The sequence below is a fragment of the Shewanella mangrovisoli genome, assembly GCF_019457635.1.
Classification (GTDB): Bacteria; Pseudomonadota; Gammaproteobacteria; order Enterobacterales; family Shewanellaceae; genus Shewanella; species Shewanella mangrovisoli.
In genome coordinates this window covers 1,729,180-1,844,522 of record NZ_CP080412.1, presented here as the reverse complement: position 1 = coordinate 1,844,522, position 115,343 = coordinate 1,729,180, and the positions used below count along the sequence as shown (strand labels likewise).

Here is a 115,343-nt window from a genome sequence, read left to right as displayed (position 1 = left end):
ATATGACCCGTCATCATCACAGATAAGAAGATAGCAGGCACCATAAAGGCGAAGATCAGTACGCAGTATTGGGCAACCTGAGTATAGGTAATCCCTTTCATACCACCGAGCACCGCGTAGAAGAACACCACAGCCATACCGATATACACGCCAGTGTCCACATCCACTTCGAGGAAGCGCGAGAATACCACGCCCACACCGCGCATTTGGCCCGCGATGTAAGTAAAGCAGATGAAGATAGCGCAAACAACCGCGACCGTACGCGCCGCTTGTGAGTAGTAACGCTCACCCACGAAATCAGGCACAGTGAACTTACCAAATTTACGTAAGTACGGCGCCATACACAGGGCTAATAATACGTAACCGCCCGTCCAGCCCATCAGGTACACACTGCCGTCATAACCGACGAAAGAAACAATACCCGCTAACGAAATAAAGGATGCCGCTGACATCCAGTCGGCTGCCGTGGCCATACCGTTCACAACGGGGTGAACACCGCCACCCGCAACATAGAACTCTTTAGTCGACCCCGCGCGGGACCAAATCGCGATCCCAATGTAGAGCGCGAACGACAGCCCCACAATCAGATAAGTTAATCCTTGTACACCCATTTCCGTTCTCCTTAGTCTTCTTGTACGTTATATTTTTTATCTAAGGCGTTGGCTTTTGCCGCGTAGACAAAAATAAGCGCAACAAAGACATACATAGATCCCTGTTGGGCAAACCAGAAACCTAACTTGAAGCCCATGAAATGGATTTCATTGAGTACATCAACCAATAGAATGCCACATCCAAATGAGACTGCGGCCCAAATAGCCAATAGGCCTAAAACGAGACGTAAATTCTCATTCCAGTAACCTTTTGCTTTATCGTTGTTTTCAAATGCCATAGCGACTCCCCTGTGCTGTTTTATTTTTAAGTCTTGTTAAATCTAGCAACAGCTGGAGTGACCACAATCAAGACCTTAGTCTAATTTGCGAAGCACCTCACATCAGAAAAAATAGAATAGTATGTAAAATCATAAAGTTAACAATGATTTTACATTTTGATGCAAAAGTTATTTTTTAAGCGGCTTAGACCAATGTCGAAGAGCCTAAGGCTAGAAACCGACAAAATGACGTGCTAGATGACAGTAAGATACGACGATAGGTAACAGTAACTGGCTGTGATATAAACAAAATATCGTACTGGATTGGAGTTAGTTGGCGGTCATAAACCCAATTGCTACAGCTCAGATGTCTCAGCAAAATGGCAAAAAATAACCCAGCATCGCTGGGTTATTGGAAAACAGATCGGCGGGTAAGTTTACGCTGCCATAAACGCAGCTATCAGTCTTTTACTTGGCGGCTAAGAATTTGACCAGCTCGGCCAATTCTTCAGGTGTATGCACCTTAGACGTCACTAAATAGCGGCCATTGACTAATAATGATGGCACCCCCTTAATACCCGATAATTCCGCCTGCGAGTCGTAATTCATCATAGTAAATTTCGCATCAACAGAGTTCATCGCCGCATCGACATCATCGGCCTTCGCGCCCTGAGCCACAAAGAAAGCTTTTACCTGTTCAGGGCGAGTAAATTGTTCACCCTTTTCATGGATTTGTTTAAAAATCGCTTCGTGCACTTGCTTGGTCATTTTCAGCTTTTGTGCAACAAAATAGGCTAATTGACTCAACTCCCACGCCGGACGTCCCGCGCCCACCGGCGTGCGCTCGAAGACCACATCCTTGCCTAAGAGTTTTACCGTGGAAGCGACAAAGGGTTCCTGCTTGTAGCAATGCGGACAGTTATAGGAGAAGAACTCACGCAGCACAGGCTTTTGTGCTTCGTTGATCCCAGCGACAGTGACATAATCCTTCCCTTCTTCAAAACTCGCCGCCTGCAGTGCAAAGCTCGCACTTAACACCAATCCACAGGCCAGCGCCGCCAAAGGTCGAACAAAATTAGTTAGGCTTTTCATATTTTCTCTTCTTATTAGTGACTGCATCATTGAATCGTAAGTCGTTTGCGACACGCACAGATCATTAAGATACCTCAAAATATGGCTAAGGTTCTTAAACATTTGTTAACAATAGGTGCTAAATCACCCACTAACAGGCCGCCAGCATCGCAAGGGGTGAAGCAAACTGATACTCAAACCCCAGCTCGCGGACTATCGCATCACCTAGAATGACTTTGCTGGCTTGTAGCTTCTCATTAAATTGCGGCGCTGCTAATCCCAAGGATTCGGCGGCGGCCACATAAAATTCACTTCTGGAAGGATGCTCTGGCGCGCAAAGATTATAGATAGCAGCGACCTTCTCTCCCTTCGCCTTTGCAGCAATAATCAAGCTCACCGCCGCGACACAGTCCTGTAAATGCACCAGATTGACCGCAACATTGCCGCCCGCCACATCGGTTTTACCGGCAAAGAAGCGCCCTGGATGACGTTTAGGTCCAACCAAGCCAGCAAAACGAACGATGCAGCTATTCGCTTGGCGAGCAAATAAGGCTTCGGCATTCAATAACACCTGTGATGAAGCCGATTCAACCTGTGCGTCCGCTTCGGTCATCGACTTGTCGAGGGAGGGATAAACGCCCGTAGTGCTAATAAACACTATGCCTTGATAGTGCCAGCCTTGGGTTAGCGCAATTAACTGCTGTAATTCTTGAAGATAGGCACTGTTGCCATGTTTTAGGCGCGGAGGAATATTGACGACGAGAAAGTCAGTCTGGAACAAGGCTTTTAAAGCCTGCGCATCTGGGAGTACATCGGCTTCATCCCCGAGTTGCAGTTGGAATCCATGGATCCCCGCCTCAGTGAGAGGCGCTAACTCCTCTGCGTGGCGTTTAGCGCCAGTGACTCGGTAACCCGCTTGCACTAACTGCTTAGCGAGGGCAAAACCAAACCAACCACAACCGACAACCGCCACACTTTTTTGATCTGCCACACTCAGCTCCATTTCCATTGACCGACACCACAAGGTATTTCGGCCAATAGCATACGGAACTCAGGTGGCGGGATTCAAGCTTGGAACGAGCTAAAATAAAAACTAATGCCTTTATCCATTTGCAAGGTGCGGATAGCGCCCTCGGTTAACTCTTCCGCGCGAATGGTTTTTTGTACTGTCACCCCTTCATCACTTAAAAAGCGTAACGAGGCCTCACTGCCATCTTCCTTACAGGCCCACACCTGCGGCTGACTCACCTCTTTGGTGGTCATGATCACCTTAGCAACAGTGTCGTCGGATAACTTGACGATAGTACCCGGCGGGTAGATACCTAAAATCTTAACCAACACCGCAATTAAGGATTCGGCATGTTTACTCGCACGATTTTTGAATAAATAGCCTAATGCCACCTGCGGTGAAGACGCCTGCTCGCCACTGAGCTGCTGATCGTAATCGTTCGCCAGACTCACTATTTGAGTGGTAATGGGGATTTTGGCGCCTGTTAATCCATCGGGAAAACCTGAACCATCAATAAACTCATGGTGGTGCAATACAATATTCAGCACTTCCTTTGGGAAGAGTCCCGAGCGATTCAGCATGTCATAGCCAAAGTTCGGGTGCATTTGCAGGTAATTGGCCTCATGGGCAGTGAGCGCGCCCCGTTTACGGCGGATCACATCGGGGACTTTGAGTTTACCTATATCGTGGAACAGGCTCCCCAAGGCAATATCGCGCAGATCCCGCGCTGGTAAGTCGAGTGCCTGACCTATCATCATGGCTAATACTGCTACCGAGATGCCGTGTTGAGTCACACTGACATCTTTTTCATCCATACCGACCAAAGTGAGGAAAGGTTTTTCGACCTCTTGCAGATGGCTGAGTAAATCCTCCACTAAGGCGGCCGACAAGCGATAAGCGCCTTCTGGGTCGCTCACCACTTTGCCATACACATTGCGACACTGGTTAACGCTCTCTAAAAAACGCTTCTGGCTTAAACGCATCGCCTTACGGGTATCGGCCTTTAAGTCACGCTCCGGTGGAGTTTCTTCAATCTCCTCGACATTTTCCTCTTCATCGGTCGATTCGAGTTCATCACTATTGCCTGAGATCAGATACACATAGGGCACGCCGAGTCCGCGGATCATCTCAATGTGAGCCGGGCTACTGATATCCACACGGTTAAATAAAAAAGGGTGATTCGTCCATGACAAAGGCAACTTGACCCTCATGCCAAGTTGAAGTTCGGAAAGTAATAATTTTCGTTGGGCTGCTTTTGCCACGCAATATGACTCCTTTCATGTACGCAAGACGCATCAAATTTTCGCTTCTTCGGTCGTACATTTAAGCTAAGTACATATAACTATAGATGATTCAACAAAATCAGTAAGCTATAAGTGAAAAAATGCTTATCAAACTGAGGGATAGTACACACAAATTATCCCTCAGTGATTAGATATTAGATAAAAAGCTGAAATTACAACGAGATGACCTTAGTCTTCTTTTACCGATGTCACAGTCTCTTTCGGCCAATCTGCGAGGTAATAGCTGAGGCGTTTTGACTTGTAGACATACAAACCCGACCAGAACAACACTAAGGCGTCGAGGGCTAGGCTCCAATGGAATAAAAATTGCCCGTGGATTAATCGCTGTGCGAGTAAGGTCGCATCGAGTAATAATAAAATCCACAATCCACATTTAAGGTGGACAAACACCGGGCGCAGCCAAGAGGGCGAGCGGCGCCGCTCCGCCAGCACCACAACATAGAGCACCACGGCGCCCAGCCCCGCCGCGAGTGCGAGTAAAAAATCAGACTTTTCGGGATAGAAGAGTCGCACTAATTCAGCTCTGTCACTGGCTTGGGTCAGAGAGGCAATAAAAATACACCAGCCACGGGCGAGAAAAGCCAAGATGGCATATAAAAATATCGGTGGTTTGATATGGCCTTTATCATCGAGCCAAGTGATGTGACTAAAATTCAATCGCAATCCATTTAGTAAAAACTAAAGCAATATAAACAAGATGGTGGCGTAACGGCTAAATTCAATGGCTAACATAAATAATTCGAGTACAGCGCTTTAGACCTAGCCATAAAAAAGCCCCGCAAGGCAGGGCTTTATCAATGAAGCGACAGCATGTTAACTATTTGCAGCCAACAAGGCTAACAACTCATCTTCACCAATCACTTTAACGCCAAGCTCCTGCGCTTTGGCAAGCTTAGAACCCGCCGCTTCACCTGCGACTAAGCAATCGGTATTTTTCGAGACACTGCCCGCCACTTTGGCACCCAAGGCCTGTAATTGCGCCTTAGCATCGTTACGGTTGAGTTGATTTAAGGTGCCCGTTAGCACCCAAGTCTGCCCCTTCAACGGCTGCTCATCTGCGCTTGGTGCCGCAATCGCAGGCCAGTTGACGCCAGCCGCAATCAAGGCATCGATCACCTCTAGGTTATGGGGCTGGGCAAAGAAATGCGCCACATGCTGAGCAACCACCTCACCAATATCTTCAACTTGAATAAGTTGCTCAATGGTGGCCACGCGCAGCGCCTCTAGGCTACCAAAGTGAGTCGCCAGGTTCGCCGCCGTGGCCTCCCCCACCTCACGAATGCCTAAGGCATAGAGGAAACGTGGCAAAGTCGTGGTTTTAGCCGCTTCAATCGCCAGCGCGAGATTGGTGGCCGACTTCATTCCCATACGGTCGAGCATGGTCATCATTGAGGCGGTGAGTTTAAATAAGTCAGCCGGGCTTTGAACCAGCTCCTTATCAATCAATTGCTCGACGATTTTATCGCCCATGCCGTCGATATCTAATGCCTTGCGGGAGGCAAAATGTTTGATCGCCTCTTTACGCTGCGCCTCACAGAATAAGCCGCCGCTACAACGGGCCACGGCTTCACCTTCTAATCGCTCAACCAAACTGCCGCAAACGGGGCAATGTTGCGGGAAGGCAATCGCCTTAGCATCTTCCGGGCGGCGCTCGGGCACTATGGCGACAATTTGCGGGATCACATCGCCGGCGCGGCGGATAATCACAGTATCGCCCACCATCACACCTAAACGCTCGATTTCATCGGCATTGTGCAAAGTCGCGTTAGACACTGTCACGCCGCCAACGAACACAGGTTTTAGACGCGCCACCGGAGTCACTGCGCCGGTGCGGCCGACCTGAAAATCCACGCCTTCGAGCAGCGTCATTTCTTCCTGTGCGGGGAACTTATAGGCAATCGCCCAACGGGGAGATTTAGCCACAAACCCTAAGGTTTGCTGCTGGGCGATATCGTTAACCTTCATCACCACGCCATCGATCTCAAACGGTAAGTCGGCGCGGCGAGTCAATATATCTTGATAGTAGGCAAACACTTGGCTGAGTTCGTCGCTGACTTTGATCTCGCTACTGACTGGCAGCCCCCAAGATTTAAGTTGCTGCAATTGCTCGTAGTGGGTCTTAGCTAATTCGTGGGACGTCGGCTCTACCACACCTAAAGCGTAGGCATAAAACGACAGCGCCCGTGACGCGGTAATTTTACTGTCGAGCTGACGTAAGCTGCCCGCCGCCGCATTACGCGGATTTACGAACAGTTTTTCATCCTTTAAGCGCGCACGCTCATTCAGCGCCTCAAACGCCGCCTTGGGCATAAAGGCTTCGCCGCGCACTTCGACCAATTCGGGATAGTTGTCACCGCGCAGTTTGAGCGGAATCGACTTAATGGTTTTAATGTTTTCGGTAATATCTTCGCCCACGGTACCATCACCCCGAGTCGCGGCGCGCTCAAGCACACCATTGCGATACAAAATACTCACCGCCAAACCATCGAGTTTCGGCTCACAACAAAAACTCACTTCGCCAACTCTGTCGCTGACACGTTTATGAAACGCGCTAAAGTCTGCCTCATCGAAGGCATTATCGAGACTTAACATAGGCTTAAGATGAGTAATTTGCTCAAACTTGGCCAGTGCCATACCGCCCACTCTTTGGGTGGGCGAGTCGGCAGCAACAAACTGAGGATACTCGGCCTCAAGTTGTTTTAGCTGCTGCATTAATCTGTCGTATTCGGAGTCGGTAATGCTTGGCGCATCATCGACATAGTAACGAATATTGTGTTCATTCAGAGATTGGCAGAGCGCCTGCATTAATGGCTGCGCATTGTGTGGCGTGACAGCTTGAGAAAGCAGTTCAGATAGGCGTTTATCGAGTTGAATGTCTTGCATATTCATTATCCAGAATTCTTAAGCATCAAAAAGTTGCAAAAAATGAGGCCGCATTTAGCGGCCCCATCTGTCTATCACCGCGGTCTCGCGGTGTTGCATTAAGCGTTTGCGCGAATGCGGTGTAAATAATCTTGCTTGGTAAACTCGCCCCAAGGTTGACGCTGACCATCGAGCACTACCGCGTCGATATCATCCGCCAATTGGCGCGCCGAGTTAAGCATGATGGAGAAGTTCATTAGCGCATCACCGTAGCAAGGCAAGGTCATAAAGAACACCACACCTTGGGTGCTGAATTGTTCCATATTGTCTGGGTCAAAAATCCCAGGTTTTACCATATTCGCAATGGAGAACAACACTTTACCATTACCAGCATTATCTACATGGCGGTGGAAAATATTCATATCGCCATATTTAAAATTAAGGGTTAAGAAGCAAGGTAACAATTCGGCGCCATTAAGCTGCTGACCTTCTTTTGCCACGACGTGCAGCACTAATACATCGCGTGGCTCGCCCAAATCATCATCAGCCTGTTCTACGGCTTGAGGTTGCTCTTCTTCATACGCCTCTTCCTCATCGAAAAGAGCGGTTTGCGTAGGCATTTGCACCTGCGCACGTTGTTCTTCGGCGGCTTTTTGCGCCACCATGGCCGCATGGGATTGCCCTACATGGGCTTGAGCGAGATTGGCAGAATGTCCTGGTAATACGGGCTCTTGGCGTGATGCTTTAGGACCTCGGTGTTGCTCTTTGGCCGTAGGGGATTGCAGACTAAAATCAGGCTGCGCCATGCTTGGCTCTTGCTTAAACAGCGGCTTAGGTTCAACTTGCACGGGTTCCACAGGTTGAGGTTGTGCTTTGGCTTCTTGCTTTAAATAAGGGTTAAACGCAGGTGCCTCTTGGGTATGGGCTTCATTCGCTTTACGGACTCTGACGGCACCAATCCCATCGGCATCGAAACCATCGGCATCAACACGCTTAGGCGCACCCTCGCCGCGTTCGGCCTGCTTTTTATAAAAATTGCCCATCGGACTATCTTTCAATGACTTAGGTTGTTGTCTTCTGATAGACCAAAATCCATGCACCAGCACAGCAACTATGGCTATGGCGCCTAAAACGAACAATACTAGTTGCAAATCTTCCATTGGTTACCCTGTCTTTCTTCTAGTTATCAAGCGTCGGCCATTGCCACCGCTTGCTCTAAATCTACTGCGACTATACGGGATACACCCGGCTCATGCATAGTCACACCGATAAGTTGATCAGCCATCTCCATCGTAATTTTGTTATGGCTGATATAGATAAACTGTACGCTCTGCGACATTTCCTTCAATAATCGGCAGAATCGTTCTACGTTGGCATCGTCTAAGGGCGCATCCACTTCGTCTAACATACAGAAGGGAGCTGGATTCAACCTGAAAATCGCGAATACCAATGATAAAGCCGTTAGGGCTTTTTCACCACCGGAAAGAAGATGGATTGTACTGTTCTTCTTACCCGGCGGCTGGGCCATGATGGTCACGCCCGTTTCTAATAAATCGTCTTCCGTCAGCGCTAAATACGCGCGTCCGCCACCGAATACCTTAGGGAATAAACGCCCTAGATCTTCGTTTACCGCATCAAATGTGGTCTTAAAGCGAGTGCGGGTCTCCTTATCGATTTTCCGAATGGCTTCCTCTAGCGTGGCCAGACCGTTGTTTAGATCTTCATCTTGATGATCCAAATAGGATTTTCGCTCACTTTGTTGTTCGAATTCTTCGATCGCCGCGAGGTTTATCGCCCCTAAGCGAATAATTTTTTGGCGGATCTGATCCAAATCACGCTGCCACTTGTCGGGATGTCCATCCGCAGGCAGGGAATCGACAATCTGGGCGAGCACAATTTGTTGCTCTGACAGTGCCGCTAATTGGCTATCAGCCTGCCCTTTTAATCCCTCACGACGTAACTTTAACGTGCTGAGGCTTTGAGTCAAGCCCTCAAGCTTACCAAGCTCTTGTTTTTGCTTTAATCCTATACTGTTTAGCGTTTCAGTGAGCGAACTTTGTTGCGACCTGAGGCTTTTAAGTGCCTGTTGCTGACTCTGCTGTTGATTGAGTAACTGCGCCAGTTGTTCGCTGAGCTGCGCCGTTTGCTGATCGCCCTCTTGTGCCGCTACGTTGGCAAGTTGGGCTGACAGTGTTTCCTTTGAGTGGACTAATTCACTGACACGTACACGCTGTAATTCAATTTGTTCTGTGCTCACCGCCATCCGAGTGGTGACCGATTGCAGACTGGCATTGAGGCTCGCTAAGCGCCGCTCCGCATCACCAATCTGCGCCTTCAAGGCTTGATGACGTGCCATATCCCCTTGCGCATCTTGGCTTTGTTGCTGTTGCTTCTCAAGGCTGACCTCCAGCGCCTCTGCCAGTTCATCCTCTTGCTCCGCAAGCAGCATTAACTGCTCGGCAAGCTCGGCTAACTCGGCCTGGGTTCGGGCAACGGTTTCTGCTAGTTGCTCCCGTTTAGCTTCACGCTGTTTGGCCTGCGCCTGTGCATTATTAAGCTGGGTAGATTTGGTGGCTTTATCCAGCTGCAACTGGTGTAAGCGTTTAGTGCCTTGACTTAAGCTGTCACGCACCTGGGTTAATTGCTGCGCTAATTCATCAAGCTTTGCCTGCTGTATGGCCTTCGCCTGCTCACACTCGGCGATAGCCTCGCTCAGCTGGGTTTGTTCTTTACTCAATTGCACTAACGATTGGCTATTGTCTTGTTTGGCAATCAAAAAACCTTTGCCGAGCAGATAACCGTCGGCGGTGACTATTCGCTCATCGGCCGCCAAGCTCGGCAGCAGTGCTTGCGCGCTGGCCAGATTATCGGCCCATTTGAGTCCCTTAAGCCAAGGGGCAAGGTTCAATTTAGCACCTAAGATGGGAGAGCCATCGAGATGCGCATCCGCCACCAAGGCCGCATCGGCATAAAACCCTATCTCATTGGCGTTAACACCAACGGGCAGCGTCATCAATCCCTGCAATGCAAGCTCTGCCGCGGCTTCCCAGCCGTTTTCGACTTGAATGCTTTGCCACAGCTGCGGCTTATCACTTAACTCTTCTTGTTTCGCGAGCCATTGTTCAACCAGTTCGAAGCGTGCCCGCATCGAGGTTAAACGTTGCGATAATTGCTCAAACTCACCGCGTGCTAAATCTAACGCGTGAGTATCGGCAGCCAGAGTGGATTCAAACTCTTGATTGATTTCAACTTGTTCAGCTAATACTTGCTCTAACTGGGCAATCTCGTCATTGAGTGATGCGCTGTTATCTTCGAGGGCATGCGCATTAAGCGAGGCCAACTCTTGTTGTTGCTCTTGGTGTAACTGGATTTTATGGGTATTTAATTGCTGCTGATGAGCCTGTTTGCTGCGGTGTAATTCTAATTGCAGTTTATGCTGAGCGACGGCCGCCGCCAGCATTCTGGCGCTTTCAGTTTGCGCCTCACTGCGCGAAACACTCATTTCCCACTGGGCTTGCAGCTCATCCATCATTTCTTGCTGCAAATCATGTTGCGGCGCAAGTTTGCTAAGCTCAGCCTCAAGCGCTTGAAAGCTGGCCTGGTAAGCGGCTAATTTGGCTTGGTTTTGAATGATTTGCTCACTCAATTGCTCGAGCTGAGTATGCAACTGGGCGTCGCGCTGCTTTTGGCTCTGTAACTGTTGCTCAAGCTTGGCGATTTCGGTACCGGTCAGGTAATAGGCTTCGACCGCCTGCTGCTCCTGCTCGGCTAACTGCGAAAGTGTGAGTTGCAGCTCAGTGCTTTCTAACTCGCCGGTTTGCGCTAAGGACTGGGCCGCTGCTTGTTGCAGCTCGAGTGAGCTAATCTGCTCCGATAAACTCGCCATTTGGCTCTGCAGCTCTTGATAGCGCATCACCAGCAGCTCGGCATGGGTTTTACGCTCTGCTTGTTTCAGCTCACGATATTGCTTCGCCGCCTTGGCCTGCTGACTGAGTTTTTCCAGCTGTTTGGCTAACTCGCTGCGAATATCCCCTAAACGCTCCAAGTTTTCGCGGGTATGACGGATACGGTTTTCCGTTTCACGCCGCCGTTCTTTATAGCGGGAAATCCCCGCCGCTTCTTCAATAAAAGTCCGTAAATCTTGAGGTTTAGATTCGATTAAACGTGAAATCGTGCCCTGTTCGATAATGGCGTAACTGCGCGGCCCAAGCCCGGTGCCCATAAACAGATCGGTGATGTCTTTACGGCGACATTTTTGGCCGTTGAGAAAATACCAAGACTCGCCGTCACGGCTCACCTGACGTTTTACCGAAATTTCTTCATAACTGGCGTATTGGCCCGCAAGGCGGCCCTCTTTATTTTCAAACACCAGTTCAACGCCCGCCACAGACACGGGTTTACGGGCGCTGGAGCCGTTAAAAATCACGTCACTCATGGAGTCGCCGCGCAAATGCTTTGCCGAGCTTTCGCCCAGCACCCAACGCACGGCGTCAATCACGTTGGACTTACCGCAACCATTTGGGCCAATAATGGCGCTTAATGCCTGTAAAAACGGAATTTTGGTGGGATCGACAAACGACTTAAAGCCGGCAAGTTTTATTTGTTTTAATCTCATGGTGCCAGTTAGCGCGTCTCAGTATAAAAAGCCATCAGGGCGATGGCCAATAGGGATGCAGGCCAATATTAGCCCGAGTCGTGTCATAGAATTCTGAGGCCAACTTTAGCAAAGCAGGCAGTATTTTGTAACGCTTTTTATTGAATTCATATGGCTTTTAGCTTGTCATCTCGCGACGAGTTGATCACAATCGCACTTATCTGTATCTCACGCTGTATCTCAACTTTTTTGGAATGACGATATGACACAGAAATCCTCCTCCCCTTCGCAGGGTAAAAGTGGTGTGAATTATTTTCTCGATGGCTTTGGTTTAATCAAACGTAAAGGCCTGCGCACCTTTGTATTTATTCCCTTAATGATCAACCTAGTGCTGTTTGCGGCTGTTATCTATGTGGCGATTGGGCAGCTCGATGTGCTCTTCACTTGGATGAATGCCCAGCTCCCCGAATACTTAAGTTGGCTTAACTTTTTGCTCTGGCCGTTAGCGGTGACCACTATGTTGGTGATGCTGGCGTTTGTTTTTAGTTCGGTAATGAACTGGCTGGCCGCGCCCTTTAATGGTTTGCTGGCCGAAAAAGTCGAGCAGTTATTGACTGGCAAACCGATGAATACGGGCTCGGGCATGGATATAGTCAAAGACTTACCACGCATTCTTGGCCGTGAATGGATCAAACTCAAATACTATTTGCCCCGTGCGCTGGTATTTTTGCTGCTGTTTTTAGTGCCCATGGTGGGGCAAACCTTAGCGCCAATTTTGTGGTTTTTATTCAGCGCTTGGATGATGGCGATTCAATACTGCGACTATCCCTTTGATAACCACAAGGTGAGCTTCAAGGATATGCGCTTTGCCCTTAATCAAACCCGCGGCACCAGCTTTACCTTTGGCGCGACTGTGACCCTGTTTTCGATGATCCCTGTGGTGAACTTTATCGTCATGCCAGTCGCGATTTGTGGTGCCACCGCTATGTGGGTCGATAAGTACCGCGAAGCTTACCGTAATCCTGTGGTTTCTCCCGAATAATCCCCCCAACGCACTGGATGCCCGCCATCCAGTGCCGCCTTAGTTTTCAGCTATTTTTAATACAATTCTTGTAACAATTGCCCACTCTTGTTAACGCGCAATTTCTGGCACACTGCGCGCCATTTCAGAATGATTTGGGCCTTGTTGTTGAAGACGTTTCTCCCCTTAGTGTTAGCAACTGCGGTATTTCTCAGTTCGCCAAGCTTGGCGGGCTCAGCCAGCCAATTTCAATTAACGATCCCGACCTTAGAAGATGCCGCCAATATTGATGGCGAATTTGATGAGGCGGTGTGGCAGCACGCGGCGCAGGTCGAGCTACGCTATGAAACTCAGCCCAGTGAAAACACGGCGGCGCCGGTTTACACCGAGGCCAGAATTTACGCGACCCAAACCAGCCTATTTGTGGCCTTTACCGCTAAAGACAGTCAACCACAACATATTCGCGCCACGCTCAAGGACAGGGATAATCTCTGGAGCGACGATCTAGTAGGGATCAAGCTCGATACCTTTAACAACGCGCGTTTGGCCTATCAGTTTTTTATCAACCCACTGGGCGTGCAACTAGACTCGATAGAGAATGAGCTCACGGGCGAAGAGAGCGAAGCTTGGGATGGCATTTGGAAAACCGCCGGTAAAATCACCGCCGAGGGTTATCAAGTCGAAGTCGAGTTGCCATTACGACTATTTAACTTTGACGATAAAAAGCCCGTTCAAGAATGGGGATTTGAGCTGATCCGCTACTATCCACGCAATGAAAATCATCGCATCTCCACCCATAAAATCGATCGTAACATCAGTTGCCAGTTATGCCAGCTCGGCGTCGCCACGGGCTTAGCCTCCGCCAAGCAAGGACAAGATCTGCAAATTACCCCCTCCTTTGTCGCCAATCGCAATGAGCAAAAAAGCGCAAATGGCTGGCAAACCGAGAGCAACTATGAACCTGGGCTCGATTTGCGCTGGGGCATTAACTCACGCACCTTGCTAAATGCCACCATTAATCCCGATTTTTCCCAGGTGGAGTCCGATGCTGGACAGCTCGATATCAACAGCACTTTTGCGCTGTTTTTTGATGAGAAACGCCCCTTCTTCCTCGACAATAAAGACTACTTCGATACCCAAGTGAATCTGCTGCATACCCGCAATATTATATCGCCGGACTATGGGCTAAAACTCACCAGCCAAACCGAACAACACACTTGGGCATTGCTGGCCGCCAATGACAGCCAAACGACCTTTTTGATGCCGGGGAATTTAAGTTCTGAGGTCACCTCCTTAGCGAAAGAAAGCCTTAACCTTGCGGCGCGTTACCGCTTCGATATGGATAAAACCTTCTCCTTTGGGGGGCTTATCACGGCAAAGAGCAGTGCCGACAATCAACTAACAGCATTTGCCGCGCAAAATGATTACCACAATTATGTCATGAGCTTAGATGCGAAATACCAACCGACAGCCCAGGACATCTTTACCGCTCAGGTGGCCTATTCGCAGACACGTTACCCTACTGCCCTATATCAACAGTTTTGCGGCAATGTGGAGGGAGAACTGACAGAAGGGCTACTCTGTGGCCAAACGCCGTTAAGCTGTGAGCTCGGCCAATGCCAAGTGAATGAGCAAGTGTTACGTAGCCAATCGGATCGGGATTTCAGTGGCGCCCTGTATCAACTGACCTACGAACACAACGCCCGCGATTGGTTCGCCTACGGCGAGTACCACGATGTGTCCCCCGATTTTCGCGCCGATTTAGGCTTTGTGGAAAAAATTGATTACCGCACCTTGATGGCAGGTGGTGGCTTAATTTGGTATCCCGAAACCATATTTAACAAGATTAAATTCGGTGGCGACTGGGATATCACCCAAAATCAAGCCGGGGAACAGCTCGAGCAAGAGTTTGAAATCTTTTGGGAAATGTATGGCGCGCTGCAGAGCGAGCTATCTTTTGGGATAGAAACCCGTGAACGCGTCGGCCCACGCCATGACAGCGCGCAACTGGCGGTGTTAGGTAACAGCAATCAATACCAAGAAACCCAAGGCTGGCTTTACGGCGCGATTACGCCCACCTCTGTCCTCAGCCTTGAGCTGGAGATCCATTACGGCGATGAGATTGACTTCCTCAACGATCGCCTAGGCACAAAAACCTTAATCAATCCGATGTTCAAATGGAAAATAGCCAACGGCCTGTCGGTAGATGTTTCCCATCAATATCAGCATATGGAAGTCGAGCAGGATAAACTCTTTACCGCAAATCTCTCGGATGTACGCCTGCACTGGCAACTGAGTCTGCACAGCTTTATTCGCCTATCGAGCATTTACACCCAAATCGAGCGTAATCTTGCGCAGTATTTGTATTCGACGCCCGATAGCGAAGCGGCACACTTAGGGAATGAAATCCTCTACGGCTACAAACTCAATCCCCAGAGCGTGTTCTATTTGGGCTATTCCGACAGTCTAACCTCGGATGATGAGCTCACGCGGCTCACTCGGGATGAGAAGACCTATTTTATGAAGCTAAGCTATGCCTGGTTGCTCTAGGCAGAAAGATTTTGCATCAAGCCCACAATAAGACTTGTGGGCTTAAATCGAGATTCTAACTAAGACTCATAAATACCCAATAAGCTTGGGCTGGGAAGCGTAATCCCGATTGCGTTGAGCTCCGCGCCCCAATGTCGCAGCAGCGCAATATACGCCTGCTCAAAGGGATAGCGTGGCTCAGGGAATGCCCACTCAGAGGGAAAACACCACTCATCCTCGCTCTCATCAATCGCTAAATAGGCGGCGAAATCATGCTTTGTCTCGCTCAGCGCAGCGATTAAATTTGTCGCCATTGCAGACCTGTGGGCAGAGGTAAATCCCAGCTGTCCACCAAACTCATCAAACACATAAGCATCGTACAACGCTTGCAGCTGCGCGGGATCTAAAGGATCGTAGCGATTGAGTATTTCCCCGAGCGTTTCCTCACGGTCATAACAATTAAAGGCGCCAAGAAACCAACCAGGATTGGGATGAAACGGAATATCCGAATCAGGGTGAAGAAGCGTCATGATGGCATGTTCTCGCATTGCAACTGAGGCTTTAAAAAAGTGCTTTTAAGGCAGCTCACAGCCTTATCTGAGTAAAGGCATTTTCGGTTAAGGTGCCGCATCGAGCCGTTTAATCAATATGCTGATATAAAAGCGAAGGCCCCATTGCTGGTAATGGGGCCTGAGTCGATTTAGCGTTTTTGCAAAATCACGCTACCGATGGAGTAACCCGCACCAAAGGAGCTTAATAGCCCTAAATCTCCCGCGTTAAAGTCAGCGGAATATTTATGGAAGGCAATCACAGAGCCGGCGGAGGCGGTATTGGCATACTCGTCGAGCACCACGGGCGCTTGCTCTGGCGTTACCTCATCCCCTAGCAGTTTTTTCACCACAAATTGGTTCATGTTGATGTTGGCTTGATGCAACCACAAACGTTTAAAGGACTGTGGTGTGAGGGATTGCTCGGCCAGATGCTCGTCTAAATGCTGATAAATCATCGGCAACAGCTCTTTAAAGACTTTACGCCCCTGTTGGTGGAATAACTTATCCGCCTGATGTGCCGAACTTGGATCGCAACGATTTAAAAAACCGAAATTACTGCGAATATTGTTCGAGTAGTCAGTAAAGCAACGGCTCGAAACAATGTTAAAACCCTTATTGGCGGCCACTAGGCTTTGCTCTTCGAGCACCATAGCAGTCGCTACATCACCGAAGATAAAGTGACTGTCACGGTCACGGTAGTTCACCTGCGCCGAACAAATTTCGGGGTTAATCACTAACACCCGTGAAGCAGAGCCCGTCGCAATCGCATTGGCGGCGGCCACAATGGCAAAGGTGGCCGAAGAACAGGCGACCTGCATATCGTAGCCATAGCCACGGGTACCGAGTGCCCGCTGGATTTCAATCGCCATCGCCGGATAAGCGCGCTGCGTATAAGCACAGGCAACGATCACTAAATCGATTTGCTCGGCCTTCACATCCGCTTGCTTAAGCGCCATCACTGCCGCCTCAACCCCAATTTCGGCCTGCATGGATAACTCGTCACTGCTGCGCTCAGGAATAAGCGGCATCATGATTTCAGGATCGAGAATACCGTCTTTAACCATCACATATCTGTGTTTGATGCCCGAGGCCTTCTCGATAAACTCACTGGAGGAATAAGACAGCGGTTCAACATGGCCCTGCTCAATTAATCCTGCATTTTCAAGGTTAAACATATCGACATAAGCGTTGAAGCTCTCCACCAAAGCTTCATTAGAAATACTGTGTGGCGGCGTAAATAAACCGCTGCCAGAAATAACGACCTGTTTCATAGGTGCTCCGAACGGGTGCTTGTTGTAAGGTGAGCAGACGTCGCATTATTCTGTGTTGGCACGGCGGCCAATGCGTGTTCAGCCTGTGCCTGTTGCTGCTCTAATTGTTGCTTTTTATGCATTTGCGCTAAGTCTATCACGACTGTGGAAGATATTTTATCTTGGATCCCCTGCCGATTGGCATCCCAAAATATCTGCATAAAGCCCAGTAAGCCCGTCGTGAAGCCCGCCGCATAACCGCCATAACGGCCAAATGCTCCCCAAAGGCTGATTTTAGCGCCATCGAGTTGGATAACGCGGATGCCTAAGAGTTTCTTACCTAAGGTCTGACCATCAAATTTGGCGGTAAACACAGTGAAGTAAAATGCTGCCCAGCCAAAACCTAAGCCCATATCGCTCATAAAGCCTTTGATCCACGCCAGCACACTGCGGGTGTCACTCTCTTCTTCATCATCGACTTCACTGTTAGGGCTTTCGGTTTGATGCAAAGGATTGAGGTTGGTGTCAGGACCTAAGGGAGCATTTTCAATTGCCGCTCGATTATCGATTTGAGCGTTGGCTAATCCATCGGTTTGCGGTTCAGATACGAGAACGGCATCAAGCTTGCCATCAGACGACTGATTGGGCTTTGACGACGGTGATAATGTGCTTGAATCCTTTGTTGAATTTTTAGCTAATCCCTTGGTGGAGTCTAGGGTGACTTCAAGCCCTTTCACCTCAGGCCAGAGGCTGCCAGCCATAATTTCATCGCGTAACTGCGTTTTATCGGCCTCGGATAAATCCGAGCTTTCTAAAGTATCTAGTACCATATCGCGGCGCTCAGCTGCCGACATTCCCTCCATGGGCACATTCTCGAGTGTCTGAGTGTCGAGCGTCTGTTGCAAAGAATGGATCTGTTCACGGGCACAATCGGTATTTTCACAGAGTCCGAGGGAGACAAGATCTGGAATCGCCTTAACAACAGCATTGATATCCTGGGGCGCGGAGACCTTTTCGCGGGAAGTTTTACTCGATTGATGGAAATTCCACAAATTCCCCGCCGAGCTAAAGAGCATCAACCCCAGCATGGCCGCATACAGGCCCCATTTGAGTAAGCGACCAAACTGTCGACTGCGTTTCTCGATATAAATAATCCCCACCACCAGCAGAACAAACAGCCAATCCATTTGTTCGGCTAAAATAGTGATAAATAAACCGTCGATTAACATCGCCAGTGCCCGCTTAAATGGCGTGGCTAACGGGGTATAAAGTACCGATTCGGCAATAGTGAATGCCTTAGGGGTGACCATAGTTCTTGGATCTTTGCCCAAGTCAGTTTGTTGTTGCTTCATAGTGTGGCAATCCGATTTCGATAGACGTTTTATAAGTGAAACATCAAGTGGTTATTCTTATTTACAGGTTATTTTTTATTGATGTTAGCAAGAGGTTAACACAGTTAAACCCACTGCCAATTGGGCTTTGCGAATAACAGGATTATCTTTAATAACCAAATCGAATAAAGAAGAACAAACAATCACTTCTAAATGCGCCACAGGCGATTATGATTCAATAGTGCAAACATAGGAGCAAGCAATCCATGAGCAAAATTTTCGAAGACAATTCATATACTATTGGCAATACCCCGTTAGTGCGTTTAAACCGCGTAAGCCAAGGTAAAGTGCTGGCAAAGGTCGAAGCACGTAATCCAAGTTTCAGTGTCAAATGCCGTATCGGTGCCAATATGATTTGGGATGCCGAGAAAAAAGGCCTGCTCACCAAAGATCACGAACTGATTGAGCCAACTTCAGGTAATACCGGGATTGCCTTAGCCTATGTGGCGGCCGCCCGTGGTTACAAGCTGACGTTAACTATGCCAAACACGATGAGCTTAGAGCGTCGTAAACTGCTTAAAGCCTTAGGTGCGAACCTAGTGCTGACCGAAGGCGCAAAAGGCATGAAAGGTGCTATCGATAAAGCGGAAGAAATCCGTCAATCGGCGCCTGAAAAATACATTATGCTGCAGCAGTTTAATAACCCTGCAAACCCTGAAATCCATGAAAAAACCACAGGTCCAGAGATTTGGAACGATACCGATGGTGCTGTGGATGTGTTTGTTGCTGGCGTAGGTACTGGCGGTACCATCACAGGCGTGAGCCGTTACTTGAAGAAAGTCGCTGGCAAAGCCATTACTTCTGTTGCGGTAGAACCCGCTGATTCACCGGTTATTACCCAAACCTTAGCGGGATTACCAGTGCAACCAGGCCCGCACAAAATTCAAGGTATTGGCGCAGGTTTTATCCCTGGCAACTTAGATCTTGAGTTAATCGATCGCGTTGAAACCGTCACCAACGATGAAGCCATTGACATGGCGCGCCGCTTAATGCAAGAAGAAGGCATTTTAGTCGGTATTTCTTCTGGTGCTGCAGTGGTTGCGGCGAACCGCATCGCGGCTCTGCCTGAGTTTGCGGATAAAAACATTGTGGTTATCCTGCCTTCGGCTGCCGAGCGTTACTTATCTTCTGTACTCTTCCAAGGCCAGTTTGGCGACGAAGAGAACATTCAGTAATAAGTCGATTCGTCCGGCTAAAAATACCCAGCATTGTCTGGGTATTTTTATGGCCGAAATTTATGGGTAAACACGATTAACACCGCTTTCCTCTCCAAGATCCGCATTTATTCACTAAGTTGGAGCTAGTTCATAGTTTTCCACCGCCGCTCTGACTTTTGCCGTTAACTTCGCTATAAAGATTGTATTCCTTTGTAAACTCAGCCAATTTATGTCCTTCTACCACACCCCGAAAGCCTTAAGCGCCTTCGATGCCAAATTTGAGGCGCAAAAAATCGCCTTTGGCCCCATTAGTTTTCAGGTTGCCCATTGCCTGCTGAAATTTGAAGTATTAGCCACCATTGACCAAGCTGGCGAACAAGGGCTGAGCATTGCCCAACTCGCGCAAACCAGCGTGTTAAACGAGTATGCCCTTGGCGTGTTACTCGATATGGGACTGAGCATGGGGCTGGTATGGCTCAATGGTGATGCCTATGTGCTCGATAAAACAGGCTATTTTTTACTGCACGATGATATGGCGGCCATTAACCTCAATTTTGTGCAAGACGTGTGTTATCAGGGACTGTTTCAACTCGATAAGGCGCTAGTCGCGGGTAAACCCTCTGGCTTAGCGGTATTTGGTGATTGGCAGACAATTTACCCCGCCCTTAAGGATTTACCTGCTCAGGCTAAGGCCAGCTGGTTTGCCTTCGATCACTATTATTCTGATCATGCTTTTCCACAGATTTTACCCTTAGTATTTGCCCATTCTCCCAAACACTTAGTCGATATAGGCGGAAATACGGGTAAATGGGCGCTAAGCTGCTGCGAGTTTAATCCAGAGGTTGAAGTCACCCTGATGGACTTCCCCGGCCAATTAGCCGTAGCTAAAGACAATGCCGCCAAGCATGGCTTTGCCGAGCGGATCCACACCTTTGCCACCGATTTGCTCGATGAATCACGCCCCTTTGTCGAAGGCGCCGATACCTATTGGATGAGCCAGTTCCTAGACTGCTTCTCTCAGGAACAAATCCTCAGCATCTTGCAACGCACCGCTCAGGCGATGACGCCAAACAGTCAGTTGTTCATTGTCGAAACCTTCTGGGACAGACAACCCTCTGCCGCCTCAGCCTATTGCGTCAATGCGACAAGCTTGTATTTTACTGCGATGGCCAATGGTAATAGCCGAATGTACCACTCTAAGGACTTGATAAAGTTACTACATCAAGCGGGCTTATACGTCGATGAAGACACTGACAACCTTGGTCTTGGGCATACTTTACTGCGCTGTAAACGCAAACCCTAAAGATTAATAAAATTTGAACCTAAGAATAAAATTAATCAATTTTATTTATCACGCTCTCAGCCATACACTGACATTAACAGATAGACACATCGAATTAATGTCAGTGTTGAGAGGTAACAAACATGACTTCAAAACGTAAACGCTGGACAGCACAGGCAGCAAAATTACCTAGCCCCATGGGCGGACTCGCCCTCGCGATTGCAAGCTTAGGTTGGACCTGGGAGAGTGTAATGCCCTCACTCAATGGTTGGAGCCAACTGACAGGTGCGGCCATAGCCTCAGTCTTACTCATGCTGCTGGCTGCAAAATTTGTTCTGCATCCCTCAGTGCTGAAGAACGAACTCAGCCATCCAGTTGTTGGTAGCGTGATCCCAACATTCGCCATGGCGTTAATGGTGGTCTCGAACCTACTCGGCCACTATTTTCCCCATGCAGGCTTAACCCTGTGGCTAGCGGCCATTGTTATCCATGTCATCTTTTTAGGCGCCTTTATCTATTACCGCGCTATCGACTTCAAGCTCGAACACATGGTGCCGAGCTGGTTTGTGCCACCTATTGGCATCATAGTGGCGGCAGTAACCTTCCCCAGTAATGGTGCGCCTTGGTTAGTGAACTTGATCCTAGCCTTCGGCATGCTCGCATATTTAGTCATGCTGCCATTGATGCTCTATCGATTAATCTTCTGTCAGGCCGTGCCCGATGCGGCTAAACCCACCATTGCCATCCTCGCCGCGCCAGCCAGTTTATCCTTAGCGGGCTACTTAACTGTGTGCGATCAACCTTCGATTGCCTTGGTCGCCGTATTGGCCAGTATTGCAGTATTGATGACAGCAGTGATTTATCTCGCTTTTTTCCATCTGCTCAAATTGCCCTTTAGCCCAGGCTATGCTGCGTTCACCTTTCCCATGGTGATCGGCGCGACGGCACTGTTTAAAACCGCCCACTGGCTCGCGCAATTTAGTCAAATGAGCGACCTCACTCAGTGGGTAAGGTTACTTGCGGACTTCGAACTCGGTGTTGCAACCATAGTCGTTTGTTATGTCGCACTCAGGTATTTAACTCATTATCTACCTAATCCTACTCACATAACAGATAACGCCACTACAGTTTAACCTACTCATAAGTATTAAAAACGCTTAGTATCGGGTGTCTATAAAACATTCAAATCTCATTTCACAAAATATTTGTATGACAAAAGAAGTGAATTTAAATTCACTTCTTTTGTCTAGTTAAATGCATTTTGCTAAAAAATCCCCATAAAATAGTTAGCTTAAATTGAAAACACTGAATACTTAAAACTCATTGAATAAAAGATATTCAAAAACTAGTTAATAACCGTACAGCATCTACTGATTTAAGCTATTTTTAATACGGCGCCAATAAAAATACAGTATTCAAAACCGTATAAACGCTGAGCTTAAATAAAAATCTAAATATACAAAAAAAGTATGATTATTTTATTCTTACAAAAACTTTCAACTTTTACAAGTTTAGAACAATTAATCAATATACATTCAAACTTACTGCTGGTTTTATTGCCATAATTGGTTTTAAACATCTAAAAACCGCTAACACACTCATAAACAAAACCAACAAAAAACATTTAATTAACAATTTATGGTTAGGCATTGCAACTTACGCAAATTTACACTGTTGCACTTGTTATTTTCTTGTGGTTATATCTTGAGCCTAATTAAATAGGGCTCTATTTCTTACAACGTTCCGTATTTAATTAAAATAACAATTAAACAAATAACAAGTGTTAAGGGAGAATGATATGCGCGCTAATTCGACATTAGCCAAAGCGGTTCGCTTTGCGTTAATTGGTGGTGCCACAACAGCAGCTTTATCTAGTACTGTTGTTTATGCTGCAGAGGATAACGCTAAGGTAGAACGTATTGAAGTAACAGGTTCCCGCATTCAAAGAACTGATATGGAATCAGCGTTACCTGTTACTGTTTTATCGGCTGAAGATATTGCCAAAACAGGTTTAAGTGATGTTTCTGCTGTTTTAGCACAAATGCCATTTAACACTGCTGGTAGTTTTATTAGTGATGCTGGTAGCTCTGCCAGTAACCATGCCAGTTCAGGTATGCGTGGTTTAGGTTCGAACCGTACGTTAACCTTAATCAACGGTCGCCGTATTGCGCCATCTGCAACCTTTGGTGGTGATGCTACTAACCTCAATTTAATTCCAATGGATGCAATCGAGCGTATTGAAATTTTACGTGACGGTGCATCAGCAATTTATGGTTCAGATGCTATCGGTGGTGTAATCAACATCATCCTTAAGAAGACTTTTGACGGTTTAGCATTCGATGCCAAATTTGGTAGCCCGACTCAAGGTGGAAGAGACGAAAAGTCAGCTTCTGTCACTTTCGGTAATACCAGTGATAAAAGCAGCAGCTTAGTGATCATCGAGCATAAACAATTTGATCCACTGCAAGGCGGTCAACGTCCTCATTTAACCGCGAACTGGGACAAGAAATACGGCCGTAGTGGCTTATATGCGCCAGAAGGCACATATCGTCCAGTTGAATCTCGTCCAGTGAAAGGCGCAGATGGTACCTTCGGCACCCCAGTCTACACTGGCTTACAGGTTCCAGGTAAAGATTGTCCAGCCGATCGCATTGTAACCACCAAAGACGGTTCAGCTTGTGGTTTCAACCAGTTTGATGGTACTGACTATTTGCCAGATCAAACAAAAGACTCTGTATTCTCTAATATGACTTACCGTATTACTGATGAATTAGAGTGGTTTGGTCAAGCTATCGTAATGCGTGATAAATCCATCACGTCTTCTACCGCGCTGTGGACTCCTAACCTATACATGGCGGCAGATAACCCATTAAACCCAACATTCGGCACAGCGAATGCTTCAGAAGTTCAAGCTTATCATCGCTTGAAGGGCGTAGCTGATCGTAAGACTGAATTCGACTCAAACGTTGTAGACATTGTCACAGGTCTAAACCTTGAGTTAGATGCAGGCTCTCTGAGCTGGTACGTACAATACTCAGATCAAATCGTAAACATTGAAACTGACTCTTACGTATTCGAAGATAAGTTACAAGAAGCGGTTGATAAAGGTCTATACAACCCATTTGTTGAGGGTGGTAATGCGACCCAAGAAACTTTAGATACTTTCTTGCATACAGCGACTCGTAAAGCAACATCTAACACTACTGGTACAGGATTATCATGGGCCGCACTGGCTCCTATCTCCTTACCAGGTGGTGACTTAGGTTACGCTGTGGGTATGGAATACCAAAAAATCGAATACAAAGATACCCGTGATGCTCAACAAGCAGCTGGTAATGTATTAGGAACTTACGGTGGTGATTCTGCTGGTGATAGAAGCTACAAAGCAGCATTCGTTGAATTAGAACTACCAGTTTTAGATCACTTGAATGTGAAACTCGCTAGCCGTTACGACCAATATAGCTTGCCTGATGTTGGCCAGCTTTCTAGCTCAGTTAACGTCCGTTACGAAGCCTTAGATAACTTAGTGTTACGTGCATCTTACGGTCAAGGTTTCAGAGCTCCATCACTGGATGACCTGTTAGGCAAACCTGCGACTAGTTACGACAGAATCACAGACACCACTCTGTGTCAAAGTCTGCCTGCAGATCAAAAAGACAATCCAGCCTGTGAAGATAACCAGTACCTACGTAAGAGTTCAGGTAATAAAGACCTAGACCCAGAGAAATCTGCTCAGTACTCTTTCGGTGCAGTATGGAATATTACTGAAAACATTGACTTAGTTGTTGACTACTACAACATCGAAATCACTGACCAAGTAAGCTATATCGATGCACAAACTATCGTTGATTTAGAAGCAATTGGTGGTTTAGGTGCTTATGACCCTAACTACATCTACGTTAAACGTAAAGCTGACGGCACCATCGATGAAATTGGCGCTGGTAACATCAACATGGATGGCGTACAAACCTCAGGTCTTGACGTGTCATTCACATCAAACTTCGATTTTGCTGAATTTGGTGCATTTAAGTTTGCGGTTGAAGGAACCTATGCGCTTGAATACACAGAACAAGCAAGCCCGATTGCTAAACGTTATGATGTGTTAGGTACTAAGGGTTATCCAGCACTACGTTTCAACACAACATTTAGCTACGCCATCGATGACTTCTCTGCATCTTTGATTGCTAAGTACATTGACTCTTATGATGGTGAAACTCCACAGCAACAAGAAGTTGGCACAAACAAGCAAGACTTCTCATCGTTCACAACATGGGACCTCACCCTGAACTATGACTTCGACAGCTATGGCAAAGTCACTGTAGGTGCTCGCAACTTGTTTGATGCAATGCCAACGGTTAACTACAGCTTAGGTTACCCTGGATACGATACTGATACTCATAATATCTTAGGTCGTGTCGTGTTTGCAGGATACAAAGTGAAATTCTAATTTCCCTATAGGAAGATAGAAAACCACAACAAAAACGGCATCCTCGGATGCCGTTTTTTATCTCCTGTTTAACCAATTAACTGAGTTAACCCTTAGCGCCTTTACCCGCTGCTTTAGGTTACCCCTAGCGCCTAGCTAAATCCTCGCAGCTAGTTAAATCCAAGATAGTGCGCGCCAATCACCAGCACACTTGAGACCAACATCAGCAGCAACATAAAACGCCAGACAAATTTCAGCCAGTTGCCCCAATCGACGCGGCATACGCCAAGGGTCGCCATTAAAGACGCTGAGGTGGGCACGATGATATTGGTCAGGCCATCGCCGAGCTGAAAGGCCAATACCGCCACCTGGCGCGTCACGCCAACAATGTCAGAGAGTGGTGCCATCAGTGGCATAGTCAATGCGGCCTGCCCTGATCCTGAGGTCACAAAAAAGTTGAATACGGATTGAAACAACAACATAAACCACGCTGAGAGCGCATCCGGCAGATGACCAATCACCCCGCCTGCGCTGTTCAGTATCGAATTAAGCACACTAGGTTCAGTCGGAGCACCACCACCAAGAAGCAGTAAAATCCCCGAGGCACATCCCACTAAAAGAGCTGGCTCTAACATGGTTTTGGCGCCGTCCTTAAAACTCTGCGCCACCTTGTTAAGCGTTAAGCCATTGAGCTTAAATACGCAGCCAATGACGCCGGCCACCATCCCCATGGTAAAAAACTGACTAGCGATCTCGGGGATAAACCACGCCTTTGCCACAACGCCCCAAATTACCCACACCATAGTTAACACTAACAACAACAGCACCAATACATCCCCAAGATTAAAACGGCTCTCAAGCTTTGTATTAGCATGGTGCTCACGGAAATAAGCATCGGACTGATAACTATGGGAAAGACTGGGTTGCTGCTGAATACGATGGGCGTAACGCATAGTAAAAACGATGCCAAGCAATGTGAATCCAAGCCACATGGGGAAGCGAAACTCACTGCCTGAAAGAACCGGGATCCCTGCAATGCCCTGGGCAATCGCCACACTGAAGGGATTCATCCAAGAACTGGCAAAACCAATTTGGGTTGCCACATAGGTCACCATCACAGTGGTGATGCCGTCATACCCTAAACGGATCATGAGTGGGCAGATGATAATCGCGAAGGCAATGGCCTCTTCTCCCATGCCAAACACGGCGCCGCCTAAGGAAAACAGCGTAAATATCACCGGAATGAATAGCTTTTCATTGCCACGGGTTTTATCGATTAACTTTAAGATGCCGTTATCTATGGTGCCTGTGGCCATTACGACCCCAAAGGAGCCGCCAATCACCAACATAAACATGATAACGCCAATCGCGCTGCCCCATTTAGAGCCCGAGGTTAAGCCCTCAAAAGCGAAGTTAAAAAAGCCAACGCCGCCCTCGCCTTTAAAAAGTGCCACGGGTTGTAACTTAGGCTCGCCCGCATCATCCAATTGATAGGCAAAAGAATTAGGGTCGACGACAGTCCGCGCTTTATCGACGCCATCGGCCAGATAATGCACCTCCTGGGTTTGAAACGAGCCGATGGGGATAAAGTACGTCATTAATCCCGCAAGTAATGCCACAAAAAAGATGATCACTAAGGTATCGGGCATTTGAAAGGCTGAGGGAGTATGTGAAGCGGATGGTGCCATAGCAGTCTGAGCTGCTTCTGTTGGCTGAGTCGTCGAGGGTGGAGTCGTCATAGATGCGCCATTTTATGTCAAACAGAAAAGGCCGCACTATAAACTAAAGCGCTGTAAATCAGTACATAAAATCTTCATTCGCTTACATGAATACGCAAAATGCTTACATCTATCACACACAAGCAATCTGCATAAAAAAGCATGTTACTGCGAATGCAGCACAAAAAAGCCCAGTAACACTGGGCATTTTTTATAAGTCTAAGGAAAACAGCCACTCAAGGAACACTTATCCCAAATCTAAGCGACTGACTCTCTTAGTTACATTTTCTCTTAACTACTTAGCCCTTGAGCTACTTACTCTCTTGGCTATTTTTCGCCTTTTCGGTATGTAAGGGCGATGCAAAAAAGTGCGGTTGATGGGATTTTTGCGGATCGGGTAAGGCTATTTGGCCCTGCTCAATCCACCAATAACCGAGGCCAACGATCACACCGCCGCCGACAATGTTCCCTAAGGTCACGGGAATTAAGTTATTGAATACAAAGTTTGCCACGGTTAAATCGGCAAATTGTTCTTGGGTCACGCCTAAAGAAGCAAAAAACTCAGGGCTAGCGACCGACTGAATAGTGATCCCAAGCGGCACCATAAACAGGTTTGCGATACTGTGCTCAAAGCCACTGCTGACAAACATGGCTACCGGGAGGATCAGTAAAATCGCTTTGGTCAGGGATTCGCGGCTGGCGAAGGTCATCCAAATACCCAGACACACCAACATGTTACATAAAATACCTAAGCTAAATGCCTGTACCCAAGTATGGTGTAGCTTATGTTGCGACACTTTTAACGCATTTAAGCCCCAGTTGCCGCCATCGAGTTCATATAAACCCGCCGCCATGATCAAGCCAACCATTAACATGGCGCCGACAAAGTTGCCGATATACACGCGGCTCCAGCATTTGAGCAATTCACTGGTGGTCACCTGCTTTTGCGCCCATGCAACGCTGCTCAGCACCGAGCTGGTAAACAGCTCGCCGCCGCAAATTACCACCAAAATTAAGCCTAAGCTGAAGGCAATCCCACCTACTAGGCGCACTAAGCCCCAAGCGCTATCACCCGCCCCCGTGGTGACTGTCAGGTAAAACACAAAGGCTAAGGCAATAAAAGCGCCTGCAAATACCGCTAAACCAAAGGATTGCCAAGGCGCCTTAACCACTTTGCTTTTGCCGTAAATCTCGGCTTGGTGATAACAGCTAAAGTGTGAAGAAACCTGTATTGGCTCATGGCCAGTCGAGGATGTTTGTGGAGCATTAGCGTGTGAGTCTTTCATAACTGTACTCCCAAAGCCGATAAACAAACGCGAACTTGCAACATAGGTCTCTCCTACAGCGCCCAAGCGCAGATCAAACCAATCAACATTTACATTAAGACTTGCTTAAATGATGACTCACTAAAGTCACGCTTTGTAACATACAAATCGCATTAGCCGTGAAGCAGAGTTTGCCAAAGCGTGATGTTATTCACAGGTAAAATGTAAAAATTTTGAAGCCATAAACACAAAAGGTTAATTGGTCATACCAATTTTAATCACCTTTAACCAATTTACCATGCTGCTTTTCAATATCATTTTTAGGTAAGATGAAGCAGATTTAACCTTACATAAGGCGAGCGTCCGTAATCAAGATGACGGCTTGTTGACGACGCCTCTGTTCGCGCTGCATTCATTTGAGGAGAAACAATCATGTTTCCTATCCCCTCAAACCAAACGCTTTCATACTGACTTATTTTCCGTCAAATGCCCTACCACCGCCTTGCATCCCGTATAAACGAGCCTTTGCGACGACTGTATTATCAGGCCAAAGACCGCCTAAATCGTAAACAATTAAAATCAATCGATACGGTGATAGCTTTCGTCGGTTAAAAGCGCGACAGTCAATCAAATAAGCGATGACATTGGCTCCCAATGGGCCAGTAAAAGCGTGCTTTAAACCTTATTGTGCTAAAAAAATGCTACCTTGCTAGCAAATTTGCGATTAATCGGGCACAAACTCGCCCGTTTAAGATGCGAGAGTAGAAGAGCTATGCTAATATGCTCATGGATAATTGGTCTTACCAATTTATAAAAGAGTTATCGATAACCGATAATCCAAGTTAAACGAATATTTGTCATCTTATCGGGTATCAATAGACAGACACTTGGCGCGATAAATATCCCCAAGTTCCAGTTCCCATCATAGGGCGTCATCTTGAAGGGAGCTTTAATCAGGAAATAGCGATTGGCCTATACTCAACATGGTTTGCCCCATGAGCGCCAATGACCTTTATCTCAACCAAAAGGTATTAGTACGATGACCGACAAAACTGAACTGTTTGCCAACGCATGGGAAGGTTTTACCCCTGGCGATTGGAAATCTGAAGTCAATGTACGTGACTTTATTCAACAAAACTATGCTCCCTATGAAGGTGACGAGTCATTCCTAGCCGGTGCCACCGAAGCCACAACCCAGTTGTGGGACAAAGTGATGGAAGGCATCAAGCAAGAAAACCGCACCCACGCGCCAGTTGATTTCGATACTAAGATGGTCTCTACCATCACTTCCCATGACGCGGGTTATATCAATAAAGATTTAGAAACTATCGTTGGTTTACAAACTGATGCGCCGCTCAAGCGCGCTATGTTACCTAACGGTGGTATTCGCATGGTTGAAGGCTCATGTGCCGCTTACAACCGCGAACTCGACGCCGATGTAAAATACATCTACTCAGAACTGCGTAAAACCCACAACCAAGGCGTATTCGACGTCTACACCCCTGAAATCATGGCGTGCCGTAAATCCGGCGTATTAACCGGTTTACCCGATGCCTATGGTCGTGGCCGTATTATCGGTGACTATCGCCGCGTAGCGCTCTACGGTATCGACTTCTTAATGAAGGATAAATTTGCCCAGTTCAGCTCACTGCAAGCGCAGTTTGAAGCCGGCGAAGATTTATCTAACGTTATCCAACTGCGTGAAGAAATTGCCGAGCAGCACCGCGCTCTAGGTCAAATGAAGACCATGGCGGCTAAATACGGTTTCGATATTTCTCGCCCAGCCGCTAACGCCAAAGAAGCGATCCAATGGACATATTTTGGCTACTTAGCTGCGGTTAAGAGCCAAAACGGCGCGGCCATGTCTTTAGGCCGTACCTCATCTTTCCTCGATATCTATATCGAGCGCGATCTGAAAAACGGCATCATCACGGAGCAACAAGCTCAAGAAATGATTGACCATTTCGTGATGAAACTGCGTATGGTGCGTTTCCTACGTACTCCAGAATACGATGAGTTATTCTCAGGCGACCCTATTTGGGCAACTGAATCTATCGGCGGTATGGGCTTAGATGGCCGTACACTGGTAACCAAATCCAGCTTCCGTTTCTTAAACACCTTATACACTATGGGTCCAAGCCCAGAGCCAAACATCACTGTGCTCTGGTCTGACAAACTGCCTGTAGGCTTTAAAAAGTACTGCGCGAAAGTGTCTATCGACACTAGCTCTATCCAGTACGAAAACGATGACTTAATGCGCCCAGATTTCCAATCTGACGATTACGCTATCGCTTGCTGCGTAAGCCCAATGGTTGTGGGTAAACACATGCAGTTCTTCGGCGCCCGTGCAAACTTGGCAAAAACCATGTTGTATGCGATCAACGGCGGTGTTGACGAAAAACTGAAAATCCAAATCGCCCCTAAAGCCGCCCCCATCACCGACGAAGTGTTGAACTTCGATGACGTGATGAATCGCTTAGACGGCCTGATGGATTGGTTAGCGACGCAATATGTCACTGCGCTGAACTCTATTCACTACATGCACGACAAGTACTCCTACGAAGCTGCGCTAATGGCTCTGCACGACAGAGACGTACGTCGTACCATGGCTTGTGGTATCGCAGGGCTTTCTATCGCGGCCGACTCACTGTCTGCTATCAAGTACGCTCAAGTTAAACCGGTACGTGATGAAAACGGCATTGCCGTCGACTTTGAGATCAGCGGTGATTATCCAAAATTTGGTAACAATGACCCACGCGTCGACGATATCGCCTGTGACTTAGTGGAACGTTTTATGTCGAAGATCCGCGACCGTAAAATGTACCGCAACGCTATCCCAACTCAGTCAATTCTGACCATTACCTCTAACGTGGTCTATGGTAAGAAAACCGGTAACACGCCAGACGGTCGCCGTTCAGGTGCGCCATTTGCACCGGGTGCAAACCCAATGCACGGCCGTGATGAGAAAGGCGCGATTGCCTCGTTAACCTCAGTGGCAAAACTGCCTTTTGCCCACGCACAGGACGGTATCTCTTACACCTTCTCCATCGTGCCTAATGCCTTAGGTAAAGATGAAGACGGTCGCCGTACTAACCTCGCGGCGTTGATGGACGGATATTTCGCCCACAACGAAGGACACGAAGGCGGTCAACACTTGAACGTTAACGTGATGAACCGTGAAATGCTTGAGGATGCGGTCGTTAACCCTGACAAGTATCCGCAACTGACCATCCGGGTATCGGGTTACGCAGTGCGCTTTAACTCTTTGACCCCAGAGCAGCAGCAAGACGTGATCACACGTACTTTCACAAAAGGTCTGTAAGCTAAATTAGGTAAGGCTGTAGTACAATGTGCTACAGCCTCACTTATTTCAACAGGAGTCACAATGGCAGTTACCGGTCGGATCCACTCAGTGGAATCCTTTGGCACAGTGGATGGTCCAGGCATACGGTTTATCACCTTTATGCAGGGCTGTTTAATGCGCTGTCAGTATTGTCATAACCGTGATACTTGGGATCTTGATGGTGGCAAGGAAGTACAGGTCGACGAGTTAATGAGCCAAATCATTAGCTACCGTCCCTTCCTCGATGCCAGCAACGGCGGTGTGACCGCCAGCGGTGGCGAAGCCATATTACAGGCGGAGTTTGTCGCCGAGCTTTTTAAAGCCTGTAAGAAAGAAGGCATTCATACCTGTTTAGATACCAACGGCTTTGTGCGTAAGTACACGCCAGTGATTGATGAGCTACTCGATAATACCGATCTGGTGTTGCTCGATATCAAACAAATGAATGACGATAAACACATTGAACTGACTAAGGTCAGTAACCACAGAACGCTGCAATTTGCCGAGTATCTCGCCAAACGCAATCAGCCTACCTGGATACGTTATGTGGTTGTGGGTGGATTTACCGACGATGAAGCTTCGGCATTACAACTGGCCGAATTTATCAAGCCCATGAAGAATATTGAAAAAGTTGAACTCCTGCCCTACCACGAACTGGGTAAACACAAGTGGGAAGCGATGGGAGAAACCTATCAACTCGATGGCGTCGTCCCACCGAGCCGCGACACCATGGAAAAAATTAAAGCCGTGTTTAGCTCACAGGGGATTAATGCGGTGTATTAAGACGCCAAGGGAGGCTTAAAGCTCCTCCCAATAACTGGCATCTAAGCGCTCAAAGGCTATTTTTAAAATGAGCGCCATATCAAGGTAACACGCCTTAGCGCCCAAGGATTGGCAATGAATGCCCATGGCAGACAATTTCGCACTCAACTGATTACTCCAGTCGAACAGCGATAAAGGTAATGGATGGCGCGCACGCCAGCCTAACCACAATAAGCCCTGCAACGGCAGGCTAATAAAGAACAATGCGATTGTGAGGGCTTGGGGTAAAAACGCCCAACCATAGGTATAAATCTGACTCACACTCGCCAAAATCGCCAGCACTGGCATCACCAGAATGGCAAGCTGAGTGGCGCGTACCACCCGATACTCAGGAAAATACAAACCCAGTTGTCTAACCATAGGCCACGTCTTCATATAACGACGACCGTCACCTAAGGTTTTGAGAATATTGATACTCAATTTTAGACACCTACAACAGAGGAACACTGCTTTTACCATAGCACAATCTGGCACTGCGCCCCAAGACTGTGATGGCAAATTACGCAAGCGTTCCCAAGATTTTGAATCGTTAACTTAAACACAATGGCAAAAGGTTTACACATGTCTAATAAACTGGTTTTAGTACTCAATTGCGGTAGCTCTTCACTCAAATTTGCCGTCATTGACGCGCAAACAGGTGACGATCAGATCTCTGGCCTAGCCGAGTGTTTTGGCTTAGAAGACTCGCGCATTAAATGGAAAATCAACGGTGAAAAGCATGAGTCCTCTTTAGGTGCATTTACCGCTCACCGCGAAGCCGTTGAATTTATCGTCAATAAAATCCTTGCTGGTCAACCTGAATTAGCCGCGCAGATCCAAGCCGTGGGTCACCGTATCGTACACGGCGGTGAGAAGTTCACTCGTTCTGTAATTATTGATGAGCATGTGATCAAAGGTATTGAAGAATGTTCTTCACTGGCGCCACTGCATAACCCAGCACACCTTATCGGTATTCGCGCGGCCATTGCCTCTTTCCCTAAACTGCCACAAGTGGCGGTGTTCGATACAGCATTCCATCAAAGCATGCCTGAGCGCGCTTTTATCTACGCACTGCCATACAAGTTGTACCGTGAGCACGGTATCCGCCGCTATGGTATGCACGGCACTAGCCACCTGTTTGTGAGCCGTGAAGCCGCTAAAGTGTTGAACAAACCTTTAGAAGAAACCAATGTGATCTGCGCGCACTTAGGTAACGGTGCCTCTGTGACTGCGGTTAAAGGCGGTAAGAGTGTTGATACCTCAATGGGACTGACGCCGCTCGAAGGTTTAGTGATGGGCACTCGCTGTGGCGATCTCGACCCCTCTATCATCTACCACTTAGTGCACCAACTGGGTTACACACTGGAAGAAGTCAACAACCTGATGAACAAGCAAAGTGGTCTGCTAGGGATTTCTGAACTGACTAACGATTGCCGTGGCATCGAAGAAGGTTATGCCGATGGTCACAAAGGCGCGACCTTAGCACTGGAAATCTTCTGCTACCGTCTGGCGAAATATATCGCGTCTTACACTGTGCCGCTCGGTCGTTTAGATGCCGTGGTCTTTACCGGTGGTATCGGCGAAAACTCCGACATCATCCGCGAAAAAGTGCTCAACATGCTGCAAATCTTCAATTTCCATGTGGATAGCGAGCGTAACAAAGCCGCCCGCTTCGGCAAGAAAGGCATCATCACCACAGACAACAGTACCGTTGCCATGGTCATCCCCACCAACGAAGAGTGGGTTATCGCCGAAGATTCGATTAAACTCATTACAAAATAATAAGATGATTCAAGCCGTTTGCTCTGCCAAACGGCTTTGTTATTAGCGACCTACAGCTAAACAAACACAAGCAAAGCAGCAGAGACGACTCACTCTGCCAAAAACCATCGAACTTAGAGGTTTTTATGTCTCGAAATATCATGTTAATCCCCATAGGCACAGGAGTTGGCCTGACCTCCTTAAGCCTAGGTATGGTGCGCGCATTAGAGCGTCACGGGGTAAAAGTCCAATTCTTTAAACCCATTTCCCAGCTACGTCCGAATGATAATGGCCCAGAGCGCTCGACCACGATTTTAAGCAAATCGCCCACGGTCAATCCGTTAGAGCCCTTCGATATGGCCCATGCCGAAGCACTGATCCGCGCCGATCAAACCGATGTGCTAATGGAGCAAATCATTGCCCGCGCCGCAGAATGCGCCAGCAATACCGAAACCCTGATCGTTGAAGGTCTAGTACCAACCCGTAACCATCCCTTCGCCGATGACGTGAACTACGCTATCGCCAAGGCAATGGACGCGGACGTGATCTTCATTGCCACCCCCGGCAGCGACACGCCAACTGGCCTGATGAACCGCCTCGAAATTGCCTACAACTCCTGGGGCGGCAAAAACAACAAACGTCTCATTGGTGCCGTGATCAACAAGATTGGCGCACCAGTGGACGATGAAGGTCGCGCGCGCCCTGACTTATCGGAAGTGTTCGATCATCAAGGCGTACAACGCTCTGATGCGTCCATCATGTTCCAAATGCCAGGTAAGAGCCCACTGCGCATCTTAGGTAGCGTGCCTTACAACCTCGATTTGGTTGCACCACGCGCATCGGATCTGGCTAAGCATCTACGTGCCCGCATTCTCAATGCCGGCGAGATGAACACCCGCCGCCTGCGCAAAGTCACCTTCTGCGCCCGCAGCTTGCCAAATATGGTCAACCACATTAAGACAGACTCACTGCTGGTGACCTCTGGCGATCGCTCCGATGTGATTGTGTCAGCGTGCCTTGCCGCCATGAACGGCGTAAAGATTGGTGCCCTGCTGCTCACCGGTAGCTACGAGCCAGAGCCTGAAATTCTGAAACTGTGTGAACAGGCCTTCGAGACAGGTTTACCGGTATTCCTCATCGATACCAACACTTGGCAGACTTCATTAAACATCCAACGCTTCGACCACGAAGTGCCAGTGGATGATGCGGTACGTATCGATTTAGTCCAAGAATACGTCGCTAGTCATATCGATCAGAGCTGGATTGAAAGCGTGACCAAAAACTCCCCTAGGGAACATCGCTTATCACCCCCAGCGTTCCGCTATAAGCTCACCGAACTTGCGCGCGCCGCCCACAAAACCGTGGTGCTGCCAGAGGGTGATGAGCCACGTACCATCAAGGCCGCCGCGATTTGTGCCGAACGGGGTATCGCGCGTTGCGTACTGTTAGGTAAAAAAGATGAAATTCAACGTATTGCAGCACAGCAAGACGTTGTTCTGGGCGAAGGCGTTGTGATTGTCGACCCCGATGAAGTACGCGATCGCTATGTTGAGCCGATGCTCGATCTGCGTCGCAGCAAAGGTTTGACTGAAGTCGTTGCCAAAGAGCAGTTAGAAGACAACATGGTGCTCGGCACTATGATGCTGGCACAAAACGAAGTCGATGGTATCGTCTCTGGCGCGGTAAACACCACGGCCAATACGATTCGTCCGCCGCTACAACTGATCAAAACTGCACCGGGTTCTAGCTTGGTTTCTTCCATCTTCTTTATGTTGATGCCAGACCAAGTGCTGGTTTACGGTGACTGCGCGATTAACCCCGATCCAAACGCTGAACAACTGGCCGATATCGCCATTCAATCGGCAGAATCTGCCAAGGCCTTCGGTATCGAACCAAGAGTGGCGATGATCAGCTACTCAACCGGTAACTCAGGTACTGGTTCGGATGTGGATAAAGTGCGTGAAGCGACCCGTATCGCGAAAGAAAAACGTCCTGATCTGGTTATCGACGGTCCACTGCAATACGACGCGGCCGTGATGCCAAACGTGGCTCGCTCTAAGGCGCCCAACAGCCCTGTTGCGGGTCAAGCGACTGTATTTGTGTTCCCAGATCTCAACACAGGTAACACCACTTACAAAGCAGTACAGCGTAGTGCTGACCTCATCAGTATTGGCCCCATGCTGCAAGGCATGCGTAAGCCTGTGAACGACTTATCCCGCGGCGCCTTAGTGGACGATATTGTCTACACTATCGCACTGACGGCTATCCAAGCGTCACAAAACGATGCTAGCAAAGCCTAATGTAGGCTGCTAAAGCTACACAAAAAGCATCATCAAAAAAGCACTGACCTGTTCAGTGCTTTTTTATTTCCGAATAGAAAGGCTCACAAAAAGCGGACAGCATTAAACGCTTAAAATATCCTCAAAAGGCCATAAAAATGCTGTTTGGGGGAATTCACACGCTGTGAATAGACTGGGAAAATCTAAGAAAATATCCACAAGGAAATGGCTGGAGAACGGCATCATAGAAAAGCGTCACTTTTTAACCAGCAATTAAAAACATATATAATCAGCTACTTAAAAATTATCCCTCTAGTCTTCAACATAGTTTTCCACAGATTCTGTGGATAACCTAATGAAGTCATCCTTTCAGATATGCCACATGCGGCCGATCCGAGTCAAGTCATTTTCGGCAGTGACCGCCATTATTACAAAACTTGAACATGGCCGCTAAAATCGCGATACTCATGACAAATTCCTATAACGAAAAGCCATGAGAACCTTATTTTTTCTTTCATTCCTGTTTTTGTTTGGTTGTGGCGATGCCTCAGATAAAGAGCAGCACGTGCTCACTCCCGAAGAGGTGAGTCTCGGCTTTTTTAGCGCCATTTATGTTGACCGCGATGTGGAGAAGGCCAAGTTATATGTCGATGCTCCACTCAAAGAAGTCTTAACCCACTATTACATCGCCGCAGCGGTGCAGCGCAATATGCTCGGCCTGTCGATGACCAATGTCGAAATGGAAATTGATGATATTGATATCGACTTTTTCCGCAAGTTCACCAAAGACGTCATGGTGGTCGTTAAGATGAAGGGCTTAAAGGGTGGACAGCCTTGGATTGATGACAGAACGCTGCGGCTGCATAAGATTAGCGGCAAGTGGATTATCGTTGAGATCATGCCTGAAAAACGTAAGGTGAATGGTTAAACGGTGTATCACTCTCTTTCAGGTTGATATCCAAAATCAGATAAAAAAATCGCAACCCTAAGGTTGCGATTTTTTTGTGCTTGTATTTGTTACTTCAGACTCAGAATTCGCACTGTAAACCTTAGGCTTACAGGACTTAGACCGCTTCTTCTTCGCTCTGTGCAGGTAAAGACGTCATTACGTCGTCTTTAACTTGGTAGTAAGCGTTTTCGTATTCATGAACTTCCATAACAACTCCTGCTCGATTTTGTAAGGTCGCAAAGGCATGCCGTTCTATGCTGACATTTTGCCCATGAGGAAAGGGAATTTCCGTGGCGCAGAGTATACCAAAGCCAGACCAATAATTACAGAAAACTTTCAGTTTTGTTTCGATGTAAAAGATAAAAATGGTTTTTAACGCTAAAAAAGCCCAAAAGCCGTATCTAAAAATGAAAGCCTTTCAGTTGATATAGCCTAATGCACTAAAGGGCGCGGGCTTACAAACAAAGAATCTAGGAAGACGGGCACAAACTGCTATCAATTAAGTAATGATGCGAGTAGGAGGTCGATATGAATGCCATCATTGAGTTTGAAGCCGCAAAACTCACCACCTTATTCAGCCACGGCGATATCTTGGGGATCCATATGTTTATGGATCAAATGAATATCCCGCTCGATGTGCAGGATAAGCTCTATGCTGAAATTTCTGCGCTTAAGCACTTAAACCCACACGATGTCAGTCTCGCCATTGAACATCATGGACAATCGCAACTCTCAGAGCGGTTAAGCTATTAACAGGCTAGTACTAGTAAGAGTAAAGATGGGATAAGGCGCGAAGCTACATCATGAAGTGCCATCATAAAGCCTCTTTCGGTCTTATGATGGCGTTTCATGACAGCGTTTTATGACGGCTTTTATGACCGCATTTTATGACAAAAGTGCTTACGCCTTTAAGCGGTAACGCAGCACCTTTAATGATTTCTCCTCAGAGACATCAACAAAGGCGGCGGGATTGGGTAAGCGCTCTAGGTATTCGAGCGCAGGCGCAGCGTCTTCAACCTGCTGACGTAAAAACTGGGTATCGAGTTCCGGCGCATTTAAACAGAGTAGCACTTCGGCATTCTCGGCTAACAACTCGGGTAAATGTCTGATCAAACGCACATAATCCTTAGTCGCCACGAAACTGCCCTTTTGATTACTCGGCGGATCGGCAACCACTATGTCATAGGGTCCTAACTTACGTAACTTACCCCAAGACTTAAAAATATCGTGCCCTAAGAAGCGTGCACCCGCGCTAAAGCCATTCAGCAGATGGTTCTGCTTGCCTATGGCTAACGCCCCTTTACTCATGTCCATATTCACTACTTCGTCGGCGCCGCCCTGTAGCGCTGCCACCGAGAAACCACAGGTATAAGCAAACAAATTCAGCACTTTCTTATGGCGAGCATGGGCTCTGACCCATTCACGGCCATTAGCCATATCGAGGAACAAACCGTGGTTTTGTCCCCGCAATAAATGCACCTGAAACTGAGTGCCGTTTTCGGTGACCACATGGGGATCGGGCACCTCACCCGCCAGTACTTGGCTAAAGGTTTCGCCACCGCTGCGGTATTGATACACCAAGTTTAACGGCCGATTGGGTTGTATCACTTGCCAACGCGCCGTAATCGCCTGTTGGCACTCGGCCAACTCGGCCGCATCGAGGGGAATAAAACTGGTCAATAACAACACGGGCGCGAACCAATCTAAACAAAGATGTTCGCAGCCAGGGTAATAACCGCCGCGGCCATGGAATAATCGCGAGGCATCTTCCCCGACCTCTATCGTCGCCAGCGCTTCTATAAAACGTTGCATTATCTACTACTTATTATCTGTTGAATGGGTATCGACTGGTTCAGAAATCGGAGCGGTGCTTGTCGATTGGCCCACCAGTTTATCATCCACATCGTCGGATAATAAAATGGCTAACCAGCTACCACTCTTGCTGGATTCGAGGGCGATTTTCACCACCATGGTTAAGGGAACCGACAGCAACATGCCGACCGAGCCCAGCAACCACCCCCAAAAAATTAACGATAAAAACACCACTAAGGTCGAGAGCCCAAGACCGCGGCCCATAAATTTAGGCTCAACCACGTTGCCCATCACCATATTCGCACCAACGTACAGCAGCGCAGTTCCGCCCGCCGCTGCGGGGCCTAATTGGATAAAAGCCAACAACACGGCGGGAATGGCTGCGATAATCGAGCCGATATTAGGGATATAGTTGAATAAAAAAGCGATAACCGCCCAAAGCAGCGCGTAATCCACGCCGATAAACGCGAGCCCTACCCCGACAATCAAGCCCGTCGCTAAACTGACTAAGGTCTTGATCACCATATATTGATTCACCGATTGCAGAAAACGGTCAATCTGCTGCAAACGCATGTCGGGATCGTCCAGTGCCAAGTGCAGTTTTTTCGGCAGAGACTGCGCCTCAAACAACATAAAGACGATGGTCAGGATGATCAGGAACAAATTCGCCATCACATTACCAACGCCTGAGAGCATATTGGTGGTCATAGACAGCGCCATGCCAGGGTCGAAATAGGCCAGCACTTGCTCCTTGGAGATTTGGATATTCAGCGCCTGCAACTTATGCAGCACCCAGGAAAACTGCTCCACCAGCTGATCGCGATACTGCGGCAACTGCTTAGAAAACTCATTAATCGAGCTGCCTACCAGTGAGGCGAGCCATAAGCCCATCAACACGATAAAACCCATCAGCAGGATCACGGCGAGCCATTTAGGTACGCGGTATTTGGTCATCAAACCAATCGCCGGATTACAGATCACCGCAATAAAGCTGGATAGCACAAAGGGAACAACAATCGGGCTGGCGGCCTTTATCCCTGCCAAAATAATCACCACAAAGGCCATTACGGCAAAACCTTTGTAAGCGGCAGACGGCGTATTGGAACGTGTCATGGCGTAAAAATCCTTCTTGATCTTAGATAAAGTTGTTAGGCTAGCCCAAGAAAAGTCTCAAACTCAATCACCTAAGCCATAAAACTAGATTGTCATTATGAAACCAGAAACCGCGATTATACGCATTAAAAACTTAAGACTGCGCACTTTTATCGGTATAAAAGAAGATGAAATCCAAAATCGGCAGGATGTGATCGTCAATGTCGTCATCCACTACTGTGCCGACAAGGCGCGCAACAGTGATAATGTCGACGATGCGCTGAATTATCGTACCATCACAAAAAAAATCATTGAGTTGATTGAAAACAATCGCTTCTCACTGCTCGAAAACCTCACCAGCCAGACATTAGCCATCGCCAGCGAGCATCCTTGGGTCGAATTTGCCAGTGTCGAAATCGATAAACCCCACGCCTTGCGCTTTGCCGATTCGGTGTCGATGGAGTTGTGTTACCAAAAACAGCAATAAAGTGATCCCCGCACGCCCGTTATCGTATATTGCTTATAATCAAAGAAAACCATCAACCAAGGACTCGACGATGAAGATATTGATAACGGGTGCAAGTGGGTTTATTGGTCAGCAATTAGTCGCCCATTTAGCCAATCAGCATGAATTGGTCTTGCTCACCCGCCACCCCGGCAGCAGTCGGCAACTATTAGGCCCGCAGCACCAATATCTCAGCACCTTAGACGAAATTGATGATTTAAATCATATTGATGCAGTGATAAATCTCGCCGGCGAGCCCATTGTTGCTAAACGTTGGAGCGCGCAGCAAAAACAGCGCATCTGCGATAGTCGCTGGAATACCACAGCGCGACTGAGCCAACTGATTTTACACAGCTGCACCCCGCCCAAAGTGATGATAAGTGGATCTGCCATCGGTTTTTATGGCCGCCAAGGCGCCATCCCCATCGATGAAACCGCAGCCCCACACCCCGAATTTAGCCATGATATTTGCCAGGAATGGGAGCGACTCGCGCTGCAAGCCGCCACCAAAACCCGCGTCTGCATCCTACGCACGGGTATAGTGCTTGGCCATGGTGGCGCACTTGCGAAGATGTTGCCGCCATTTAAATTAGGACTCGGTGGGCCGATAGGCCACGGCTGCCAGGGCATGAGTTGGATACACATTCAGGATATGGTGGCGCTGATAGACTTCTTGCTCAACCATGACGAATGCGAGGGCATTTTCAATGCCACCGCACCTAATCCTGTCAGTAACGCCGAGTTTGCCACCACCTTAGGTCGAGTGTTAAATCGCCCAACTTTTATCACAACCCCAGCCGTTATGCTGCGACTCGCGATGGGCGAAATGGCGGAGTTACTCATCGAAGGACAATTTGTGCTCCCCAAACATGCGCTCGATGCGGGGTTTAGCTTCCGTTTTGAGCGGCTCGAACCTGCGCTAAGGAACGTACTCGCGAGTTAATAGCTTTTTCGACTCCAGCATTTTCGGTAACTGGCTTGAGAATAAAATGTTACCAAGCGCGTGAGACTGGGTTAACGCCATGCTGAATAATGGCTTGAAAATCAGAGATAAAAATCCCCTAAGGCGATTTATTTATCGGCTTGGTTTTAGGCAATGCTGCGCTCGCATCTGGCAACAGCCAAAAAACATAAATGCAACACAATGATTTTAAAGACAATTCAACGACATTGACGCATTTTTCTGTTACACTCCCCGCCTCTTGCTTATCTCTATTGACGTGTTAACGCCCGCACTGAAGCACAGTTAACGCTCCGAGCAAGTTCATTATCTTCAGTATTCGCCCCTCTGTGGCGATGCTGATCAACTACACCAATACGGTTCATATTCGCGCTTAATACTCCTTCTCCAGCCTTGGGGATTGACAAGAATCTGTCCTTAGATCGCGCGTTTAACACTTAGCATTAGCCAATGCTAAATAACGAGATGGGTCGCCCTCACTCTGCATGAGTACAGCGGTATTCCCACACAAACCATTTTTAAGGAACTATCATGCACACCACTTATACAATTGGCGAACTCGAGTCGTTCTTAATTGCTATCTTCGTGCTGTTTATTGGCCATTCCATCAATCGCCATGTGCGTGTTTTTAGACAATACAATATTCCCGAACCTATCGTAGGCGGGCTGGTCGTCGCCGCTGTCGTGGCCTTTTTACATTTCCAAGACATCACCCTCGCCTTCAGCTTACCCATGCAAAACACCTTAATGCTAATGTTTTTCAGTACCATAGGTTTGTCGGCAAACTATAAGTTACTGCTCAGTGGCGGCAAAAAAGTGTTTATCTTTTTAGGCGTAGCGTCTGTCTATATCGTCATTCAAAATGCGGTGGGTGTAAGTCTTGCCAGCCTCCTCGGCTTAGATCCTATCTTAGGCCTTATCGCAGGCTCAATTACGCTGTCAGGCGGCCATGGGACAGGTGTTGCCTGGTCACAAACCTTTGCCGAAAACTACGGCATCAACACCTTAGAGCTTGCGATGGCGGCGGCCACCTTTGGCTTAGTCATGGGCGGCATTATCGGCGGCCCCGTTGCGCAGCGATTAATTGGCAAACACAATCTGGTCTCAAGCTACGGCATGGGCCGTAAGCACCACGCCACGCATCCACAGCTGGTGACCTATGATCAGCTCGAAGAGGACCAAGTCACCGCCAAGACAATCATCGAAACCCTGTTTGTACTGCTGATCTGCGTCGCAGGCGCCAAATGGTTTACTGTGTTTGTCAGTGAATATCAGCTGAATTGGCTCAAGATGCCGGACTTTGTCTATGCCCTATTCCTTGGGGTTATCATCGCTAACATCACCGAAGTGACCCGAGGTTATAAACCCCATACCGAGAGTATCGATGTGATAGGTACGGTGGCGCTGTCGTTATTCCTGTCTATGGCATTGATGAATCTAAAGTTATGGGAAATTTTGGATCTGGCTATCCCCTTACTGATTATCCTGTTGGTGCAAACCGCAGTGCTGGCGGTATTCGCCTATTTTGTGACCTTTAAAATTATGGGCAGTAACTACGATGCGGCGGTGATCACCGGCGGTCATTGTGGCTTTGGTATGGGTGCCACTCCTACGGCAGTGATGAATATGGGCGCACTGGTGTCACGCACCGGCCCTTCGCCTCAGGCCTTTATGGTGGTACCGATTGTCGGCGCCTTCTTTATCGATATAGTCAATTTAATTGTATTGCAGGGCTACCTCAGCTTTTTGATGTAATCGCACAAGGTTTTGTGAAAACGCTTTATCATCAAACAAAAATGGCGCCGATAAGGGCGCCATTTTTTTATATCTCGTGGAGAGTGAAATCTAGGTACAAATTAGAACGCGCGCATCATGCGTTCTGGTCGCGGCAGGTAATAATCGTTGTAATCCAATGAGAAGACCACTGAGCTTGAGCGGCCAACAATCTCCTCTCTGGGCACAAAACCTATGACTCTTGAATCGGCACTGTTATCTCGATTGTCCCCTAGCGCCAAATACTGGTTATCAGGCACAGTAACAGGGCCAAAATTAGCCAGCTGCGAAGGCTGCGGATTAAGTCGAATACTGTGGGCTATGCCGAGGAGATCCTCCTGCCACTCGGTGACATTCGCCGGCGCATAGGCACTTAATGTTTGCTGTGTATATGCGAGTGGTTTGCCATTTAAATACAAGCGATTATCCCGCATCATCACAGTATCACCGGGTACGGCGATCACCCGCTTAATCAGCTTTTTATCGGCTTTTTTAGAGTCGAACACGATAATATCCCCACGAGTTGGGTCCGCAAGTTTAACGAGTGGGATATGGGTAAATGGCACTCTGATATCGTAAGCCATCTTATTAACCAGAATGCGATCGCCCTCGACAATCGTCGGCAACATAGAACCTGTCGGCACTGTATTCCAATCGGCCACCGCACTCCTAAACACCAGCATTAAGCTGATAAACAACAAAAAGGAGCGATTATCTCTAAGTAATGTTCTAAGTTTTTTAAACATTCTGTTTATCTCCCTAAGGCCAAAATCCAGCAATCTTCTCGTTTGATGACAGTGTTAACTTATCAATTGCCAGACGTAAGCAACTCATGCTCCTTTAATAGACTCATCAATATCGGCTAAGTTCTTCGCAGATAACATCTTGGCTTTTTCCATTTGTAAGCCAATGTGACAAATGCTCAAGCTTAGGCTCAGGCTAGAACACTCAAATAATCGCCATAAAAAAAGCACTGGTTTAGGCCAGTGCTTTTTTTTACATTTTGATTTTACATCTGATGGTGTTGCGGCATTCGCCATAACACCAAACAGGCCTCATCTTAAGCGCCCGCCTTTAATAATTCGGCGCAGGATTGATTGAGTAATTGGCGGCAGCGCCAAACACCCAGCAGCGCGACTAACATGGCGCCGCAGACGGGAGCAATCCCCCACCAGGGCCAGTGCATATACACATTAAGTTCAAACACTTGGGTCTTTAACAGATACAGCGCAAATTCCGCCACTATCACTGCAAGCACCCCAGCGATGCCCCCCAGTAACGCAAATTCAAGCCCAGTGGCGCTACGCAATAACCAACCCGAGGCGCCAAAGGTGCGCAGCACCGCGAGTTCACGCTGGCGCGTGGCCATTCCCGCCTCGGTTTGCGCGATAAGCACTAAAGAACTGGCCAGTAAAACGAGGACCAAGACCAACGTCAGCGACAGGGACACCTGCTCAATAATTTGTCGCAATTGCCCCACCATGGCGCCGACATCGATAATCGACACCGTTGGGAACTGCTGGATAAGTTCGAGGATTACTGTGTTCTTTGGTGCATCATTCCATTGCACATCCGGCTTTTTGTCATCGAGGTAGAAGCTTGCCATCGAGGTATAGGCAAAGGGCGCCAGCGCTTCTTGAGTGAAGATCATAAAGAAGTTTGGCTGCATGGTTTCCCAGTGCACAGCACGGATACTGGCGACTTTAACCCTAAGCTCTTGGTTATCAATCATGTAAGTCAGCGTATCGCCCAGCTTTAGCCCTAAACGCTCGGCAACACCTGACTCGACAGAAACCTCATTCGCCGCCTGATTAAAATACCCTTCAACTAACTCATTGTTGGCGGGTAAGCTATTGCGCCAAGTGAGATTAAGCTCTCGGGAGATCCCGACTCGTCCTTTATCCCCCGCTTCGGCCTGCTCGTTGGAGATCAAGGTTTCACCATTGATTTGAGTCAAGCGGCCGCGAATCACGGGATAGATATCCGTCGCTGCTATGCCCTTTTGTGCCATAAAGTCATTTAATGGCTTAGCATCATCGGGGGCGATATTGACCAAGAAATAGTTAGGTGCATTCTTGGGCAGCTGTTTTTGCCACTCATTCAGTAAATCTTGCCTTAGGGCCAAAATGGTCAGTAGCAATACCAAGGCCGCACTAAATCCCACCAGTTGCACCGCATTTTGCCGCGCGCGGCGTCGTAAACCCGCCAGTGCCAGTTGCAAGGGATTGGTGGTTTTCATGCCGACACTGTGACCAAGGCGGATCATCACAAAGCCTAAAATACTGAGCAATACGCCGAGTAACAGCACAGCCGCAACCACAGTCAGTGTCAGCGCCCAGCTTTGGGAATACAAATATCCCAACAGTGCCATCGCCCCTAAACTTAAGAGTAAATGCAGCCACATGCCGAGCTGCAAGCCTTCAAGTTGCCTTTGTAATACCCGCAGCGGCGGAATCGCCAACAGGCGCATCAAAGGATAGGCCGAAAACATAAAGGCGCTGATAAGCCCAGTGCTGATCCCAAGCAGTAGCGGCCGCGTCAACGGTGGCGAATAGGCAGCGATTTCAGGGGGTAACAGTTGATTAATGCCTAAATCCAGCAGTGCCCCGCCGATTAACCCCAGCACAATGCCGAAGAGCGTCACCAGCAGCAAATGGATGCCGAATAGTCGACGAATTTGTGTTGATGAGGCGCCAAAGGTTTTAAGCATAGCCACCACATCATAATGACGTTGACAGTAACGCTGGGCGGCAATCCCAATCGCGGCGCAGGCAAGCGCAATACCGAGCAAGCTTGCCAGCAGTAAAAAGCGCTCTGCCCGCTTAACCGCGCCCGCTATCGGTGAGTCGCCAGACTGCACATCGACCCAGCGCTGGGAATTATTCAGCAGCGGTTTAACGCTATTTTCAAAGGCGCTTAAGGCGCTTTCTTCACCCGCAAACTGATACAGATAGGTCACTCGGCTGCCGGGTTGAATAACCCCTGTCTTGGCGACATCTTCTATCCGCATTAACACCACGGGGGAAGAAGCAAACGGATTAAAACCCGCATCGGGTAAGCGGCTGATTTCTTGACTTAAATGAAACTCACTGTTGCCCAATTCCAATGTTTTCGGGTATCCCAAGAGTCCTCCTAAGCGACTCTCGAACCACACCTCATCGGCGTGGGGCAAGCCTTGGGCTTTGACATCTTGTCCATTGTCCGCTTTAAGTTCGATGTCTCCCTTAAGTGGATAACCAGACTCAACCGCCCGCACCGTGACTAACTGAAACTTATCCCCCGCATACACCATGGAGTTAAATTGCATATTGGTCACATGCTTAAGACCAAGCTCATCGGCCTTGGCCAGAATGCTGGCGTCAATTTGAACGGGAGAGTCGATAATGCGATCGGCGGCGATAAACTGGGTCGCTTGCCCGTTTATTGCGACTTGCAAGCGCTCACTGACCCGCGCAAGACCGCTAACCGACAGCACCGCCAAGGTAATGGCGAGGATAATCAATAACAACTGCCCCTGTTGCAGCTCGCGCTTAAACAGGCGCCATGCCAAATTAAGCTCCATGGGTTAGGCCTCCTTGGCGCTTAATTCAAGGCTGTCATTCACGCTGTGCGATGAGGCCGAAGCTAACTCTTCCTGCAAGTGGCCGTTATCCATAACCAGTTGCCGTTGGCAGCGTTTCGCCAATTGCAAGTCGTGGGTAACGAGGATGAGCGTGGTGTGGCTCTCTTGGTTCAGCTCAAACAACATATCGGCAATTTTATGGCCGTTAACACTGTCCAAATTGCCGGTTGGCTCGTCGGCAAAAAGCACCTTAGGTTCACAGATAAAGGCGCGGGCAATGGCCACCCTTTGCTGCTCACCGCCAGATAATTGTTTAGGTAAATGGGTCAAACGGTGGGATAACCCTACGCGCCCCAACATGGCCTCAGCCTTCTCCTTGGCATTTTTAACCCCGGCAAGCTCGGCAGGCAGCATCACATTTTCGAGGGCAGTTAAGGTATCAACTAACATAAAAGACTGAAAAATAAAGCTCACTTTCTGTTTACGCAGCGCGGCTTTCTGTTCTTCATTGAGCGGGGATAGGGCTTGGCCATCGAGCCAAATCTCCCCCGAAGTGGGGGTATCAAGCGCGGCGAGTAAGCCAAGCAGAGTCGATTTGCCCGAACCGGAGGGGCCTAATATCGCGACACTTTCCCCCTGCTTGACATCTAAGTTAATGCACTTGAGGATAGTGAGCGAACCTTCCTGAGTAGTCACCGATTTTTCGAGGTTAACAACATTGATGGCACTGTTTTTTGAAACGACGTTAGACATAGGATCCTTCTTATACAAATCGTTCTTGCGTCAATCGCTAAGATGCAAGCCGATGGCAAAGGCCGTGAGCGCCTGCATCCTGTTAAGTCTGTTTATAACCACGCCAGTTCAGGCGGCGAAAGTATTGATCCTCGGCGATAGCTTAGGTGCCAGCTATGGCATGTCGGAACAAGTAGGCTGGGTGGCGCTGCTGCAAAAAAATTTACCCGAGCATGAATTTACCAATGGTTCGGTGAGCGGTGAAACCACAGCGGGCGGATTGCGTCGTTTGCCTGCGCTGCTCGATTCGGTTGCCCCCGATTTAGTGGTGGTCGAACTCGGTGGTAACGATGGTTTACGCGGATTCCCCCCGACGCAACTCAAAAATAACCTAATCCAAATCATTACCCTAGCGAAAAATAGCGGCGCTAAAGTGCTACTGACCGAAATCATGGTACCGCCTAACTATGGCCCTCGCTATACCCAAAAGTTCACCCAAGTGTATCAAGAGATTGCTAAAGACGAGGAGATTGCATTAATCCCCTTCTTTATGCAGGACATTGCCCCCCACCCTGAGTTGATGCAAAGGGACGGAATTCATCCCAATGAAAAGGCCCAAGAGAAAATAGCCACTTGGATGCAACCTTGGATTGAAAAAGCACTAACTCAATAAAATCGCTGCAATTTTAAGCTAATAAACAGCTTGCTGATGTAAAGTTGCACTTAAGCGATAAAAACATGCTCCAACGCAACATTAACGCCCGAGATAAACAGTAAAATTCGTGTTAGCAAATGGTTAACCCAACAAGGAGTCAATATGTCCCTTAGCCATCAGCAAAAAGTGTACATACCCAAGGAAGCTCGTACCAACCAGTACATCACCGCCGAAATTAAAGTCACGGATGAATTACTGGCGCAATACCCCGATTACCATAGCTGTTATCAAACCTTAAGCCGCATTATTTTTAACTTGGCAGAACAACACGATCTCCGTAACGTTCATGTGATCACTAACGATAAACTGCCAGTCGTGCGTTACCACACCGAAGCCTATTGTTTCCAAACCGCTGAACAAATTCTGTTTTTTTACAATCCCGCCTATCACGAGGCACAAAACCTGTTCACCGAGGACAACTACCGCGCCCGCAAACTGCGTATTGTGTTTTTAGCGACTGGCGATGAGATCCGCAGCAACTCGGCCAATTTCCATACCCGAGTACGAGAACTCCTAAACGAATTAATGCCTAAGCTGCCGATTAAAGATCTTAAGGTGAAGATCCGCGACCACCAGCATTTATCCTATGATTTATTTGCTAAATCAAAAGGTAATAAAGAAACCTACGGCTATAAACTCAGAGCGATTGCACCAAGATACAAGGCCAGAAAATGTGACCTGCCGGAAAATGTCAGCTCACTCACCTATGTCACCGTCAGCCTGCCGCTGAGTCGCAAACTCAAACAAGGTTTACTACCCGACTCTGCAACGGACTTTAGCCCGTTATATCAACATCTTGAAGATAACTTCCTCAAGGCGGCTGCCAATAAGCAATTAACGCGATTGGCGATGATCGCCAACGGCCTAACCCCCTTAGTGCGTAACAGTAAGTTTGAGAAACTCGACAGCAAGGCCGAAGTACAAATGATCGGTTTTGACCCGAACGCAACCGAGCAACAAGTTATCCGCCGCTGGGATGCCGATAACTTAGTCGAAGCCGCGCATTTTACTATCGTCGCGGGTGCAAAAGATTGTGATGACTCCGGCTATGGCCGTTTTATGAATAACGTCGAAGCCGCGCTGAAAACCTTTGCCGCCGAGATTGGGCTAGATCCAGAGCGAGAAGATCTCGTGGTGCGCTTCCATCAGCACATTAGCTACCAGCTCTAATCATTCGCTGTAGCACAACCTAAAACAAGGGCGCATCCGCGCCCTTTTTATCTTTTATTCCAAAGTATTAGGCTCATAGGATGCCATGCACAAAAGCGCGCTAACTTGACTTTAGCCAACCTTTTATCAACTTGACCACTTTATCGTAGTCATCGTCAAAACTGTGACCACCGCTTAACTCCATCACAGTGACATTGGGCTGCTTGACCGCAGGGCATAAATGCAGCGGCGCATCGTCCTCTTTTCCGTAGAGGCAAAGCATAGGCACAGTGGTTTGTTTGTTCACTTCGGGCAAGGTTAAGTAACGGGCCGATTGATTATCCGAGGTGACCATCTCGCTCACATGGATTTCAAAATCAGAGGATTGTGAAGGAGAGAGCAGCACAGCGCCCAAGATATTTTTCCGATACCGCGCGGGCATCTCATTGAGCACAAAGGGGATAACTTCGGCCCCAAAGGAATAACCAATCAAAATCACTTTTTGCGTGCCAAATTCCGCCTGGTATTTATCAATGATGGCTAAGGTATCTTGGGTGACATCTTTAGGATCTTTTTGTTTCCAATAGTATTTCAGCGAGCTCCAGCCGACCACAGGCCAGCCCTGCTGCTGTAAAATGCCTCCTACGGCTTTATCAAGCGTCGCCCAACCGCCATCGCCACTCAAAAAAATCACCAACGGTGGTTTGGTATGGGATGAGGAAACGTTTACCTGAGTTGGCGGTTCGACAGGTAACAGGGTTAGCCCCAGATTATCGGCAAACTCATCGGCAAAGGCGTTAGCAGTTGAACATAAAAGTAAAACGCTCAGTATCTTGATTAAGGATTTCGTCATCTCGCACCTACTTTTTAAATACGCCAGTTGCACCACGACTCGTTAAGGTCACCAGACTGCCCACCACTACGGGCAAAGAGAGCCCGCCATAACAAATCAAATACTTAGCTTCCCACCTTGGATTAAACTTATCCTTATACCTCCTAAGCCCCTGAAAGTTGTAAAATTTATTCCCCTTCTTATAAACCGTTTTGGCAAGCTTGGTCCAAAACGGCACCAAGGCTCTATCGGTTAATCCTGACATGGGCGCCATGCCAAGATTAAACTGCTGATATCCTTGCTGTTTGCCCCAAAGCAGCAGCTCAGTAAACAAAAAGTCCATTATGTTGCTGCCCGATAAATTCGGCAGATAACGCATCAAATCAACGGAGAACTCCATTTTGGCGGCACTGGCCCACACATTGGAAAAAGCCACCAGCTCGCCGTTCAAATACACTAAGGCCATTGGCGTGGCGCACAGGTAAGCGGCGGAGAAATAACCAACCGAAAACCCCTTTTCTCGCCCCTGTTTGGCCTTAAGCCAACTGGTTGAAATAGCCTCTAAGGTTGGCAATAGATTCTGCACCTCACTGGCATCGGCCACCTTAAAGCTCAAGCCTTCCCTTAATGCCTTGGCATGGCTCTGTCGCAAACTGCGATACTTGCTCGACTGCAACTCAAATTCCGCCAAGGACACTATGGCCTCCTCGCCGAGTTTATACAGGCTCAACCCTTGCTCTAAAAAGTGGGGTAAATACTTTTGCGTCACTTGATAAAACACTGGCCAGCCATCGTAGGCGTCACACAGCTCGCGAAACTGCCACAGGAGATCATCAAATTTATCTGGATTACCGATAGGATCGCCCATCACCACCCAGCAATGTCCGGCGCGGGCATACATTAAAAAGGCATCTTTATCTTCATTAAATAACAACGATTTATCTTGTACTAAGGCGAGATAACCATGGCTACTCGGCGCATCGGCAACAATTTCCATGGCACAACTTAAGGCTGAACTATCTAGGCGACTGGTATGGGGTTTTCGCACCGCGAGCACATAGCGAATGGCAAAACCGAGCAGAATTACTAAGGCTATCGCACCACCCCGTAACGCACGGGACACATGGCTATCCTGCGAGAAGGTTAACCAAAGAGAATGGTCATAATCCACATCTTGGTAGGCAAAAAACAACACCCACACCATTAAAAACAATGCTGCGGCGAGGGACAATAACCAGCCGAAGGAATATTTAACGCCCACAATCGAACCTTGGCGATAAAACACCTGTTCACAGGGCAGCATTAATAAATAGATAAGACCGAGCGCCAGGGAAATCTGCCACTCAGCGCCCTTAAGCACAATAAAAACAATGGCCACTAATAACAACTTTTGGGTGAGTACAAAGGCTTTTTGATAACGCTTAAACAAGCCATGGGATAATAACAGTAGCAAAATACCACTGGCACTCAATATTAAGCTCGACAATTCGATAATCGGCAGCGGCACTATCTCCCCTAACCAATGATATTTATGCACAATGGAAGGGTTAACCACTGACAGCAATAAAACTAAACCGACGGTAAACACACTAATGCTTAATAGTGATGGCAATAACTTCCTGACAATATGTAAATCAATATTTATCTTAGATAATTTATCCTTGTTATTTAATACCAAGCCCGCCACAAAATAAATCAGGGCCAGCATAAAAGGCACAATATAATAAATGACCCGATACACAATCACCGAGCCCAGTATTTGCTCAACGGGTAAATACTGGGATAGGGTCACTGTTACTACAGATTCAAAAACACCAATCCCTCCAGGCACATGAGCAAGCACCCCGATGGCATTCGCCACAAAGAAAATACTGAGCACTTGAAGGTAACTTAACCCATCTACCGCAGGCAGCAGGGAATAGAATAATGTTCCCACCACTAACCAATCGAGTGTCGAGACCACAAACTGCTTCAACGACTGAGACAGTGCGGGAGGCGCAAACTCAAACCCTCGAAAATAAATCGGTTTTTTACGCCGCAGACTAAACAGAAAATACCCTACGACACAGAGCAGCATCAGAACACCAAACACGCGGCTTAAGGAAAATAGCCAAGCTGGCAATGGCAAATCAGCCAATTGCTGCGCCGGGAGGTTAATCAGCGCGATACCACAAATAAAGAATAACCCGAGGAAAAAAGTCACCGAGCAGGCGAGCACTATTTGAGTAATCTGATTACCGCTTAGCCCTAACTCTGAATAAAACTTATAGCGTATCGAAGTGCCTGTGAGTAATGAAAACCCTATGGTATTGGAAAAGGTAAAGGCTAAAAATGAAACGGGAGCGACCTTTTGATAGCTTAATGATGAGCCAAGTTGTTTAATCGCAAGATAATCATACAAGGTTAAGATTAAGTAACTTGTCACTGTCAGTGCAATGGCAAGCGCCAGCTGTGAAAATGAAAATAATTTAACCTCAGCCAAAATATCATTTAATTGATAATCCTGCTCAAGGTTATACAAAAGCAATAACGAGACTGTGAATATTAATAAGCTAATAATCACCCGAATGCGTCTCCCCATTTTCATCTCCACATATTGTTTAAGAGGCAAATCAAGGTTAATGGCTATTATGGATAAGGCATTAAATCTGAATTAACTTTAATTTATTATTAAGTGCTGTTTTAGCGAAAGATTTTTAACATAGTGATTTTTTAGTGGCAATCAAATTAAGCGTTAACTAGATGATGTTTTATTCATCTTGTAACAAGTATGTTTTAATTTGCATTAATAATATCCAAACGCCTTATCTGAACATAAAAACACCAGTAAGGATATTCAGTAAAGCCCCAACGACTCACCCATATTTTGGGATAAGAATGTAGAGCTTAAATCGAGTCGCGTAAAACCATCTCCCCTTACCGCAGCGATGACTTGCACCATTTTGGCCATATTTCACATTGCCTTTTGCTGCCCCTAGCGCATTCTGTTAACGAAATAATAACAAAAAGCAGGAGCACCTATGTTCAACAAGACGACACACACACTGGCGAAGAAGGGCGTAAAGGCGACACCACGCCACCTTTGGCCGAGTAACTCCCATAGGAATAAAACTCAACTTAAGGCGAATTGGCTGATGCCAACTGGGGTCGCCCTACTGATGGCTTTTAATCTCACGGGGTGTTTTTCTGACGATGATCCAGCACCAGAGGTAGTGACACCGCCCGTGGTTCAGCCCCCTGAAACGGGCCCCACCTTCCCCGAAGGCGCCATCAAGATCCTGCCGGGGGATAATCTCACTACCCGAATTCAAGAAGCCTTAATCAACGCCCAAAGTGGCGCAGTGATTGTGCTGCCAAAGGGCACCTTTAATATCGACTCGACATTACTGTTTGATGGCGACGTGGATGGGGATGGCAGTTATGCCAAAAACGTCACTATCATGGGCTACGGAATGAAGGACACTATCCTCAATTTCGCCCAAGCCAACTCAGGGGATGGGATTTTCGTGCAGAATGCGCTGAACATTACCATTCAAGATCTGTCGGTCAATGAGGCCAAAAACAACGGTATCAAGCTTAAAAACACCAATGGCATCATACTGCGCCGCGTGGGGGCGGTGTGGGAAGGTGAGCTCGACAAAGATAACGGCGCCTATGGTCTGTATCCCGTTGAGTGTGAAAACATTTTGATTGAAGACAGCTATGTCCGCGGCAGTGCCGATGCGGGCATTTATGTGGGCCAATCCCAATATATTGTGGTGCGCCGCAATATTGCCAAGGAAAACGTTGCCGGGATTGAAGTCGAAAACTCTAAGTATGCCGATGTGTATGACAACGAAGCTATGGGCAACACCGGCGGGATTTTAGTGTTCGACTTGCCGATCAACAACCACAGATACGGCTCTAGCGTTCGGATTTTCAACAACAAAGTGTATGACAACAACACGCCTAACTTCGCCAACGCCTCGGCCAACCCCGCAGGGGTGCATATAGTGCCGCCGGGGACTGGGGTGATTGTGCTGTCTACCGCCGATGTGGAAATCTTTAATAACGAAATTACCCACCACGATACCTTAGGGGTGACTGTCAGTAGCTTCTTTATTGCAGAACCCGATATGACCTCCTTTGTCGGCAACTATGGTCAACCAGGTCAAGCCATTGAAGACGGCTGGCGCCCAGTGCCGCGCAATATTTACTTGCACGACAACGTAATTACCGACTATGGCAGCAAACCTAAAGGTTATTTAATTCAAGATATTATCCGTGCTTACGTTATCAGTCACGGTACCTTGCCCGGCGTACTCTACGACGGCTTAGGGGAAATGCTTGCCAATAACGGCACCGCCGCTTACCTAGGTTTGAAAGAGGCGCCCTTTGCCGCTGATGGCAGCGATAACGTCTGCGCCAGTGATAACGGTGATGTGTCCTACGGCAGACTCTATGCCAACAGCAACACCGACATCAGCATCGCCGATGTGCAATACGAGAAGACCCAGAACAACCTGCTGAAATGTACCCAAGTGAGCCTACCCGTTCACACCGTCACCTTCGCGGGCCAAGTGTTTGGCTGCGGGGTTGACGATAATACCGCGGGTTGTGATGGCGGCGTGCTCGTTGGCGGCGGTGGCACTATCGGTGAAGGCGAAGGTGGTTTAGTGGGTGATGGTGACCAAAGTCTTTGTCAGGCGACGGGTTCAAACGTCAGTTGGGATGCACTGCTAAAAGCAAACTGCCCTAAACTGTCGGATTACAACCTGTTTAGCGATGCTAAAAACCCCACGGCAGGGCCCAATTCGGGCGGTGTCCCTTACGATCTTAACACTCAGCTCTTTACCGACTACGCCAGTAAATACCGCTTTGTGTATTTGCCTTCGGGACAAAAAGCCAGTTACTCCGAAAACGAAGCGTTTGATTTCCCTGTGGGTAGCGTTATCGTCAAATCCTTTGCCTTACCAAGCGACACCAGTAAACGCGGGATCAGCAACGAGAGTTTGATTGAAACCCGTTTGCTGATCCATCGTCCAACTGGTTGGAGCGCCCTGCCCTATGTGTGGAATGCCGACAAGACAGATGCGACGCTGGCGAAAGCCGGTGCAATTAGCAGCCAAACCTTAAGCCATAAAGGGGAAAGCCTCACCTTTAACTACATGGTCCCGAGCATGAACCAATGTAAGCAATGTCACCAGTTTAAGGCCGATGACAACAGCAACGCCGTGTTTGTGCCTATTGGTCCTAAGGCGCGCCATTTGAACCGCAATTACAGCTATCAAGATGGCACCATGAACCAACTACTGAAATGGGAAAGCCTAGGTATTTTGCAGGGATTACCAAACCTGAGCCAAGTACCACAAGTGCCCGCCTACCACGATGGTGATGAAGCCACAGTCGCAAGCTTAAGCGATACCGCATTAATGCAAACGGCTAAGGGTTATCTCGACATCAACTGTGCCCATTGCCATAGACCCGAGGGCAACGCCTCTAACACCGGCCTCAAACTCGAGTACTGGCGTGGCTACAGCGATGATGCGGGTTTCTCCCACGGTACCTGTAAATCGCCAGTCGCCTATGGCGGTGGAAACTTAGGTTTTGACGTAGTACCTGGCAATGCCGCTGAGTCCATCATGCACTTTAGAATGCAAAGCACGACCCCGGGCGATCGTATGCCTGAAATTGGTCGCAGCTTATCCCATGATGAAGGCGTGGCGCTGATCAGCGAATGGATTAAACGCCTGCCTGCGGCAAGCTGCTCGCACTAGCGTTATCGGTAACAGTGGGTGAAAGCAGGCTTGCAATCACCCACTTGCTTGCCACTCCATGACAGAGCGACCACCCTGACAGAGAAGGCCGACTTAGGCCTTCTTATTTCAAGCAACAGCTTAAAGAGCGGATAATCCAATGACAAACCGCCTAACACTTATCGCAATCTTCAGCTTAACGATGTTAGTAACAGCCTGTGGCGGCGGTGACAGCCAAAGCAGCGATAATGGCCAAACGCCGACTCCGCCGACGACACCTACAGTGCCGACAACGCCCACCAGTCTGTGCGTGAATACCACAGGGCAAGTTAACTGGCCCGCCTTAATGGCGGAGGACTGCCCAGAGTTAAGTCAATACGGGCTCTTTATCGACCCCGCAAACCCTACCGCGCAGCCGCAAGCACCGGGATTTGGTTATCAGCTCGCCACACAGCTTTTTTCTAATTACGCCAGTAAATACCGTTTTATCTATTTACCCTCAGACAGCAGCATGCAATACCAAGCGCAGGAGGCATTCGAGTTTCCAACCGGCACCGCGCTGGTCAAAACCTTTGCCCTGCCCCAGGATACGGCTATCACAGGCATAGCCAACGAAACCCTTATCGAAACGCGGCTATTGATAAAACGCTCCCAAGGCTGGACGAGTCTGGTTTATCAATGGCAACAAGGTGAAGCAAAGCTGCTAACCGCGGGCGCAAGCGTGCACCATACCCTGATTAATCAAGGTCAAAACCAAAGCTTTGATTACAACATACCGAGCCGCGCCGAGTGCAAAATTTGCCACCAGATCAATCAAGATAACAGCAGTCTAATCATTCCGATTGGCCTTAAAGCCCATCTCTTGAATCGCGATATCATCGACCAAGGGCAAAGCGTCAATCAACTCAGCCTGTGGGCCAAACAAGGCAAACTTGAGCAGTTACCCGAGTTAAGCCAAGTCGCTAAAACCTATGCCATAGACAACCTCCAAGCCGATTTAACCAGCCGTGCTAAGGGCTATTTAGATGTTAACTGCGCCCATTGCCACAGCGCCAAAGGCTATGCCAGCATCTCCGGCTTACGCCTTGGGTTTTATATCGACCATACCAGCTATCAATATGGCATTTGCAAGCAACCACCCGGCTGGGATGGCGGCGCCAAAGGGCTCGATTACGATATCGTCCCCGGCAATGCCGACCATTCGATTTTGCTTTATCGCCAAACACTTTCAGAACCTAAAGATCGCATGCCGCCAATCGGCCGCAACCTTGAGCACCAAGAAGGCGTGGAATTAATTCGTCAATGGATAGATTCACTGGCACCGAGTTTAGGGAGTTGTACATAGTCATGTTCAGTCAGAATCTTGCTTATTACCACTGATTGAACCTGATTAGATAATGATGCTAACTTACTGTCTAGTTGGAATCTTCATTCCGGCTATAAATCCTTTCTAGATTAGTTTACTGATAGGGGCGGGTAATGCTCAGTTAAATGCCAAATGGAGGCGGCATGCGTAAGACTATATTTTTGACCTTGTTTTTTGTTGCGTTTTCTAATGCCAGTACAGAAGAACAAACCAAAGTTAACCTAAGGGATAATACGGTTTTCTACGAGGGTGCACTCTCCGAGGAAGCAAATCAAAAACTTATCTCATTGATTGATAACAATCCTAAGCAAATCGAGTGGGTATCAATTAAAAGCAAGGGAGGTGAAGTCAATCGTGGAATGGATTTAGGCGAGATTATTTTTAACAATAATCTTGGCGTCGAGGTTACCGAATACTGTCTATCTTCTTGTGCTAATTATGTATTCTCTTCGGCCCATAAGCGCCGTATATCCAATCATGCTGTTATTGGTTTTCATGGCGGTGTCACAGGGATGGAGAAAGCAACGGAAGAATATCTAAAAACGTTACCCGAAAGCCAACAAAAAGCCGCCAGAGATAGCTTCACCGCGTATATGAAGACAACAACGTCCAGAGAAGCCGAGTTTTTCACTAAGGTTGGTGTCAATCAAAAAATAACCTATTTAGGTCAAAGTCCATTGTATCAAAAGCAACATGATTCTGAAGAGTACATTGGCTGGTACTATTCATTAGATGATTTAACAAAGCTCGGAATTAAAAACGTCACGGTAATTGACCCACCTTGGGAATTCAAACAGCTATCCGAAAAAACGAAGTTCTTTAAAGTGAGTGCGAGTGATATTTAACGACAGACCAAAGCGTTAATTGTTAATTAGCGCTTTCATACTTCCCCTTACCCACCATTTAGACGGCTAAAATATCCAGGCGGATGGCCAATCCAATGCTTAAAGGATTGACGGAAATGGCTAACATCGCAGTAACCTAAGGTCTCGGCAATCGCCTCAATATCCAATTCGCTTGCTAAAATCAACTCGACCGCCCTTTGGCAACGCACCTGATCGACTAAACGTTGATAACTCGAACCAAGCTGTGCCAGCTTGCGCCGAAAGCTGCGATCGCTCATATGCAGTTGCGTCGCCATATCATCTAAATGAAGCACTTGGGGAAAATGTTCGTTGATTGCCGCGAGCACGGTTTCTATAAAGGATGTGGTCGAGACAGCAGTGACCTTTTCGGCGTAGGCAGGGAATGGGTACTTGATGGCAAACGCAAGATGGTTAAGGGAAATGCTCCATTCATAATATTCGCAATTAAACTGTACCGCAGCCCCCGTTGCCAGGGTTAAAAAACGCTCATCCCGGACAGGTTCCGCTAAATGGATTTGCCTAAGCGTTATCGCCTCCCCTGTGAGCTCTCTAGCAAGCCCTAACAGCGAACCTATGCTGTGCAGAAATTGAAATCCATATTGTGCTTTGTCAATACGGCCAGTATTGAGCCAACGAATGCAAACACAGTCTTCTTCTAAGCGCACTAAGGTATCGGTAAAACTGCCAACGAGTTGGGGATGATTGACCACAAACTGCAAGCAGGCCTGTAGAGAAGTCAACTGCGCGAGATGGGGCAAGAGCACATCTAAACTACTCACCCGATAGCTTAGGCCTAATTTAGTGCCGATATCGGGGTCGCCACCCTGCAAACGTAAAAACTCCATCGCATACTCTACCTGCCACACAAACACAAACTGGCAATGATTGAGCTCTGCTTGGCCAACGCCGATATGCTCACAGACTTGCTGTAAGGCGTTTTCGCCTAACTGCGAGGCAATAAAATCGAGAATATTACGTAGCTCAAATGCGGGATAGGTTTGATCACCTACCATCAGGTTCGTCTTGTAGTCGACGCGCTGTAACATGGAAAATCCTTAATATGATTTGTTCAGCTTTTAATTCCCTAGGTGATTAGTTGTATAAGATCTCGCTTATTTTGAATAGTCTTAAACCAAACTTAATGTTAAAAAAATGTATTATTTTATTTCGCGCTCGGACAAAACAAAAACGCCTGCATATTCGCAGGCGTTTTCATCAGGATTGAGTCAGCTCGTCGGCTTACATGGGACGATTTTTCTCAACTAATCGATTAAAAATCGCATTTACCGATAAAGACGCACCATGGGCGATTTTATCTGCCAGTTTCTTACGAACTTGGTAGCGCAACTTGTACACGGTACGTTCGCCAGCTAACTGCATTAACACATCATCACTGGTTGAAATCGCATCAATAAGGCCTAATTCAATCGCCTGTTGACCGTACCAATGTTCGCCCGTGGCCACCTTTGCCAAATCGAGCTGAGGGCGATACTTGCTCACGAAAGCTTTAAATAGCACATGGGTTTCTTCCAGTTCCTGTTGGAACTTCTGTCTGCCTTCGTCAGTATTTTCGCCAAACACGGTTAAGGTGCGCTTAAAATCACCGGCCGTGTGTTGCTCGTAGTCGATTTCATGTTTCTTCAATAAACGGTTGAAGTTAGGCAACTGGGCAACCACGCCGATTGAACCTACGATGGCGAATGGCGCAGCATACACTTTGTTTGCCACACAGGCCATCATATAACCACCGCTCGCTGCGACCTTATCCACGCAAATCGTTAATGGGATCTCGGCCTGACGCAGGCGGTCAAGCTGGCTAGAGGCTAAACCGTAGCCATGCACCATGCCGCCGCCACTTTCGACATTCACTACCACTTCGTCGCCCTTTTCGGCGATGGTTAAAATCGCGCTGATTTCTTCCCGCAGAGAAGCCACTTCGGCGGCATCAATACTGCCTTTAAAATCAATAACAAAAACTTTGCCTTTACTATCTTCTTCGGCCGCTTTTTCCTTCGCCTTTTCGTCTGCTTTCAGCTGTTTTTCGTAGGCTTTAAATTGCTTTTTCGACAGCAGTTCTTCCTTCAAGCTGTGTTTAAGCTCTTCCAGTTCTTCTGAAAGATTAGTGATCCTCAGTTCACCTTTATCCGATTTGTGCTTTACCGTGGACGCGAGCACCACAATAATCACAGCAACAAGCGCAACCACAATCGTCACGGCTTTCGCTAAAAACATGCCATATTCGTATAGAAATTCCAAAGTACTCTCCGTTGGGGCCTAAGGTGATCCGGTTTAGTGCGCGCTATTCTAACAGCCTAAAGCGCCATAAAAAAACCCAGCAAAGGCTGGGTTTTTAGGATTTTACACGCGATTAGTTAGAACAGGTCGCGATCACGCTTGGATCAGTGACGAAAATAGTCGCTTCACCTTTACCTGCGGTAGAAGCATAGGTCGCCACTTGAGTTTGCATCTCAACCGTTGCCGCAGCAGCCATACCATCCGTTGAACTCTTCTCGCTTGGATCAACAATCGAGCTATGGTGACCCTTAGCAAAACGCACCGCACCAGAACCTTTGGTGGTTGCATCCACACAAGGCAGACCGATTGCCGAAATCAACGGCTCAGTGCCTGAGAGTGGGAAGTTATCGACGCGATTTGGTAACACTTGGTCAGGTAAGTTGCCGTTACCATCACCCGCAATTTCGATTAAATGTACGGGTAATCCTGTTGCTTTCAACATGCCTGCATGGTTAACCGGATCCGCCGAATCCACCGCCGTTTGCACCGCAAAGGCAAAGGTTGGAATAAACTGCGCGTAAACCCCTTGTACTAATGCCGCATATTCTGGGCTGCCAGGCTCGTATCCCGCAGTATTGGCTTTATCCACTAATGCTTGGAACGTCGATGAGGCTGTGACATTGCTAAACAGTACTGGTCCAAAGGTCGCAGAACCAGCGAACGCACCCGCTAAGCCACCCGCTGGCGCCGCCAGAGAGACCGCATTGATGGCATAAGGGTTAGGTAGCGCTTCGCCCGTGTTTGGATTTTTCATGCCCGTGCTGGCATAAGTCGCAAAGTCAGTGCCGACAATCGCACCTAAACTTAAGCCCTGCGCGCTAATCTTGGAAATATCGAATACTTGTGGTTGACCAGCCTGTGCAAGCCCCTGCGCTAAACCCGTTAAGGCTAAACGCACGCCAAGGTGATCCATGGTGGCCTGACGGAAGTTATCCCGCACCGACAGCGTGCTTGAGATATTCACGAAGACGAGTGGATTACCATTCTTAAAGGCATCAGGTGTACCAATCACGTTACCGAAGGAAGGGTCGGTTGCCGATACTTCGTAAATCCCATCCCCATTGGCATCAAACGAGCGGGCACCATGCAAAGGCATATCGATGGCCACCGTTGCCACGCCCATAGCGGCATAGCTACCCGCATAGGCTAATGACATTTCCTTACCACCGCCTAAACCATGCAGCGCAATCGTCGTTGGCCAACCAGAAGTCGGTGGGGTAAAGGTTAAACCTTGTTGCTGATAGAAGGCCGCGAGTTTGGTCGCATTCGGCATAGAAATCAGTACAGGTACCGTTTCATAACCTTTAATCGCAGGGATGGGGTTAAATTTGGTTAAATGCTTGGTTTTATCCGCAGCCGTTCCATCATCGAGCAGCCAGGTTTTACCCGCCATCAAAGAAGGATTCGCTAAGGCATCGGCAGGGTTCGCAATCCCATTGGCCACCGCCTGCATACCAAAGTTGGTTTGACTTAAGGTACCCGCTTGCAGCGCTAATAATACCGAAACAGGGCTATCACCTTGGGCTTTCCAGCGGCCATTGATCAGCGGCTGACCTGCGGATGACAAGCAGCTGACCGAAGAGCAGTCACCGTAAATCGGTAATTTAATCTTAGCGGTATAAACGTCGGCTAGGTTCGATACTACATACGCTGCGCCATCTGCTGGCGTTAAACCTGCAGCTTGTGCCACAGTGTAACCCGCAGGCGTTGGCATTTGCGCAAAACTTGGCGCATAAGGTGCGCCCTGTGCCATCAAGAGTTTTGTGGTTTCATAGACGTTTGCAACCGATTGAGTGGTAAACAAGCCTGAATAGGTAATGGTTGAAGTATCGACATTATGTGCCGCTGCAATCCCTTTCTCATAGCTGTTGACTAAGGTTTGTAGCATCAATTGATCAGGCGTTTCTAAAGGTAAGGTGTTGATATCCATCTTCAACGTACCATAGGTCGTTGAAGGGGCAATACCACGTCCCTCTGAATCTTGGATTAACTTGGTTGTTGCATAAATATAAGACTGGCCGGCTTTAAGCGGTTTGAGTGGCACAATAACGACTTTATTACCCGATGCTGTTGAGACGAAATCCACCCCAAATTGTAATTCCGCGCCGACTTTACAGGCAGATACTGACGGTTTAGTTGTACATTCAGGATCCGATGACAACGGACCACCCACAGTGGCCTCAAACATTCTCACTGCGCCCGGTTGTGCAACCGATGCCGCCATCAGGGTCAGTTGGGTGCCATCATGGTCTTTTGCTAAATCGATATCAATTGAAATGGGCGATGTGGTTGACCATCCATCTAAGGCACCAAGGGCAATTTGCGGATCGACATAGTTCCCCGAACTTTCACCCGGGATTGATAAGGTGCCATCCGTGGTGCCGCTGAACAGCAAATCATTAGGCAAAGGCACTTTAGCATTCGCGGGGTCAAACACCATATGGGATTCAGGGATGAGCGGCTCTGTCTTATCCTTGAGTTCGTTATAACTGTCCTCGCCACATCCTGTGAGGCCCAGTGCTGATGCAATCGCAACACACAAAATGAGTCTTTTCATTTTTTTTCCCCAAATCTTGTTGTAATAGTTTTGTTTTCCCCAAGAAATTAGTCACAATAGCGCAAAAGCTATGACTAATAGGGCTTATGTTAGCCCCTAACTCGTTTCAAGTTAACGTAAAAATATTGAGTTAGCCACAAGTTTGTCACAAACATTTTAGCTATTTATAACAAAGTTTCATTCATTTGTTTGAAACATGCGTTTAGCAATTCGGCGACTCTAGAAGTGGCGGGCATTTTCGCCAAGAGGAATAAAAGGCTCATGTTGGAATATCAAGCAGCAAAAGATTTACTCCAAGGTAAAACCATCCTGGTGACAGGCGCTGGCGCAGGTATCGGTCGCGCGGCGGCCATTGAATTTGCCAAACACGGTGCCACCGTGATTTTACTCGGTAAAACCGTCAAAAAACTCGAAGCCGTATACGATGTAATCGAACAGGCGGGTTACCCAACGCCAGCGATCGTGCCGTTGGATTTAAAAGGCGCGACCGAACAAAACTACCGCGATATGGCCGAAACCATTGGCGAGCAGTTTGGTCATTTAGATGGTTTACTACACAATGCCAGTTTACTCGGCGCCTTAGGCCCGTTTGAACACATCGATATTCCATCACTCGAAGATGTACTTAAAGTCAACGTCACCTCACAGGTCATGCTGACCAAAGCCCTATTGCCAATTATGCGCCAAGCACCCAGTGCCTCGATTATCTTTACCTCAAGCAGTGTTGGCCGTCAGGGCCGCGCCTACTGGGGCCCCTATGCCTTCTCTAAATTTGCTACCGAAGGCATGATGCAAGTACTCGCCCACGAATGTGATGGCACTTCTGTACGTGTTAATAGCATTAATCCAGGCGCGACTCGCACCGAAATGCGTGCTAAAGCATACCCTGCCGAAAATCCATTAGATTTAAAAACAGCCGAAGAAATCATGCCAACGTATCTCTATTTAATGGGGCAAGATTCTAGCGACATTAACGGTCAGCAATTAAACGCTCAATAAGCAACGCAGACCTAACGCACTAAGTAAAAGTAAAGGGAGCCCTACGCGCCCTTTATTTTTTATCGGCCGCAGAAAGCAAAAAAGGCCGCAAGCGGCCTTTTTACTGAGAGACTTAACATCACTCGAATGATATTAACTGCGCTGACGTGTTGGCTTAGCCTTAGGCGTTGCTGTCACTTTATGCTTGCGTACGGCGCGGCGAATTTTAGCACTCTTCACCTGAGCCCGGGCCACACTGTGTTTATCGGCGGCCAGCATAGTGCGAGTTTCAGGTTCAAGACCCGCTAATTGGCGCAGGTAGTTAACTTGCTCAATTGGCAATTCAATCCAGCCACCACGTGGCAGAGATTTAGGCAATTCCACCATACCGTAACGCACACGGATCAGACGGCTGACTTGCACCTCTTGGGATTCCCATAAACGACGCACTTCGCGGTTACGGCCTTCACGTAAACATACGTGCCACCATTGGTTCATGCCCTCGCCGCCTGCGGCTTTAATGGCATCGAACTGCGCCATACCGTCTTCCAACATCACGCCGGTACGCAGACGTTGTACCGCAGCCTCAGGCACTTCACCAAAGGTACGTACCGCGTATTCGCGTTCAACTTCGTTAGACGGGTGCATCAAACGGTTTGCTAATTCACCATCAGAGGTAAACAGCAATAAGCCTGAAGTGTTGATATCCAGACGGCCTACCGCAACCCAACGGGAGTCACGCACTTTCGGCAAACGGTCAAACACGGTTGGACGACCTTCAGGGTCTTTACGGCTACAAATCTCACCTTCGGGTTTGTGATAGGCGAGCACTCGACAAATCACATCGTCGGCGGACTTAAGCGATACGGCTCTACCATCGATACGAACCTTCGCATCGGCTTCGATACGATCGCCAAGATTGGCAATCACGCCATCAATACTAACTCTGCCTGCAGCAATCCATGCCTCCATCTCACGACGGGAGCCATGGCCTGCACGGGCCAAGACTTTCTGCAATTTTTCACTCATTAGTATCTTGCTCTTCTGACTGTTCAGGCGTTACTTTCAAACCTGAAAATACCGCCTGCAATGACTCAGTATCCGTAAGCGCAGGTAAATCCGCTAGGGTATCTAAGCCAAAATAGGCTAAAAATTCTAAGGTCGTGGCGTAGAGTGCGGGTCGCCCCGGGACTTCTTTGTGGCCAACGACTTTAATCCAATGTCTATCTGACAAACTTTTTATGATATGGCTACTAATGGCCACACCACGCACCTGCTCAATATCGCCACGGGTCACGGGTTGACGATAGGCTATCACCGCCAAGGTCTCTAATGTTGCCCGCGAATACTTAGGTGCTTTTTCCTGCCACAGGGGTTGCAAAAAAGGACTCAGGACTTCCAAGGTCTGGAAGCGATAACCTCCAGCCACTTTCACAAGTTGAACACCCCGCTCCTGATAATCCTGCTGCAACTCTTCCAATGCGGCTTTGATTTTGTCTCTGGAAACACTGAAATCCGCCAACACGGTTTCTTTCAACATTTTCACCGACAAGGGTTTCCCCAATACAAACAGACTCGCTTCAATAAGCTGTTTTAATTGAATTGGATTTATCTGCATCAATTAATAGGCCTTTACGTAAATAGTTGAAAACGGCTCTGTTTGGTACAATTCCACTAATAATTCTTTGACCAATTCCATCAGCGCTAAAAAGGTCACCACCACACCTGCACGGCCTTCTTCGACGCTAAATAAACGCTCAAAGGGCGTAAACGTCTCGCTATTAAGCATGGCTAAAATTTGGCTCATGCGCTCGCGGGTCGATAACTGTTCACGCTTAACATGATGATCTTCGTTGGCATCGATACGTTTGAGCACTTCGCCAAAGGCGCGGGCGATTTCAAATAACGATACATCGGGCGGGATCACCAAAGGTTTGATATTCGGTGAAGGTGCCGCGGTTGCTTGAAACACATCGCGTTCAAGCCGAGGTAAATCATCAATTTTTTGCGAAGCTTCTTTGATCACCTCATAGGCCTTCAATTGACGGATCAACTGGGCCCGTGGATCTTCTTCCACTTCATCTTCCGCCACCATACGCGGCAGCAGCAGACGGGATTTAATCTCAGCCAGTGTTGCCGCCATGACCAGATAATCCGAGGCCAGTTCGATACGCGCCTGAGTGAGCATCGCGATATATTCTAGATATTGCGCGGTGATCTGCGAAATGGGTAAATCGACAACATCTAATTTTTGTTTACGGATCAAATACAAAAGTAAGTCGAGCGGCCCTTCGAAGGACTCCAAGAACACTTCTAACGCCTCAGGTGGAATAAACAAATCCTGCGGCATTTCGGTCATCGCCTGACCGCGAACAACGGCTAAGGGTAAACTTTGTTGCGTGCCCTGCATCCGCTATCCCCATGTAAAACAATCGTTTTTAAACGGTTGTAGATGACTGACTCGAACCCGTACTGAGCGCGGCATAAGCTCGCTATGCAAGCGCCCCCACGCCAAACGCGCGATTATACCCGCAATTGAGCGGCGATAATACTGTCAAATGATGGTTTTATCGCCTTAATCTCTTAGGATAAATCGCGGTTAGAGAAAGGGAGTCACGTCACCCGCGCCTTCGCGCAACACTTCGAAACCATCTTCCGACATATCGATGACTGTGGTCGGTTTCTCACCTAAGTAGCCACCGTGAATAATCACATCCACTTGATGCTCTAACAGATCGCGAATGTGCTCAGGATCCGATTCAGCAAAATCACTATTTGGCATCACCAAACTGGTCGACATCAGCGGCGCATCTAACGCCTCGAGCAGCGCCAAGGCAATCACATTGTCTGGCACGCGGATACCTATAGTTTTCTTCTTGTCATTTTGCAGACGACGGGGCACTTCCTTGCTCGCCTTAAAGATGAAAGTGTAAGGTCCAGGCGTGCAGCTTTTTAAGATGCGGTAGGCCTGATTATCTACCTTGGCGTAGGTCGAAAGCTCAGATAAGTCACGGCACATCAAGGAGAAATTATGATCGTGTTCGATTTGACGAATGCGGGTAATGCGCGTCATCGCATCTTTTTCGCCAATCATACAACCGAGGGCATAGCCCGAATCGGTTGGATATACAATCACCCCGCCGGACTTAAGCACAGCCACGGTTTGACTAATCAAACGCGCCTGTGGATTTACTTCGTGTACATAAAAAAACTGACTCATGGTCGTTCCACCCAAGATCCCGACTGCCAGACCCAATCAATACCTTGAGGCTGGTAGAGATTTTTACCTAGTTCAATCCAATTGCTTGGAAAGTGAAAATCACTCCCTATCGATGCAAGCAACTGATTTTGGACACTCAGTGCCACTAAATTGGCCCTATCGTCCACCGTTTGTTGGCCGAGCACCACTTCCATGGCATCCCCGCCTGCTTCTTTAAATTCTCGCACTAAACGCTTTAACCATTTGGCCGACAACTTATAACCGCTCGGATGGGCCAATACCGCAAGGCCGCCCGCATTGTGGATCACCTTAATCGCGCTGGCCATATCGCCCCAGTTATTGGGCACATAGCCAGTTTTACCGCGAGCTAAATAGCGTTTAAACACACTTGGCATATCCACCGCGTGGCCATTATCGGCAAGCCAGCGTGCATAGTGACCACGGCTTATGGCTGCGCCTGCCGCAATCGCTTTTGCGCCCTCATATGCGCCTTCAATCCCGGCTTTAGCCAAGCGATGGCCGATTTCTTCGGCGCGCTGCTCACGCAACTCACGCTGATGTGCTAAAAAGCCTAATAACTCGGCATGGGTCTCATCAAAGTTGAGCGCCACAATGTGAATATCGTAACTATTCCAACGGGTTGAAATCTCAACCCCAGAAATCAGTTTTAACGGTTCGGCCTGCGCTTGATTGAAGGCGCGGGCTTCACTTAAGCCTGCAACCGTATCGTGATCCGTAATCGCAAATAACTGCACGCCCTTTTCAAGGGCTCTGGCGACCAGCTCGGACGGCGTGAGATGACCGTCGGATGCGGTCGTGTGGCTGTGCAAGTCAGCCAATATGCTTTGAGTATTCATGCCGTTATTGTACGTGAATTTAAGATGAAATGTGCATTTATCTCACACTTTATCGAGCAGGAATGGCATTCGGTACAGTGATTTAGCGATGTTAATCCATCATTTTGAAAAATATTCAATTGACTTTCGCCTCAGGCTCATGTTTTCTATAGCTCAACTAACGAATTATTGAGACCCTTTTGAATGACTCAGATTAACGCTTCTTTCAACATCATTTGGTGGTGGCACTTCCCAACTTAGCGGGTAGTGTGAAGCTCTGTGCTCATTTGAAAGTAACAGAATCAACAAAAAAGCCCGCAGAAATGCGGGCTTTTTTGTTGGTGCGAAAAATGTCTGCAACGCGGTAAACGGATAAAAAGCGAGATAAGCATGACCCTAAAGACATTTAATCAGGTTACCCAAGTCGATGGCGAAAATTTTGCCTCGTCTCAACAGACATTCGCACGTTCACATACGCTCAAGGCGACGCTGGCATACCATAGCGACCCACTGCGTCTGTACCAGCACATCACCCAAGATGCGCCCCATACCATGTTGTTGGAATCGGCAGAAATCGACAGCAAGGAAAATCTTAAGAGCATGGTGATGACCCATGCGGCGCTGATGATCCGCTGCGATGGCTATCGTTTACGCTTTAGTGCACTGAGTGACAATGGCGCCAGTTTACTCGCCCCCATCGAGCAATTTTTTACTGCTCGTTCAAGCCAAACTCAATGCCAACACGATGGTCACAACTTAGTGGTCACGCTGCAAAAGGACACTGAGCTTAAGGATGAAGATGCGCGCTTAAAATCCACCTCGCCCCTCGATGGTTTGCGCTTGTTTGTAAAGCATATCGACTGTGGTCAGACGCCAGCCTTCGAAGACTTATTTTTAGGTGGCGTGCTCTCCTACGATTTGATTGATACCGTCGAGCCACTGCCTGAAGCACCAAATGGTGCAAACGATTGTCCTGATTATTTATTTTATCTCGCCGAAACCTTAATTCTTATCGATCACAAGCAAAAGCATGCCGAGATCATCACCCACAACTTCAGTGAAGGTTCAGCAAAACAGGTTGAAGTGACCCAAGCCTTAGCCGAGCGAGCAGAGAACATCCGCGCCCAATGTGAAGCCTTAGTTAAGAGTGCAACGCCTGCGCCTGCCCTCGTTGGCATAACGGCCACAGAGCAAGTGAATGTTAGTGATGATGACTTCAAGCAAACCGTTATTGATTTAAAAGAACACATTATTGCCGGCGACATCTTCCAAGTCGTGCCTTCACGCAGCTTTAGCCTGCCCTGCCCCAATACCTTAGGCGCTTACCGCGCGCTGCGATTAACCAACCCCAGCCCCTATATGTTTTATTTCAGGAGCCATGACTTCACCCTGTTTGGTGCCTCGCCCGAGAGCGCGCTGAAATATGAAGCCAGCAATAATCAAGTCGAAGTCTACCCAATTGCAGGCACCCGTAAGCGCGGCAAAACCGCCAGCGGCGAGATTGATTTCGACCTCGATAGCCGTATCGAACTCGAATTGCGTTTGGATAAAAAAGAGCTCTCCGAACACTTAATGTTGGTCGATTTAGCCCGTAACGATATCGCCCGTATCAGCCAAAGCGGCAGCCGCAAAGTGGCCGAGTTACTTAAAGTCGACCGTTATTCCCACGTGATGCACTTAGTCAGCCGCGTCACAGGTCAACTACGCCAAGACTTAGATGCACTGCACGCCTATCAGGCCTGTATGAATATGGGCACGCTAGTTGGCGCCCCGAAAGTGCGCGCCTCGCAACTCGTACGTCAAGCGGAAAAGACCCGCAGAGGCAGCTACGGTGGCGCCGTGGGTTATCTCAACGCCCTTGGGGATATGGACACCTGTATCGTTATCCGCTCCGCCTTTGTGAAAAACGGCGTGGCCCATATCCAAGCGGGTGCTGGCGTAGTGTTTGATTCCGACCCGCAGAGTGAAGCCGATGAAACCCGCCAAAAGGCGCAAGCGGTGATTTCGGCCATCAAGATGGGCGCAGGCTTAGATGAGAGCCAGCAAGCAACTGCGACCACTACGACTGAACAACAAAGATAAGGAGCCCAAGATGAAACTCTATTTACTCGATAACTTCGACTCCTTTACCTACAACTTAGTCGACCAGTTTAGAAGCCTTGGCTGTGAAGTAGTGATCTACCGTAACGATGTTGCCGCCGACTATATTGCCGACAAGCTGTTAGCAGAAACCGAACCGAGTGCCTTAGTCCTATCGCCAGGTCCAGGTGCGCCCCATGAAGCGGGTTCCATGATGGCGCTGATCGACAAAGTCGCGGGCAAAGTGCCTATGCTGGGGATCTGCTTAGGCCATCAAGCCATGGTGGAATATTACGGCGGTAAAGTAGAGCGCGCGCCTTTTGTCGTGCACGGTAAAGCCAGCCCCACCTTCCATAATGGTACGGGCGTGTTTGCTAACTTACCTTCACCCTTACCTGTCGCCCGTTATCACAGCTTAGTGGCGACAAAAGTACCCGATTGTCTTGAAGTGATTGCCACCACAGAAGAGATGCCAATGGCGATTTTGCATGCAGAGCACAGGGCGGTCGGTTTTCAGTTTCACCCAGAATCCATCTTAACGACCTTGGGCAGCACATTGTTAACCCAAACCCTACGCTTTTTGACTCAAGACATCGCCCACAATACCGCAGGAGCCCAATAATGAGCGCAACATCGATTCAGCCCCTGCTCGATATCTTGTTTCAGGGTAAGGCATTAACCCGCGAGCAAACCGCCAGCCTCTTTAGCGCCCTTATCCAAGGTGAAATGAATGAGGCCGTGATGGCGGCAATGTTAATGGCCCTTAAAATTCGCGGTGAAACCATTGCTGAAATCAGTGGCGCCGCCGATGCGATGCGCGCCGCCGCCAAGCCATTCCCCTATCCAGCCTCAAGCCGTAGCCAAGGGATTATCGATATCGTCGGCACCGGTGGCGATGGTTTTAATACCATCAATATCTCCACCACAGCAGCCTTTGTCGCGGCAGCCGCTGGCGCCAAGGTCGCAAAACACGGTAATCGCTCGGTCTCGAGCAAATCGGGCTCTTCGGATTTACTCGCCCAATTTGGCATCGATTTAACCATGTCACCCGAACTGGCGAGCAGTTGCCTGGAATCACTCAATCTGTGTTTCCTGTTTGCGCCCCACTACCATGGCGGTGTCAAACATGCGGTGCCCGTGCGCCAAGCGCTGAAAACTCGCACCTTATTCAATGTGTTAGGGCCATTGATTAACCCAGCACGCCCAGAATTTATGTTACTTGGGGTCTATAGCCCAGAGCTAGTGACGCCCATCGCCCGCGTACTGCAAGCCCTTGGCACGCAAAGAGCCATGGTGGTACACGGCAGTGGTTTAGATGAAGTGGCGCTCCATGGCAGCACACAGGTCGCCGAGCTTAAAGACGGTGAGATTATTGAATATCAACTAACGCCGGCGGATTTTGGTGTGCCACAAGCCCAAATTAGCGAACTTGAAGGCGGAGAGCCCGCACAAAACGCCCAAATCACTCAATCTATTTTGCAAGGACAAGGCAGCGACGCCCACACCCATGCGGTTGCCATCAATGCGGGTTGTGCCTTATATCTGTGTGGCCTGTCGGCCTCAGTCAAAGCCGGCACCGCCCTTGCGCTCAATACCATAAAAAGCGGCAAAGCCTTTGAATTACTGAATCAACTCGCTAAAGTCAGCAGCGAAGCACAGGAATAATGACCATGGCACAGGTTCAACAACCCGACGCCCATCGCTCGGAAGATAATCAAGCATCGCAGGATGTAAGGGGTAGCATGCAAACCAGCACCGCAAAAGCGAACGTTTTAACCCGTATCGTCGATACCAAGGCCGCCCATATCGCCGCCCTAAAGTTGCGCTTTCCTGAGGACAGCTTAACCCCCAAGATTTCGGACCGTAGTTTATTTGCCGCCTTAAAAGCCCCGAAGGCGGGTTATATTTTAGAGTGTAAAAAAGCCAGTCCATCCAAAGGCTTAATCCGTAAAGACTTTGATGTCGAAGCCATCGCATCGATTTATACCCAATATGCCGCCGGGATTTCGGTATTAACCGATGAGCAATTTTTCCAAGGAGACATGGACTATATCCCGAAAGTGCGGGCAAAAGTGAGCCAACCTATTCTGTGTAAAGACTTTTTTGTAGACGAATATCAAGTCAAGTTGGCCGCTCATCAGGGCGCCGATGCGATTCTGCTGATGCTTTCAGTGCTCGAGGATGAGCGATATCAGCAACTGGCCAGTGAGGCAGCCAAGTATCAACTCGATGTGCTGACCGAAGTCAGCAATGAGGAAGAACTGAAACGCGCCATCGCCTTAAACGCACCTATTATTGGTATTAATAACCGCAACTTACGGGATTTAAGTACCGATTTAGCCACCACCGAAGCCCTTGCGCCACACATCGGCAGCGATCGCGTGGTGATCAGCGAATCGGGCATTTACACTAACGAGCAAGTGCGCCGCTTAAGTCCGTTAGTCGATGGATTCTTAGTCGGTAGCTCGATTATGGCCGAAGAAGACATTGATTTAGCCTGCCGTAAATTGATCTTCGGTCACAATAAAGTCTGCGGCCTGACTCGCCTTGAAGATATTCAAGCGGCGGCCACTGCCGGCGCCGTGTATGCGGGGCTGATATTTGCTGAAAAATCGCCACGCGCGCTCACCCAAGATGCCGCCAAACAGTTAGTACAGCAATACCGCGCCGCCAACTTGCCCGCCATTGAGTTTGTCGGCGTATGTGTGAACAGCACGCCTGAATTCATGGCGAATATCGCCCAAGAATGTGGCTTAGCCGCGCTGCAACTGCATGGCAGTGAGACTGAGTTGGAAATTGCCGAGTTAAGCCAATTGCTGCAACAGGCCGGACTGAACACTCAAATTTGGAAGGCGGTCAGTGTCGATGCTCAAAGTGGTGAGCTTGCTGCGATGCCAAGAGGGGTGCAGCGTTATCTTTTTGATAGCAAGAATGACGCAGGTTTTGGTGGCACGGGGCAAGCCTTTGATTGGCAACTCCCCATTGCCCATAAAGCCGAGGCCATGCTCGCTGGCGGCCTCAATGCTGACAATGCCGCCCGAGCCAACGCCCAAGGATTTTACGGCTTAGATTTTAACTCTGGCCTCGAAACGGCTCCCGGCGTTAAGTCGGCAGAGAAAATTCAAGCGGCATTTAGTCAATTACGACTCTAGACCAGCTTTTATAAAAACCTGTGCAAAGCACAGGCTAGCCAGAATTGAAACTCGATGGCGTTAACCTAAAACGCCATCGAAACAAATGAATAGGATAAGGAACAAGGTATGTCACAGTTAAAGCTTAACCCTTATTTCGGCGAATACGGCGGTATGTATGTGCCGCAGATTTTAGTCCCCGCCCTCAAGCAACTCGAAAACGCCTTTGTCGAAGCGCAGGCCGATGAATCCTTTCAAGCCGAGTTTACCGACCTGCTTAAAAACTACGCGGGTCGCCCAACGGCACTGACCTTAACCCGCAATTTAAGCCCTAACCCTATGGTGAAAATCTACCTCAAGCGGGAAGATTTACTCCACGGCGGCGCCCATAAAACCAACCAAGTATTGGGTCAAGCATTATTGGCTAAACGTATGGGTAAAAAGGAGATTATTGCCGAAACCGGCGCTGGCCAACACGGCGTTGCCACCGCCCTTGCCTGTGCGCTACTGGGATTAAAGTGCAAAGTGTATATGGGCGCGAAAGACGTTGCCCGTCAATCACCTAACGTATTTAGAATGCGTTTGATGGGCGCAGAAGTCATTCCTGTCACCTCAGGTTCTGCCACCTTAAAAGATGCCTGTAACGAGGCCATGCGCGACTGGTCCGGCAGCTACGAAAAAGCCCACTATCTATTAGGCACAGCCGCAGGGCCACACCCTTTCCCGACCATAGTGCGTGAGTTCCAACGTATGATCGGTGAAGAAACCAAGAAGCAAATGCTGGAGCGCGAAGGTCGTCTGCCCGATGCGGTGATCGCCTGTGTCGGCGGTGGTTCGAATGCCATTGGTATGTTTTCCGACTTTATTGAGGAAACCAGCGTCGAGCTAATTGGGGTCGAACCCGCAGGTAAAGGCATCGATACCCATATGCACGGTGCGCCGCTCAAACATGGCAAAACCGGGATTTTCTTTGGTATGAAGGCGCCTTTGATGCAGGACAGTGAAGGCCAAATCGAAGAGTCTTATTCGATTTCGGCAGGCCTTGACTTCCCCTCCGTTGGCCCACAACACGCCCATTTGAACGCGATTGGCCGTGCGCGCTACGAATCGGCCACCGATGATGAAGCCTTAGAAGCCTTCCAATTATTGGCTCGCAGCGAAGGGATTATCCCCGCGCTTGAATCGGCCCACGCCCTCGCTTACGCCCTGCGCCTAGCGAAAGAGTGCACCAAAGAAACCATTTTGGTCGTTAACCTCTCGGGCCGAGGCGATAAGGATATTTTCACTGTGTCAGACATTTTAAACGGTAAAGAGGAATAACAACGATGAGCAACACTGCAACCCAAACTATCCCTCATCAAGGCGGCCGTTATCACGCAGCGTTTAGCCGTTTAAAAGCCGAAGGCCGCGGCGCCTTTGTGCCCTTTGTCACCTTAGGCGATCCAAACCCTGAGCTGTCACTGAAAATTATCGACACCTTAGTGCAAAATGGTGCCGATGCTCTGGAATTAGGCTTTCCCTTCTCCGATCCGCTGGCCGATGGCCCGGTGATCCAAGGCGCGAACCTCAGAGCCCTCGCCGCGGGTACAACACCCACACAGTGCTTCAACTTATTAGCGCAAATTCGCGCTAAATACCCTGAGCTGCCGATTGGGTTATTGCTGTATGCGAACCTGGTATTCGCTAATGGCATCGATGCTTTTTATGCCAAAGCACAGCAAGCGGGCGTGGATTCCGTGCTTATCGCCGATGTGCCAGTAGAAGAGGCGGCGCCTTTTATTCAAGCCGCTAAGGCCCATGGTATCGCGCCAATTTTTATCGCGCCGCCCAATGCCGATAGCGAAACCCTTGAAAAAGTGAGCCAAAGTGGCGAAGGCTATACCTATCTATTGTCCCGCGCCGGTGTGACAGGCACAGACACTAAGGCAGGAACACCCGTTGAAGATATTTTAGCTAAGCTGCAAGCATTTAATGCGCCGCCACCGCTATTAGGCTTTGGGATTGCCGAGCCCGCTCAAGTGAGCGCCGCCATCAAAGCGGGCGCAGCGGGTGCGATTTCGGGCTCGGCCGTGGTGAAAATTATCGAAGCTCATCAACAGGATGAAGTGAAATTGCTGGCAGCATTAGGCGAATTTACCCGCGCCATGAAAGCGGCAACCTAATTAAACCACTGACCATCTGAGCACAGGCGTGTTTACACCTGTGCTCAGTTGTTTCTAAGCGCTAAAAATCCGTCCAGCTCAGTTCGACAATCAGGTTTACCTCAGTGCCTCATTTGACTTAACACCTGCAAAATACGCTTTCAATGACTCAAGGCTTTGTTTGCGATCGCTGAGCTGTTGTCTCTCGCTATATTGGATCAACTGCTCGAGGTATTGCTGAGGTGGAGTCACCCTCAAGCCAAAGCGCTCCGATAATAATCGATATTGGTCAATCACTTGCTGCTTGCTAAACGTCTCGGCATAGATATCGATGGCAAAGTCTTTAAACAGATGGCGAATACCATCGTATAAACCTATGTGACTCACACTCTGATGTGTCTCGTCGGGATAGTATTTGGCCGCAAAACTCAGCCCTTGAGGGGGACTTTTAGTCAGCTTATCCGCAAAGGCCAAATTTAAATCTCTATGATAGGAAGACACGCTAAATCCCGGTGACAAGGGATTATTTGCAATCGCCATAAAGAGTTGTTTCTGCTTGAAATCACCCTTTTCAACTCGGTTTTCGAGCTGAGTGAGGTAATGTGGGCTGTCAAACCACAGACTAGTATCAATGGCGATATAGGCCGAAAAAAGTTGCCTGTCGGTACGTAGCGCTTCCATCGCTAGTAAGCCCCCAAAGGAGTGGCCCACCAACACATTAATGCCATTGGTTCGCAGCTGACTATGTATGCTCGGCGCTAATTCCTGCTCAATAAAATCTAAAAATCGCCCCGCGCCCCCCGTTTGCTGGTATTTGGGATTGCCTTTTTTTCCACTCGGCAACACCAGCGTATGGGTCGGTGTGTAATCCCGCATCCTTTCAGTGTTGTTAATACCAACAATAATCATCTTAGGGATCTGTGGAATAGCACCTTGACTTAAAAACTGTAACAAGCTTGCCATATGGTCAAATTGTTCATCTGCATCCAGCAGATAAACAACGGGATACGCTTCAGTCGATTGTGCATATCCCTCAGGAAGTGCAATCAGATACTGCCGTGTTTCCTTAAGCAGTTTGGACTGCAATTGCTGGCTTTGATATTCCACCGCCGCAGTGGGCTGCGATATCACGCTCCCCATCAATAAACCGACTACAACTAAAAAGTATCGCATTGGGTACTGTTTCCTATTGGGAAGATATTGAATATTCGATGAAAATGCATTTAAGACGCTAATAATGCGCAGTCTGTATTGAGGGACAAGGCGACAATCTTTCCCCTCCTCCATCCTGCTAAGTGACATGAATCACATCATCTTCGATTACATTGTAAATGACAATTATTATCATTCAAAGGAATGAGTGATTGTGCTATTTTGGCGACCAGTTGAAATAGTCGATTTACAAAAATTTACCTTTTTTGCTTTGTTAATTAATTAGATAATGGATATCGGGGGATTGAAATTGAGTAACCATAAAACGCTAAATCGTTTTCCTTTCGCACTGTTAGCACTCGCCTGTTCACTGCAACCACTCCTGTCGGCACAGGCCGATGACACAGAACTCGAACATATAGTGGTCACCGCCAGCGCTAAGGACCAACAGTTAAGTTCGGCGCCCGCCTCTATCTCTGTTATCGATGCCGAAGAGATTAAGTTGCTGCCCGTAAAAGATCTCGGTGATGTGCTACGTGGCAGTGTCGGGGTCAACGTGGTCAGCGGTAACGCAGGACGTAACAGCCTCTATGTCCGTGGTATGGATGAAACCTATGTACTAATGCTCGTTAACGGCAAACGCGTGTCCTCCTCAAACGGCTTATGGCGCGGCGGTAACTTCGACATTACCGCAATTCCGATTGATGCAATCTCGCGGGTCGAAATTGTCCGTGGTCCTATGTCGGCACTCTACGGCTCGGACGCCGTTGGCGGGGTGATTAACGTGATCACTAAGGCGCCGACCGAGGATTGGCAGCTCACCCTCGATGCCGAATACAGTCAAATGCAAGAAGGTGAAGGCGGCGATAGACAACGCTACAACGTGTTTACCTCGGGGAAATTGACCGATAGCTTAGGGCTGATGCTCACCGCCGAATCCGCAGAGCAGGATCTTTGGCAATTACCCGAAATCACACCGACCTTCGATACCATAGAAGAGCGTAAAACCAAGAAACTCTACAGCGCACTTACTTGGCAGTTGGCTGACAATCAAACATTAGACTTTGATTATCAATATGATAAAGACAAAGTCCCCCTCACGACCTATGCTGAAAAATCAAAGCGCGAACAGCAAATCGAGCGCAACACCTTTGGCCTTACCCACAAGGCAGACTGGCAATGGGGCCAAACCCAGTTAGAGGCCAATCTCGAAGATTCTAAGCTCTACGACTACAACAGCCGTTACAGCCTACAGCCGCCTTTAGGACGCCATATTGATGAAAAAAATACCAGCTTCAAAGCCACCAGCTTTTTCAGCCTATGGCAGCAGGACTTTACCTTAGGCGGCGAATACCATAAGACTGAGGTTGAAGATCCCGTTCAGTACCCCACAACCAAAGGCGATAGCGTCGACCAATACTCACTCTTCGCCCAAGATGAAATCGACTTCTTAGATGACTGGACGCTGACCTTAGGTGCCCGCTACGAAGATAATGAAAAGTATGGCAATAACCTCAGTCCGCGCGCCTATATTGTCTATCGTGCCACCGATAAACTGACCTTTAAAGGCGGTGTCGGCACGGCCTTTAGGGCTCCGGCGTTATTTGAGTCATCGCCCACTTTTGCATCAGTCAGTTGCGGTGGTGCCTGCTCCGTGGTTGGTAATCCCGATCTCGACCCAGAAACCAGCGTAAACTATGAGTTCTCAGTGCTAATGAGTGACAACACCTGGGATATTTCAGCAACGGCCTACCACAATAAAGTCAAAGACTTAATCACAGTATCGACCTGGGATAGAGTGAGCCCGAGCCGGACTTATTACAATGAGTCCGAAGTGACTTTACAGGGGATAGAACTGACGGGCCGAATCGATTTGACCGAAGATCTCAGTCTTAAAGGCAACTACAGCTATCTCGATACGGAAAAAAGCGATGGTTCAGAGTTAAATGGACGTCCCGACCAAACCGCCAATCTTCAGCTCGATTGGCATATGACTGATGACTGGCAACTCTATGTCAGCGGTAACTATTTTGGTGACTACTTAGATAGCAGCGCGATAAAACGCAGTGGCTATAGCCGCTTCGATTTTGGCACCAGCTATCGATTAACGGAAAACATCAAGCTACGCGCGGGTATGACCAACTTTACCAATGAGCAACCCGCTGAAGATTCCGACGGCACCACAGAAACCATTCTGCCGGGACGCGCCGTGTTCGCTGGGGTGACGTTAACGCTGTAATCGCCTTCAATGAGTGTTTCGCCACTGAAGGGCCAAATCATCGGATTTGGCCCTTTTCTTTCTCGCCTCCCACACTGCGACAACCAATGATGCCAAAGTAAGAACTCTCTGCTTCTTAAAACTGTCAAACCCAAGGCTTATATTGAGCGCTGAGTCGCATGTCTTAGCGAAAGAGATGTTAATATAGCGCCGGTAACATCGGCCGTTTTGTTATGGTAAATGGACTTTTTATGCAGTATCAAATCTATATTCTCTACGTCACCCCTTGGGGTTGTGGTTTTCAAGGTGAAGTGGCCGCCCAATGGGATAATGGCGCCCCGGTGTGGTTTTATTATCAGGGGAGCGATCAACAGGCTAAACAACGTTTTCCCGTTAATCAGTGGGTTAAGGTTGAACTCTTCGGCCGCTTAGCCAAGGCAAACCTGCAGACCGACATCATTGAACATCGCCAGAGTCTGCATTTCCCTAAACATAATTGTCACTTTGAGGCATCCGGACAAATCGTTGAGATCACCCAAACGCCCGATGATACTGTGTATCTATTGCAATCGAGCCTTCCCCTGCCCTTCGATAACGAACTGGGCACCTCTCCGATCTCCCGCGGTCATTGGGTCAATGTCACAGGGGAATTATGGGTGACTAACTGGCAAGATTAAAGCTAAGCTAGACTCCCTTCCTAAACCATGACTTTGCCTAACGAGACGGTGAATCATGGCTAAGCGTCAATGGCTTTTAGGCCACTTTGTCTCTAGAATGGCGAACACGTTGTGCTTAAGGTATTAATGATTAAGCCTAATCTATAGATTCTTTCGCCAGAGCAAATCCAATTGAGGCCCCATGTCCAGCATAGATTCTGTACCCAATAAAAACCGTACGATTTTTGGTACTCCAAAATTACCCGCTAAATACGTTACGATTGTGATGCCGTTTTTTCTATCAATTTTAATGAGTTGCATCGTTTCAGGGATCAGTACCTTAAACGGTGTCGGTGCATCGGGGCAATTTGTTGAGCTCTGGTTTAGCGCATGGTTTATCTCTTGGATTGTCGCCTTCCCGACTCTATTGATGGTGCTCCCCTTAGTGCGAAAGTTAACCGCCGCCTTTGTGCAATTACCTTAAACTCACCTCCGTGTTTAATGCTGCTAAAGCCATTTTCTAAAATGGCTTTTATGTTTTTCCTCGCTTTGCCCCTAAATCACCTAATAACCTAGTCGAGTACTCGGATTTACAGTCGATTTACACTCAAGATTGGCTCACACTTTCGTTGCTTAAGCCTGCGTCCCCCAATCCCATCAGTCCGAAATAAATCCCTATTCACCCCAAATGTAATTAACTGTTTTATTTTAAATAATTTTTAAAACATCACCTTAAGCATAAGTTTTACACCATTTTTGCTACGGCAATTCCCTCGCTAACAAACCGTATTTCAGCCCTTTATTTCCCAGTCAAAAGTACGACTCCTTCGACAACTCATAAATGAGAATGATTTGCATTTGTAATTTTTAGAATGCTAATTTATTCGCCGTTGCGCTGAGGTAGTAATCCTCAGCTTATGCGCAATACATGGAACCGATCCTGATCCGCAAGATAAGGGAATGACTCACTCGGCTGAGATAGAGAGAACCACTCCTGGCTTGCCCATCAGCCGATGATGACAACCACAGTTTCGGTTGGCAGCTGGAACTTAAGGAGGCGTAAGTGACTACCCCAAAAAAGGAAAACGATCGCAGGATTTTCGATCTACTCGGTATCGGCATAGGTCCGTTCAATCTCGGATTGGCCGCCCTGAGTGAACCTATCGATGGCTTTAGCTGTTTGTTTTTAGATGCCAAAACCGAGTTTGACTGGCACCCAGGCATGCTGCTCAGCGCCTCTCGGCTGCAAACGCCGTTTATGTCCGACTTAGTGACCATGGCCGATCCCACTAGTCGCTATAGCTATCTCAATTTTGCCAAGCAAACTGGCAGGCTGTATCCCTTTTATATTCGTGAAAACTTTTTCCTGCCGCGAAATGAGTATAACCAGTATTGTCAATGGGTTAGCAAACAACTCTCCAATCTGAGATTCGGTTTTAAGGTCACGCAATTAGATTACAACGCCGGTGAAGGTATCTACCATGTTACGGGTGTTGATAGACGCAGCGGCCAGCCCCAAACCTATTTGTGCCGCAAACTGGTGCTCGGCACGGGCACCACGCCCTACGTGCCAGACAATTGCCCGATGCACGATCCCCGCGTGATGCACAGCGCCAGCTATATGCAGCAGAAAACTTACCTGCAGAGCCAAAGCGCCATTACCGTGATCGGCAGTGGTCAAAGCGCGGCAGAAATCTTTTACGATCTGTTGCAAGATATTGATACCTATGGTTATCAATTAAATTGGATGACCCGCTCGCCACGCTTCTATCCGCTGGAATACACCAAACTCACCCTAGAAATGACTTCGCCAGATTATGTGGATTACTTCCACGAACTGTCGCCGGAAAAACGCAGCCGATTGATTGCAAATCAAAAATCCCTCTACAAGGGGATCAATGCCGAGTTAATCAACGATATTTATGATCTGCTTTACCAAAAACGTTTAGTCAGTGATATCCAATGCCAGCTGCTGACCAACGTGGCACTCGATAAGATAGAAACCTCGGGCGACAAGCTAACGCTCAAATTCAACCACTTCGAACAGGAATATGCCCTCGAGCAACAGACGGGCGCCGTCGTCTTAGGCACTGGCTATCAATATCGTTTACCCGAATTTATTCAAGGAATTAAATCACAAATTGAATTTGATGATCGCGGCCAACTCGCCATCCAGCGGGATTATGGCATCGATATCAGAGGCGATATTTTCATCCAAAATGCGGGCCTGCATACCCATGGCATCAGCTCACCGGATCTGGGCATGGGCTGCTATCGCAATGCGACGATTCTGCAAGCGGTTTTAGGTTACGCACCCTATCCGATTGAAGACAGTATCGCCTTCCAAACCTTCGACCCAACCAAGATCCGCGCGCAGCAAAACCAGCCCACCAGCAGCCCCCACTCAGCCATAACAGCCACACCAAGCAAGACGGTATCTTCGGCGGCGCAACCTACGCAGCATCGTAATGTTGAGCCACTGGCCGCGTTGCGGATAAGTCCTTCGGGCGGCAGCGTGTCGGTGTTGATGGCACCCCACAAGGAGGCGCAGTAATGGCCAGACATTGGAGTCGCCACTGTGTGGCCTCACTCTCAACACCCATTGTGATTGATGAGTTTGTGTTTAAACCGCTCAATCTCCCTCAACACCTCGCTATGTTGCAGAGCTGGTTTAACCAAGACTATGCCCGCTTTTGGGGTATGCAGGGGATGAGTCTCGATGCACTTGCTCAGGCGTTGGCGCCAAGCGAGCACAAGCTTGCACTGATAGGTGAATGGCAAGCCAAACCGCTGTTTATGGTGGAGTTATACGATCCCGCCCAAGATGAAGTGGGTGAGCACTATGCCGTGGAACGGCTCGATTGCGGTATGCACCTCATCCTCGCGCCGCTTGAGGGTAAGCCCGTTCATGGCTTGTCCGGTCAAGTGATGCAGGCTATTGCTGAGCTCATTCTCGAAAAGCTTGCCTTTAAACGAATGGTGGTCGAGCCGGATCAGCAAAATCACAAAATTCACCGCTTAAATAGCCAAATTGGGATCCGCTACCAAAAAACTATTCAACTGCGCAGCAAAGCCGCATTCCTCGGTTTTTGTAGCGCCCAGAGTCGCCAATTAGCGCAAAAGACCAGCGCACTTTTAATGCCGCGCACTGCAACTCAAGCGACTCAAGTAACTCATGCGACCCACACAACCGCTGTTAACCCTATCATTTTGCAGGTAACCCGATGAACTTAGCCACTAACCGCGCATTACTCACGCCATTCACTCAAACCGAATTCCCCACGCTGGAGGCCACTGCCCATACACACGTCCCTGCCCACTTAATACCGGAATATTGGCAGGCGGCCAATCGCCATTTGGTGAAAAAAATCCTCTGCGAATTTACCCATGAGAAGATCATCACCCCACAAATTTACCGCCAAGCGGCAGGCATCAATCACTATGAACTGAGGCTCAAGGACTGTACCTATTACTTCAGTGCGCGCCATTATCAGCTCGACCACCTTGAGATAGAAACCGGGTCGATTCGGGTCAGCAGTGCGGGCCAAGACAAGCCACTCGATGCCATGAGTTTGATTATCAAACTGAAAGATGCCTTGGGCATGAGTGAAACTCTGCTGCCAACCTATCTTGAAGAAATCACCAGCACCCTCTACAGCAAGGCCTACAAGTTGGCCCATCAAGCCATCCCCGCCGCAACACTCGCTAAGGCCGACTATCAAACGATTGAGGCGGGCATGACCGAGGGGCACCCAGTGTTTATCGCCAACAATGGCCGCATTGGTTTTGATATGCAGGACTATGACCAATTTGCCCCCGAGAGTGCCAGCGCGCTTCAGCTAGTGTGGATTGCGGTGCGTAAGGACAAAACCACCTTCTCCGCCCTAGAAGGATTGGACCATGATAGCTTGTTAAAACAGGAGCTTGGCGAACAGTTCTCCGAGTTTCAACAACACTTAAGCGCAAAGGGACAAGCGGCCGATAGCTTTTATTTTATGCCCGTTCATCCTTGGCAGTGGCGCGAAAAAATTGCCCGCACTTTTGCTGGCGAAATCGCCCGTGGCGACATTATTTACCTCGGCGAAAGCCAAGATTGCTACCAAGTTCAACAATCTATCCGCACCTTCTTTAACTTAACTGCGCCGCAAAAATGCTACGTCAAAACCGCGCTTTCTATCCTAAACATGGGCTTTATGCGCGGGCTTTCGCCGCTGTATATGAGCTGCACCCCGCAGATCAACGCTTGGGTGGCCAAGCTTATCGAAAGCGACAGCTATTTTGCCGAGCAAGGTTTTGTGATCCTAAAAGAAATCGCCGCAATCGGTTATCACCATAGGTATTACGAAGAAGCACTCACCCAAGATAGCGCCTATAAGAAAATGCTGTCGGCGCTGTGGCGCGAGAGTCCGTTGCCGCATATTGAGCCGCAGCAAACCCTGATGACCATGGCGGCGCTATTACACGTCGATCATCAGGAGCAAGCCCTGCTTGCCGCCTTAATCGCGCACTCGGGCTTAAGCGCCAAGGAGTGGGTCAAGCGCTATCTCAACCTCTACTTATCACCGCTATTGCACGCCTTCTTTGCCTACGATCTGGTGTTTATGCCTCATGGCGAGAACCTGATTTTAGTGCTCGATGCTGGCATCCCTGTCAAAATTTTGATGAAGGATATCGGCGAAGAAGTCGCAGTACTCAACGGTAGCGAGCCACTGCCGCAAGAGGTGCAGCGCCTTGCGGTCGAGCTTGAGGAAGAGATGAAGCTCAACTATATCTTGCTCGATATTTTCGACTGTATTTTCCGTTATTTAGCGCCCATTCTGGATAAGCAAACCGAGGTCAGCGAAACGCAATTTTGGGAGTTGGTGGCAGACAATGTGCGCGACTATCAAGCGCAGCATCCGCAGTTGGCGGACAAATTTGCACAATACGATCTCTTTAAAGACAGCTTCGTTCGCACTTGCCTGAATCGCATTCAGCTTAATAACAACCAGCAGATGATTGACCTTGCCGACCGGGAAAAAAATCTGCGCTTTGCGGGCGAAATTGTTAATCCGCTGGCCGTCTTCAGGCAAAGCCATGCCTTTGGCTCAGTAAATCAGAAGCTAAAAATCAAACCCTAAAGCATTTTAACCTTGAGTGGGCCCGCGCCCACTCTGGGCACGCGTCTGTGCCCAAAAACAACCTAGTCAATCAAACAGCCTAAATGGAATTTAAGATCATTATTATGAAAACCTTCCCCCTCAACCGCCTCGCGGCGCACTGCCAACTCGCCATCACCCGCCCTGAGCTTATCCTCTGCTCTGCCATACTCAGCATGCCCTATGCTTATGCCGATGCCAGCGACACCCAGAAAAAGTCCACCAAAGACATTGAAATCATTAATGTCGTTGGCGCTAAGGATCTCCACGATAATCGCTACAAAACTCAGGCGATGAATACGGCAACGGGCTTAGATTTGTCCTATTTAGAGACGCCGCAATCCGTCACCTCTGTGACTAGCCAAATGATGCACGATCAACAACTAAACAGCGTGATCGACGCCATGACCAGCGTGGCCGGCATCAATGCTCGGCCGATGGACAACGACAGATACAGCATCAGCTCGCGGGGGATTGCGGTCACTAGCATTCTTTACGATGGCGTGCCCACCACCTATGACACCCGTTTTAACTACGGCGATAATCTTATCGATACTGCCATCTACGAGCGGGTGGAAATTGTCCGTGGCGCCACAGGATTAATGACAGGTGCGGGTAATCCCTCGGCCGCGATTAACCTTATTCGTAAACGCCCGACCCAAGAATTTATGGGCAGCACCTCAGTGAGTGTCGGCTCATGGAACAATCTGCGCGGTATGGTCGATTTATCCAGCGGCTTAAACGACAGTGGCAGCATTCGTGGTCGTGTTGTCGCCGCCTATCAGGATAAAGAATCCTTCCAAGACAGATACGAGCAGCAACGCACCACCCTCTATGGCATTGTTGAAGCCGATATTACCGCCAGCACACTGCTTACCTTAGGCGTGGATTATCAAGACACCACGCCCGAAGGCACTATGTCCGGCGGTCTGCCGCTGTTCCACAGTGATGGCAGCCGTACAAATTACGATCGCGCGACCTCCACCGCCCCCGATTGGGCCTCGGCGCATACCCAAGGACTCAATACCTTCGCCAGCCTTGAACATCGTTTTGATAACGGTTGGGAGCTAAAAGGCACCTACAGTTACGGCGATAACTCACTGAAATACGATGTACTCTGGGCTACAGGCTATCCCGATCCGGTAACAAACATAGGCTCAACCGCAGGCTCAATCGCCTATGTCGATGGTAGCCGTACCCAACATAACCTCGACTTACGGGCGCAGGGAATGTTCGCCCTGTTTGGCCAAGAGCACCAGCTCACCTTTGGCTGGACGGGTCAGCGCCAAGAGTTTGCCAACCCTTACTATTACCCTACGGCCGCCGTGCCGCCATTGGGAGATTTTCGCGATCCCAATTTCCAGTATCCAAAACCTCAGTGGAAGGAAACTCACACCACGGGCTCCTTCGGTGAAACCGAGCAAAGCGCCGCCTATGTGGCCACGCAGCTCAATCTGACCGATGCCTTGGCATTGCTTGCGGGGCTGCGCCTGAACCAATGGCAAACCGACCAAGATAACTTTGGCAGCATGTATGATTTTAAGGTCGACAATGAGCTCACCACCTATTTTGGCCTGACCTACGCTCTGGGCGAGCAATACTCCCTTTACGCCAGTTATACGGATATTTTTGCGCCGCAAACCTTGCAGCGTATCGATGCCAGTTACATCGACCCCGTCAAAGGTAAAAACTACGAGGCGGGCATTAAGGCGAGCTTGATGGATGAAAGCTTAGATATGTCGTTGTCGGTATTTGAAATTCGCCAAGATAATGTTGGCGAACGCACTGGCGATGTGTTGCCGGGCACCACTATCCCAGTGTATCGAGAGGTTAACGGCACTAAAACCCAAGGCTTTGAGTTTGAATCCACGGGCAAAATCACCGATGACTGGAATATCTACTTCGGCTACACCCAATTCAGCACCGACGATCCTAAGGGCAATCGCATCAACACCACTTCCCCTCGCCAGCAGCTAAAGCTCTTTACCACTTATACCTTTAGCGGCGATTGGAACAAGTTGCAGCTCGGCGCAGGGGTTAATTGGCAAAGCCGAGTCTATCAAACCGTGAACTCACCCTTAGGCAGAGTCGAGGTTGAGCAAGACTCCTACGCATTGGCCAGCCTAATGGCAAGTTATGCCTTTACCGAGCAGCTAAAGCTAAGCGCCAATGTGCACAACGCCTTAGATAAAACCTACTACAGCCAAGTGGGGCAATATAGCCAGTTCCAATACGGCGCCCCACGCAGCATGAGCGTGAATTTGGATTATCGCTTCTAACGGACTGTCGATACCCAACTGTTAATCAATGAAAACTGCGGTAAATCTAGAGTTCACCGCAGTTTAATCCATTCAAGCCTAAGGAGTGATTATGGCGCGCCAAGGAGAGTCAGCCCCGGCCTTAGTCAAGCTTTCCAGTGAGACTAAACCGAGTCGTACCAAGCACTGCAAAACCAAGTGCTCGCAGAGTTTAGGCATTGCGATCGCCAAGCAAACAGCACTCGGTTTAACAAAGAGCCAAATGGATTTCACTCAAGTAGCCCAGGAGTTTAATCAACGCCTAGCGCTACGCGCCCCATTTTATGCCCAGCATTTTGTGGCAACCACTAAGCCCCAAGGACTCAGTATTGATACTTGGAGTCAGCCAGCCGTGTATCAGCAGCTTTTACTGGATTTTGCCAAGGCCTATCCACCCTTAGGAAAATCCACATCCCCCATCCCGTTAGAGAATATTCCCGAGCAGATATTGCTCAGCCATAGCCGTAACTCCAAAGCCCTGCACTCGCTCTGGGGGCAGTGGTATTTCGGTCTGTTAGTGCCACCCATGTTGGAGTGGATTATTAACGCGCCGCACTCGCTTGCGAGCACCCTTGAGCAAATTGAGCAGATTGATATAGCGTCTGAGCATTTTTACCTTAAGCCCCACGATTCGGGCAGAGTTACAGGTTTTGAGTTTCAATTAACCTTAGCCCCCACTCCTCAGGTGAAAACCGATATAGTAAAAGCCGCCAGAGTTAAAACCACTGTCTTAACGCCACCCCGCGAGCTACAACTTATTCAGTGGATTCAAAGCCATCTAGTCCCTAGTGTTGAGCGATTAACCGGTTTAAGCCCAACACCCGCCAAGCTGTATTGGAGCCATTTAGGCTACCTTATTCACTGGTATTTAGGCGAAATGGCATTGCCAAATATTGAATTTGAGCACCTTAAGGCACTGCTATTTAACACAAAATCCTTTGAAGATGACGAGGATAATCCACTATATAACAGCATTAATCTGCTGCCCGACACTGCAACTCACGCTGACAATATTCGCCGTGTATGCTGCTTAAGGTATCAACTCGCTAATAGTCATCGCTGCGGCGATTGCCCATTAGCCACGCGCGCCCAAGCCAAACGTGCCGCGCAAGCTTAGCCTTATCGGTCACAGCCCACTTAGTTGTAAGGGCAACATGGATTGCAACAGCCGTTCGCGCCGCTTTGATGCAACAGTTAGCAATCGGTCACCTTTCACGGCTTTTTCCCTCTAGCCCCCCGTGCTACACTCAAGCCCACGTCTTCTTAACACGATTATTTATGAAACAACTGCTTGATTTTCTGCCCCTCATTATCTTTTTTGCCGTCTATAAATTTTTCGATATTTATATCGCCAGTGGTGCCTTAATCGCAGCCACCGCACTGCAATTAGTCGTGACCTATGCGCTGTACAAAAAATTGGAGAAGATGCACCTTATTACGTTCGCTATGGTGACAGTGTTTGGTACCCTCACCTTAGTGTTCCATGACGATGCCTTTATCAAGTGGAAAGTCACTATTATTTATGCTTTATTTGCCCTAGCCCTTGGTGTGAGCCAGCTACTCAACAAGTCGATTTTAAAGTCCATGTTGGGTAAAGAGATGAAGGTGGCCGATAAGATTTGGGCACACGTAACTTGGTACTGGGTGAGCTTTTTTGCCATCTGTGGCCTAGTCAATATCTATGTCGCCTTTAGACTGCCGTTAGAAACTTGGGTGAACTTTAAAGTGTTTGGCCTCACCGCCTTAACCCTGATTAATACCGTTATCACCGTCTTTTACCTTTATAAACATCTTCCCGAAGATCAACGCAAGGAACTCAAATAATGTGGTATATGATTTCAGCTCAGGATGTTGAGAACAGCTTAGAAAAACGTTTAGCGGCGCGTCCTGCGCATTTAGCTCGCTTACAGGAACTGGCCGATGAAGGTCGTTTGCTGGTTGCGGGTCCACACCCCGCTATCGATAGCGAAAACCCAGGCGATGCGGGTTTTAGCGGCTCATTAGTGGTTGCGGATTTCGATTCGTTAGCCACGGCTCAAGCCTGGGCAGATGCCGATCCTTACTTCGCGGCGGGCGTATATCAAAGCGTTGTGGTTAAACCCTTTAAACGAGTTCTGCCTTAATGAAAATCGTTTCTTTCAATATCAATGGATTGCGTTCTCGCCTGCATCAATTGCAAGCGTTAATCGACAGCCATCAGCCCGACATTATCGGCCTGCAAGAAACCAAAGTGCACGATGAAGCCTTCCCGCTCGCCGAAGTCGAGGCCATGGGCTATCACGTGCATTACCACGGTGGCAAGGCACACTATGGCGTAGCCATGCTCTCCAAAGTCGCCCCACTTAAGGTGCAAAAGGGTTTTGCAACTGATGAAGAAGATGCGCAGCGCCGCATGATTATCGGCACCTTTGCTCAGGCAAATGGCCGCCCGCTAACTGTGTTGAATGGTTATTTCCCTCAGGGCGAAAGCATCGACCATCCGACAAAATACCCTGCTAAGCGTAAGTTTTATCAGGACTTAATGGCGCATTTGCACGCTAATCATAGCAACGATGAAGATATCGCCATCATTGGGGATATCAATATTTCGCCCATCGATTTGGATATCGGCATCGGTGAAGTTAACCGCAAACGTTGGCTAAAAACCGGTAAATGCAGCTTCCAACCCGAAGAGCGTGAATGGCTGAAAACCCTGCAGGATTGGGGATTGGTGGATACCTTCCGTCAACTGCACCCCGACCGCTGCGAGCGTTATTCATGGTTCGATTACCGCAGCAAAGGCTTCGATGATAACCGTGGCCTACGCATCGATGTGATCTTAGCGACGCCGTCACTGGCCGCACGTTTAGTTGAATCCGACGTCGATTACGAGCTGCGCGGTATCGACAAACCCTCAGATCACGCGCCAATTTGGAGCACCTTTAAAGAAGCCTAACTCGATTGAGTGACTACTTTAATCGATATAAAAAACATCGGCCTAGGCTGATGTTTTTTGTTATAGAGTCCAATAAAGTACCCATCTAATGTCACTGCCGGATAATGATCTGGATCAGCCGCCGATAACGCGTTTAATGTACTGAGTAATTCCGTTATCCTTGTCACAACATACTCCATTGCGAAGACTTGTTCTCGATCATGGTTTAACGTACTACTCACCTACACAATGCTACTCATTAGGCCTGCTGTTGACCTGACAATACAGAGATCCTCGCTACATCGAGGCTTGGGAAGTCAGGGTCGACGTACACGTACATGCGGCTAATAAGATGGTCAGTAAACTCAAAAACACTGCAAAAACGACCAGTTGAAATCTTGTTGTCTGGCCAAACGGAGCCATCACTCATGACCCCACCTTCTTGCCCTTCAACGATAACTTTATTGCCAGAAACAGTGATGTTAAAACCGTCGATATCATGCCAAATACTGCTAAGTGAACTGCCGATGCGATTGCCAAACTCAACTAAGCTGTCCTTGCCCATAGCGCGTCCAAATTTGGGGAAGAAAAAGTCGACCTCTTCGCTAAATAAATCTAAGTAACTCGCATCACCCGCATCAACTTTCTTAAAGTATTCAATGGCAAGCTTAACTAATGCATCCTTTTCCATCATTATTCCTGTATCTATACTGATTTTTAAACAAAATTCCATCTAGCGGGGCACTAAAGAGTCCATGACAATCTAGAGCCAAACCACGGATATTTCTGACATTAACCACTTGTTCAAATCAGTTGCCCTCAGGCTCTTAAATCTTCAGCAAGTAGCCCATAAAGAGCAGAATCCGAGATAACGCTACTCACCTCCCAGCGCTGCCTTAGATGACCTTCTTTGATAAACCCCATACGCTCCAACACCTTGGCAGAAGAAACATTCTCTGGGTCAATCTCTGCTTCAATTCGACGCAAACCTAATTTATTGAATGCAAATTTAATTAATGCTGTTCCAACCTCGGAAACGATGCCTTTTCCCCAATATTTGGGGCTTATTCCAAATCCAATTTCAGCTCGCTTTGACTCTTTGTCATAATTAAAGAGCATCACTTTACCTAGCAGTTCACCACTATGTTTTTTATAAATCCCTAAAGTCATTCCGCGGAAATCACACATGGAGTCGGAACTATTATTTATAAATGCAGCGGCATCATCTAATGATCGCCAAGGAGGAGTATTCCAATATTTCATCACCTCTGGATCGGAAAAAATGTCAAATAATGCTTTAGAGTCATCTTCATTAAATGCTCTAAGAACTAAACGTTCTGTTTCAATTTTTATTCCTAACATTAAAGCTATCCATTTACTGTTTAAGTTGGAAATGCACACGGAGTCACTATATGCAGAGAGATTTGTTTAGTTTATCAAAAACATAGCTACTGAATAGATAGTGAAATAAGGCCATTAGACTCTTGCGGCATTAGGCAATATTCGGCTAAAGGAGCATAACTTAATCACTTTTAAAAGGCAGATATTGAGCTTGGCAAATCAACCTCATCCCGCTAATTCAAAGCTTGATAATCAAGACTGCCATTGTGATACAGCCGGATTTCAATTATCTCTATATGCTGTTTTAGTGATGACAAACGTTCTATTAACCAGAGATAGCCGATTTTATAGGCCGTCTGTAATAATGTGATCAATTCATCTTCTGGCGTATGTGCTTCATCAATGGCCAAGATACGGTACCAGTCGAACGATTTAAAATTAGCAATCGTGTCAGACTCAAGCTCGGCCGTTAATAGCCATGAACCATTCATCATAAATGCTATATCAACAAAAAAATCGCAGTAAGCTTCCCCTTGGGTATAGGAGAAATTCGCATATTCTCTCACCAAGCCATCAAATTCCTCTCGGTAGCCATCAAGTGCGTCTTTAACCACGCAGGCGGCTCTCTCAACCCTTTGCATATGTCACTCTCATCCCTTCGCCCCTAATCACAGGGGCATATAGGGCTGATAACCTACCCCAGTTTCAGCTCCTCTCCAACGGTATTTTGATAATGAAACCAAAGTCACGCTTTAGACTGATGACGTTTTTACCTTTTAGTAACAATGAGTTGAATTTAAACCAAGTTGTAGTTTCAATGCTAAGCGGTTAAATGAAAGTCTGTAAGGCCTTGGTTAACTTTGGCGTGTCGCAGCAAAGGCAATAACGATATCGGATGTAAATAAGCATAAAAAATGGCGACTGCATTAGATGCAACCGCCATTTGAATTTGAATATTTGGATTTGGCGACTAAGCTTCGCCAGCTAACCACCGTTTCGCTTTTATACTAATGAGAACCAATCCATAAAAGCCGAGGCTTAGCTAGTGCGGTACTGCTTAAGGATCCCTTCAAGTTCAACCGAGGCATGTTGCAAATCATGCGCTAGGGTGACACTGCGCTGCGCCGTTTGTTTAATGGTATCGGATTGATGGCGAATCTCATTGAGCTGGCCAGCAATATCGCGAGCGGCCACGCTCTGCTCTTCCGCCGATGCGGCAATCTGGCTGCTCATATCGAATACGGCATTAACCGATTGCGCCATCCCCTCTACATCGTCGCCCACGGCAATAATGGCGCTACGGCCTTCATCGGCGCGGTCCACAATCTCAGTGGTGATATTGGAGAGCTGACGAGTGCCCGATTGCAATCCTTCGATCATCGCTTGGATCTCAACAGTCGCTTGTTGAGTACGTCCCGCCAAGGTACGGACTTCATCGGCAACCACAGCAAAACCGCGGCCTTGCTCACCCGCACGGGCCGCTTCGATGGCCGCATTCAGCGCCAGCAAATTGGTCTGCTCAGAAATACTGTTGATGGTAGTCACCACGGCATCGATACCCGCCGCATCCTTAGATAGTTGTTCCACCGATGAAAATGCCGCGCCAATCTTGGTTGAGAGCTGCCCGATACTGTCCACCGTGTGGCTAATACGTCCTTGGCTAGCACTCATTTGGCTGGCGTTATCTTTGGTCTGAAGCGAGGTGTTACTGGCATTGACCGACACTTCTTCAATCGCCGAGGTCATCTGCGCCATGGCCACGGCAACTGAGTCTAAAAATTGATGCTGGGCACCAATTAACTCGCCACTGCTTTTTGCCTGCTGATTAAACTCATCGGCGGCGAGGGAGAGCGTCTGCGCATTGCTGCGGATAGCACTCACCATTTCGCTCATGTTATCGGCGCAGCGGTCGATTTCGCGGGCGATTAAGCTGAAATCATCGGTGCCGAAAAAGTTTAATCTGAAACTTAGGTCACCATCGGCTAAGCGTTTGATGGCCATGTACATATCCCACAAACCACCGCCGAGGGAAGTTGAAATCCAATAGCTGAGTTGGAATAAGGGCAATAAACCGATTAACGCGAGCCAAAACATTAAGTTGGCATCGCTGCGCCCCTCGCTTTCCCATTGAGCAACATTTTGCGACAGCTCGAGTGCGCCGCCAGATCCCACGCTGGCACTGGCGGTTACATTATCCCTTTGGCGCAGTGCCTCAGTTTGGCGACTGACAACACTTAAGCCATTGTCACGGGCAAACTGTGACAACGTATCCCCTGTCAACTGCTGTGCATTCGCGACTTGAGCAAAGGCATCGACCGTCGCCTGCACCCGAGCCAAAGAGGCGGCTTCGAGGTTGCGGTGAGCATGTTGGTAATTGACGAGTGCAACGGCGGCGGTGATCAGCGCCACCATAGAGCAGACAACCCAAAACTTTCCGTTGAGACTGAATTTGATCAATATGGCATCAATGGTGCGAAACTGGATTTGTTTCATCTTGATATTTCCTAAGACCTAAAGGCTATCGGGTACTAAATCAGCATTATAGCTCATCTATTCCATCACTTTTTTACCGCACAGGCATCATCTGCAGATTAAAAAATGATGAATTTAATCGGCACTGGCGATTTCAGAACCTGTTGATGCTGACCATTTTTGGCGAAGAGTAACTAACTGCGCCGTTAACAAACTCATGCAAAAACCTAACAGCGCGCCCAACACTAAGGATGGCACAATATTGGCGACATCCCCTGCCATGGCAAAGGTAATACAACAGCCAATAAAGGCACCAGGAATAAAGCTTAATTTTTGATAACTGGCCTGCAGGCACATTGCCGAGGTCGCGATACCCGTAAACAAATAACCTGCCACAGGCGATACGAAGAAACTGCTACCGCTGATAATGAGCCAAGCCCAAAACACACCGGAGAGATTGGTGCACCACGCCATCATCACGCCTTGAAAACCTGCCTTCGGCTGAGCAAAGAAGGTGCTACAACCTAAAAAGCCAATCCAAGTAACGAGATGAAAGGCATCTGCGATACCACACCAGACAGCGGCTAATAGCCCCGCCGAAATAGCGACTTGCCAACGATTTTCCATGATGACCCCTTTGTATTGTTTTCACGGAAGTTAATACTCAAATGCGCTTAAGGTGCGGCTGTATTATGGTGTTATAGCGCCCTTCACTTCCGTGTCGATCAATTTTTAGTAGGGATCTGCAATCGAAAACAGACTCACAGGCCGACTAGGAACCGATTCAAATGAATGTGTACGCGAGTCCGCATACCTTAGGTCACTTGAGTAAACATATTGGTTAAATTACCTCTATTCTGGTAACAAAAACCTGATCTATTGCTAATTTTCGGCATTAATGCCCGTAAATTTGCTAACAAGCAATTTATTTGTGGTAAAAAAACGAAAAAAGCGCTTATTAGGCGCTTTTTTGCTCACTCAGGTGTGGTTTACAGCATCACACCTTTAACTGTTTATTAACCGGCAGGTCGCGGATCCTAAGGCCTGTTGCGGCAAATATCGCATTGGTCAGGCTAGGTGCCACTGGCGGTACACCTGGCTCCCCTACGCCCGCAGGCGGTGCATCCGAGTCGATAATGATGATCTCCATCTCTGGCACTTGGGGTAAACGTAGAAGCGGATAATCATGGAAGTTAGACTGCACCACCTTACCCTGCTGGTAACTGATCTCACCCATTAGCGCCAAACTTAAACCAAATACTATCGCGCCTTCGGTCTGCGCTTTCACCCTGTCGGGGTTAACCACTGTGCCAGCATCAATCGCAGCTATGGCATTCAGCACCTTAAGCTGTTTGTCCTCGCCGACTTCTACCCGCATCGCCACCGCCACCACACTCACAAAGCTGCGGTGCACGGCAAAGCCCCAACCTTGATTCTTACCCGCTTTAGGCGCCTTGGCTTGAGCTTGTTCAACCGCCTCAATCACCTTGAGGTAACGGCCGACATCGACGGGATGACGGTTTAAGTCTTCACCATAGTTGCCATATTTAAAGCCTTGGTTCTCAAAGGTCTCTCGCCTCGCTTGACCCAGTAAGCTTCGCCACATATCGGGGCAAGATAACTTGGCTTTATGGGCCATTTCATCGACAAAACTGCCCACGCCAAACCCATGTTGAATGTTACATACCGAGCGCATCCAACCGATACGGCTATGGGCGCTGGCCTTAACGGCCTCGTAGCGTAAATTGGCGAGGGCAAAGGGCACATCGACAAAACCTAAATCCAGCTCTCCACCGGATGGATATTCGACACCCTCGGCAAAGGTGGAGCTGATCGACGGGAAGCCCGTGCGCGCCAGCAGTGCCGTGGGTTTGTTATTGGCATCGAACAAGGCCTGATAACACTGGGCACTGATGGCATGATAATAACCGTTTTGGATCTCATCCTCACGGCTCCAACTCACCTTCACCGGCCGTTTAAATTGTTTGGAGAGTAGCGCCGCCTCCACACTGAAATCCGGTTTGGACTTGCGCCCAAAGCCGCCGCCCAGCAGCGTCACATTCACTTTCACCGCATCTTCGGCAATACCTAAGGCCACAGCCACATTTTGCTGGGTACTCTGCGGTGTTTGTGTCGATGCCCAAATTTCACAGCCCTTCTCGGTCACATTAGCGGTGGCCACGGGTGGCTCAATGGAGGAATGGATAAGATAAGGCACGGTATAAATCGCCTTGAGGGTATCGTCCTTCGGCCAGGCTTTGACCTCATCCCCAACTTGACGCACCACCTTACCAGGGGCTTGTACCTTGTCCACCAGCTCTTTAAGGTAAGTTTTAGAATCGTGGCTGCTGTTGGCAGACTGAGTCCAGCTTACTTGCAAGGCTTTACGTCCCTGCAGCGCGCTCCAAGTGTTTGTCGCCACCACAGCTACGCCGCCTAAGGCTTGAAAAGCCGGAGCGCCCTTGGACGTTGGCAAACGGTATACATCGACCACCCCCGCTACTTTGCGCGCCGCACTATCGTCAAGACTTGCCACATCGCTCCCCAATACGGGTGGGCGCATAATGCTGGCATAAAGCATATTATCCACTTGGATATCATAGCCATAGACAGCCTTACCCGTGAGCATGGCCTGCATATCGACTATCTGACGCGAAGCCCCAATTTGCTTGAAATCCTTAACCGCCTTTAACCGCAGCGAATCGGCCGCGGGCAGTGGTAATCCCGCCGCATCGAGGGCTAATTCGCCAAAGCGCGCAGCACGGCCAGATTTGGCATGTCGCACTTGATGATCTTTGGCCTGCACTTCACTCACGGGAACTTTCCAGCGGGCTGCGGCGGCTTGCTCAAGCATGGTTCGAGCCATCGCGCCCATCTCGCGCATGCGGTCATAGTTTTCGCGGATACTGCGGCTGCCATCGGTATTTTGGCTGGCGTAGCGTTTATCGGCGAGACCTTGAATAGGCACAATTTTATCCCAATCGGCCTCCAGCTCTTCGGCCAAGATTTGTAAAATCCCAGTGCGGATCCCCTGACCCATTTCGGAGCGGTGGCAGGTCAAATAGACCTTGTCATCCTCACCGATGGCGATAAACAGATTGAGCCGCGTCTGCTGATCCTGCGCCAATGCCATGGGACTCCAACTGAGGCCACTCGCCCCAAGAGCGAGGCCTCCCCCGACGGCGCCGAAAAGTTTTAACACATCGCGGCGACTGATATTTTCAACTGCGGTGAATGTACTCATCTTAGCCCTCCTGTTTGGCATAGCTTTGCAGCGCCGCTTTTATCCGAGGATAGGTACCGCAGCGACACAAATTACCCGACATGGCGGCATCAATTTGCTCCGCCGACGGTTTGGGATGCTGAGTGACTAAGGCCGCGGCCGACATTAGTTGCCCCGCCTGACAATAACCACACTGAGGTACATTGTGTTCGGCCCAAGCATTTTTAAGCTTTTGATTATCCAACCCTTCAATCGTGGTCAGTTGTTTGCCTTGCGCCTGGGATACGCAGGTTAAACAGGCGCGCACAGGCTGACCATCTAAATGCACGGTACACGCGCCGCAGAGTCCGGCGCCGCAGCCATATTTAGTGCCCGTTAAGCCTAAAATATCCCGTAACGCCCAGAGGATGGGCATATTGGGATCCGCATTTAAGGTAAAAGATCTGCCGTTAATGGTCAGGTTTTGGGAAGGCATCGCAAGACTCTGGTCCTTTGCCGCCTCCGAGGATGGTATTGCCATAACTCACTCCTTAAGTGCCAACCACGACGCAAGATCGGCTTTAGTATCAATATCAATCGCGGCATGGGGTAAGGGAACAGCCACAAGCTCACCCACATTTGCCAGTTGTTTTAAGATGGATTTGGCGCCGCGATCGCCGGTCAAATCCGTTAATAAATCGAGTATTGAGGCATTAAAAATAGCAGGGGCGCCTAATTCATCCAACTTCTCTTGTCCATTGAAGGTCACAGCTTCGTTCGCATAAAGCGCGGCCACAGATTGCTGACTCGTTTGCCAAGTCTCAATCAGCTGCAGATAGTCTTCAAATGTCAGCGCGACCTGATCCGCTAAGGTGAGTAACATGCCATCAAACTGCTGCGCTTTTGCATAATCCGCCGCGACTCGCAGCGACGATGACAGGCCTGTCTGCCAGTCGGCATTATGCAGTAGCGTGAATTGATTCGCCCCAAGAGCTTCAAGTTGAGAAAGCAGCTCGTTAGCATGGGCACCAAGCACCACTAGCAGCGAAGCACTGACTTGATTGGATGCCCCTATTACCAACGGCGCCGAGGTAAAACGAACCAGAAGGTCAATATGCCGTTGTAAGATGCTTTGCCCGCTATTGGCACTCGAGGACGTTGATAAGGGCTGTGCCAATTTAATCCCCTGAAATCGCCGGCTCTCACCCGCGGCCAGCACGACAATTAACAGCCGTTGGCGGCTCAGCATTAGCGCATGATCCCATCGAGGGTCGAACATGGCGCGCCGTGTAGCACCCCATGGCATTGAGCTAAAATGCTCAATGCCACAGCGCTGGGTAACTCGCCGCCAAGGGCTAGCCCCGCGGGGGCCGAGAAGTAACCGCTAAATGAGTCTGTACTGAGGTCGGTCATCGCCAGCACTTTTTCCCGCCGATGGGCAGGCCCCAAGAGCGCAACATATTTAAGATCATAAGCTTGAATGGCTTTAAGCGCTGCGGCATCCAAGTTCAGGTTGTGGTGCATCACAACGGCACAGTCCAACTGCGCGATAAGCCCTTCGACCTCATCAAGACTTTGCTTAACGGTATGGGCGTGGGGGAAATCGGCAGTTCGCGCATATGCGGTGCGAGTATCAAACACGCTTACCTGCCAACCTAAACTGTGGGCAATTGCCGCCACTGGCTGGGCATCAATTCCACCGCCAAAAATCCCTAAATGAAATCGCGGTCTTAAGGGAATGATTAACGTATCCCCTTCGGGGGTGCTGAATATCCCTGATTTTGCAAAATCTGCAGTGGGAAAAGGTGCATTATCCACCGAATAAAACTGCGCCGAGTAACTGCGAGCATCACTGCCCGCAGGTGCGAGAGGCAATTGATAAAACCCTGATTGCCTCTTACGCAGCGCTTTGGCTACTTCGACAAGCCCTAGGTCGTGATTTTCTTTTAGTAGTGGGATCAACATGATATTGACTTTTCCACCACAACCTAGGCGGTAGCTAGCATCGGATTCATCCGTCGCATCGTAGGTGACACAGGCAATCTGTTGCGACTGCATGGCATTTTGCGCATGGCGACGCAGATCCACCTCTAAACAACCACCGCTTAATATCCCAGCGCCTTGGCCAAATTCATGGAACAGCATCATGGCGCCAGGTTTACGGTAGGACGAGCCTTGAATATGGGTGATCACCGCCAGCACCCAAGCATCATCGGCTAAGGGCAACCAATGCTCTAATAAGTCTTCAATTTGCTGAACCATGCACAACACTCCATGCTTGCATCTGCGGCTAGATAGATGAGTGAAGCCAATAAATGACATTCGACTTAACAAGTTAACAAAGCTGAACTCGCATTGATAGGGGAAATGGTGAACAAAATATTGCGGCGAGCGAAACGAAGTTAAGCGGCAATGGCCAGCGAAAGTTAATGGGCTAAACGGATTGCTCGCGACGCATGGACACGCGTCGCGATGAAGAAGCGTCTACCTAGAGTAATAATTGATCGGCCACAAAGGGGTTGTGTTCGCGCTCTTCCCCAAAGGTCGACATAGGACCATGACCGGGAATAAATTCCACATCCGCCCCTAAAGGCCAGAGTTTAGTGGTAATGGATTGGATTAAATCCTGATGATTAGATTGCGGAAAATCCGTACGGCCAATCGAGCTCCTAAACAGAATATCGCCCACCCAAGCAAGATGCGCGTCCGCAGAATAAAATGCCACGTGTCCCGGAGTATGCCCTGGGCAATGCAACACTTTTAAGCTTTGCTCACCCACAGTGACTACATCGCCATCCTGCAAATATTGCTCTGGCTCAAAGGCATCACAGTGGGGAAACCCAAAGTTTTGGCTCTGCTTGGGCAGATTATCAATCCAAAACTTATCCGCTACATGGGGGCCCACTATGGGCACATTTGTTTGCTGGGCTAATGATTTAGCGCCACCCACATGGTCAATATGACCATGAGTGAGTAAGATTTTTTCGAGGGTGAGCCCCAGTTTGTGCATTTCGCCTAGAATACGGTCGACATTCCCTCCCGGATCGACAACCGCGGCACGCTTCGTTTTTTCACACCAGATCAAGCTGCAATTCTGCTGGAAAGGTGTCACAGGAATAATTTGGTACTTCATAGCTTCAATCTCGTGTTATCCATAGCCGATAGATTACGCTAAGAGGCTTATCATGGCTCAAATTTTTACAATAAAAATTGATCTTGACCAAAGGCGAATCAAATAATCCTAACTTGCGACAACAGGGCTTTTGTATACAATCTGCCATAAACAACAGACCCTACCCTTAAGGTTAATTGATGAAACCCGATATGATGCTCGCCGGTGTCCTCGCTAAAAAACACACATTCAACCTGCCACTTGATTATCAACAGCCGATTGGTGAACAGATCAGTGTGTTCGCGCGGGAACTCTGCGCCATTGAAAATAAAGATAAAAAACTACCTTATATCGTCTTTTTTCAGGGTGGCCCCGGCTTTGCCGCTATGCGCCCCGCGAATAATAGCGGTTGGATCCGCCGCGCACTCAAAGAGTTTAGAGTATTATTGCTCGACCAACGGGGGACAGGGCTTTCTAGCCCCATTAATTACCAAAGCCTCGGCCACTTAACGCCTGAGCAACAGGCCGAATATTTAAGCCATTTTAGGGCCGATAATATCGTCCGCGATGCCGAATCAATTCGCGCCCAGCTTTGCCCCGCCGACAAGTGGGCGATTCTAGGTCAAAGCTTCGGTGGTTTCTGCGTGCTGCATTATTTAAGCGCCGCCCCTCAGGGCGTGAGTGAAGCTTATATCACTGGCGGCATTCCTTCCCTCACGCGCAGCAGTGATGAAGTCTATCAGGCCACCTATCAGCGCGTACTCGCCAAGAATAAAGACTTCTTCCAGCGCTTCCACGATGCGCAGCATCTCGTGACTCGCCTCGCTAAACATTTACTCGAGCACCCAGTGCAGTTAGCCACGGGTGAGCGCCTCACGGTTGAAATGTTGCAACTGCTCGGTATTAACTTGGGCATGGAGCAAGGCCCAGAGTCAGTTTACTATTTGCTTGAACAAGCACTGGTGCACTCGCCCCAAGGTGATTATGTCAATCCGCTGTTTTTAAATCATTTCTGCCAATTACTCGACTATAACACCAACCCAATTTTTGCCCTGTTACACGAGGCCATCTACTGCCAACACAGTGCGTCACAGTGGTCTGCCCATAGGGTGCGTGAACAGTATCCGGCCTTTAACTATCAAGTTGGTAAGCCTTTCCTGTTTACTGGCGAAATGATTTACCCTTGGATGTTTGAGCAATTTAGCCATTTAGCCCCACTCCAAGCCGCGGCCAATCTCCTTGCCCATAAAACGGACTGGCCGGCGTTATACAATCTTGAGCAGCTCAGCCAGAACCGCGTCCCGGTTGCAGCCGCGATTTACAGCGAAGATATGTATGTCGAGATGGACTACAGCCTAGAAACCGCCAAACAAGTAGCACACCTAAGGTATTGGTTAACCTCGGAATATGAGCACAATGGCATACGAATGGATGGCGAGCGGATCTTAGATAAGCTCATCAGTCTCAACCGCGGTGACAGCTTAAGATAAATGTTAATTTTAAGGGTTAATTAAGTAAAAGCTGTCATTGTGTGCTGGCTCCTCATCCATATGAGTGATTTTGGCTACAACATTCAACGACCAATTTTCCGTAAGAGTAATCCGTATTGGCTTACTCTTTTTTTTTGCCTAAAAAAATGCACTCAACCGGGTTGAGTGCATGACAAAGATAGTCAAAAAAAGCAGGGGAGCGAGTTTCTAACCGAGATGAAATTAACGTTTCATCTGAGGATAAGTAAATTCATGGCATTGATTGCAATAGACTTTACTTTCTTTGTGTTCCTGATGGCAGTAAGTACATGGCAAATCGGTACCATAGTGCAGACTGTTATGGGGATTTGGCTCAACCGAATGGCCCGCATCGGCTGGGCGCTCAGTCAGCTTAGCCACCTCCTCAGGTGAACCATGGCAACTGCTGCAAGTCGCTGCATCGGGAACGGTTTTACGTTTTGCATCACCGTGGCATGCCGCGCAATCGACTTTACCATCGGCTCCAGTCATCACCTCTTTATGGTAGTCCTTGATATTCAATGCATTAGCGGCCATTGGCGTTGCCAGCATGACACCGAGTAATAGAATAAAAACGGGTTTTAACATCAGAGTCTTCCTAGGCGGGGCATCGCGCCCCGCATCGTAGATTAATAGTTTGCAATAAAGTCAGTTGACGCTTGGATATCGGGGGTAAACGGACGGTCCTTGGCGACAAAAGGCACTTTTTCACGGTAGGCCTTGTACATGGCTTGCGTTGCCTTGCCGAGTTGTAGATCTGGCTGCGCTTGCTTACGTAAATCAATCGCTTGAGTAGAGTGCAACAGTTCTAAACCGTAGATGACTCGGGTGTTATCCACGATTTGGATCAGGTTATCCGACGCCAACTTAAGGTTAGTGAAGGTATCTTCAATCCCGCCGGCGATAGAGATCCCATCGAAGGAGACTGGCGTGGCTAACTGCTTATTGCGGACTTGCATATCCACAAAGGCTTTTTGAATCGCACCGAAGGCATGGCCTTGGTTTTCCGGCGCACTCAGGAAGCGCGTCAGCTTAGTAAAGTGCTCATCAGACAGATGAATGGTACGCATCACACTGTTATGTGACACATGGGTCAGGGCCACACTCAGGTTTTGCACCGCGAGTGCCACAGGCAGCGGCTCAAAGTTAGTGGTAGGGAACACACCGCCCTGCCCTTCGACCAAATATTTAGCCACTTGTGGGAACTGGGCATACTGGTTCGACGCGCCCACAATCACGGCTGGGTTATCGTCCGAATGGTTGATTTGGATATTGATCACTTCATCCAATGAGGCTAAAGCCTGCTCTGCGCCAGCAAAGGTGTAAGCCGTGGTTCTAAAACTTAACGGATCCTGTAATGGACGCTCATCGTTTAGCTGCCATAAATAGCTGCCATCGAGCTGCTTGAGAATGTCACTGGTGGCCGATTTAATGTAAGGGAATGGACGGATGTCGTTGGTTTGCGGCAAGAATGGCGCCACGTTACCGTTTAATCCCTCAAGGCTTAAGCCAAAGACGGTGGGCGAAACGGACAACAGTTGCTTCGCTTCACGGTAACCTTGCATAGCATAGGCGACGGCAAAGGCATTGTTAGACAAAATCGATAGCGCGTCTTTACCCATAGGTGCTAAGGGTGTGATCCCCGCATCGGCCATCGCCTCTTTACTGCTCACACGCTGACCTTTGTAGAACACCTCCCATTCACCAATCATGGCTAAACCGACATGGGATGACAGCAGAATATCCGCCTCACCTACCGTGCCCTTGGCTGGGATAACAGGTGTCAGTCCCTGATTAAGATAGGCTTCATAAAGCTCGGCCACCACAGGTTGCACACCAGTTTGTCCGGCCAGCATAGTATTTAACCGCACGGCTAAGGCTAGACGAGTGAGTCGAATCGGCGCGGCTTCACCCACACCAGCACTGTGGGCACGCAGAGTGCTGAGGTTGAAGCTTCGAGAGGCGTCGAGCACCGCATCACTCAACTTGCCGTTGGCATCGAACAGCTTGTGGTCTTTGTTTAGCCCAACGCCCACGGTTAAGCCATAGACAGGTTTGCCCAGACGCGCCGCTTCCATCAGTAGCGCGTTGGCTTTCACGAGTTGGGTCTTGGCCTGTGGTGCAATCTTCACTTTTGCACCATCGGCAATTGCCCAGGCTTGGTCTTGGGTTAAATGTTTACCGTCGAGTACCACTTGCTCCATCGCGAGCGCGCTGCCTGAAAGTAGACTCAAGGTGAGTGAGGCCATCAACATGGATTTATTCATTATCATTCTCCAACATTTTGTTATTTTTGATAAAATCTAAACTTGCTTGAGCATCACAGCACTCGCCGCGGCGCAGTTACGACCGGCATTACGCCCAGTGACAACCCCTTCAGCCACGGCACAGGCGCCTAATCGACTCGCTCCGTGGATACCGCCCGTGGCTTCGCCTGCGGCATATAATCCGGGGATCGCTTTATTACTGACCAAATGCAGCACTTCGGATTGGGTATTCACCTTCACGCCGCCCATGCAGTAATGCACCTTCGGCCACATGCGCACCGCATACCAAGGCCCTTTGTCGAGCACTATCGCCTCCTGCATAGGGCGGTCGAACTCTTTATCGATGCCCGTTTTTACCGCTTCATTCCAACGCGCCACCTGCGCCTTTAATGCCTTAGCTGGCATGCCGTAAATCGTGGCCAGTTCGTCTAAGGTCTCGGCCTTGCTGATGACCTTGTATTTCAGGCCCCAATCTAAGGTCTGTGCCTTACTGGCTCCGGCAGCATTAGTAAAACCAATGGGATAGACAGGCTGTCCTTTCTCATCCCGTCGGGTCATGATGGCGTCGGCACGGGCTTTACGGTCGGCTAATTCATTGAAAAAACGCTCGCCGGTGCGCACATCCACCACAATACCGTGGGGATAGGTGGCGATAGTGTTGAACTGGGAAGCCGTGCCAAATCCCTTCTCGTCGGGGGATGCCCATGGGCCAAGCTGAATTTGGTCTAAATGAATGGGATTGGCCCCAATGAGCATCATCTGCTTGAGCGCCTCAGAGGTGGCACCTGCATGGTTGGTTGAATCTAAATCACTATTTAACTCAGGTAATTGCATCATACGGTATTCAATATCGCGACCAAAACCGCCAGTCGCCATAATCACGCCACGGCGCGCGCCGATACGACGTATTTTACCCGTGCGCTCATTGGGAAAATAAAAACCTTCGCGAACTTCGACACCGATCACCCGTCCGGCCTCATCTTGTACAAAGCCTTCGAGCTTGGTCTGATTTTTCATGATGACGCCCTTGTCACGGGCGGCTTTAATTAAGGGGCGAATAATGCCAGCGCCTGAACTTTCAACGGTTTGCAGCACTCGTTGGACCGAATGGCCGCCAAAGTGCTGAACAAACGGCTTCCAGTTCACGCCGTAATCGATCAGCCACTGGCAGGATTCTGCGGTGCCGTTACACACCAGTTTGAGCATTTCCACATCGTTCATGCCGCGACCAGCCCGTAGCATGTCCGCCACCATGGCATCGACAGAGTCTTCAATGCCTGCCTGTTTTTGTAAGGGAGAACCCGCCACCGCCATGGCACCGCCGTTGATGGTCGAGTTGCCACCAAATACGGGCATCTTATCGATTACCATCACGCTCACGCCGGCTTCTCTGGCCTGCAACGCTGCAGACATGCCCGCAAAACCGCTGCCAACCACGAGCACATCGACGATTTCATCGAAGTTAATAGGAGCTGAGTCACAGCTGGCAGAGGCAGGCAACGCGATACTCGCCCCGAGCCCTGCGGCCATGACCATACCGCCCTTTAATAATTGTCGACGCCCCGAATTAATACCTTGGGTTTTACTCATGCTGATTTCCTTCAATAATCATTGGAACTTGTCAGCGTGAAAGTGCAGATGCTGTGCCAAGCACCTAAAAAGAGGTATTTAAGCGGGGAACTTTGATTGCAGGCACAAAATCACGAAATATAAAGATCTACAATCACGATACTTAGTGATTAACTTGAAATATCAATGGAAAAACACTTCTATTACGAATCAACCCTAAGACTCTGTAGCAGTCTGCAGCTCGAAAAATCGTTGCATAGTTACTTCGAGTTTATTCGGAATGAACTGCCTATTGACGGGCTATTTGTGAATATTTTTCGCAAACAATTTAATGATATACAGTTTATCGCCCATGTTGATGATAGCCATTGCTGCACGTTAGATAAGCGCATCCAAATTCCACTGAAGATGGCACAATCGCTAGAAGATCCCGAGCGGCCAAGGGTCAGAATTGTTAACGATATAGAGCATGATCCTGTCACCTCTTTAGTCGCACCACAGGTGATTAAAGACATTCGCTCGGTGATTATTCTGCGAATGTCGATAGAAAATACCCACCTTGGGATAGTCGGTTTTTATGCCAAAAGCACTGGAGTGTTTAGGCCCCGCCATGCCGACTTAATCGCGCCGCATATGCAAAACCTCGCGCTGATCACGGCGCTGAATTTAAGGGATCGCAACTTACTCAAAGAGAACGAAGCGCTCTCGAAGCAAAACGTGAGTCTGCGTCGCACCTTAGATATTCAAAATGGCGTGGTTGGCGCCAATTCAGGCCTGAAACAGGTCATGCAGCAGGTACAATCCATCGCCAAAATCAACACCACAGTGTTAATGCTTGGGGAAACGGGCTGCGGCAAGGAAGTCATCGCCAACGCCATTCACGAATTGTCGGAGCGCTCGGGTAAGCCTTTTATCAAGGTAAACTGCGGCGCCATTCCTGATACCTTGATTGACTCAGAGCTCTTTGGTTATGAAAAAGGTGCGTTTACCGGCGCCGATTCACGCAAAATTGGTTACTTCGAGCAGGCCAATGGTGGCACCATTTTCTTAGACGAAATTGGGGAACTACCGCTTTCGGCTCAAGTTAGGTTACTCAGGGTACTACAAAATAGTTGTATCACCCGCGTTGGCGGCCACGATGCGGTGCAGCTCGATATTCGTATTGTGGCCGCAACCCACAGAAACCTTCAGGCCATGGTGCATAGAGAAGTGTTTCGTGAAGATCTCTGGTATCGGCTGGCGATTTTCCCCATCGAGATCCCATCGCTCAGACAAAGACGCACAGATATACCTTTGCTAGTACAACATTTTATCGAGCAGCTCAGTGCCAAGTTCAATTTGCCGCAGCTGCCAAGAATCGCCCCAGAACAACTGAATATTCTCAACCAATATGGCTGGCCGGGGAATGTGCGCGAACTCATTAATGTGCTCGAGCGCGCCATCATTCAGCATCCCGCAGGACCGCTGGATTTTAGTTTTCTGGCGCCACAGAGCCTCGAAGCCGTTAAAACCCCATCCAATCAAACCGTGATTATCGACCCTAGTCATGCCAGCGATAAGCTGGTGCCGCTAGAGGTGATGACCAAAAAATATATCAGCCATGCCTTAAGGATCACGGGGGGTAAACTCTATGGCCCGGGCGGCGCCGCCGAATTGCTGGATATCAATGCCAATACCCTGCGCAGTAAAATGAAGAAGTTAGGAATTGTGTAATGCATTGATAATAAATAGATAGTTATGGAAAAGGCCACAATATGTGGCCTTTGATTTATTTTGTCGAATTAATGGGCCAATTAGAAGAAATAACGAATACCAACGGCATAGTTATTATCTTGTAGATCTTCGTAGGCCTTATCGTCCATGTTGCTGAAATCGATTTTGGCTTCGGCGTACATGATAGTGTCGCGGCTATAACGATAATGCAGGCCTAGTACGGCAAATTGGCGGGTCCATTTACCTTGGATGACGGTGTTTTCATCTGTGTCCAAATCTTGGTAAGTCAGCAATAAGCTAGGTACGAATCCGTTATCGTAGTGATAGGCAACAATAAATTCGGCGCCAGTTGAGTCGTAGAGATCGCCACCGACTAACTCGTTTTGCTCACTCTTATGGGCGTTGAAACCGACATATAGGCCGTCAGCATCACGACCCGGCGCATATTGGTAGAAGCTGCCATATTGGGCGCCGATACCGATGATTTGATTGGTATTATCGACGTCTTTACCCGCAAGATTGCCGGTGAAGTCACCACGGTTAAAGCCCGCTAACACCTTAAATTTGTCGGTGAAATAGTAAGTCGCACTCGCACCATAACTAGGGTCGAAGCTCAGCTCAGAACCATCGTTTAAGGCGTTACCTAAATTGTCATAGAGCGCCACATCGCTATTTTGTTTAGAAGCGTATTGCACCGCGATATGCAAATTGCCAAAGGTATTACGGTATTGCAGCGCTGCATCGGCACGACCCGCGCCAGTGAGGCCGCCATCACCGAAGGTATAAGCACCGACGGACCAGCCGGTAAAGGCATTGAGCACGTCAGTGGTGTAAGCCACATCATAATAAGCCCCCCACTGCTTACCAAAGGTGAGCGAGCCCCATTTGTCGTGCGACATGCCGACATAACCTAAACGGTTAAAGAGGAAATCTGAGGTTTTTGAAGCCGATAACTGACCGCCACCTTGGCCTTGGGTATAGATCAGGCCATCGTCACTGGTGACCATGTTAATGCCCCATTCGGTATGGGCAAAGGAGCGCCAGCCATTTTTCTCTTGGCGGTCGAAACGGAATCCCACGCGGGAAAAGTTATCAATTACTGAAGTTTCGTGGCCATCGTTTAACGCCGCAAATCCTAGCCAACCCATCATATTGACGCTATTGGTTTGATCGTTATACAACTCGACCGCTTGCGTTGTACCAGAGAGCAGCACCGCGGGGATCATCACTGCTAGCAATTTCTTTTTCATATCATCTACACCTTTTAATTCAGCTAAACCATATATAATCATATGATTTAATTGGCTTATTATATTCTCCAGCCAACACACAGCAGTTTGCATGCCACGGCGCTGAAAAGCTGAATTTGAAGGTGTTTTTTAGAAGTGGATCCGCCAATCACGAAATATCGTGATTGGCGGTAATTAAATATCGCGGAATAAATTAAATATCGTTACCAAATCCCGTGGTTTAGCGACAGTTTAATCACAAATGTGTCATCAGGCTTGGGCGGACACTTTGCTCGTTCGCTGCCTAGGGGCAGTCGGTTTAGCTGTTGTGGAGGTGGAAGATGCTGCGGCTGAATTGCTAGCATTCCCTTTTTTAGCGCTAGTACTGGCTTTTTTCCCGCCAGCAGCGCCTCTGGCTCCGGCTTTTCGATAACCGGACTTTTTAGTCGCGGCACGCTTAAAACCCTGCCCTTTTAAGCCATTGAGGGCTGAGGGTAATTGAGCGCCTGCATTTTCGATCAAGTTATTTAGCGTCCCCAACAGTGGTTGCATAAAGCCTTGATATGAGATTTCTTTATGGCAGATACCGTTTAGGCTTGCCTCCCACAGCGCCGTCATATCGGGTGTCGTGGCGCTAAGGGGTAAACTATTGATTAAGCCCTTGCCCACCTCAGTTGCCACAATCGACTTCCCCTGACGCTGAATAAAGCCCCGTTTAAACAGCAGTTCAATAATGCCTGCGCGAGTCGCTTCCGTACCTAGGCCATCGGTTTCCTTTAAAATTTTGCGGATCTCAGGGTCTGTCACATAACGGTTAATCCCCGTCATTGCGCTCAGCAAGGTCGCATCAGTAAAGGCTTTGGGTGGTTGAGTTTGCTTCTCGACTAATTCACCGTGGTGACAATGAAGCACTTGCCCTAAGGTAAGCGGCGGTAACTGACCAACATATTCCCCTTCATCTGTATCCTTATCGCCTTGCGCAAAAGTTGCTGCGGATGATGCGTCTTTTCGTTCGTTCTCTTCTCTAGCAAACAGCTGTTTCCAACCGAGGGACTTATCCTGTTTTGCCTTAGTCTTAAAAAGGCCACCTTCGATCGTTACTTCGACCGCAGTTTCACTGTAGCAATAGGCGGGATAAAACTGCGCCAAATACTGACGAGCAATATGCAGATAAAGCTGTCTTTCCCGCTGACTTAAACCAGCTAGATTGGGCTGTTTTTCCGTTGGAATTATGGCGTGGTGGGCATCGACTTTTTTATCATCCCACGCCTTAGATTTAAGCCGAGGATTCGGCGCCTCAGCGTGTGCGACTAACTCGGGTGCACCGCCCATGATGGCCGCTAATACCCCGCTTGCAAGCCCATGCTGCTCTGTGGGCAAATAACGACTGTCTGAGCGTGGATAGGTGATTAGCTTATGGCGCTCGTATAAGCTTTGGCAGGTATCGAGCACGTCCTTCGCGCTCATACCAAAGCGCTTGGCTGCATCGATTTGCAGCGCCGATAAACTGTAGGGTAAAGGCGGATTCAGCTGCTTATCCTTAGTGCTTAACTGGGTCACTTTGGCGGGTTTATCGGTGATCCGGCGCACCACATTTTGCGCTAACCCCTTAGCGAGCACGCGCCCTTCCTCATCCATATAGGGTAAGCAGGCTTCACTGGGTTGCCACTTCGCCGTGAAAGCCTGATCTTTGTCCGTCACTAAGTGAGCCAGAACCTCATAAAAAGGCTTAGATTGAAAATTCGCGATTTCCTCATCGCGGCGCACAATAAGCCCAAGCAGTGGTGTCTGTACTCGACCGACTGATAGCACGCCCTGATAGCCGACCTTTTTCCCTTGGATGGTGTAGGCCCGAGTCATATTCATGCCATAGAGCCAATCTGCGCGGCTTCTGGCAAGTGCAGAGGTCGACAAAGGAATAAACTCACGATTACTGCGTAACTGCGACAGGGCACGTTTCACCGCTTGCGGGTTTAAGTCGCTGATAAGGAGTCGCTGCGTTTGCTGTAATTTATCGCCCGTCACACCCAAATAGGCGATCACTTCATCAACCAATAACTGCCCTTCGCGGTCGGGATCGCCAGCGTTCACTAGCGTATCGGCCTGTTTCACCAGCTTTTTAAGTACTGTGAGTTGGCTGCGGGTCGCGGCCTTAGGTTTAAGCTGCCACTTCTCGGGCACTATGGGTAAATGCTCAAACTTCCACGATTTAAACTCTGGATTATAGGCATCGGGCTCGGCCTGTTCGAGCAAGTGCCCCACACACCAAGACACACAGTTACCTTGGGCGTCTTCAATAAACCCGTCCCCTTTTTTGTGGGGTTTAGGCAGCACATCGGCAATTGCACGCCCAAGGCTTGGTTTTTCAGCAATATAGAGGATCATATCTACATTAAACACTGGATATAATTACAGTATAATTTAGCCCAAAGCGGACAAGAGTGCAAACCGCCGTTTTGCCTCGAGGGTTGATTAAACTCGATGAATGGCGATGGAACACTAAAGCTGTGTAAATTTAGTTGAGAATAGTTCTCATCTAAAATTAAAATCCCTTGCATCCGTTACGAGGAATTGAGAACAAGAGATGAATACACTGACCTTGCCCTGTCATGCGAAACCCGCCTTTAAACCAGCGCTTGCCTTAAGATTCAATCAATTAGTGATCTTCCACAGCCTATTATTGCTGGCGTTAAGTCTACTTTGTGAAATGGGACTTAAAAGACTAGGGTTTGAGGCGCCTCTACTTTCTTGGGCTTTTATCCTGTATTTGCCCGTGGCAGTAAGCCTGTCTTTGCTATTAAAACATAGCGTTAGCCGCCGCAGTCTGGCATGGCTTTTCGGACTATGGATGCTGCTATGGCTAGTAATGTAAGCCCCGTTTTTAAGCCTTGTATCGATACCCACACTTACATCCGCTTCGGCAAAAATAAAGAGTGCCAACCCAAACACCTTGTACCACCTTTCTCCTACATCCCGACAGTCAAACTCAGTTAGTAATCTAGTCAGTTAACGCACCGTTAAATCCCCAATCCGTAAAGCCACCAAATAAAGAACGTTAAATTATCAATTATTTAACAACTTTAGCTATGAAGCGGCTCAAAAAGCCGTTATGTTGAAGCTCTTGGGCGTGCACACACGTCTTAACCTTAGGCCAAATTGGCCGTTTAGTACCCAAACTTACAAGCAAATATCTTAAAAACTCTGCAAAAACAACAGAATATTGGAGTTGAATTATATGAATGAGATTGTTAATGCGGTCAACAATATCGTTTGGAGCCCCGCACTCGTTTATCTTTGCCTCGGTGTAGGACTCTTTTTCTCCCTGCGCTCACGTTTCTTACAGTTACGCCATTTACCCGAAATGATCCGTTTAATGTTTGATGGTAAGAGCACTGATGCTGGTGTGTCTTCCTTCCAAGCCTTAGCCATGACTTTAGCAGGTCGTGTGGGAACCGGAAACATTGCCGGTGTCGCCACTGCGATTACCTTCGGCGGTCCGGGGGCATTGTTTTGGATGTGGATGGTAGCGTTTCTTGGCGCCAGCTCCGCATTCGTCGAATCCACCTTAGGCCAAGTCTACAAAGAAAAAATCAATGGAGAGTATCGCGGCGGCCCCGCCTTTTACATTGAAAAAGGCTTAGGCATGAAGTGGTACGCTTGGACATTTGCCATTGCGACCATTTTTGCCTGCGGAATTTTACTGCCTGGCGTGCAAGCCAACTCGATTGGTTCGAGCCTAAAAACCGCCTTCGATATCGACCCTAACGTCACAGCAGCCATTCTTGCGATGCTGTTAGGTTTCATTATTTTTGGTGGCGTGAAACGTATTGCCCACTTCGCCAGTACCGTAGTGCCCTTTATGGCACTGGGTTATATCATTGTCGCCTGCGTGATTATTGCCCTTAACATTGGTCAACTGCCCGATATTATTATGTTGATCCTAAAAAGCGCCTTCGGACTCGATGCAGGCTTTGGTGCGATTTTGGGTCTTGCGATTATGTGGGGGGTAAAACGCGGTATCTACTCAAACGAAGCAGGCCAAGGTACTGGGCCACACGCTTCTTCTGCCGCAGCCGTGAGTCATCCAGCCAAACAAGGTTTAGTGCAAGCCTTCTCAGTGTATGTTGATACCCTATTCGTCTGTTCAGCCACCGGCTTTATGCTGCTGATCACGGGTTTGTATAATGTGCAAGGCCCAGATGGCGCCGCGCTGTATACTGGGATTGCGGGCGTCGCAGCAGGCCCAGGTTATGTGCAAACCGCAATGGAAAGCATGATGCCAGGCTTTGGTAATATGTTCGTTGCCGTCGCGCTGTTCTTCTTCGCCTTCACCACCATTGTGGCCTACTACTATATTGCTGAAACCAACATTGCCTATATCAATCGCAAGGCGAATCGTCCTTGGCTCACAGTGGTACTGAAAGTAGTGCTGATGGCATCAACTGTTTATGGCACAGTGAAAACCGCCGATTTGGCCTGGGGCATGGGTGACATTGGTGTCGGTCTAATGGCATGGCTAAACATTATCGCCATTATTCTGCTGCAACGCATCGCCTTTACTTGTCTTAAGGATTATGAGTCGCAACAAAAACAAGGGGTTGAGCCCTTATTCGACCCTGAAAAACTCGGTATTCCCCATGCAGATTATTGGGTTGAGCGCAAGAATGCGCAGGATGAACTAGCGCAGAGTCAATCCAGCGAGACTCCCAAAATCTCTTAAGGATTGAAACTACTAACAAAAAGCCAGTGAATAATCACTGGCTTTTTTGTTGTTCATTTTAAAGTGCGCCGACGCTTAACGCCGAGCACACTTTCCATCTTAAGAATTTCGTCTTATGGATGGCAAACGTTGTGTAACTCTAAGTTAGTGCCAATGTCCTTATTACGGTCGGCTTTGGCATCGTCGTTACGTAACTGAGTTAAGTGGTCGAGGTAAGATTGATCAACATCGTTCGTGATGTAGTGACCGTCGAACACTGAGGTTTCGAAACGTTTGATCTCTGGGTTTTCCATTCTCACCGCTTCAACCAGATCCGGCAGATTTTGGAAGATAATCCCATCGGCGCCAATCAGCTTAGCAATTTCATCGGCATCACGACCGTGGGCAATCAGCTCATTCGAGGTTGGCATATCGATACCATAAACGTTCGGGAAACGGATTTCCGGTGCCGCCGAGGCAAAGTACACTTTCTTAGCACCCGCTTCACGCGCCATCTCAATGATTTGCTCCGACGTGGTACCACGCACGATAGAGTCATCGACTAACAAAACGTTCTTACCTTTAAACTCAGTGTTGATGGCATTGAGTTTACGGCGTACCGATTTTTTACGCTCCTGTTGACCAGGCATAATAAAGGTACGACCGATATAACGGTTCTTCACAAAACCTTGGCGGTAAGGTAAGTCCATGCAACGGGCGATTTCTAATGCGATATCGCATGAGGTTTCAGGAATAGGGATCACCACGTCGATATCATGGTCGTACCATTCTTTTTTGATCTTTTCACCGAGCTTAGCCCCCATGTTTACGCGGCTGGCGTAAACAGAGACGTTGTCGATAGTCGAATCTGGACGGGCAAAATACACGAATTCGAAGATACAAGGTGAGTAGCTTGGCTCTTTCGCGCATTGGCGAGTGTAAAGCTGGCCATCGAGAGAGATATAAATCGCTTCGCCTGGCGCCACATCGCGCATCACTTCAAAACCGACGGCATCGAGCGCCACGCTCTCAGAGGCCACCATGTACTCGGTACCAGTTGGAGTTTCGTGCTTACCTAATACCAGTGGACGAATACCGAATGGATCGCGAAATGCCACCAGACCTTGACCGATAATCATGGCCACAACCGCATAGGCGCCACGGGCTTGCTCGTGCACTTTGGCGATAGTGTCGAACACTTCGTCAGGCGTCAGCATTAAGCTAGTGGTTTTTTGCAGCTCATCGGCCAGCAGGTTTAATAATACTTCTGAGTCGGATGTGGTGTTCACATGGCGACGTTTTTTGATCAGGCCTTCAGCTAATTCAACCGTGTTGGTTAAGTTACCGTTATGGGCTAATGAAATCCCAAATGGCGAGTTAACATAGAAAGGCTGCGCTTCTGACGCGCTGGAACTGCCTGCAGTAGGATAACGTACGTGGCCAATACCTGCATTGCCCTGTAGACGCTGCATGTGTTTGACTTCAAATACATCTTTGACCAGACCATTGGCTTTACGTAGTCTGAAAGCACCACGATCAACGGTCACAATACCTGCCGCATCCTGACCTCTGTGTTGAAGCACGGTCAGTGCGTCATAAATGGTCTGATTAACCGATGATTGGCCAACTATTCCGACGATACCACACATGGGTAAGCTTCCTCATTGTAAGATGTTCTATGCCCTTTCATGTTGAAATATAAGTAAAAGACGAAGTAAAGCTCCAACCATACGGCTTAAGCACTTCATCTCAGTGTTGAGTCCATACCTTAGGCTTCGGGCTCAACCTTACTTATCCTCCATCACTTAGGATAAATTTATTGTCTTTTTTATAGTTTGGGTACAAAGCTGGAGGTGTTTTCCAAATAGTGAAAGAACCATTGGATCACAACGCCAAATTCGGGCACTAGTACAGAGTCCTTCCACCATTGAGTGTTGGGTGAGCCTGTAAAAGCATCCATAAAAAACAGCAGCGCGCTGACGATCAGCGCGCCCCTAATGGCCCCGAAACACAGACCTAAGAGTCTGTCAGTGCCAGATAATCCAGTTTTAACCACTAGTTGCCCAATGATGTAATTGATGAGGGCAC

90 protein-coding genes and 1 other annotated feature (2 of these 91 only partly in view) are annotated in these 115,343 nt (G+C 48.5%); of the genes, 42 read left to right on the top strand and 48 right to left on the bottom strand.

Going from position 1 to position 115,343, the window contains the following annotated elements; translation table 11 throughout:
- The 9 genes from K0H60_RS08175 to smc all read right to left on the bottom strand — a co-directional run.
- Positions 1 to 611 carry the beginning of a sodium:solute symporter family protein gene (locus tag K0H60_RS08175; protein WP_220057829.1) on the bottom strand. Its footprint begins 1,126 nt before the window's first position, so the window shows 611 of its 1,737 coding nt (coding positions 1–611); its start codon is at positions 609 to 611; its stop codon lies beyond the left edge, outside the window.
- An 11-nt stretch (positions 612 to 622) separates the two neighbouring features.
- On the bottom strand, positions 623 to 889 hold the full coding sequence (locus tag K0H60_RS08170) for a DUF4212 domain-containing protein (RefSeq protein ID WP_011622295.1): 267 nt from the start codon (positions 887 to 889) through the stop codon (positions 623 to 625).
- A 447-nt stretch (positions 890 to 1,336) separates the two neighbouring features.
- Positions 1,337 to 1,960: a thiol:disulfide interchange protein DsbA/DsbL gene (locus K0H60_RS08165; RefSeq protein WP_041412596.1), complete on the bottom strand. Its 624-nt coding sequence runs from the start codon at positions 1,958 to 1,960 to the stop codon at positions 1,337 to 1,339.
- A gap of 130 nt (positions 1,961 to 2,090) precedes the next feature.
- Positions 2,091 to 2,942, bottom strand: a complete 852-nt coding sequence (locus K0H60_RS08160) for an SDR family oxidoreductase (RefSeq protein WP_220058133.1) — start codon at positions 2,940 to 2,942, stop codon at positions 2,091 to 2,093.
- A gap of 62 nt (positions 2,943 to 3,004) precedes the next feature.
- Complete coding sequence (locus tag K0H60_RS08155) at positions 3,005 to 4,210, bottom strand: HD-GYP domain-containing protein (protein ID WP_220057828.1); 1,206 nt, start codon at positions 4,208 to 4,210, stop codon at positions 3,005 to 3,007.
- Between the two features lie 210 nt (positions 4,211 to 4,420).
- Positions 4,421 to 4,909 carry a DUF2919 domain-containing protein gene (locus K0H60_RS08150; protein WP_220057827.1) on the bottom strand — a complete coding sequence of 163 codons (489 nt, stop codon included), beginning with the start codon at positions 4,907 to 4,909 and terminating at the stop codon, positions 4,421 to 4,423.
- Between the two features lie 156 nt (positions 4,910 to 5,065).
- On the bottom strand, positions 5,066 to 7,135 hold the full coding sequence (gene ligA, locus K0H60_RS08145; RefSeq protein WP_220057826.1) for an NAD-dependent DNA ligase LigA: 2,070 nt from the start codon (positions 7,133 to 7,135) through the stop codon (positions 5,066 to 5,068).
- A gap of 98 nt (positions 7,136 to 7,233) precedes the next feature.
- Positions 7,234 to 8,274, bottom strand: a complete 1,041-nt coding sequence (gene zipA / locus K0H60_RS08140) for a cell division protein ZipA (protein ID WP_220057825.1) — start codon at positions 8,272 to 8,274, stop codon at positions 7,234 to 7,236.
- A gap of 26 nt (positions 8,275 to 8,300) precedes the next feature.
- On the bottom strand, positions 8,301 to 11,729 hold the full coding sequence (gene smc, locus K0H60_RS08135) for a chromosome segregation protein SMC (protein ID WP_220057824.1): 3,429 nt from the start codon (positions 11,727 to 11,729) through the stop codon (positions 8,301 to 8,303).
- 241 nt (positions 11,730 to 11,970) lie between these two features.
- On the opposite strand from smc, the gene cysZ reads away from it, so the two are divergent.
- Together cysZ and K0H60_RS08125 are read left to right on the top strand one after the other, a co-directional pair.
- Positions 11,971 to 12,750, top strand: coding sequence for a sulfate transporter CysZ (gene cysZ / locus K0H60_RS08130; RefSeq protein WP_089068065.1), 780 nt, complete (start codon positions 11,971 to 11,973; stop codon positions 12,748 to 12,750).
- A 129-nt stretch (positions 12,751 to 12,879) separates the two neighbouring features.
- The gene (locus K0H60_RS08125; RefSeq protein WP_220057823.1) at positions 12,880 to 15,279 is read left to right on the top strand and encodes a carbohydrate binding family 9 domain-containing protein; all 2,400 of its coding nucleotides are present in this window, start codon (positions 12,880 to 12,882) and stop codon (positions 15,277 to 15,279) included.
- A 59-nt stretch (positions 15,280 to 15,338) separates the two neighbouring features.
- On the opposite strand, the gene K0H60_RS08120 is transcribed toward K0H60_RS08125, so the two are convergent.
- From K0H60_RS08120 to K0H60_RS08110, 3 genes are all read right to left on the bottom strand, one after another.
- Positions 15,339 to 15,788, bottom strand: a complete 450-nt coding sequence (locus K0H60_RS08120; RefSeq protein ID WP_220057822.1) for a hypothetical protein — start codon at positions 15,786 to 15,788, stop codon at positions 15,339 to 15,341.
- A gap of 170 nt (positions 15,789 to 15,958) precedes the next feature.
- Positions 15,959 to 17,080 carry a beta-ketoacyl-ACP synthase III gene (locus K0H60_RS08115; RefSeq protein WP_099458323.1) on the bottom strand — a complete coding sequence of 374 codons (1,122 nt, stop codon included), beginning with the start codon at positions 17,078 to 17,080 and terminating at the stop codon, positions 15,959 to 15,961.
- Positions 17,077 to 18,411: an RDD family protein gene (locus tag K0H60_RS08110; RefSeq protein WP_220057821.1), complete on the bottom strand. Its 1,335-nt coding sequence runs from the start codon at positions 18,409 to 18,411 to the stop codon at positions 17,077 to 17,079. The genes K0H60_RS08115 and K0H60_RS08110 overlap by 4 nt, the downstream gene beginning before the upstream one ends.
- A gap of 245 nt (positions 18,412 to 18,656) precedes the next feature.
- On the opposite strand from K0H60_RS08110, the gene cysK reads away from it, so the two are divergent.
- From cysK to K0H60_RS08090, 4 genes are all read left to right on the top strand, one after another.
- Positions 18,657 to 19,625: a cysteine synthase A gene (gene cysK, locus K0H60_RS08105; RefSeq protein WP_011622282.1), complete on the top strand. Its 969-nt coding sequence runs from the start codon at positions 18,657 to 18,659 to the stop codon at positions 19,623 to 19,625.
- A gap of 211 nt (positions 19,626 to 19,836) precedes the next feature.
- Complete coding sequence (locus tag K0H60_RS08100; protein ID WP_220057820.1) at positions 19,837 to 20,910, top strand: methyltransferase; 1,074 nt, start codon at positions 19,837 to 19,839, stop codon at positions 20,908 to 20,910.
- A gap of 122 nt (positions 20,911 to 21,032) precedes the next feature.
- Complete coding sequence (locus tag K0H60_RS08095; RefSeq protein ID WP_220057819.1) at positions 21,033 to 22,022, top strand: TDT family transporter; 990 nt, start codon at positions 21,033 to 21,035, stop codon at positions 22,020 to 22,022.
- Positions 22,023 to 22,687: 665 nt separating this feature from the next.
- Entirely contained in the window at positions 22,688 to 25,336 is a 2,649-nt protein-coding gene (locus K0H60_RS08090) for a TonB-dependent receptor plug domain-containing protein (RefSeq protein ID WP_220057818.1), read from the top strand.
- A gap of 149 nt (positions 25,337 to 25,485) precedes the next feature.
- Here the strand turns inward: K0H60_RS08090 and yfcC are convergent, their stop codons facing one another.
- On the bottom strand, positions 25,486 to 27,054 hold the full coding sequence (gene yfcC / locus K0H60_RS08085; RefSeq protein WP_220057817.1) for a putative basic amino acid antiporter YfcC: 1,569 nt from the start codon (positions 27,052 to 27,054) through the stop codon (positions 25,486 to 25,488).
- Positions 27,055 to 27,344: 290 nt separating this feature from the next.
- Positions 27,345 to 28,319, bottom strand: coding sequence for a formate transporter FocA (gene focA, locus K0H60_RS08080; protein ID WP_011716602.1), 975 nt, complete (start codon positions 28,317 to 28,319; stop codon positions 27,345 to 27,347).
- Positions 28,320 to 29,337: 1,018 nt separating this feature from the next.
- On the opposite strand from focA, the gene pflB reads away from it, so the two are divergent.
- Both pflB and pflA read left to right on the top strand, forming a co-directional pair.
- Complete coding sequence (gene pflB / locus K0H60_RS08075; RefSeq protein WP_220057816.1) at positions 29,338 to 31,620, top strand: formate C-acetyltransferase; 2,283 nt, start codon at positions 29,338 to 29,340, stop codon at positions 31,618 to 31,620.
- A gap of 63 nt (positions 31,621 to 31,683) precedes the next feature.
- Positions 31,684 to 32,424 carry a pyruvate formate lyase 1-activating protein gene (pflA, locus tag K0H60_RS08070; protein ID WP_220057815.1) on the top strand — a complete coding sequence of 247 codons (741 nt, stop codon included), beginning with the start codon at positions 31,684 to 31,686 and terminating at the stop codon, positions 32,422 to 32,424.
- A 15-nt stretch (positions 32,425 to 32,439) separates the two neighbouring features.
- Here the strand turns inward: pflA and yfbV are convergent, their stop codons facing one another.
- Entirely contained in the window at positions 32,440 to 32,883 is a 444-nt protein-coding gene (gene yfbV / locus K0H60_RS08065; RefSeq protein ID WP_083757889.1) for a terminus macrodomain insulation protein YfbV, read from the bottom strand.
- A gap of 141 nt (positions 32,884 to 33,024) precedes the next feature.
- Between yfbV and ackA the strand changes: the two genes are divergently transcribed.
- The 4 genes from ackA (at position 33,025) to K0H60_RS08045 (ending at position 38,184) form a co-directional block, all read left to right on the top strand.
- Positions 33,025 to 34,224, top strand: a complete 1,200-nt coding sequence (gene ackA / locus K0H60_RS08060; RefSeq protein ID WP_011622273.1) for an acetate kinase — start codon at positions 33,025 to 33,027, stop codon at positions 34,222 to 34,224.
- A gap of 125 nt (positions 34,225 to 34,349) precedes the next feature.
- On the top strand, positions 34,350 to 36,503 hold the full coding sequence (gene pta / locus K0H60_RS08055) for a phosphate acetyltransferase (RefSeq protein ID WP_088212125.1): 2,154 nt from the start codon (positions 34,350 to 34,352) through the stop codon (positions 36,501 to 36,503).
- Positions 36,504 to 36,975: 472 nt separating this feature from the next.
- Positions 36,976 to 37,410 carry a hypothetical protein gene (locus K0H60_RS08050; RefSeq protein WP_220057814.1) on the top strand — a complete coding sequence of 145 codons (435 nt, stop codon included), beginning with the start codon at positions 36,976 to 36,978 and terminating at the stop codon, positions 37,408 to 37,410.
- 549 nt (positions 37,411 to 37,959) lie between these two features.
- Positions 37,960 to 38,184 carry a hypothetical protein gene (locus tag K0H60_RS08045; RefSeq protein ID WP_220057813.1) on the top strand — a complete coding sequence of 75 codons (225 nt, stop codon included), beginning with the start codon at positions 37,960 to 37,962 and terminating at the stop codon, positions 38,182 to 38,184.
- A gap of 147 nt (positions 38,185 to 38,331) precedes the next feature.
- Here the strand turns inward: K0H60_RS08045 and K0H60_RS08040 are convergent, their stop codons facing one another.
- Together K0H60_RS08040 and K0H60_RS08035 are read right to left on the bottom strand one after the other, a co-directional pair.
- Positions 38,332 to 39,243, bottom strand: coding sequence for a class I SAM-dependent methyltransferase (locus K0H60_RS08040; RefSeq protein ID WP_220057812.1), 912 nt, complete (start codon positions 39,241 to 39,243; stop codon positions 38,332 to 38,334).
- 6 nt (positions 39,244 to 39,249) lie between these two features.
- On the bottom strand, positions 39,250 to 40,356 hold the full coding sequence (locus K0H60_RS08035) for an AI-2E family transporter (protein WP_220057811.1): 1,107 nt from the start codon (positions 40,354 to 40,356) through the stop codon (positions 39,250 to 39,252).
- Between the two features lie 97 nt (positions 40,357 to 40,453).
- On the opposite strand from K0H60_RS08035, the gene folX reads away from it, so the two are divergent.
- The 3 genes from folX to gltS all read left to right on the top strand — a co-directional run bounded on the left by folX (position 40,454) and on the right by gltS (position 43,556).
- Positions 40,454 to 40,822, top strand: coding sequence for a dihydroneopterin triphosphate 2'-epimerase (gene folX, locus K0H60_RS08030; RefSeq protein WP_011622266.1), 369 nt, complete (start codon positions 40,454 to 40,456; stop codon positions 40,820 to 40,822).
- Positions 40,823 to 40,892: 70 nt separating this feature from the next.
- Positions 40,893 to 41,783 (top strand): TIGR01777 family oxidoreductase, encoded by an 891-nt coding sequence (locus K0H60_RS08025; RefSeq protein WP_220057810.1) that lies wholly within the window; start codon positions 40,893 to 40,895, stop codon positions 41,781 to 41,783.
- Positions 41,784 to 42,332: 549 nt separating this feature from the next.
- Complete coding sequence (gene gltS / locus K0H60_RS08020; protein WP_086903895.1) at positions 42,333 to 43,556, top strand: sodium/glutamate symporter; 1,224 nt, start codon at positions 42,333 to 42,335, stop codon at positions 43,554 to 43,556.
- A gap of 101 nt (positions 43,557 to 43,657) precedes the next feature.
- Here gltS and lepB read toward each other — a convergent pair whose 3' ends face one another.
- The 3 genes from lepB to K0H60_RS08005 form a co-directional block, all read right to left on the bottom strand.
- A complete protein-coding gene (gene lepB / locus K0H60_RS08015) occupies positions 43,658 to 44,320 on the bottom strand; it encodes a signal peptidase I (RefSeq protein WP_220055198.1) in 663 nt (220 codons plus the stop codon).
- A 314-nt stretch (positions 44,321 to 44,634) separates the two neighbouring features.
- A complete protein-coding gene (locus K0H60_RS08010; protein ID WP_220057809.1) occupies positions 44,635 to 47,136 on the bottom strand; it encodes an ABC transporter permease in 2,502 nt (833 codons plus the stop codon).
- A gap of 3 nt (positions 47,137 to 47,139) precedes the next feature.
- Positions 47,140 to 47,889 (bottom strand): ABC transporter ATP-binding protein, encoded by a 750-nt coding sequence (locus tag K0H60_RS08005; protein ID WP_220057808.1) that lies wholly within the window; start codon positions 47,887 to 47,889, stop codon positions 47,140 to 47,142.
- 52 nt (positions 47,890 to 47,941) lie between these two features.
- Here K0H60_RS08005 and K0H60_RS08000 point away from each other — a divergent pair, with 52 nt between their 5' ends.
- A complete protein-coding gene (locus K0H60_RS08000) occupies positions 47,942 to 48,541 on the top strand; it encodes an arylesterase (RefSeq protein ID WP_011716589.1) in 600 nt (199 codons plus the stop codon).
- Positions 48,542 to 48,685: 144 nt separating this feature from the next.
- Complete coding sequence (locus tag K0H60_RS07995; protein ID WP_069455216.1) at positions 48,686 to 49,753, top strand: DUF3083 family protein; 1,068 nt, start codon at positions 48,686 to 48,688, stop codon at positions 49,751 to 49,753.
- Positions 49,754 to 49,853: 100 nt separating this feature from the next.
- Here the strand turns inward: K0H60_RS07995 and K0H60_RS07990 are convergent, their stop codons facing one another.
- Together K0H60_RS07990 and mprF are read right to left on the bottom strand one after the other, a co-directional pair.
- Complete coding sequence (locus K0H60_RS07990; RefSeq protein WP_220057807.1) at positions 49,854 to 50,585, bottom strand: AcvB/VirJ family lysyl-phosphatidylglycerol hydrolase; 732 nt, start codon at positions 50,583 to 50,585, stop codon at positions 49,854 to 49,856.
- A 7-nt stretch (positions 50,586 to 50,592) separates the two neighbouring features.
- The gene (gene mprF / locus K0H60_RS07985) at positions 50,593 to 53,145 is read right to left on the bottom strand and encodes a bifunctional lysylphosphatidylglycerol flippase/synthetase MprF (protein WP_220057806.1); all 2,553 of its coding nucleotides are present in this window, start codon (positions 53,143 to 53,145) and stop codon (positions 50,593 to 50,595) included.
- 439 nt (positions 53,146 to 53,584) lie between these two features.
- Here mprF and K0H60_RS07980 point away from each other — a divergent pair, with 439 nt between their 5' ends.
- From K0H60_RS07980 to K0H60_RS07970, 3 genes are all read left to right on the top strand, one after another.
- A complete protein-coding gene (locus tag K0H60_RS07980; RefSeq protein WP_220057805.1) occupies positions 53,585 to 56,320 on the top strand; it encodes an SO2930 family diheme c-type cytochrome in 2,736 nt (911 codons plus the stop codon).
- A 139-nt stretch (positions 56,321 to 56,459) separates the two neighbouring features.
- A complete protein-coding gene (locus K0H60_RS07975; protein WP_220057804.1) occupies positions 56,460 to 57,644 on the top strand; it encodes an SO2930 family diheme c-type cytochrome in 1,185 nt (394 codons plus the stop codon).
- 164 nt (positions 57,645 to 57,808) lie between these two features.
- Positions 57,809 to 58,510, top strand: coding sequence for a hypothetical protein (locus K0H60_RS07970; protein ID WP_220057803.1), 702 nt, complete (start codon positions 57,809 to 57,811; stop codon positions 58,508 to 58,510).
- A 47-nt stretch (positions 58,511 to 58,557) separates the two neighbouring features.
- Here the strand turns inward: K0H60_RS07970 and K0H60_RS07965 are convergent, their stop codons facing one another.
- The 3 genes from K0H60_RS07965 to K0H60_RS07955 form a co-directional block, all read right to left on the bottom strand.
- Positions 58,558 to 59,577, bottom strand: a complete 1,020-nt coding sequence (locus tag K0H60_RS07965) for an AraC family transcriptional regulator (protein ID WP_220057802.1) — start codon at positions 59,575 to 59,577, stop codon at positions 58,558 to 58,560.
- A 193-nt stretch (positions 59,578 to 59,770) separates the two neighbouring features.
- Positions 59,771 to 60,787 carry a protease SohB gene (gene sohB, locus K0H60_RS07960; RefSeq protein WP_109287437.1) on the bottom strand — a complete coding sequence of 339 codons (1,017 nt, stop codon included), beginning with the start codon at positions 60,785 to 60,787 and terminating at the stop codon, positions 59,771 to 59,773.
- A 112-nt stretch (positions 60,788 to 60,899) separates the two neighbouring features.
- The gene (locus K0H60_RS07955) at positions 60,900 to 63,383 is read right to left on the bottom strand and encodes a VolA/Pla-1 family phospholipase (protein ID WP_220057801.1); all 2,484 of its coding nucleotides are present in this window, start codon (positions 63,381 to 63,383) and stop codon (positions 60,900 to 60,902) included.
- A gap of 261 nt (positions 63,384 to 63,644) precedes the next feature.
- On the opposite strand from K0H60_RS07955, the gene K0H60_RS07950 reads away from it, so the two are divergent.
- Entirely contained in the window at positions 63,645 to 64,382 is a 738-nt protein-coding gene (locus K0H60_RS07950; protein WP_220057800.1) for a YciK family oxidoreductase, read from the top strand.
- 132 nt (positions 64,383 to 64,514) lie between these two features.
- On the opposite strand, the gene rluB is transcribed toward K0H60_RS07950, so the two are convergent.
- The 5 genes from rluB to rnm all read right to left on the bottom strand — a co-directional run bounded on the left by rluB (position 64,515) and on the right by rnm (position 68,438).
- Positions 64,515 to 65,390, bottom strand: coding sequence for a 23S rRNA pseudouridine(2605) synthase RluB (rluB, locus tag K0H60_RS07945; protein WP_220057799.1), 876 nt, complete (start codon positions 65,388 to 65,390; stop codon positions 64,515 to 64,517).
- A complete protein-coding gene (gene scpB, locus K0H60_RS07940; protein WP_011622248.1) occupies positions 65,383 to 65,979 on the bottom strand; it encodes an SMC-Scp complex subunit ScpB in 597 nt (198 codons plus the stop codon). The genes rluB and scpB overlap by 8 nt, the downstream gene beginning before the upstream one ends.
- A gap of 3 nt (positions 65,980 to 65,982) precedes the next feature.
- The gene (locus tag K0H60_RS07935; protein WP_011622247.1) at positions 65,983 to 66,771 is read right to left on the bottom strand and encodes a segregation and condensation protein A; all 789 of its coding nucleotides are present in this window, start codon (positions 66,769 to 66,771) and stop codon (positions 65,983 to 65,985) included.
- Positions 66,772 to 66,960: 189 nt separating this feature from the next.
- Complete coding sequence (locus tag K0H60_RS07930; protein ID WP_220057798.1) at positions 66,961 to 67,581, bottom strand: L-threonylcarbamoyladenylate synthase; 621 nt, start codon at positions 67,579 to 67,581, stop codon at positions 66,961 to 66,963.
- Complete coding sequence (gene rnm / locus K0H60_RS07925) at positions 67,578 to 68,438, bottom strand: RNase RNM (RefSeq protein ID WP_023265562.1); 861 nt, start codon at positions 68,436 to 68,438, stop codon at positions 67,578 to 67,580. The genes K0H60_RS07930 and rnm overlap by 4 nt, the downstream gene beginning before the upstream one ends.
- Before the next feature lie 210 nt (positions 68,439 to 68,648).
- Positions 68,649 to 68,756: a sequence feature (Trp leader region), on the top strand.
- A gap of 51 nt (positions 68,757 to 68,807) precedes the next feature.
- Between rnm and K0H60_RS07920 the strand changes: the two genes are divergently transcribed.
- The 6 genes from K0H60_RS07920 to trpA all read left to right on the top strand — a co-directional run bounded on the left by K0H60_RS07920 (position 68,808) and on the right by trpA (position 75,789).
- Positions 68,808 to 70,499 (top strand): anthranilate synthase component 1, encoded by a 1,692-nt coding sequence (locus K0H60_RS07920; RefSeq protein WP_220057797.1) that lies wholly within the window; start codon positions 68,808 to 68,810, stop codon positions 70,497 to 70,499.
- 10 nt (positions 70,500 to 70,509) lie between these two features.
- Complete coding sequence (locus K0H60_RS07915) at positions 70,510 to 71,118, top strand: aminodeoxychorismate/anthranilate synthase component II (RefSeq protein ID WP_220057796.1); 609 nt, start codon at positions 70,510 to 70,512, stop codon at positions 71,116 to 71,118.
- Positions 71,118 to 72,161, top strand: a complete 1,044-nt coding sequence (gene trpD / locus K0H60_RS07910) for an anthranilate phosphoribosyltransferase (protein WP_220057795.1) — start codon at positions 71,118 to 71,120, stop codon at positions 72,159 to 72,161. Before K0H60_RS07915 ends, trpD begins: the two co-directional genes overlap by 1 nt.
- A 77-nt stretch (positions 72,162 to 72,238) precedes the next feature.
- Positions 72,239 to 73,648, top strand: a complete 1,410-nt coding sequence (gene trpCF / locus K0H60_RS07905; protein ID WP_258405821.1) for a bifunctional indole-3-glycerol-phosphate synthase TrpC/phosphoribosylanthranilate isomerase TrpF — start codon at positions 72,239 to 72,241, stop codon at positions 73,646 to 73,648.
- Positions 73,649 to 73,756: 108 nt separating this feature from the next.
- Positions 73,757 to 74,947 (top strand): tryptophan synthase subunit beta, encoded by a 1,191-nt coding sequence (trpB, locus tag K0H60_RS07900; protein WP_220057793.1) that lies wholly within the window; start codon positions 73,757 to 73,759, stop codon positions 74,945 to 74,947.
- Between the two features lie 5 nt (positions 74,948 to 74,952).
- On the top strand, positions 74,953 to 75,789 hold the full coding sequence (gene trpA, locus K0H60_RS07895; RefSeq protein ID WP_220057792.1) for a tryptophan synthase subunit alpha: 837 nt from the start codon (positions 74,953 to 74,955) through the stop codon (positions 75,787 to 75,789).
- 96 nt (positions 75,790 to 75,885) lie between these two features.
- Here trpA and K0H60_RS07890 read toward each other — a convergent pair whose 3' ends face one another.
- The gene (locus tag K0H60_RS07890) at positions 75,886 to 76,941 is read right to left on the bottom strand and encodes an alpha/beta hydrolase (protein ID WP_220057791.1); all 1,056 of its coding nucleotides are present in this window, start codon (positions 76,939 to 76,941) and stop codon (positions 75,886 to 75,888) included.
- A 289-nt stretch (positions 76,942 to 77,230) separates the two neighbouring features.
- On the opposite strand from K0H60_RS07890, the gene K0H60_RS07885 reads away from it, so the two are divergent.
- The 11 genes from K0H60_RS07885 to xthA all read left to right on the top strand — a co-directional run bounded on the left by K0H60_RS07885 (position 77,231) and on the right by xthA (position 90,164).
- The gene (locus K0H60_RS07885) at positions 77,231 to 79,159 is read left to right on the top strand and encodes a TonB-dependent receptor domain-containing protein (protein ID WP_220057790.1); all 1,929 of its coding nucleotides are present in this window, start codon (positions 77,231 to 77,233) and stop codon (positions 79,157 to 79,159) included.
- 230 nt (positions 79,160 to 79,389) lie between these two features.
- A complete protein-coding gene (locus K0H60_RS07880; RefSeq protein ID WP_220057789.1) occupies positions 79,390 to 79,815 on the top strand; it encodes a glycerate kinase in 426 nt (141 codons plus the stop codon).
- 181 nt (positions 79,816 to 79,996) lie between these two features.
- On the top strand, positions 79,997 to 80,278 hold the full coding sequence (locus K0H60_RS07875; protein WP_220057788.1) for a DUF2798 domain-containing protein: 282 nt from the start codon (positions 79,997 to 79,999) through the stop codon (positions 80,276 to 80,278).
- A gap of 579 nt (positions 80,279 to 80,857) precedes the next feature.
- Entirely contained in the window at positions 80,858 to 82,348 is a 1,491-nt protein-coding gene (locus tag K0H60_RS07870) for a lysine N(6)-hydroxylase/L-ornithine N(5)-oxygenase family protein (protein ID WP_220057787.1), read from the top strand.
- Positions 82,348 to 83,022: a GNAT family N-acetyltransferase gene (locus K0H60_RS07865; protein ID WP_220057786.1), complete on the top strand. Its 675-nt coding sequence runs from the start codon at positions 82,348 to 82,350 to the stop codon at positions 83,020 to 83,022. The genes K0H60_RS07870 and K0H60_RS07865 overlap by 1 nt, the downstream gene beginning before the upstream one ends.
- A complete protein-coding gene (gene pubC / locus K0H60_RS07860) occupies positions 83,019 to 84,914 on the top strand; it encodes a putrebactin synthase (RefSeq protein WP_220057785.1) in 1,896 nt (631 codons plus the stop codon). Before K0H60_RS07865 ends, pubC begins: the two co-directional genes overlap by 4 nt.
- A gap of 83 nt (positions 84,915 to 84,997) precedes the next feature.
- Entirely contained in the window at positions 84,998 to 87,211 is a 2,214-nt protein-coding gene (locus K0H60_RS07855) for a TonB-dependent siderophore receptor (RefSeq protein WP_220057784.1), read from the top strand.
- Positions 87,212 to 87,302: 91 nt separating this feature from the next.
- Entirely contained in the window at positions 87,303 to 88,346 is a 1,044-nt protein-coding gene (gene fhuF, locus K0H60_RS07850; protein WP_220057783.1) for a siderophore-iron reductase FhuF, read from the top strand.
- Positions 88,347 to 88,507: 161 nt separating this feature from the next.
- Entirely contained in the window at positions 88,508 to 89,053 is a 546-nt protein-coding gene (locus K0H60_RS07845; RefSeq protein WP_011716559.1) for a septation protein A, read from the top strand.
- Positions 89,053 to 89,352, top strand: a complete 300-nt coding sequence (locus K0H60_RS07840) for a YciI family protein (protein WP_011072939.1) — start codon at positions 89,053 to 89,055, stop codon at positions 89,350 to 89,352. The genes K0H60_RS07845 and K0H60_RS07840 overlap by 1 nt, the downstream gene beginning before the upstream one ends.
- Positions 89,352 to 90,164, top strand: a complete 813-nt coding sequence (gene xthA / locus K0H60_RS07835) for an exodeoxyribonuclease III (protein WP_220057782.1) — start codon at positions 89,352 to 89,354, stop codon at positions 90,162 to 90,164. Before K0H60_RS07840 ends, xthA begins: the two co-directional genes overlap by 1 nt.
- Positions 90,165 to 90,402: 238 nt before the next feature.
- On the opposite strand, the gene K0H60_RS07830 is transcribed toward xthA, so the two are convergent.
- The 10 genes from K0H60_RS07830 to K0H60_RS07785 form a co-directional block, all read right to left on the bottom strand.
- Positions 90,403 to 90,834: a nuclear transport factor 2 family protein gene (locus tag K0H60_RS07830; protein WP_220057781.1), complete on the bottom strand. Its 432-nt coding sequence runs from the start codon at positions 90,832 to 90,834 to the stop codon at positions 90,403 to 90,405.
- A gap of 128 nt (positions 90,835 to 90,962) precedes the next feature.
- Positions 90,963 to 91,505: a GNAT family N-acetyltransferase gene (locus K0H60_RS07825; RefSeq protein ID WP_220057780.1), complete on the bottom strand. Its 543-nt coding sequence runs from the start codon at positions 91,503 to 91,505 to the stop codon at positions 90,963 to 90,965.
- Between the two features lie 212 nt (positions 91,506 to 91,717).
- A complete protein-coding gene (locus K0H60_RS07820; protein ID WP_220057779.1) occupies positions 91,718 to 92,125 on the bottom strand; it encodes a hypothetical protein in 408 nt (135 codons plus the stop codon).
- 397 nt (positions 92,126 to 92,522) lie between these two features.
- Positions 92,523 to 93,977, bottom strand: a complete 1,455-nt coding sequence (locus K0H60_RS07815; RefSeq protein WP_220057778.1) for a methyl-accepting chemotaxis protein — start codon at positions 93,975 to 93,977, stop codon at positions 92,523 to 92,525.
- A 114-nt stretch (positions 93,978 to 94,091) separates the two neighbouring features.
- A complete protein-coding gene (locus K0H60_RS07810) occupies positions 94,092 to 94,583 on the bottom strand; it encodes a DUF1097 domain-containing protein (RefSeq protein ID WP_011622224.1) in 492 nt (163 codons plus the stop codon).
- Positions 94,584 to 94,953: 370 nt separating this feature from the next.
- Positions 94,954 to 97,200, bottom strand: a complete 2,247-nt coding sequence (locus tag K0H60_RS07805; protein ID WP_220057777.1) for a xanthine dehydrogenase family protein molybdopterin-binding subunit — start codon at positions 97,198 to 97,200, stop codon at positions 94,954 to 94,956.
- 1 nt (position 97,201) lies between these two features.
- Complete coding sequence (locus K0H60_RS07800) at positions 97,202 to 97,699, bottom strand: (2Fe-2S)-binding protein (RefSeq protein ID WP_220057776.1); 498 nt, start codon at positions 97,697 to 97,699, stop codon at positions 97,202 to 97,204.
- 3 nt (positions 97,700 to 97,702) lie between these two features.
- Positions 97,703 to 98,407, bottom strand: a complete 705-nt coding sequence (locus tag K0H60_RS07795) for a nucleotidyltransferase family protein (RefSeq protein ID WP_220057775.1) — start codon at positions 98,405 to 98,407, stop codon at positions 97,703 to 97,705.
- Complete coding sequence (locus tag K0H60_RS07790; protein WP_220057774.1) at positions 98,407 to 99,420, bottom strand: XdhC family protein; 1,014 nt, start codon at positions 99,418 to 99,420, stop codon at positions 98,407 to 98,409. Before K0H60_RS07790 ends, K0H60_RS07795 begins: the two co-directional genes overlap by 1 nt.
- A 226-nt stretch (positions 99,421 to 99,646) precedes the next feature.
- Entirely contained in the window at positions 99,647 to 100,291 is a 645-nt protein-coding gene (locus K0H60_RS07785; RefSeq protein ID WP_220057773.1) for an MBL fold metallo-hydrolase, read from the bottom strand.
- A 179-nt stretch (positions 100,292 to 100,470) separates the two neighbouring features.
- Here K0H60_RS07785 and K0H60_RS07780 point away from each other — a divergent pair, with 179 nt between their 5' ends.
- Positions 100,471 to 101,760, top strand: coding sequence for an alpha/beta fold hydrolase (locus K0H60_RS07780; protein ID WP_220057772.1), 1,290 nt, complete (start codon positions 100,471 to 100,473; stop codon positions 101,758 to 101,760).
- Between the two features lie 222 nt (positions 101,761 to 101,982).
- On the opposite strand, the gene K0H60_RS07775 is transcribed toward K0H60_RS07780, so the two are convergent.
- From K0H60_RS07775 to K0H60_RS07765, 3 genes are read right to left on the bottom strand one after another with little or no spacing between them, the layout of a single operon-like run.
- Complete coding sequence (locus K0H60_RS07775; protein WP_088212168.1) at positions 101,983 to 102,366, bottom strand: cytochrome c3 family protein; 384 nt, start codon at positions 102,364 to 102,366, stop codon at positions 101,983 to 101,985.
- Positions 102,367 to 102,407: 41 nt separating this feature from the next.
- Positions 102,408 to 104,045, bottom strand: coding sequence for an HAL/PAL/TAL family ammonia-lyase (locus K0H60_RS07770; RefSeq protein ID WP_220057771.1), 1,638 nt, complete (start codon positions 104,043 to 104,045; stop codon positions 102,408 to 102,410).
- 36 nt (positions 104,046 to 104,081) lie between these two features.
- Complete coding sequence (locus tag K0H60_RS07765) at positions 104,082 to 105,635, bottom strand: flavocytochrome c (protein WP_220057770.1); 1,554 nt, start codon at positions 105,633 to 105,635, stop codon at positions 104,082 to 104,084.
- 165 nt (positions 105,636 to 105,800) lie between these two features.
- Here K0H60_RS07765 and K0H60_RS07760 point away from each other — a divergent pair, with 165 nt between their 5' ends.
- Positions 105,801 to 107,327 (top strand): sigma-54 interaction domain-containing protein, encoded by a 1,527-nt coding sequence (locus tag K0H60_RS07760; protein ID WP_220057769.1) that lies wholly within the window; start codon positions 105,801 to 105,803, stop codon positions 107,325 to 107,327.
- Between the two features lie 80 nt (positions 107,328 to 107,407).
- Here K0H60_RS07760 and K0H60_RS07755 read toward each other — a convergent pair whose 3' ends face one another.
- Both K0H60_RS07755 and K0H60_RS07750 read right to left on the bottom strand, forming a co-directional pair.
- The gene (locus tag K0H60_RS07755) at positions 107,408 to 108,577 is read right to left on the bottom strand and encodes a porin (protein WP_220057768.1); all 1,170 of its coding nucleotides are present in this window, start codon (positions 108,575 to 108,577) and stop codon (positions 107,408 to 107,410) included.
- A gap of 249 nt (positions 108,578 to 108,826) precedes the next feature.
- A complete protein-coding gene (locus K0H60_RS07750; protein WP_220057767.1) occupies positions 108,827 to 110,941 on the bottom strand; it encodes a DNA topoisomerase III in 2,115 nt (704 codons plus the stop codon).
- Between the two features lie 199 nt (positions 110,942 to 111,140).
- On the opposite strand from K0H60_RS07750, the gene K0H60_RS07745 reads away from it, so the two are divergent.
- The gene (locus tag K0H60_RS07745; protein ID WP_220057766.1) at positions 111,141 to 111,428 is read left to right on the top strand and encodes a hypothetical protein; all 288 of its coding nucleotides are present in this window, start codon (positions 111,141 to 111,143) and stop codon (positions 111,426 to 111,428) included.
- A gap of 363 nt (positions 111,429 to 111,791) precedes the next feature.
- Positions 111,792 to 113,276 carry an alanine/glycine:cation symporter family protein gene (locus K0H60_RS07740; RefSeq protein WP_011716541.1) on the top strand — a complete coding sequence of 495 codons (1,485 nt, stop codon included), beginning with the start codon at positions 111,792 to 111,794 and terminating at the stop codon, positions 113,274 to 113,276.
- 113 nt (positions 113,277 to 113,389) lie between these two features.
- On the opposite strand, the gene purF is transcribed toward K0H60_RS07740, so the two are convergent.
- A complete protein-coding gene (purF, locus tag K0H60_RS07735; RefSeq protein WP_011716540.1) occupies positions 113,390 to 114,904 on the bottom strand; it encodes an amidophosphoribosyltransferase in 1,515 nt (504 codons plus the stop codon).
- A gap of 179 nt (positions 114,905 to 115,083) precedes the next feature.
- Positions 115,084 to 115,343, bottom strand: partial view of a CvpA family protein gene (locus tag K0H60_RS07730; RefSeq protein ID WP_023267711.1) — the 3' portion only. The gene runs 229 nt beyond the window's last position; only the last 260 of its 489 coding nucleotides appear in the window; its start codon lies beyond the right edge, outside the window; it ends in the stop codon at positions 115,084 to 115,086.

What these genes read in the sequence shown, in the direction of transcription:
- K0H60_RS08170 (WP_011622295.1), bottom strand. Translation starts at nt 889, where the DNA reads ATGGCATTTGAAAACAACGATAAAGCAAAAGGTTACTGGAATGAGAAT.
- K0H60_RS08165 (WP_041412596.1), bottom strand. Translation starts at nt 1,960, where the DNA reads ATGAAAAGCCTAACTAATTTTGTTCGACCTTTGGCGGCGCTGGCCTGT.
- K0H60_RS08160 (WP_220058133.1), bottom strand. Translation starts at nt 2,942, where the DNA reads ATGGAGCTGAGTGTGGCAGATCAAAAAAGTGTGGCGGTTGTCGGTTGT.
- ligA (WP_220057826.1), bottom strand. Translation starts at nt 7,135, where the DNA reads ATGCAAGACATTCAACTCGATAAACGCCTATCTGAACTGCTTTCTCAA.
- zipA (WP_220057825.1), bottom strand. Translation starts at nt 8,274, where the DNA reads ATGGAAGATTTGCAACTAGTATTGTTCGTTTTAGGCGCCATAGCCATA.
- smc (WP_220057824.1), bottom strand. Translation starts at nt 11,729, where the DNA reads ATGAGATTAAAACAAATAAAACTTGCCGGCTTTAAGTCGTTTGTCGAT.
- cysZ (WP_089068065.1), top strand. Translation starts at nt 11,971, where the DNA reads ATGACACAGAAATCCTCCTCCCCTTCGCAGGGTAAAAGTGGTGTGAAT.
- K0H60_RS08125 (WP_220057823.1), top strand. Translation starts at nt 12,880, where the DNA reads ATGATTTGGGCCTTGTTGTTGAAGACGTTTCTCCCCTTAGTGTTAGCA.
- K0H60_RS08120 (WP_220057822.1), bottom strand. Translation starts at nt 15,788, where the DNA reads ATGACGCTTCTTCACCCTGATTCGGATATTCCGTTTCATCCCAATCCT.
- K0H60_RS08115 (WP_099458323.1), bottom strand. Translation starts at nt 17,080, where the DNA reads ATGAAACAGGTCGTTATTTCTGGCAGCGGTTTATTTACGCCGCCACAC.
- K0H60_RS08110 (WP_220057821.1), bottom strand. Translation starts at nt 18,411, where the DNA reads ATGAAGCAACAACAAACTGACTTGGGCAAAGATCCAAGAACTATGGTC.
- cysK (WP_011622282.1), top strand. Translation starts at nt 18,657, where the DNA reads ATGAGCAAAATTTTCGAAGACAATTCATATACTATTGGCAATACCCCG.
- K0H60_RS08100 (WP_220057820.1), top strand. Translation starts at nt 19,837, where the DNA reads ATGTCCTTCTACCACACCCCGAAAGCCTTAAGCGCCTTCGATGCCAAA.
- K0H60_RS08095 (WP_220057819.1), top strand. Translation starts at nt 21,033, where the DNA reads ATGACTTCAAAACGTAAACGCTGGACAGCACAGGCAGCAAAATTACCT.
- K0H60_RS08090 (WP_220057818.1), top strand. Translation starts at nt 22,688, where the DNA reads ATGCGCGCTAATTCGACATTAGCCAAAGCGGTTCGCTTTGCGTTAATT.
- yfcC (WP_220057817.1), bottom strand. Translation starts at nt 27,054, where the DNA reads ATGACGACTCCACCCTCGACGACTCAGCCAACAGAAGCAGCTCAGACT.
- focA (WP_011716602.1), bottom strand. Translation starts at nt 28,319, where the DNA reads ATGAAAGACTCACACGCTAATGCTCCACAAACATCCTCGACTGGCCAT.
- pflB (WP_220057816.1), top strand. Translation starts at nt 29,338, where the DNA reads ATGACCGACAAAACTGAACTGTTTGCCAACGCATGGGAAGGTTTTACC.
- pflA (WP_220057815.1), top strand. Translation starts at nt 31,684, where the DNA reads ATGGCAGTTACCGGTCGGATCCACTCAGTGGAATCCTTTGGCACAGTG.
- ackA (WP_011622273.1), top strand. Translation starts at nt 33,025, where the DNA reads ATGTCTAATAAACTGGTTTTAGTACTCAATTGCGGTAGCTCTTCACTC.
- pta (WP_088212125.1), top strand. Translation starts at nt 34,350, where the DNA reads ATGTCTCGAAATATCATGTTAATCCCCATAGGCACAGGAGTTGGCCTG.
- K0H60_RS08050 (WP_220057814.1), top strand. Translation starts at nt 36,976, where the DNA reads ATGAGAACCTTATTTTTTCTTTCATTCCTGTTTTTGTTTGGTTGTGGC.
- K0H60_RS08045 (WP_220057813.1), top strand. Translation starts at nt 37,960, where the DNA reads ATGAATGCCATCATTGAGTTTGAAGCCGCAAAACTCACCACCTTATTC.
- K0H60_RS08040 (WP_220057812.1), bottom strand. Translation starts at nt 39,243, where the DNA reads ATGCAACGTTTTATAGAAGCGCTGGCGACGATAGAGGTCGGGGAAGAT.
- K0H60_RS08035 (WP_220057811.1), bottom strand. Translation starts at nt 40,356, where the DNA reads ATGACACGTTCCAATACGCCGTCTGCCGCTTACAAAGGTTTTGCCGTA.
- folX (WP_011622266.1), top strand. Translation starts at nt 40,454, where the DNA reads ATGAAACCAGAAACCGCGATTATACGCATTAAAAACTTAAGACTGCGC.
- K0H60_RS08025 (WP_220057810.1), top strand. Translation starts at nt 40,893, where the DNA reads ATGAAGATATTGATAACGGGTGCAAGTGGGTTTATTGGTCAGCAATTA.
- gltS (WP_086903895.1), top strand. Translation starts at nt 42,333, where the DNA reads ATGCACACCACTTATACAATTGGCGAACTCGAGTCGTTCTTAATTGCT.
- lepB (WP_220055198.1), bottom strand. Translation starts at nt 44,320, where the DNA reads ATGTTTAAAAAACTTAGAACATTACTTAGAGATAATCGCTCCTTTTTG.
- K0H60_RS08010 (WP_220057809.1), bottom strand. Translation starts at nt 47,136, where the DNA reads ATGGAGCTTAATTTGGCATGGCGCCTGTTTAAGCGCGAGCTGCAACAG.
- K0H60_RS08005 (WP_220057808.1), bottom strand. Translation starts at nt 47,889, where the DNA reads ATGTCTAACGTCGTTTCAAAAAACAGTGCCATCAATGTTGTTAACCTC.
- K0H60_RS08000 (WP_011716589.1), top strand. Translation starts at nt 47,942, where the DNA reads ATGGCAAAGGCCGTGAGCGCCTGCATCCTGTTAAGTCTGTTTATAACC.
- K0H60_RS07995 (WP_069455216.1), top strand. Translation starts at nt 48,686, where the DNA reads ATGTCCCTTAGCCATCAGCAAAAAGTGTACATACCCAAGGAAGCTCGT.
- K0H60_RS07990 (WP_220057807.1), bottom strand. Translation starts at nt 50,585, where the DNA reads ATGACGAAATCCTTAATCAAGATACTGAGCGTTTTACTTTTATGTTCA.
- mprF (WP_220057806.1), bottom strand. Translation starts at nt 53,145, where the DNA reads ATGGGGAGACGCATTCGGGTGATTATTAGCTTATTAATATTCACAGTC.
- K0H60_RS07980 (WP_220057805.1), top strand. Translation starts at nt 53,585, where the DNA reads ATGTTCAACAAGACGACACACACACTGGCGAAGAAGGGCGTAAAGGCG.
- K0H60_RS07975 (WP_220057804.1), top strand. Translation starts at nt 56,460, where the DNA reads ATGACAAACCGCCTAACACTTATCGCAATCTTCAGCTTAACGATGTTA.
- K0H60_RS07970 (WP_220057803.1), top strand. Translation starts at nt 57,809, where the DNA reads ATGCGTAAGACTATATTTTTGACCTTGTTTTTTGTTGCGTTTTCTAAT.
- K0H60_RS07965 (WP_220057802.1), bottom strand. Translation starts at nt 59,577, where the DNA reads ATGTTACAGCGCGTCGACTACAAGACGAACCTGATGGTAGGTGATCAA.
- K0H60_RS07955 (WP_220057801.1), bottom strand. Translation starts at nt 63,383, where the DNA reads ATGAAAAGACTCATTTTGTGTGTTGCGATTGCATCAGCACTGGGCCTC.
- K0H60_RS07950 (WP_220057800.1), top strand. Translation starts at nt 63,645, where the DNA reads ATGTTGGAATATCAAGCAGCAAAAGATTTACTCCAAGGTAAAACCATC.
- rluB (WP_220057799.1), bottom strand. Translation starts at nt 65,390, where the DNA reads ATGAGTGAAAAATTGCAGAAAGTCTTGGCCCGTGCAGGCCATGGCTCC.
- scpB (WP_011622248.1), bottom strand. Translation starts at nt 65,979, where the DNA reads ATGCAGATAAATCCAATTCAATTAAAACAGCTTATTGAAGCGAGTCTG.
- K0H60_RS07935 (WP_011622247.1), bottom strand. Translation starts at nt 66,771, where the DNA reads ATGCAGGGCACGCAACAAAGTTTACCCTTAGCCGTTGTTCGCGGTCAG.
- K0H60_RS07930 (WP_220057798.1), bottom strand. Translation starts at nt 67,581, where the DNA reads ATGAGTCAGTTTTTTTATGTACACGAAGTAAATCCACAGGCGCGTTTG.
- rnm (WP_023265562.1), bottom strand. Translation starts at nt 68,438, where the DNA reads ATGAATACTCAAAGCATATTGGCTGACTTGCACAGCCACACGACCGCA.
- K0H60_RS07920 (WP_220057797.1), top strand. Translation starts at nt 68,808, where the DNA reads ATGACCCTAAAGACATTTAATCAGGTTACCCAAGTCGATGGCGAAAAT.
- K0H60_RS07915 (WP_220057796.1), top strand. Translation starts at nt 70,510, where the DNA reads ATGAAACTCTATTTACTCGATAACTTCGACTCCTTTACCTACAACTTA.
- trpD (WP_220057795.1), top strand. Translation starts at nt 71,118, where the DNA reads ATGAGCGCAACATCGATTCAGCCCCTGCTCGATATCTTGTTTCAGGGT.
- trpCF (WP_258405821.1), top strand. Translation starts at nt 72,239, where the DNA reads ATGCAAACCAGCACCGCAAAAGCGAACGTTTTAACCCGTATCGTCGAT.
- trpB (WP_220057793.1), top strand. Translation starts at nt 73,757, where the DNA reads ATGTCACAGTTAAAGCTTAACCCTTATTTCGGCGAATACGGCGGTATG.
- trpA (WP_220057792.1), top strand. Translation starts at nt 74,953, where the DNA reads ATGAGCAACACTGCAACCCAAACTATCCCTCATCAAGGCGGCCGTTAT.
- K0H60_RS07890 (WP_220057791.1), bottom strand. Translation starts at nt 76,941, where the DNA reads ATGCGATACTTTTTAGTTGTAGTCGGTTTATTGATGGGGAGCGTGATA.
- K0H60_RS07880 (WP_220057789.1), top strand. Translation starts at nt 79,390, where the DNA reads ATGCAGTATCAAATCTATATTCTCTACGTCACCCCTTGGGGTTGTGGT.
- K0H60_RS07875 (WP_220057788.1), top strand. Translation starts at nt 79,997, where the DNA reads ATGTCCAGCATAGATTCTGTACCCAATAAAAACCGTACGATTTTTGGT.
- K0H60_RS07865 (WP_220057786.1), top strand. Translation starts at nt 82,348, where the DNA reads ATGGCCAGACATTGGAGTCGCCACTGTGTGGCCTCACTCTCAACACCC.
- pubC (WP_220057785.1), top strand. Translation starts at nt 83,019, where the DNA reads ATGAACTTAGCCACTAACCGCGCATTACTCACGCCATTCACTCAAACC.
- K0H60_RS07855 (WP_220057784.1), top strand. Translation starts at nt 84,998, where the DNA reads ATGGAATTTAAGATCATTATTATGAAAACCTTCCCCCTCAACCGCCTC.
- fhuF (WP_220057783.1), top strand. Translation starts at nt 87,303, where the DNA reads ATGGCGCGCCAAGGAGAGTCAGCCCCGGCCTTAGTCAAGCTTTCCAGT.
- K0H60_RS07845 (WP_011716559.1), top strand. Translation starts at nt 88,508, where the DNA reads ATGAAACAACTGCTTGATTTTCTGCCCCTCATTATCTTTTTTGCCGTC.
- K0H60_RS07840 (WP_011072939.1), top strand. Translation starts at nt 89,053, where the DNA reads ATGTGGTATATGATTTCAGCTCAGGATGTTGAGAACAGCTTAGAAAAA.
- xthA (WP_220057782.1), top strand. Translation starts at nt 89,352, where the DNA reads ATGAAAATCGTTTCTTTCAATATCAATGGATTGCGTTCTCGCCTGCAT.
- K0H60_RS07830 (WP_220057781.1), bottom strand. Translation starts at nt 90,834, where the DNA reads ATGGAAAAGGATGCATTAGTTAAGCTTGCCATTGAATACTTTAAGAAA.
- K0H60_RS07825 (WP_220057780.1), bottom strand. Translation starts at nt 91,505, where the DNA reads ATGTTAGGAATAAAAATTGAAACAGAACGTTTAGTTCTTAGAGCATTT.
- K0H60_RS07820 (WP_220057779.1), bottom strand. Translation starts at nt 92,125, where the DNA reads ATGCAAAGGGTTGAGAGAGCCGCCTGCGTGGTTAAAGACGCACTTGAT.
- K0H60_RS07815 (WP_220057778.1), bottom strand. Translation starts at nt 93,977, where the DNA reads ATGAAACAAATCCAGTTTCGCACCATTGATGCCATATTGATCAAATTC.
- K0H60_RS07810 (WP_011622224.1), bottom strand. Translation starts at nt 94,583, where the DNA reads ATGGAAAATCGTTGGCAAGTCGCTATTTCGGCGGGGCTATTAGCCGCT.
- K0H60_RS07805 (WP_220057777.1), bottom strand. Translation starts at nt 97,200, where the DNA reads ATGAGTACATTCACCGCAGTTGAAAATATCAGTCGCCGCGATGTGTTA.
- K0H60_RS07800 (WP_220057776.1), bottom strand. Translation starts at nt 97,699, where the DNA reads ATGGCAATACCATCCTCGGAGGCGGCAAAGGACCAGAGTCTTGCGATG.
- K0H60_RS07795 (WP_220057775.1), bottom strand. Translation starts at nt 98,407, where the DNA reads ATGCTGAGCCGCCAACGGCTGTTAATTGTCGTGCTGGCCGCGGGTGAG.
- K0H60_RS07790 (WP_220057774.1), bottom strand. Translation starts at nt 99,420, where the DNA reads ATGGTTCAGCAAATTGAAGACTTATTAGAGCATTGGTTGCCCTTAGCC.
- K0H60_RS07785 (WP_220057773.1), bottom strand. Translation starts at nt 100,291, where the DNA reads ATGAAGTACCAAATTATTCCTGTGACACCTTTCCAGCAGAATTGCAGC.
- K0H60_RS07780 (WP_220057772.1), top strand. Translation starts at nt 100,471, where the DNA reads ATGAAACCCGATATGATGCTCGCCGGTGTCCTCGCTAAAAAACACACA.
- K0H60_RS07775 (WP_088212168.1), bottom strand. Translation starts at nt 102,366, where the DNA reads ATGTTAAAACCCGTTTTTATTCTATTACTCGGTGTCATGCTGGCAACG.
- K0H60_RS07770 (WP_220057771.1), bottom strand. Translation starts at nt 104,045, where the DNA reads ATGAATAAATCCATGTTGATGGCCTCACTCACCTTGAGTCTACTTTCA.
- K0H60_RS07765 (WP_220057770.1), bottom strand. Translation starts at nt 105,635, where the DNA reads ATGAGTAAAACCCAAGGTATTAATTCGGGGCGTCGACAATTATTAAAG.
- K0H60_RS07760 (WP_220057769.1), top strand. Translation starts at nt 105,801, where the DNA reads ATGGAAAAACACTTCTATTACGAATCAACCCTAAGACTCTGTAGCAGT.
- K0H60_RS07755 (WP_220057768.1), bottom strand. Translation starts at nt 108,577, where the DNA reads ATGAAAAAGAAATTGCTAGCAGTGATGATCCCCGCGGTGCTGCTCTCT.
- K0H60_RS07750 (WP_220057767.1), bottom strand. Translation starts at nt 110,941, where the DNA reads ATGATCCTCTATATTGCTGAAAAACCAAGCCTTGGGCGTGCAATTGCC.
- K0H60_RS07745 (WP_220057766.1), top strand. Translation starts at nt 111,141, where the DNA reads ATGAATACACTGACCTTGCCCTGTCATGCGAAACCCGCCTTTAAACCA.
- K0H60_RS07740 (WP_011716541.1), top strand. Translation starts at nt 111,792, where the DNA reads ATGAATGAGATTGTTAATGCGGTCAACAATATCGTTTGGAGCCCCGCA.
- purF (WP_011716540.1), bottom strand. Translation starts at nt 114,904, where the DNA reads ATGTGTGGTATCGTCGGAATAGTTGGCCAATCATCGGTTAATCAGACC.